Origin of the sequence: Paraglaciecola sp., from assembly GCF_039964565.1 — a bacterium.
Classification (GTDB): Bacteria; Pseudomonadota; Gammaproteobacteria; order Enterobacterales; family Alteromonadaceae; genus Paraglaciecola.
Map to the genome: position 1 here is coordinate 288,358 of NZ_JBDVXF010000045.1, position 102,266 is coordinate 390,623.

Here is a 102,266-nt window from a genome sequence, read left to right on the forward strand (position 1 = left end):
AACTGACATGCACATGGGCGACATCATACTGATCTGCTTGCATTTGGGTTTTAGAAGACGTCAGCTCAATTGACGCAATGGATTGATGGGTTTGTAATGCATATTCAGCAACTGGCTGCCCATTGTTGTAACCTACAACTTTTAACTCACCGGCTTCGAAAGGAATCTGCCAAAACAAAATACGGTTGTTGTCGTCACTAATAGATTGCTTGCCAAGTGACATGCCATTTAGGAAAAGTTCACTCTGCTCTGTGTTTGAATAGACATGCACGATAACCTCTTGCTGAAGTTGATAATTCCAGCTGTTCTTAACGTCATACCATTCCCAAGCTCTTAACCACTGCATTTTTTCAATGGGGTGAGCACGTTCGTTGAACACCCAGCCATGTTGTTCATCAAACTGATACTCAGATTCAGCGGCATCTATCGTCGCTAGATAAACCTTCGGCTCGTCAACCCAAAATCCTTCAAACTGATGTCCGCGAGGGGTTTTATTACCTGCATAGTCAAACAGTGAAATCTCTAATCCTTTGCGTGGCCAAGGACCCGCTTCACCTTTGTACGCAAACCCAGTCCAAATAAAAATACCCGGTACAAATTCACGATCTTTGGCAGCTTTCCATTCTGGCCACGTGCCCCAGTTTTCGGAGCCGTAAATTGGTTTGTCTGGGTACATTGCGTGTGCCGCATCGTATTCCTGAGAGCGGTAGTTAAAGCCCGCTACGTCGAGCACGTCAGTATAACCGCTCACAAAATTAACGGAGGGAGTGACCATTCCGGCGGTAACTGGTCGTGATAAATCAAGTTTTTTAACTACGTTTGACAAGTATTGCGCTGTTCGAACCAGGTGATCGACATTCTCTCCATTGTTCTTGTTAAACTCTTTTCGCACTCTAGCGGGATCGTACACAGGAGGACGCTTACCGTGGTAGTTTTTCTCCGTATCATCCCATTGCTGGGAGGCGTTATAATAGGGATAAGTCCACTCTATCTCATTACCAATACTCCACATTATGATAGAAGGGTGATTGAAATCTCGGCGAATCAAATCGGTTAGGTCTCGTTCGGCCCACTGAGGAAAATGCTCAGTGTAGGATTTTACCGCATTTCCCTGCCCGGCATTATCACTAAGGAATACAACACTCTTATCTTTTGGCCGCAACCAATCATCGAACATTTCAGCAATGACTAAGAACCCCATTTCGTCAGCCAAATCGAGTAAACTTGTAGCATGTGGGTTATGAGCTAGTCGCAGAGCATTCACACCGACAGATTGAAGTTTTTCTAAGCGATAACGCCAGATCTCTTTTGGAACTGCGGCACCTACTGCACCTGCATCATGATGCAAGTTTACACCTTTAAATTCAGTACTTTTTCCATTGAGTAGAAAACCTCGATTTGCATCAAACTCAATACTTCTAATACCAAATCGCGTTTGCGTTGTATCGTAAACCTCACCCATGCCCCTTAATGACACCTTAGCGGTGTACAAAGCAGGCTCCTCAAGAGACCACAGTTGAGGGAGTCGCAGCAAAAATTCACTATTAATTCGTGTTGAATGCCTTTGCTTGAGCTTTACGCTAGACTCTGCCACTTCCTTACCATTTGGATCGACAATATGAACATCTAAATACAAAGGTGCACGATTGATGCTAGAGATTTCAGAGAGCACTAATTCAGTGCTAATAGAAATGTTCGCTTTACTGGCGCTCACCTTGGGAGTCAACACTTTCACTCCCCAACGGGCGACATGATTTTTATTAGTTTTTACTAACCGAACATCACGGTAAATCCCCGACCCTGTGTACCATCTGGCGTCATTGTATGCGCTACGGTTCACTTTTACAGTAAGCACATTATTTCCCACTATGGCGAAGGGTGAAAGATCAACAGCAAAACTGCTATAGCCATTAGGGCGCTCCGCAGCAAAGTGACCATTTATCCAAACTTCAGCATTATTGTATATGCCATCAAACTCGAACCACATCGCTTTTTCTAGCTCACTTTTTGTCAGCTCAAATGACTTTTTATACCAGCCTATTCCACCGGGTTTAAAACCCGTACTTGATGCGCCATTTTGCTGAGTGTAGGGCAAATCTACCGACCAATCGTGAGGTAATCGAATTTCCTTCCATACTACGCCACCGGCATTATCCGGAATGAAGGCGCCTTCAGCTTGTCCGAGATGGAATTTCCAATCAAAGTTAAAATCTATTGTTTGTCTTGCTTGAGTACTGGCACAAACATGGCTGCATAGGCAACCCCATAACATGATAATTAGTGACCATTTTTTCATTATCTTATTCCCCTAATGAGTGGCCGGTGAGATTGTTTATCTGAAGATATTATTTGAAGAGTTATCTAAAAAATCACCTAAAGAGTCACACAAAACCGGTAACATATTGTGTGTTTCATGCTAATCGAGCTACAACTGAGTGAATACAATCCTTGCGACGAGAAATAGTAAAATTATGTCTTTTGGTTTCTTTGTATGGCTATACAGAGAAGCAAATTCAGTTAGCTATTTTTGAGCTCAGCAAGTGCCGTATCATGAGGTGGGTAATGTTTAGCACTGGTTTCAACAAAATGTTTTATTTTTTGCATATTAATTCGCATAGGAGCTGGTAGTGCCTCGGATGGTTGTACGCTACTGGGAAACACACCTTTACCTGCTAACAAACACAACCAAGATTCATGACCAAAGAGTTGTAAACTCACAGACTCTTCTTCAAGTACCCTAGGAACACTCTTACCTTGATGCCAGGTTGTTAGGATGCGTTGCAAACGCCTTGAAGGTATATGGCTGCGTGCCGCTTTCCAGTATGCTGTATCGTTACGGCTATTCGCCAAGTAGTGCAATTCAATATAATCTCGCACGCAGCTAAATCTATCACTCAACTTATTGTTGTATGCAGTTTGATTTGAATATCCGTCTTGCTCTTCGCTGTGGTCGATTGCACTAACAAAATCAACAATTGATTGCGTTGTGAAATGCAGAGCGGTGGCTTCTAAAGGCTCAATAAAGCCTTGGGAAAGCCCAACCGCCAAGACATTTTTATCCCAGCCTTTTTCAAAATGCCCTACGCGCATTTTCAGATGGTTAAACTGAGTTCCCTGTGGTAATCCTAAATGTTGTCTGAATTCATCTTCGGCCTCTTCGGGAGATTGGAAACGACTACTAAACACATAACCATTTCCAAATCGATTGGTTAGTGGAATGCGCCACGCCCAACCAGACGAGAGTGCTGTAGATAGTGTCATTGATGGTGTGGTTTCTTCTCTATCAGTTACTATGGTCACTGCAGAGTCATTTAGCAGACTATCTGCAAAGCTGTTATAAGGGACCTTCAAGGTCTTCCCTAAAAGTAAAGAGCGGAAACCGCTGCAATCGACGAAAAAGTCAGCTTCGAATTCTTCTCCAGCTTCTGTTGCCACGCTAGCAATGCAGCCATCGGCCTTCTGATTTACTTGGCTTATGGTCGCCACCTGATGCGTAACATTCCATTGCAAGGCTTTTTTCTTTAGAAATTGAGCCAATAATGTCGCGTCAAAGTGATAAGCGTAAGCCATATCAAAGGGATAATGTTCAGGCTCAATGGGTGCTTTACGTTGCTTGGCTAACTCACTAGCTAATAAATATTGATCTGGATGAGCATGAACATCAAATCCACGGTGTTTCAGCTGAATATTTTGGAAAAATTCGTGTTGAAAATACTCATCTAACTGAGAATAAAAAGGATGGAAATAACTCTCATAGTTTGGGTCAGACGACCAATTAACGAATCGAATTCCCGTTTTATACGTAGCGTTGCAAGCTGGCATCCACTCTTTCGCCGTGATACCTAATTGCTCAAAAAAGCCTTTTATAGAAGGGGTTGTGCCTTCTCCAACCCCTATAGTTCCTATGGCGTCAGACTCAATAATCTTTATGTCTACATCATATCGCTGCCACATTTTGGCTAGGTAGCAGGCACTCATCCACCCTGCGGTTCCACCGCCAATGATAACTATTTTTTTAAACGGTAGTGACGTTTGCATGATTCTGACCTTCGGCGACTTGGCTCTCATGTGATTGAAAATTTAAGCAGCAACCTCTTATTTTTCTGCACATATCTTGAATATTATCGTAAATACTTTCAGCTTTGGGGTGAGGCTTTACATCATTATTAGGATAGTGCCCCAATCCAGAAAATAATGCGTACCAAGCAGTTAACCCATTAATATCAAAAATGGGATCAACGTCGAGATCCTGACCTTTTAACCATTGACTAAATAAGGTTCTACCTATGGGACTAAGCGAGTGAATGTCCTGCGGTGTTTGCCAGTACGGCGAGTTTCGCCTGCTGTTTAATAGAAGCAAAGTATTATAATACGAATGCTCATATATAAAGCGGCTTTTTATTCTGTGATTATAGTTCTTAACTAGATCTGATACATCATCAGGACTTTGGATGCTGGAAATAAAATGCTCAAGCATAGCGAACGTATGTCCAAGCTCATGATCTTCTGTTCCTTCAGTTGAGCCACAAGCTGGGCCTATCGCCAAACAGTTTTTGATCCAAGATTGAGAAGCTAAACATGTTCGACTCTCGCTCAAATGCCGCTGAAGTACATGTTGGTATCCTAAATTAGAGACATGTCGCTCTAATACGTTCACGGCTTGTGCGTCTTGGGTAAAACTGCTGCTGTAATGATATTGAAAATGCACGGTGTCTCGAAGAAAATATTGTTTTACAAAACCGCTATCTAAAGCAGTAGTCGTAATTTCACTGGCGCAGCACTCGGACGCTACAGTAAAACTTAACTTTCGATCATTTACCCTTACGTCTGGAAGGCTCTCTTGACGAAACTCAGGCATGTTTCTAATCAGTAGTTGCGCACTCGCAGTACAGTCAAAAAAGTAGTCTCCAGTGAGTATCAGGTTTTCGCATTCGATGTGCTGTAAGTTTCCATCTTGGTCAAGCTGAAGCGTATCTAGCTCGCACTGCTGCGTATTGATATCGTTCTCTGATGCTACTTTCCGTAACAAACAAAGTAAACCATTGGAATCAACTTGGTACTGGAAATCAGTTTCAAATGGAAAATCCTGAGCTTTAGGAGACAAATTTTTTGTAGCCAGTGCTTTACTAAAAAAGAAATCATCTAATGCTAGATCCAGCTCATAGTGCTGGCGTTTTAATTTGGTCAGTTCAAACATCAATGGACGATGTAAAATGTCGACTTCTGACGTATTGGGTACGCTAAAACTCTGTTCACTAAAGCCAACATAGCGATTATTCAATTTGAACGTAGCGTTGGTTTGACGCATCCAGTTTGCTTCTGCCAGATCAAAATGCGTCATTAGCGTATTAAGCGCTTTGCCCGCTAACATGACTTCAGAAGGGATATTTTCATCCACTTTACCCACGACAGTAATAGCTGCGACTGCCGGGTCGTATGCTTTACGCAATAGTAATGCAGTGAGCAGACCGTGAATGTTTAGCCCTACAATGATGATATTTTGGGGGATTGGTAACACTGGACTGTTGCATCCTTAATCTAGAATTTTGGGTATCCATGACTAAAGCATCTAACGAGCTCTCTATTAAACGCTCAATTAAACACCGTACTTAACTCAATTATAAATTACATATAAATCAAGGTTCTCATATTCAATAAGCTGCGTACATGAACACCCATGTTTTCGCATTTGGTGTCGATAAAATGTCACTAGTTCATCGCTATTTTAGTACTTGTATCGTGCAGCTTCATATTGAGAAACTGCACCAGCCTACCCTTTAACCTTATCGAGCGTATTTATAATGTGCACGATAACCAAATAGGCATATCATCACGAAACAGATTAATGGCAACACAAATGATGTTTGAACAGATGGAACCCCTTCAATAACGGCAGCGCCATCTATCATAGAACCTTGTATTGGAGGCATCAGTGCGCCCCCCACTATTGCCATAACCAAACCTGCCGAAGCCAGGCTAGCGTCTTCGCCCATTCCTTTGAGCGCAATGCCGTATATGGTTGGGAACATTAACGACATACACGCTGAGGTAGCAATTAAGCAGTACAGCCCTGTATACCCTCCGACGAAGATGGTGCCTAGCGACAACACAACCCCACCCAAAGCAAGTAACATCAACAATTGCCCGGGTCTAATGAATCCCAGCAAGAATGTACATATAAAGCGACTTGCTAAAAAGATCCCCATGGCGATCATATTATAACTTTGTGCTTCGGACGCACTTAGCCCTACTGACGTCATGCCGTAGTGAATAACAAACGTCCAACACATAATTTGCGCGCCAACATAAAATGCCTGGGCAACTACGCCTTCTAAATAACATTTATTGGCAAATAAACGTTGAAACGTGTTCTTCAATTCTGTCGTCGTTAAAGGCGCAGCTTGTCCCATGGTTTTGGGCAATTTACTAAACAAAAACACAAAAAACATAATCGCCACCACAACGGCAATTGCTACATATGGACCGCGGACAGTAACGAGATCTGCCGCCTGCATTGCTTGATGCTCCAGTGGATTATTCTGCGCAAAATCAGACAAGGCATGGGTTAACTCACCATCCACCTCTGAAGGTAGCATTTGAGCAAACTCAGGATGAGCTAATTTTTCTTGCTCTCTGAATGCTTCAACTCGCAACTCACTAAGAATATAACTACTCGCTACGAACATTCCAGTTAACGACCCTATAGGATTGAACGCTTGAGCCAAATTTAAACGCTGGGTAGATGTGTCTGGGTGACCCATTGAAAGTACGTAAGGATTTGCGGTAGTTTCTAATAATGCCAGCCCACAGGTTAGGATCCACAATGCAGCTAAGAAATAAGAAAACTCCATATATATCGACGCTGGAATAAATAGGCTTGCACCGATAGCGTACAACCCTAAACCGAATAGAATTCCTGATTTATATGAAAAACGGCGAATAAAAATAGCGGCAGGAATAGCCATTACCCCGTAACCCAAGTAGAAAGCAAATTGCACCAAACTACTTTGCGCATTCGAAATCATAAATATGTCTTTAAACGCTTTCACTAAGGGATTAGTGACGTCATTTGCAAAGCCCCATAAGGGGAATAACGAGGCAACTAACAAAAATGGGACAATATATTTCGCTTCTAAAATTTGCGGCTTATTCCCTTGTTTTTTCTTTACTGACATCGCTTCAACTGTCTGCTCTAATCCGCCCGCCATGTTACCCCCAGCTTTATAAGTAGTATTCTTTTTTTATATGCAAACCAATACAATATAACATTTAACCAAATTAAAATTTACATTGTAATTACTTTAAACTTAAATCATGACCATGTCGACATATCTATGCGCGAAAACCATGAATAAATCAAAGCCTACAACAATCAGTGATTTTTTTACATATAAATAGTATATTTTATATAAAAACACACATAGAGATTTGAAATGCAAGAAATAGTCAGCACAGAATTGTTAACAAAGCCCCAAGACAAGCAAAGGATTGTGCTTAAAGTTCACGCACAAGACAACGTTTTGATAGCGTTGAGAGACTTATTTGAAGGCGAACAAATAATGTACAGCGACACGACTTTGATACTACAAGAAAACATCAAAGCTGGGCACAAAATTGCTATGCGTCATTTTAAAGAAGGTGAAACGGTAATTAAATATGGCTATGGAATTGGCAGCACGACTCAAGCTGTAAATAAAGGTGCCCATATTCATAGTCATAATTTGACTACCAACCTAGATGGCTCAGAAACTTACCAATACGCTCCTGCTCCATTACCTGTCAATGAAATAACTACAGTGCCCACCTTCAAAGGGTATAAACGTAAATCTGGCCATGTGGGCGTTAGAAATGAAGTGTGGATAATCAACACCGTTGGCTGTGTTAATCAAGCGGCAAACCGAATTGCTGAATTGGCGAAAAAACAATTTTCTTGCCGCGCTGACGACTTTATTGCGAATACCCATCCCTTTGGTTGCTCGCAGTTGGGTGACGATTTAAACAATACTCGAAATATATTAGCCAGCTTAATGCAAAACCCCAATGCAGGTGGTGTGTTGGTGATTGGGTTGGGTTGCGAAAATAACCAACTTGATGGGCTAATACGCGCTACGCCCAATATGGATCCTAGTCGTTTACGCTTTTTTAATTCTCAAGAAGTCGAAGACGAAATACAAGTTGGTTTAACACTAGTTGAAGAACTTCTTGATGTTATGTCTGGCGATCAGCGAGAAACAGTTCCTGTTTCTTCCTTAAGTTTGGGCATGAAATGTGGAGGCTCAGATGGTTTTAGCGGGTTAACTGCCAACGCCATCGTAGGTAGAGTTTCGGACAAATTAACTCGCTTTGGCGGGCGAGTCATTCTCACTGAAACACCTGAAATGTTTGGCGCAGAGCAGGTTCTATTGAACAGAGCAAACAGTAAAACTACTTTCGACAACATTGTAAAGTTAGTTAACGATTTTAAACAATATTTTATTACGCAAAACCAACCAATATATGAAAACCCTTCACCTGGTAATAAAGCAGGAGGCTTGACCACATTAGAAGAAAAATCACTCGGAGCAATTCAAAAAGGCGGAAAAGCCATTATCAATGAAGTGATTGACTATGGTCAGCGAGCCTCTATAGGCCAAGGTATGACGCTTCTACAAAGCCCAGGGAACGATGCAGTTTCTTCAACAGCGTTAGCTGCGGCAGGCGCTAATATTGTGCTGTTCACAACAGGACGGGGCACACCATTAGGATTTCCCGTGCCCACAGTTAAAATTGCCTCGAACTCGAATTTAGCGATACGGAAAAAACATTGGATTGATTTTAATGCAGGTAGAATACTGGATGAAAATATCGACATAGACCAATGTGCAGATGCACTTTTTGAATGTATTTTGGCGATCGCATCAGGTCAAAAAACCAAAAATGAAGAAAACGAGAATCGTGAAATGGCCATATGGAAGAATGGCGTCACGCTGTAACGTATACGCCTACCTAGTAAATTTTATACAAAAATGCGCCGGATTATTTGGATTCCGGCGCATAACTAGGGCTTGTACTGGGTCAACATGCAACTAACTCGCAGCTTTAGAAGACAATAACGTAGCCACCAAACAGCGTCATTGTAAGCGAGGAAAAAGCATTATTTATCTTGATTTTGCTCGTACCCTGAAGGCCAAGTACATGGAACATCAGCAAAAATCTGTTGAATTTCAGTCACCAATGACGGCTCAGCTTTTATGGAAGCCCATTCGACGTTTTTGAGTATATTCTCTGGGTTAGCAGTTCCCACCAAAGTAGAAACAATAGATGGGTGATCGATTGCAAACTGCAAAGCTAATGCAGTGATATCGATCCCTTTAGCTTGACACAGACTCACTGCTTTCAAGCTCGCTTGTCTAAGTTGCTCACTTCCTGGATGCCACTGAGGTGCACCACGTTGGGTCAGGAGTCCCATCCCCGTTGGAGAAGCATTAATGATACCAACCGAAGCCTTGTCTAACTCTGGAATGATACTTAACAATGAGTTGTCATAAAGGGCATAGCGACAATAAGTTAAGATACAATCAATCTCATATTGACTGATTACTTCGCTAAACACCTTCAAAGGGTAGCCTGTAACACCAATGTAGCGTATCTTTCCAGCTTCTTTCAGTGCCAATAAACAGGGAATACTCTCTTCTAATACTTGGCGCATATCAGCAAATTCAATGTCATGTAGAAACAGAATGTCAACTTCATTAACACCCAAACGAGAACAGCTTTCATCGAGACTTGATTTGATTCGCTTTTCAGAAAAATCAAAGTCCTCAAAATCAGGTCCATAACGGCCAGCTTTAGTTGACAAAACATACTGCTCTCTCGGGATACCTTTTAATGCCTTACCTAGCACAGTTTCGGCTACTGTATCTCCGTAATAAGGAGACACATCAATATAGTTTATTCCTAAATCTAACGCCGTATGGACCGTCTTTATCCCTTCTTTTTCACTGATGTTTCTAAAAACACTGCCAAGCGGTGATGCGCCATAGCTGACTTGTGATAGGTTAAGATCTGTCTTTCCTAGCTGCCTATAATTCATGATATCCTCATTACAATCGGTAGAATTTCTGAGCATTTAACCCAAATACTTGCTGCGAAAATTCTGGATACAAACGTGCGACATAACGTTCAACAATGCGTATGACTTCAGAGTACGTGGCAGCAAGTTGGCAAACAGGCCAATCGGATCCAAACATGACTCTTTCTGGACCAAAAGCCGAAAATATAACATCCATATAGGGAGTAAAGTCCGCTTCTTGCCAATGTTGGTGATTTGCTTCAGTGACCATGCCGGAAATCTTACAATATACATTTTGGTTCTCAGCAATGGCCGCCATGTCTGCTTTCCACTCATTAAAGTTTTCACCTTTAGCAATATCAGGCTTAGCTATATGATCGATAACTATCCTGTGCGTTGGCAGTTTATCTATAAGCTGACGAGCCTGGGGCAATTGAGTGGCGAAAATAAGCAAGTCATAGGTGTATTCATATTTATGCAGCACCTTCAAACCATCAATGAAGCGGGATTGCAACATGAAGTGGGGATCTGACTCTCCTTGAAGAACATGTCGAAAACCCTTTAATGCTTGAGCGTTTTGCAAGCCTTGCAACTGCTTTTCCAATGATGGGCTCATCAAATCAACCCAACCCACGACACCTTTTATAAAGGGATACTTCTGCGCGAGACTAAGCAGCCATTGAGTCTCAACGATAGATTGACGCGCTTGAACAACAACAGTGCCATTGATCCCCTGTGTTACAAGCTCTGCTTCCAATGTTGCTGGCAAATAATCGTGTTTTAAAACGCTCTCACTTTCGCCAATCCAATCGAATTCATCTGGGTTGTAGACCCAAAAATGTTGGTGTGCATCAATCCTCATTACTCATCCATTTCTACAACGGCTTTAATCACACCGCTTTCTGGTTTTGTCCACTGACTAAAATCATCGAATAGCTCGCTAAATTTTCCTGTGTGGGTGATGAGTGAGCTACTCACTACGGTTCCTTCTTTTAAACAACTCACTACAAATTCAAAATCTTGCACTGTCGCATTTCGACTACCTAACAAGGTCGTTTCTCGCTTATGAAACTCTGGGTCATCAAAACAAATACTTTTCTTAATAACACTGACGAATACGATTTTTCCACCATGAGCTAAATTAGTGAAGGTAGACTGCATTGCGTTGACGTTGCCAGTGCAATCCATTATTACCGTTGGATACTGGCCATCAGTCAATACCGCTAACTGCGCATTTACGTCACCTGACGCGTCCACTACACCGTCTAAGTTGTATGTCTCTTGGCAGAGCCTAAGCTTGTTTTCTATAACATCTGAAACAAACACTTTAGCTCCTGCAACCTTAGCGAACTGCGCAGTACTTAGTCCGATTGGCCCAGCTCCCTGCACCAACACAGTGTCTTCATTGGTCAATTGCGCACGCCTAACGGCATGCGCTCCAATGGCAAGGCATTCAATTATCGCCATATCGTTAAACGAAAGCCCATCAGCGATAACAACCGCAGAAGCTGGTACAGATAAGTACTCACACATGCCGCCATCTCTGTGCACCCCTAATACTTCAATATTAGTACAACAGTTTGGCTTGCCATTGTTACACGCAACACAATCACCGCAGCTGAGGTAGGGAATTATATATACCGATGCCCCTAAGGGTAAATCAACGCCTTCACCGAGAGAAGCGATAGTGCCTGACAATTCATGCCCTAAAACACGCGGGTATTCAAAAAAAGGCTGATTACCGCCATAGGCGTGTATGTCTGTGCCGCAAATACCGATGGATTTAATTTTAACTAAAACTTCGCCTGCGGAGGGGGAAGGTTTTTCAACTTGTCTTTTTTCTAAGACACCGGGCTCAATACATACGATAGTTTTCATTAAAGGGGATCCTAAACGGTCATTTGTTTTACTTTAGTATGTGAAAATCATAACACTTAGGGCGAAAATTTCTAACTTTATTTTTGTATATGAATGCAATTATTTATATTTAAGATAATATTTATTTAAATATGATTGTAAACCTCAGTGCTTAGCGTGAATTAATCCTCCAATTTATACCCTAACTATTTAGATATATTCGTCAACGCCTTAGTCCCATAGCGTTATAAGGAATAAAAATAGGGGTTACATATAAAAACAAACAAAATTTATCTATAAATGCACCCTTCAATACATAAATCCAAATAATCGGAGTTTGCTAGAAAGTAAAGGTGAATTTGAAAAAAAGCTAATGGATAGCAGGCAGTGAACTCAATTAATGGATAGATATTGGTGGCGCTGCAGCGCGCTATTTCAAGCCGCCACTTAGTAAAGTAATACTAGATGGCGATAACAAAGAAGGAGAATAGAGAGAAAGAGCGAAAGAGCGAAAACATAAAGCTAACGCTCGTCATTTTAACATGTAACTAGGGTACTTAAAGCTTGCGCACGATCCCGTAGGTGACGGCTTTGGAAATTTCTTCTGCCGCAATTTTGAGCTCTTTTAACACATCATCGATACCCATGATTTCAGGAATACGCATGATATATGGGATAGTCAAAGTGGCAACCGCATGATCAGAATCAATGATCGGATAAGACAAATCAGTGACCCCATGTACGAACGCACTTGGAGCTTTCAAATATCCTTGCTTTGCTACTTTTTTACAGTCTGCCATGAACTGTTTAACTTCTTCTGGGCTATGATGCTTCTCAAGTAAGTTAATCATCGATTCTTTCTTTTCTGCCGACTGATTCACAAACAAAATTCGGCCCGACGCTGCAAAAACGATAGGACGTCGGTAACCTACTCTAACCGAGTATGACAGGTTACTTGAGGTTTCAGCCCTAGAAATAACAACAATCTGCTCTTGGGATTCAACCGCAATATGACAAGACATACTGGTCTTTTCTGCAAGAGAACGCATGATAGGTTGAGCGTACTCCAAAATATCCTTAATTGGCTCATGCTCAGTCCCTAACTGCAACAACCTTCGTGTCACCTGATATCCGTCAATATCCTCACTTTTTTCAATGTATCCTCGTTGCTCTAGGACTAAAATCATCCGATAAATTTCAGCATTTGAGCGACCAAGTTTTTCTGCAATTGTAGAGGTACTCAAAGGGGTGGCGTCTTTAGACAGTAGCTCTAGAATATCGAGTCCCTTTTCTAGAGCTGGCGCGGAGTACTTCTTCGATGATGTCACTTCCATATTTAAAACCTTATTAGTTAATACTGTTACTTATAGCTAGACAATATTGCTCGCTATTTTTCAAATACAAAAATTGAAAAAGCATATATCAATTTTAGAGCCTTTTAAGTGGATGTCGATAGCTTTATGCAAAAAAGACCTATCAATTTAACAAAAACGTCATCAATAAAATGTTGAATGTTTACCTTAACAGCTTAGTTATTTTATATTTAATTTTAAACTATCATATACAATAAAATAAGAGCGATGTGTTGAACATAGACACTAAGGTGCTGTTGGTTTTAGTCACACTTGGTGTAAATTGGGGATGCGAGTCAGTTTCTAGGCCAGTTGGCGCCACACACACAGCACTACAATATCCTTTATATTATGTCGAATGATCACGCAGCTCACGCTGTTGGCACCTATCAAGACCGCCTAACTATATGCATGGAAAAAGCTTCAAAATAGCATTGTTTTCTCAACCTCCTTAGCAGTGGCGCGCAGCTAGTTACTTCCGCTATTGGACACACAGAGCTTATCATGATGTGCCGGCCCACTTTGGGGTTAGAAGTAAGGATTTTAAACTGGTTTTCTACTATGGGACCAACCATATGGACTCGCCTTATGCGTTCTACGACAAAGCATAGCTTTAACGGACGTGCGACCAATACCATTGATACACCGATTGCATGGGAGTTATACGACCTTAAGAATGATCCTAGTGAACAGAATAATGTTTATGGGGATATTCGCTACGCCAGCGTTATGGCTAGCTTAAAATCTGAACTAGTTAAACAACGAGAAAAATATGGCGAAATAGACACGAAATACCCACACATACAAAGTATTATTGACCATCATTGGAATGGTTAGCGTCTACCAAAATGACCTAGTAACTTTTTCATAATACTGGATGCACTGTCTTGCCTAAAGAGCCGAACGGAAGTCTACGTTGACCTCATGTTGGCCAGCCAAGTAAAATTGGCTTAGATTAGAATCAAAAAGCCCCTGCGCGAAACGAAGGGGCTTTTTGTAATTTGGCGGAGAGAGAGGGATTCGAACCCTCGTTAGGTTTAACCCTAAACACACTTTCCAGGCGTGCGCCTTCAGCCACTCAGCCACCTCTCCAAATTTTGACTTTAAAAGTTCTATTGTGCTGACTTTCAAAGCGCGGCGTATGGTATGGAAATCATGCCCATGAATCAAGCTAAAACCTTAGTTTTAGTCTAATTTACCTAATCAAATGCCAAATAAACTGAAAGCGACAAGGATTGAACGTCTTAAATACGCCAAAGCCCTCCTAAGAGGGCTCACTTTAGAGCAATCGGTGTAATTACAACTTCATTTGTACACCTAGTGTTATGCGACGCTCTGCATAACGTCTACTGTCTACGTTTTCTGTCCATTGGTGATAATCTTCTTGGTATTCTTCGGTGAGGTTAGTACCTTGCAAAGATACCGATACCATTTCGTTTACGTCATAACTCACTGATGCATCTAAGTAACTAGTTGCTGCTGTCCAGTATGCAAAACGGTAGTTACCTTCGTATTTGACACCATTGAACATTTTACTGCGATAGTTATGGGCAATTCGGGCTTGGATACCGTCTTTTTCATACCAAAGCGCTAGGTTGGTTTGAGTTTTAGAGTTGGCGATCCCTGGCAATGGATTACCATAATAATCTAAATCAGTGCTTTCACTAGGTGAATAGGTGTAGTTAGCAGTGATCCCAAATCCGCTGATAAAACCATCAAGAAAATCCAACCCTTGTTGATAACCAATTTCAAAACCAGGGTCACTCCAATCACCTTCAATATCGAAAGTTTCTGTGGTTTGAATCGGCACTGTACCTGTAAATTCCCCAGTGGTGAGGTTATAGCCCCGTACTTCACCGTCGCTGTCGACTATGTCATCACGTTCGATTAATGAGGTTCTGAACTGGGTATTTCCTTTCACCATAAACAGACCTACGTTGAGCATGCCCGTTTGGCTAAAATACCACTCATAAGACATTTCGATATTGTCGTTACGGTTGGGTTGTAAATTAGGGTTACCTGCTTGACCGCCGCCGGTGGCACAAAAAACATCTTCACCGGCGCTGTTTTTAATCTCACAGTTTTTAACGCGATTCACTGTTAAGCCGCCTGCGAGTGAATCGGTATTATGCGTCGAGACTGTTTCTGTATAGGAAAAGCGTAATATTTGCTCTTCATCTAAATTCAAGGCTAAATTAATAGCGGGTAGAAAATCACTGTATCCGTTGATTGTATTCACTTTATTACCATCAGGCTGCAATACGCCGTTAGATATCAAATACTCTTGACCGTTAAAGGTAGCCACAGAGCCTTGCAACGCTTCACTTTGCACTATATCGAACTCAGTTTTAATGTATCTAAAACCAATATTGCCTGTATAGCTGAAACCGCCGATTTCGCCTTCTAAATTTGATTGCAAATAAAAGGTTTGAGTGACGTCTTCTAAAACATATACGTTGGCCGCATCGGGGGCTAACACATTTGTACCGTACATTTGTTCGTGCCAAGCAATGGGGTCTTTCATTGATTTGGGATCAATAAAGTAGAAGTTTTCTAGTCCGGCAGTGCCTTTAAAGTCACTGATTTGTTTGATCATGCCTAATTCGTTTAACTCGGTATACGAAATAGGTGGTATGTAAGATTCTAACGTAAGCGGCGCTTGAGTGGCGGTATCTTTCCAGCGAGCTAAAAAAGCATCTCCGTAAGCATTAGTACGAGCTACACCACCGTACCAACCGTCTTTTTTCACTTCTCTCGTAGCATGGCGCACTCCAAAATCAATGGATGTCACCATAGGAATAGCGTCAATATCCAATAGGTAAGTACCATCTACGCGAAAGATGTCTAGGTCTGCATTGGTAAATTCACCATATGAATTAGCAGACTTATTACTGTAGCGATTTAAATTACTTCCAAAGGCTTCTGTTACCACTTCGCCAGTGACTGCATCGGTTACTTGTACATCAGCAAAATTCCATGTTTGTAAACCATTTGCATAAGAAATACTCACTGGATTTTGAGTATAGTCACCCGCTGGTGTGCCGTCGGGTAATTCTGCTGGTAATCCCACGTATCCCCATGGGTTGGCATCACTGATGTATTCGTTGCCCGGTCCGTGATAAGTGTCTCCAATCTGTTCACCAGATAAAATAAACGAGTCCACTATACTACGAGCGCTGTCATTGGCGGCTTCTCCGTGGACCCAGCGGACACTGGCAGAAAAATCACCGCCGTTATCATAAGTTAATTCTAAGTTGGTATTCAGCGCTTCTTTGTCAACTGCCCAAGTTTGGTTATGGGCTTTGACTGATCGCGCTTGATAATCTGCAGCTTGCACCGAGTAGTAATTACCCTCCCCCACCACAAACTCACCATCTTGATTGGTAATATTCGGATAAGCCGTAGTTTCGGTAGGTGTAAACCAGCCTGTAACCCCTTGCCAAGCTTGGCTCGCTACTATGCCAGCGAAGTATTGATACTCTTGTAGTTTGGTATAAAACACATCGCCAGTTAACTGCAGTGCATCAGATATTTGATATTGCAGCGACGCATTTAGCCCCGTTCTTTCGCGTTCAATAAAACGATTCGCAGCCTGATGACCTTGAAAGCTGTAAAATACATCGTTGACGTCTCCGTCACCATTCACATCAACATTGTCTTGCACAAAATTAGATGTCTCAGCGGCGTTAAAACTCCAACCACCATATCGACCAGGCTCGCCACCTTGTGAACCTAAAGTGTAATCGGCTAGATAACTGTCTGACCGAGACACGTTAAGAGAAAAACCAAAATCGCTATCATTGTTGTAACCCAAAAAGGCAGACAATGAAGGATCCGTTTCTTTTCCTAGTGATCCTCGAGAGGCCTCTACTTTACCTAAAGCCGTCCAGCCACTTTCCAACAAGAATGGTCGGTTAGTTTTTAGATCAATCGTTCCCGCCAAACCACTTACGACATTGTTGGCCTGCGAGGATTTATACACATCTAGACCAGACACCATAGTAGAAGGAATATCTGCGAAGTCGGGTGTAATAGTGGTGATATTGCCTGCTGGCAACATTTGCTCACCGTTTAATGTGGTAGCAACATTGCCGTTACCACGAATGTTAACTAGCGCCCCTTCACCACCAGAACGGGTAATTTGTACACCTGTTATACGTTGCAAAGAATCGGCAATAGTAGAATCGGGCAACTTACCTATATCTACCGCTGAGATTGAGTCTATTACACTTCCCGCAAAACGTTTATTTTGCATGGATTGTATTAAAGAGCCACGGATGCCGCGTACCACTATAACTTCGTCTTCTGACTCAGCTTCAGCGGTCGCTTCATTTTGTTGTGCCAGTGCTGCGCCAGACAACATGAGACTTGCGGCGATGCTTGCAGACAAGATATTGCGATTAAATGTTCTATTTTGGAAAGACATATTCATTCCTTTTCTTATTTTTGTAGGCGGCATCGGGTTTAGGAAAACTAGATGCATCCGAGTAATCACTTAACGTCGACGCTTTGAACTATTCAAAACGTACGTTATCAATGAAGAATTGCGCATCTTCGCTGCTGTTGTTTGGAGCTTGAAACCTGACACCAAAGCCTTCGAGTTCGCCTACAGTCAGGTCGATACTCAATTCCACCCCACCTTCGGTTACAGGTATGGCTTCAGGCCAGCTTTGTTCGCCTTCTCCTTTCCAGAAAATATGCGCATTCACATCCGCACCGGCATTTAAGGCGTTAACATTGATCTTCATAGTGGTGACATCACCTAGCAATAAACCACCACTTGGATAAACTTGGAACACAATGTCGGCAGTATTGGCGGTGCTGGCTGACAAGGCTTGTTTGCCTTCAGCAGACCAGTCTGATGACAGTTGAATGCCAGTCGTGGGCGCCCAACTCACTTGGAACTCCCAGTTTTTGGAGCCTTCAAAATCGTAAATGACCGCATCGTCCAAACGTACATTGTCCAGATAGAACCTAGCGTCTGTCGCCGCGGCATCGATGTTTTCAATTTGTAAACCTAAGCCTGCAAGCCAAGTATATTCAGATACATCAATTTCGAGCTCTAAACCGCTATCGCTAATGGCGATAGCGCCTGCATCTGCCCAGGCCCAATCGTCACCGTGTTTAACGAATAACTTAATAGTCGTAGCCGCACCAGCACCAACAGCATGAGCGCTGAGTTTTAATGTAGAAATGTCGGTTACATCAATACCACCAGCAGGATAAGCTTGGAACATCACACCTGTGGGGTCAGTTTCTTGTGACAAGTCTTTAATGATGGTCAAAGCGCGGCTACCACTGCTTGCCCAATCGTCAGTCACAGTTAATCCAGGTACGCCACTCCAGTTGATTTGTGACTCCCAGCCTGATGTTTCAGGTTCAAAGTCATAAATCACTGCGTCGTCTAAACGTACGTTATCTAAGTAAAACTCTGCTGCGGTGGCTGCTGCGTCAATGTTTTCGTATTGGAAACCCAATCCTGCAAGCCAATCAAAACCCGACACATCCACTTCAAGCTCAATGCCACCATCTACAATTTCTGCGGCGCCACTGTCGGCCCATGCCCAATCATCACCGTGCTTAACAAATAATTTCACTGTGGTACCTGCGCCCGCGTTAATGGCATTGGCACTGACTCTTAAGGTGGTAACGTCACTCACATCAATACCGCCAGCGGGGTACACTTGAAACATTGCCCCGGTTGGCTCAGTTTCAGCGCTGAGGTCTTTAACTAACGTTAAGGCGCGAGAACCACTGGTTTTCCATTTATCTGAGGTTGAGATCCCAGAGGTAGGTGACCAATTAATTTGTGCTTCAAAATTTTGGGTACTGACTTCGAAACTTTCCCAAAGGCCTGCTTCGACTTTATCTCGGCCACCAGGAATATCAGCCAAATTAATCACACCATCAAAAGCATAATTGCTATCGATAATGGCGTTATCTATGCCATCTGGGCCATATTGGTCAGAAGAATTCCAAGTGATAAAGAATGACCACCAGGCATTTTGCTCATGCATTAGTGACACATTAGGAATAGTGCCAGTTTCTGTTAGGGCAACTAATTTTTTACCGTTAAAGCGGTCTTTTAATGTTGCATATTGCGATCCAAATGGTGCATCTGGATTAGCCCCTGCGTAGCCGTCGTAACCCACAATATCGACGTATTCATCACCCGGATACCAATTGCTGTCTAACTCGCCTGCATGGGTAAATACCCAAATCAGGTTATTTAAACCGTGGGTATTAGTCATACGGTCAAACATAATGATCCACAACTCTTTTAAGGCATCGGCCCCGGCATTACCCCACCAAAACCAAGCGCCTTCAGCTTCATGTAAGGGGCGCCATAACACGGGGATTTCAGCATCATTGAGCTTTTTAAGCTCTGCAGAGACGGTATCTATATCAGCCAGCAAAGCCGCGTATTCTGCACTGCTTTTATCAGCTAATGCAGCGGCTAAATCAAAGGTTGTGGCTTTACTATAAAAACCAGACCACCAAGCTTGTTCACTGCTTCCCGACACGTCACCTAGACCATCACCGTCGGCGTCAGTTAAGTGCATTGGCGCATTCCAATGCCATAGCGCAGATAAGATGACATTCTTTTCTTCATGCTGGGCGATCATGGCCTCTGTTATGCCTGTCACGTCTGTGCCATTGCTCACTCGGCTTGCAGACATATCAATATAATCAAAGGCGACAATAGCGGGTGCATCATCACCCGTTGCAGTCACGACTTTATCAAACTCGGTTAACCCAAATTGATTGTCTTTTACTAGGTATTCGGTTTGCCCAGACAAGGTACTGACACCATAGTGTGTAGTGAGATATTCCATCAGAGTGATTGCTGAGTCTTGGGCATTGGGATTAACTAAATTGGGGGCTACAGCAAGGGGCGCGGGAGGTTGCGCGGCAGGCACAGTCATGAGGTAATCTAAACGATAATAATTCCAGCCTCCGCCCACTTCAATGATATTTTCACCGGCGTTAAGCTTTATTACGCCAACACGGTATTCAGAAAAATTCCCTGTTGCGTCTACTGTGATTTCGTTTTCGATGCCGTTCACGTTAACGATAGCCACTTTACTTCCATATCCGCTCGATGGAATACCAAAAGCGGCGTATAACGTCACAAACTTATCTTCTTCAGCGCTAATGCTAAAACTTACGGACGCACCAGGAGTAATATCTTCGGTATGGGAGCCTGAAGCCCCTGAAAGGTAATTTTCACCTGAAGACACCGCATTAACAGCCGTTAACGTGGCAACACTTTCGTCTTCAATTTCGTAGAAAACCTTAGTAGCAGGATCAAACACGGTGATACTAGTAGAAGCCACAATTGGCTCATCCGCTGCGTTTAAGGCTTCAGTGCCGTCAGCATTTAATGCTTTAACTTCAAACTCAAAGGTTTCAATGCCCAGTACATCAGGCGCAGTAAAGGTAATAGCAGTGGACGTCCAATCAGCCACCCCTTCAATGGCCGTTCCCGACGTTTGGGTCCAGAGCATAGTTTGCCCTGCTACAGTGCCAACTAAACGGGCACTAATGGTGACATCTGAGTTGGGCTCGTATTCAGCACCTTCAGTGGCAATGATACCCAATGGGCGTTCTTCAGGCGTATAAGTCACTGTATCGGTATTTAGCTTTGCCTCATCAACACAGCCCGTGGTTATGCCAGCTACTAAAGCAAATAACATTGCTCCTACTGGTTTTATGCTTGTTTTAAGTCTCATTTTTAGCCTCTAAAAGTAGCTCAAACTATTGTTAGAATTTTCCCAACAACAAAATGAACCGGTTCACTTTGTTTGTATAAAAAAACCGGAATGCTTCATATAAACAAAGTGAACCGGTTTACATTTGTACGAATAAATTAATCTATCTGAACAGGATATTCAACCTTTTTCTTACAAAAAGTTAACAACCCTTAATTACCGCGAGTTAACACTCATTTAAGCTGCACGGTTTGAGTATTCGATGGTGCAGATTCTCCGGAGTCGTTGCTAGCGATCACCCTGTATTCATAAGAACCACTATTTAGGGCACTGGTATCGACAAACAAGTCATCTACTTGAGGGTCGAACTTATTTTTCCCATCGGAAATTTGTTGTGCAATCACCGACCATGTTTCACTCAAGGTGTTTCTGCGCTCAATTCGATAATGCTGCCCAGTGGGCGAACCTAACCAATTAAGCTTTAGCCCCTCGGAAATCGGATGCAGGGTTGGGGGCTCAGGAATGGGCAATGGAGGTGCATGGGGCAAGCCGTTCATATTAGCCTGAGCTTTACGCACAATAGACACCACCTCTCGCTCTTGATTAAAATCTCCATCTCTAAAGCCTGGTAAATGGTAGCTATAATATGCGCCATTGCCTTCACTGTGCCAATAAAACCCTCCCGTTTCTCGGTGGCCTCTAAATCCCCAAATAAATGCTCCCACTGCTTGGGCACCATTTAACTCATAGTGCACCGCAGTTTGCATAATATCCTCTAATAACCCAGCAGGCGCCAAACCAAACTCTCCCACCATATAGGCTTTTTTAGCGGAAATAAAAGCGAGGTTATCCTTAATGGTTTGGGGGTTATTATTGTTATTTACCGTATAGAAATGATTGCTGACAATGTCTACATTAGGATCATCAAGTGAGCTAGGTAACAACTGTAAATAGGTGCCATCCACCACCAACTGTTGTGGCGCTAAGGCTTTAATATGCGCAGCCGTTTGCTTCACAAACTGTGCTGTACTGAACTTTAGTTCGTTACCTGTCTCCCACGCCATTATGGCTTTTTCTTGAAAATAGTGACGTCCAGTCAAAGTGTTTTTTCGGGTGATAACCTGTTGAATAATATTCAAATAAGCGTGATAGGTCTTTGACTGGGTGTCATACAGCGCGTCTTGGTTTTCGTTATAAAACGCAGCAAGTTGCTCTCGGCCACCCCACCATTGCCAATGATCGATAAAAGGTATTATAAGGCGTAACTTGTGTTTCGATGCTAAGGCAATCATTTGGTCATAAACCACCATAGCTTCTTCATTTAAACGCGGAGGTCCATCAACCGTGGCGGGGTTTAAAATATGGGTTTGCCTGTGACAAACCGCATCATCAGGATGGGCCACTGATAGTACGTAAATACGCATTGCCTTATGGCCAGTGCGCACTAGTGCTTTGATCCAATTTTCTTGTTCGGTATAACTGGGCCATTTAAAGTATTGCCCCCAGCTTCGTCTATCCGCTGCACACTTACCTTTCGCATCATCTTCAATTCGATGTAGCTCTGGTGCATGAATACCTGCAAATCTGAAAGGTTGCTCACCGTCGAATAACTGATGCCCCTGTCGAGTAATAAAGTTCTCAATCGGTTGTTGGGTAGTTATCGATGCACTGGTGGTCACACAACTCGTAAAACTTAGACTCGTAAAACATAGTATAGAAATCCAGATTAAAATTCTCATGGCTGTTGCAACTTATCAAACAATTTAATCACTTCCATCATAGCCCTACCGTTATGATATGGGGCTTTCCAAAAACCTGCTTTGTAGCTTTGATGACAATTAGCATCATCAACATTAGCTAACCAAAACCATTCTCCAGCGACAGGATCTTTATGATACCGCTGTATGAACAACCAAATGTTCTCGCAAATATCATTCAGGTGTTTATCGCCCGTAAGATGAAACAGGTTTAACAGGCCTACTAAGGCCTCGGCCTGCACCCACCAGTATCCTTCTTGAGCCTTATGCTGCTTTATTTTGTCATAGTCTTCACAGACTTGACCGTGAACTCCCAAGGATTCTTTAGCGCACACTTGTGCCATATGAATAACCAATGGGCGCCATTCTTTTAGCAGCTCTGGGTCAGCTAATATTTCGACTGCTTCCCATATCAACCAACTTGCTTCTATGTCATGACCATAGGAATAACTGCTGGATTGGTCTCGCCAATCCTCGCTAAAAAACAATCTCAGGTGACCATTTTCAAGATCAATAATATGTTGCTTAAACATCAACAATACATGTCTCAATGACTCTTCTACCTCAGCGCAGGGATTCACTTTGTATAAGGCCGAAAAAGCTTCGAGCACATGTAAATGTGTATTCATAGATTTGGGGGTATTCATGTCTTTTTCGCTTAAACGAAAGTCTTCTATTGGTAGCCAATTATGTTGAAAGGCTTCAATATATCCCCCCATTTTTTGGTCTCTGGTGTATTGTTCAACCAGAGAAAAGTAGCCCATGGCTTTATCCAGCACTTGCTGTTTTCCTGTGGCTTGGTAATAGGCACAAAATGCATAAATGCAAAAACACTGGGCGTAGGTTTGTTTTTTACTATCGACGCATTCACCTAAATGATTGAGTTCCCAAACCGCGCCACCATATTGTTTATCATCAAAATGCGCCATCAAATACTCATAGCTGCGGGTCGCTGTCGCCAGTGCACTTTTACCTTGCTCGGTTTGCAAACCACTGAATACCGCGAGCTCGCTAAAAAACCACAAAATACGGCTGTTGAGAATAATGCCTTTGCTAGCTAAGTGTTGCGGGACCCCAGCGGAGTTGACTTCCCCTACAAAGCCACCATTTTTAAGATCAATGCTGTGAGACTGCCACCAATCAGTGATCAGTTGCAACTCGTCGACCATGGCTTGTCGCGTAAATTTTTGGCAGGGTTTCATGAATAGTTATGCCTGGCTTAACTGCGCATTACGGGCAATCAATTCATTGATAGATTGCACCGACTTAGCCGAACGCAATCCATCTGCAGGCGTATTGAGGCAGTAATCGACTAAAGTCTCAACGGTGCTGGTCGCCACGTGCATACGTGTATCCGACGAAGCGTAATAAATAAACAACTCACCATCGCTATTTGCCACCCAACCATTGCAAAAAGTAACATTCGACACGTCGCCTACCCTTTCACTGCCTTCTGGAGCGATAAGATGCCCGGCCGGTTTATGGGTGATCTGCCAAGGTTTAGATAGATCAGTTAAAAAGGTATACAGCACATAGCGTAATCCCGCCGCTGTATTCCTGACGCCGTGGGCCAAATGTAACCAACCTTGTTCAGTTTTTATTGGCGCAGGGCCTTGGCCGTTTTTGACTTCATTTATGGTGTGATACACCTTGTGGTCAATAATGGTTTCTTCTTTTACTTCAGCGTTGATCATAGATTCTGACAAGCCCCAACCTATACCACCGCCTCCGCCAACTGAAATGAAGCCGTCTTGTGGCCTAGTATACAAACCGTATTTTCCATCAACAAATTCTGGATGAAGCACGACATTTCTTTGCTGTCCAGAATACGTAATCAAGTCAGGCAAACGTTCCCAATTAATTAGGTCTTTAGTACGAGCAATACCACATTGTGCTTCAGCAGCAGAGGTATCGTTGGGATAAGCGAGATCTTGACGTTCGGTACAAAACAAACCGTAAATGTAGCCGTCTTGATGTTGCGTTAAACGCATGTCATAGACATTGGTGTCTGGCCTATCAGTTTCAGGCATAATGATAGGTTTGTCCCAAAAGGTAAAATTGTCGACGCCATTATCACTTTCACATACGGCAAAATATGACTTTCTATCCACTCCCTCGACCCGCACAACCAATACATATTTGCCATTAAACATCATTGCTCCGGAGTTTAATGTGGCATTGGTGGCTATACGTTCTAACAAATTGGGGTTAGTAGACGGATTAAAATCATAGCGCCAGTTCAAGGGAACATGGTCTCGCGTAACTATGGGGTCTTGCCAACGGGTATACACACCATTGCTGATAGTTTCAGGTTGATTAACTTGGGTAAGCAACTCAGATTGAGCTTGGGTTAACCGGTTCAATCTACTTTGAAATTCAGTTGCTGATAAAGACATAATGACATCTCTCGCTTTATAAAATTGGCCGTTAGGCCTTAGGTGTTAATTGCTGTAAGTCAGCAGGATAATCAGATAGTTTGTTCCACCAGTTTTTCTTTAAAAACCAAGAACACAATATGGCAATGGCACAGGCAACTGTCATGCTAGGCCAATCTTCAATCACCATAAAAATAGGTGCCGCCGTTAAGCTGGTATGCCACACCAAGCCAACCAATATATTGGATAGATCTTTCTTAAACTCGTTGTTTCCAGACACCTCTGGGTAGTCTTTTTGAAGCTCTCGCAAAACAGGCTTCCAGCTACCCCAAGGTCGAGTTTTCAAATAGAAGGCTTTGAGCACTTCCATATCATCTGCAGGACCTAGTAGACTCACTGCAACGCAAGCGACTAAGCACAATGCAAACATGATTGGAAACCCATAAAGTGGTGAGACATCAGTAAACATCATAGGAATGGCCGCTAAGATACCCACTGCCATACCTGCAAAATAGCCCATGCCAGTGAATCGCCACCAATACCATTTGAGTAAATTGGACGCTGTATATCCCCCATAAAGAGCTGAAACCAACCACAGCACAATGTCGTTTAACGAAGGAATAAATAGGCCAATTAAGGTGCCTAGCACAATAAAAAATATCGACACCCCATAACTCATATAAACGTAGGTTTTGGGATCCGCGTTTGGGTTGATGTATCGACGGTAAATGTCATTTACTACATAGGCTGGTGCCGCATTGGTAGTGGCGGCAAAGGTAGACATAAAAGTGGCCAGTAAGCCTGCCAATATAAGCCCCAGTAGACCTGAAGGCACATAGTTTGCTAACGCAAATGGTAATATCTGTTCGAAATCTACATCTGGCCCCATAGCTTGTAAGTCAGACGAAAAATACACTAAGGCTAAGATAGTCAAGCCGGTGATCATCATGTATCGAGGAAATAATAAAACCAGATTAACAAAGCCACTCATTTTGGCCGCTTCACTTGGTGTACGTGCCGACAACACTCTTTGCATATCAAAATTGGGAGCGGGACCCGCAAGGCTTTGTAAGATGCCTTTGAATAACACCAACATAAAAAATATCGAAAATAACGACCAACCATCATCGACAATTTTTTGATTGGCGCTGTCCAAAATACCCGTCCAATCCAGCCCCAACTCCCAACCAAAAGCTAAACTGCCCCAGCCATCAGGTGTCACCTTGGCCAACATATCAGGAGAGACTTGTTGCATCGCAATGACTCCAATGGCAACACATGCCACTGTCATAATGATGAATTGTAAGACCTCGGTGAACACCACAGATACCATGCCGCCCTTCACCACGTATGAGGCTGTGAGAAAGGTCATGATCAAGCCGTAATATATTTCGTTGCTTCGTGGGTTAGAAGACAATTCCCAAGGTAAAAATACCGCAGCAAACTTACCAATGCCAATAAAGCCGTAGGCCAAGAAACCTAGCACGCTCAGTAATGCAAAACCCACGACAATAAAATGACTTAATCTCGCGCCTTTTCCTTCGCCGAAACGAAACTTGATCCATTCAGCTCCCGTCATTACACCGGAACGACGCAGCCAAATCGACAGAAAAACCATTAAAAATATTTGATTAAAGCTCGGCCATAACCAAGGAATATAGACACTTTTAAGACCGTAGATAAATAACAGATAAACCATCCACATGGTGCCACTGATATCAAACATTCCTGAGGCATTAGACAAACCCAGTAATTTCCAACTAAGTTTGTTGCCCCCTAAAAAGTAGCCTTCTACATCTTTGTTGGCCGAGCGGGAAATCCAAATACCCAGCGCCACAATGGCCACTAAATACAGGCCGATGATTAACAAATCGAGTGTGGTTAAATTCATTATTGTTACCTTGTTATCCGGCTTTGAATGTTTTCATATCGATTTTTTTGTCGGCGTTAAACTGTTACAAATCAATCATCAACAAAAAATGAACCGGTTCATATTTATTTAGATTAACCATAACTATTATTTATTACCAGTTTAAATTACACTTTATTCAAAGATTTTTTGACAACAAACTAATTTATTTATTATTTTCAACAGGTTAAGGTAATATTTTGGCAACAATACGTGACGTAGCCAAGGAAGCTGGTTTATCAACTGGAACCATTTCTAAGGCTTTGAGTACACCTGAACGGGTTTCGAAAAAGAACTTAGAAAAGATCCAAGCGGCCATAAAAAAACTGAATTACAAGCCCAATATGTTGGCGCAAAAGTTCCGAGCAAAGTCATCAAAAACCATTGTGGTATTGGTGCCTGACATCGCTAACCAATTTTTTGCGAGTGTGATAAGTGGTATTGAGTTAGTCGCACAAAATAAAGGGTTTAGCGTATTGTTAGGTGATACTCGAGACTCAGCTGTTCGCGAAAGAGAGTTTGTGCGTATGGTAGAAACCAAACTGGCAGACGGCATTATTAATCTTCGCCCCTACAAAAAACAAGACGCCATACTGCCAAGAGACGATATTTTAGCGGTAAGCGCGAGTTCTTGTGAAGGCACGCCCTCATACTCAGTTCGCATAGATAACGTCGGTGCCGCCAAAAAAGCGGTGGGCCATTTAATCTCCCTAGGACACAAACGAATAGGGGTTATATCTGGCTTACAAGATAATCCACATAACATCGACCGTTTAAACGGCTACAAAGCCGCCTTATCTGCTGCCAATATAGATTATGACCCAACATTAGTGATTGCAGGCGATTTTAATTATTGGTCAGGACTAACCGCAGCAGAGCAGTTTTCTAGTATGAAACAACGACCCACCGCGATTTTTTCCATGAATGACGAAATGGCTATTGCCGCAATTAGAGGATTCAAAGACAAAGGTATTAACATGCCACAAGACATGTCTATTATTGGATTCGACGATATGGAAGTATCAAGATACTGTATACCAACACTTTCTACCATATCGCAACCCGCCGAAAAGATAGGGCAAAAATCTGCTGAGCTGTTATTACAATTAATTGAAGGTAGCAAGCCTGAAACCGAAGAGTACATCCTGCCTTACGAGTTTGTGATCCGAGAAAGCATTGCCCCACCTAGGGCTTAGTGACCCCTTGACTAAGCCCTTCCACCAACATTTTTGCGTCTTAGAAATGTTATTTAGGCCATGATTAATCAAGTTGATTTTGTTTTACTCTTTACAAAATGAACCGGTTCATTTACTTTAATAAACAATTAATATACCAAACTCATTTTATAGGGTTGATTTGTTTACTCATGACAACAGCACTTGCCGATATCCAATACCAAGACTTAACCCTTGATATACAAGAATATTTAGGGTGGTTACAAAACCACGCACTGCCCTTGTGGACCCAAAAAGGCCTAGATCATCAAGGCGCGGCCTACGAAAGACTGTTAGCAAACGGTGAGGCTGATTTAAATTGTGATCGTCGCGTAAGAGTACAAGCAAGACAAATGTTTGTATTTGCAGCCGCCCAAAAAAATCATTGGATAAACGATGGTATCCTGCTTGTAGCAGGCTTAGATAGTTATGTACATAATTATGCAAAAACTCATAATTCAGCGATCTTTGCACATATACTTGATAAAGATAACCAAGTGATTAACCAGTCTCATGATCTTTATGATGTAGCGTTTTTTTTATTGGCGTACGCTTGGCGATACCATGTATTTAATGATTTAAAGGCGCTGGATTATGCTAATAAATTACTGCAACAAATTGATACTGATTTAAAAGGCCAAGCCGGCGGTTGGCAAGAAGGCTCATACTCACACCAATATCGCAGGCAAAATCCCCATATGCATTTGTTTGAAGCATTTTTAACCCTGTACTCGGTCACAAAAGACGCGAAGTGGTTGGCGAAGGCTGGGGAGATTTTTAGTTTATTTGAAAGTACTTTTTTCGACAACAAGCAACAAGTGTTATTAGAGTTTTTTAATCACGATTGGTCTTATACTGATGACCCAAAAGGCCAAATAATAGAGCCTGGACATATGTTTGAATGGGTATGGTTATTAAGGCAATACAGCTTATTAACCGGCACCCCCGTCGATAACTACTGCCACATTTTGTACCACAAAGGACTAGATTACGGGTTAGACAATTCTTGTAATCTCATCTTCGATCAAGTGGGCCTAAATGGCACGAAGATCAGACAAACCAAACGTTGTTGGCCGATGACCGAATGGTTAAAAGCGGCGTTGACCCAGGCGACCTTTACCAAACAATCAGATACACACCAATATGCGAAAGACGCTCAAACGGCCTTGTCGAGTTTAACTCGTCATTTTCTGATAGCCACTCCTAGTGGTAGTTACATCGATCAATATGGCGAAGGTAACCAAGTTATCTCTGACCTTGCTCCTTCTAGCACTCTTTACCATCTAACGATGGCTGGACTAGAAGCGAAGCGGTTTATTCAAGGAAAACAGCATGTGTTCTAAATTTTTAGTCGCTTTACTCCTAACTTTCAGTGTATTTGCCAGTGCTGATAATAATCGCCCCAACATCATTCTGATTACAGCGGATGATCTAGGATATGATGATTTGTCTTTACATCATCACCCGCATATCAAAACACCTAACCTTGATGCTTTAGCTCAGGCAGCAGTGCAGTTTTCTGATTTCACCGTGACACCGGTTTGTTCAACAACCCGAGCGGCATTGTTAACTGGCAGAGATTTTTATAAAACCGGCGTATCTGGTGTGCATGGTGGCCGTGATTTTATGCATTTATCAGAAACCCTGATATCCGAAGTATTACAAAAATCAGGCTACAAAACCGCAACGTGGGGTAAATGGCACTTAGGTAAAACGGAAGGTTATTTTCCGTGGAATAGAGGGTTTGATGAAGGGTATTACGCAGAGCTTTATCGACATAAAAACTCTTTTGGTTGGTTAAATGGTAAACCGGTACAACATGATAAATGGGTATCAGAAGTGGTCACCGATTACGCCATAGATTTTATACAACAACAAAAGGACCAGCCTTTTTTTGCTTATCTAAGTTACTTAGCCCCCCACGAACCTTGGTTAGCCCCAGAAAAATTTGTCAAACCTTTAGTGAAAAGCGGACTGCGCCCCGCTATAGCTAATTTGTATGCCATGGTAAATGAAATGGACTTTCATATAGGCCGATTAATTGATTATCTGGATTCACAGCAATTGCTCGAAAACACCGTCATCATTTTCATGAGCGACAATGGTCCTTGGTGGGATTCCTCAAATTTCGGCGCGATGACCAAAGCGGAATGGCAGGCTAGAAATCCAAGTAAAATGAAAGGTAATAAAGGGCAAAGTTGGCAAAATGGAATACGCTCTCCTTTGTTTATCCACTGGCCCAAAAAATGGCAAGCCAGTGTCGTCAACCGATTTGTAGACGTAAAAGATATATTTCCAACCCTACTCGAACTATCCCAGTCATCATTGCCACCACAACATAAAGGTTTAGATGGATTTTCGTTAAGTCATTATCTAGAGGGAAAAGTAACAGGTGTTAACCCTAGACAAACCTATATAGCGTCTCATGACGTCATCAGCAATAAACCACACTTTAATCAGTGGACACCAATAGATAATCAAGCCAAACAACACATGCAGTTTCAACAACAGTTGATTGGTTTAAGGACAGAAAAATACAAATTACTGCTTAATCCTGCCATGGATAGACCACATTACCCAAAGCCTAACAAACAATATTTAATGTTTGATATGCAAAAAGATCCCTTAGAAAGCAGCAATGTTTTTGAACAACTCCCTGACGTTAGCGCGCAACTAGTTAAAAACTTACAAGGTAAATTTAATGCTTTATTACATTCACAAAGCGCTTATCGAACCCCAGTTTACCAAGTGGGCAACTATCCGGTATCAGTTGTGAATGGCTTTGGCCCCTCAGCAACGACCGGAAATGTGATTAGTAAAGCCCATCAACTCACTAATTTGAAACAGCAGGGAGACAGCGCCACTTATCAAGTAAAGGTACATAAAGCAGCGAACTATAAAATATTCATAGAACAAAACAACAAGGACTCCGTTGGTTTGCAAATTCGTATGTCAGGCCCAAGCTCGGCATTTGAACATCTACTCAATGAGAGCAAGTTACAGTTGGCTGGTACGTTATTTTTACCCAAGGGACAATCCGAAATCACACTAGAAGGGTTATCCAACAACAGTATTAAACCTTGGACCGCCATTAATGGTTTGAGGCGACTGTATTTTGTAACTGCCGATTCTGATGAGGATCCTGTAAACTGGGATTACCCACGCTAATTTCTGTGTTTATAAATATGAATGAAACGACCGAATCGACAGTGTTTCAGTTTTGTCCAAACTGTAAAAGTGCGCAGATTAATTCTGAAAATGGACATAAACACCTGTGTAACCATTGCCAATTTGAATATTTTCACAATACAGCTTCTGCTGTGGGGGCAATTATTTGCTGTGAAGATGAAATGTTATTTACCGTTAGAGCACAAGACCCACACAGAGGTAGACTGGATTTACCGGGTGGATTTGTTGATCACAACGAATCTCTTGAAGCAGCCCTAACACGGGAGCTAAAAGAGGAACTCGATGTCACTATAGATAACTGGCAGTATTTTTACTCTGGGGCCAATACCTACTTTTACAAAGGCGTGCTTTACCACACTTGTGATGTGGTTTTTGTTTGCCAACTATTCCACAAGCCACTATTAACAGCAGATGTTGCCGAAATAACTGAATTTAAATGGTTAAAATTTGATGAGATTGACTGCGAAAACATTGCCTTTGCATCCTTGCGAAAGGCGGTACAAAAATTATTAAAGCAAACAATTGAGTGAGGGAATTTGACTAAATATCGCTGTTAGGCGTTACCCGTTACCTGCATTTTTAACTCAGCTGAAAAATCAAGCATGCGATTAAGCGGAATTAATGCTCGTTGTCGCAAGGATTCATCAACAAAAATTTCATGACCTTGGGTATCTGTGAGTGACTGGTGAATTGCCTTTAAGCCATTCATGGCCATCCATGGGCAGTGCGCACAACTTTTACAGGTAGCACCATTGCCGGCAGTGGGCGCTTCTAACAAAATTTTATCGGGGGCTGCTTGCTGCATTTTATAAAAAATACCGCGATCTGTCGCCACGATAAAATGACTATTAGGTAACGTTTCTGCTGCATTGATCAACTGTGTAGTTGAACCAACGGCATCTGCCAGAGCCACTACACTGGCGGGTGATTCTGGGTGCACTAAAATAGCTGCATCGGGATAAAGGTGTTTCATATCTAACAAAGCTTTTGCTGAAAACTCGTCATGTACTATACATTCACCCTGCCACATCAACATATCAGCACCAGTTTGTTTAGCAATATATGCCCCTAAATGGCGATCCGGAGCCCAGATGATTTTTTCTCCTTGGGAGTCTAAATGTTCAACTATTTCTAAAGCAATACTTGAAGTGACGACCCAATCTGCGCGAGCCTTTACCGCGGCAGAAGTATTCGCGTACACCACTACAGTGTGATCCGGATGCGCATCACAAAATGCTGAAAACTGGTCTTCAGGACAACCAATATCCAATGAGCAGGTGGCTTCTAAGGTTGGCATTAACACGGTTTTTTCTGGGCTGAGAATTTTGGCGGTTTCGCCCATAAATTTAACACCAGCAACAATCAAGGTTTCCGCTTCACAGTCGCGACCAAAACGCGCCATTTCCAGAGAGTCTGAAATACAGCCACCGGTATCTTCTGCTAAAGCTTGGATTTCAGGATCGGTGTAATAGTGAGCGACCAATACGGCATTTTTTCGCTTAAGCAAGGTTTTAATTTCTTGCACATATTGTTGCTGTTGCACTTTACTCAGGACAGCCGGCTTAGGTGGAAAAGGGTAATCTATGGTTTCGACAGGAAATAACTGAGACATAATCTGAATGTAATACTAACAGGAGCAAAAAACGTTCGGGTATTATACCCATGGTGATAGGGCCTTGTCACACAAATGACATTTTCATTTGTTATAGATTGCCAATTTTATGGGTATTGGTCTGCAAATATTGCTGATACTTAGCGCGCCAGAATTGGCTTTCTGGCAAATTATTAGACTGCTCATACAACTGTGCAAAATTAACATGGGCCGAAGGTTGATTAGGCGTGTTTTGCAATTGATTTTGCCACGCTTTTAAATAATTCGCGGGGATAAAAGCCGTATCATGATACTCCATAAAGGTGAGCTTTTTGGACGCTTTATATGCTTGGGTCGAATGATTATCGCAGGTTCTGGCTGCAGTTAGGTCGGCGGAGCTAGAAAGGCCAATTGAGTCCCAATATTTAGTGTCGACTTTTGAATGTTTTGTCTTCTTAAAGACTATATTCGGCGCATCAACCCCTGCACACACTCGTTTAGCAAGCATTTTACTAAGAGGGTATTCGTCGATAAAACCCGAAAAATGCGCTAACTCGTGAATAAATACGTCGTAAGTGTCTTTGCGATCTAGAAACATAATGCCGTTGTGAACATTGGCTTTGCCTTTTTTCGCAAACATCACTAAATGGGTAAAAGGCACTGTTTTTATTTTTTCGGCTAACGACAGCAACTGACAGCCCAAGCGCCCGCTTTGTTGCCAATTTTCCTTGCAGACTAAATCAATAGGGTCAAACCAAGTTTGCTCATAAATACAAATCGATAAGTCGCTCATACGTGGGTCTTGTGAAAAGCGCTTCCTAAAATATTCAGCCTGCGGCAAGGATTCAAGATCTGCCGTCACAAACAACAGTTTTTGTTTACAGTTTTTAGGTACAGCTGAAAGTGGATGGGAAACCTCAGAATGCTCATTGTGAATAAACGCAGAGGCGTGGTAATGATATAAGTTAGTTAAGGTTTGTAACTGTGGGTCTAGTTTTTCGGCCGCTAGAGATGCAAACACCTGCGCCGACTGTTGATATTTTTTATCACGCCACAATACTAAACCATGAGCTAAGTGTTGCTCGGCCGCCGTTTTGGATACCTGAGTCGACTTGTTAATTGGAGCTGCGAGGCTTTCTGGGGTGGTTTCTACCGCTAGAGTGGTGTGTTCTATCATTAACCAAACAGGCAATAGCGCGCACGCTAACGCCAAAACCCATTTGGATAATACTGTCATTGTTATTGGGTTTGTGTTGCTTGCGATTCTATTTTGTTGGCTTCATCACGTAACAAGTTAAGTTCAAGGCGCGCGTAGCGATGTTCAACGTACTCAAACACATTGGTACTTAAAGCAAGTTTAAAATAGTTTGAAGCAATGCCTCTGTTGCCTTTAGCAGAATGATATTTACCCAAATAAAAATAGGCTTCGCACAATCTATCGGTCAATTGTTGTTGACTAGTGACCCCGGCAATTAAACCACCTAACAATTGGTTTTCAGTGGATTTTCCCAGATATAAATCAACTATTTGCGTTGCCCAGTTATTTTCATCTAAGTTTTTTCGCAGTTGCGCTAGCTCTACCATCGCTTGAGGTTTATCTATCTCACTAGACGCTAAGTAACTCCATAACGCCCGATAGGGATCAGATGCGTTAATGTTATAAAAGGTGCCAAAGTCACGTACCGCCAAGTCGGGACGACCACCATAATACAGAGCAATTCCACGGTTTAAAAACGCAAACTCCATATCAGGATTAATATCTAAGGAAGCATCAAAGGCTTCATAAGCTTGAATAAAGTCCATTTGCTGGGTGTAATGAACGCCCATAGAATTATAAGCTTCCGCCAAGTCAGGCTTTAATTGAATCGCCAAATTAAAATCATATTGCGCCAACCCAGACAAACCGACACTGTCGTATAAAGTGCCACGCTGATGCAACAGTTGAGCTCTTTGCTCGTCTTCTAAATCGGTGTTAGTTAAAATATGGCTGTAGCGTGCTATAGCCAATTGGGAACGTTGATTCATGGGAGCAGGCTCAGCCAACAACAAGTTTCCCATTTGCGGGTTACCTTGCATTGAACCGCTGTTGCTGGCGCAACCAAATAAGAATGCGCTAAGAAAAAGGATGCCGCTGAGATGTTTTTGCATATTAGTAGAGAAGTTTTACCTGAAAATAGATTATGTATATGACTCTAACTTTGACTCTAGGTTGCAACACAACCCTTTAAAATAGTCAAAAAACAAGAAGAAGGTATGAGCATTAGAGTCGCCTATTTCCCTCGAAAAGTAAAGTTACCACGGTGCAAGTAGCACTTATTTGTGAATTAAACTTGAATCTTTAGTCCAAAATAAAGCAAACTACGCGGCCGAATAAAATTTGAAGTCAGATTTTTATGACAGTTAAGCTAACACCCGAACATAAAATGCTATTGGCATTAGCCTCAAAAGCACAGGCAAACGCCCATGCTCCTTATTCAAACTTTCATGTTGGCGCAGCCATTCTAGACGAAAACGCACAACTACATGCAAGTTGTAACGTTGAGAACGCCGCTTACCCTCTAGGCCAATGCGCCGAAGCCGGGGCGATTTCGGCGATGATAGCTACGGGTAGCAAACATATCAAACAAATCCTAATCGCCAGTCCCAATGATGATTTCTGCCCACCTTGCGGTGGTTGTAGGCAAAAAATAGCTGAATTTGCCGATGCTCAAACAGAAGTTCACTTAGCAACTCAACAAGGTGAAATTAAAACCGTTAAATTCACCGAGCTGCTGCCTTTGGCTTTTGGGTTTGATAAAGACGAATGAGTCAAAATTGCTAGACAATTTCCAGCCTAGATTAACCGAATATTGAGCTAGCAGCCTAAGATAGAAAGAAGGCATGTCCCATAACTATGGGACAAATGCTCTTTTCAAATATTACCGACTAATTAGTCGACGCCTAAACGAAAAGAGCAATATTAATCCAACAATTTAGAGTTCAGTTATTTACTCACCAAGTCAGCTTCCATGTCTGCGAGCCATTTCGCATCGGTGACAGTTCCCGTAGCTATTCCTTTACCTGCTTGAGTAGGTCTTGCATCCATTATACAGCTAGTTGTGCACGGGATTATTTGACCACTAACTATTTCAAATACTTTCCACCATTTGCCGCTACCCGATACAGGGGCGTTTAGCTGCATGTTTTCAGTTTCTGTTTGCAAACTGACTTGCGCTTCAGAACTAGTTGAAATAGTGCCGTTACCTGCGAAATGATGGACCGCATATATGTAGTGAGCCGTATTATCAATCTGATCAATCGTAATCGTTTCTGGTCCATAACTAGATGTATCATCCAAATCTAAGCTATCTGCAACCCCAGGCGCAGTTTTGTTTGAATAATAAAGATGGTACAGCTCAGAGCCATTACTATCATATTTACTCAGATGTGAGTCTAAATCACGAGGGTTGAGGTCCCATGTTAGTACTGCAGACAACTCCCCATTTGCATTGGTACGCTCGGGGCTGAGGACTAGGGTACATTGATTGCTAATTAATGGCAGGATCGTACATGTATTGACGGTTTTATCGTAACCAACCTTAGTTATTTCAATGTGATATCTACCAAAACGCTTTTCGGTGAGTAAATGTTGACTGGAGCTCTCTGAGCCATCCTCTAAAAAATCACCGTTATAATTACGCACTACATACTCAAAGCCAGAAAGTGGCTGACCAGAAGTAGCGTCAATCACTAAAATATTTAGGGTGTTTTTATTAAGGGCGTTAGAAATTAAATCAATAATACCGAAGTTCAAAGACGATCTAGCAAAACTACTCGCTGTAGTGATGGTGCGACTGACTGTCGCCCTCAAACCAGAGCCACTTTCAGGCACAACTTCAACACTATAGGGTGAGCTAGCCACAAAGGGCACACTAATATCATAACTTTCCCCCATAACCACTTGTTGGCTACCTACTTTTTCATCTCCGTTATAAACATTAACCACAGCAGTAGTACTTGAGCTTCTAGCTTGAAGTTGAGGCGCTGATTGTGATTGGGCTTGAGAAGCTTCTTGTACTCGGCCTGTGACGCTGATTTGTTGTTCTGGCGCAATAGTGCTTAATACAGGATTTGCTCTGAGGAAACTTTTGACATAGAGCCAACTTGGGTGTTCGCAACTAGCCTCTTCGCTATATTTATATGAACATTCAACTCCCCTTAATCCTACCTCAGATGATAATACAATTTCCCCTGTGTTTGAGCCAGTAACCGCACCTGTTCGGTCAGCAATTATTCTTATTTTTCCATGAGAAGAGTCATATGAACCTGTCATATGGATTGCACCGGCAGAAAAACCTGACTTCCACAATGATTGTTGGTAATTTAAAACCGTGTGCGTACCCGTAAAGACCCCTTCTGTTCCATACTCAAACGGAATCAGATGGTCAAAGGTTAGCGAGCTGCTTCTATTATATTCAATGGTGTCAAAAAAGGACCAGCTTTGCTCAACCATATCGCTTCTAGTCAGTGATTGACTATTGTAAAAATTTAATAAATTTTCTTCTACATTGTGTAAGTTTGTATTTCTTGGGTGAACCTCCTGATTTCTTGGATCAAACCTTTGGCCTTTCAGTGAAATTAGGCCGTCTCCCAAATGTTCACCTCTTGCAAAGCTATACCTAACTTGACATGTGCCGTTATCATTTGAGACACATTTTATGTTGCTAGAATCTTGCACTACCCCCAGCAAAACCTGAGTAGGGATGTCAGGGTAATTGTTCAAATCTTTTGCCAAATCATAGACAAAATACCCTTTAACAGAATCCATTTGACCTGTATGCCTGTTAAGGTTATCCGGCAAGCCATAGTCGGAGGGTATTTTTACTCCATAGTAACTTTTGGAATTATGGGCATGCAATCTATTCCAGTCTTCCCCAGCTTGATAACAAGTAATCGCAGTACATGCATTTACGGCCAAACCTGCTGTATTATCAGTGCCATGAGGAAATAGGATAGCCTCACTACCATAGTCAATAGTGGTTCCATTGTCAGCAGAAAAAACACCTGAATGTGGTGTACCAATTGTGGTAATTGATGCGATGTATTTCGTTGCGAAAGCGATATCTGGATTTAAGTTACTAGCCACAGAAGCCTTACCTTGAACTAAAGCTCTTACTGTCAACCCTCCGTAAGAATGGGCAACGATGTGCACCTTAGTATGGGTTTTGTCTGAAATCATTTTTATTGCTTTAGCGAGATCCAAAGCAACGTCTTCAAACTTTTGATTAGTTTGCCAAGAAAATAAAAATGGATTAAATTTTCTACCATCTATGTCTGCTTTTGATAATACTTTTGGAAAAGAGCCAAAATACTCTAAATTACTACTATCAATTCCGCCTAATGTTCCTTCCCGCACAAATCCATGAACAAATAATACAGCCTCTTTAGAATCTAGATCAGAACTAGTCCATGAAACAGACGACCTTAGCGTTGATCTACAACGCGCTACTTCAGCTCCTCTACCCGTCATTTTGACAATTCTAGGGTCCCCACCGTTATTAATTGGATTTAGGAGATCATGAAAAAAGGATGAGTTCCCTTCCCAAACATAGTTAAAAGAATGTCCATCATTATTTCCATCTACCCAAGACGTTTTGCAGGTAGAAGGTACTCGTGGACCATAGTAATTAGTCAGTGCTTTTTTAGCATAACTAGATTTCATAGCGGGGCGTGCGGCAACAATATCACTTGTTGGTTCTATATGGTTTCGAATAATTATTTCTGATGATGGTAGGTTAAAGTCCAGCTCGATTCGCTCTTCATCAGGCATCTCCGGCACACTATCCAAAATAAACCTAACGGTGTCCTTGCCCGTTGCCGCAGCATAAAAACTCAGTTGATAGTTTTGGCTTAATTTACCTGTAGCTACAGCAATGCTGATGTCTTTGTCTTCATTACTAATTGTGCCTGCGACTGAAGATAAATCACCTGATAGCAGCAACACTCTTTCTAAAACTTCGACTGTAAATGACACGCTTTTATTCGCGCTGGCGAGATTTGAACCTGCAACCAAATTAAAATCATAACGTCCTGGTGTAACATTTGATGCAGGGTTTACCTCAATGACGTCGCTCGATAGGCTTACCCAAGAAGGTGCGTTTTCTAATGTGGTTTGCACATTGTTGGTGGTGGCCAAAAGTTCTACACCTATTTGAGTAGAAGCACCCGGCCAAACACTAGTTTCTTGCTGGCCCAGCACCTTGATCGCCAAAATCCCCCCGTTACTGTTGGCAAAAGCACTCATATTCGCAGCACTTAATTCGCCATCAGCTAAGTCGTTGATAATTTCGTCAATCCAGGCATCTATTCCGATAACAGCGATATCAATTCGAGCTGAGTTTTCGTTTAATAACTCGGTATCAATTTGGTGATAATCATCCTCTTTCAGTAAACCTAAGAAGACCAATTGTGCAATCGCATTATCGCGCTTTTCTATAAGGGTCGCACCGGCTTGTGTTGCTGCTAATTTAGCAATCAGAGTTGACATGATGGTCAAATTGGCATCATCAGGATTATCATCACCCGTGTAAATCGCCTTTAACTCGCCCAAAAAAGGCTGGCCATTCATGATGCCACCTGATGCGGTGATGATATACCCGTCTCCAATTAAACTTGTGTCAATATTAAAGGAAAAATCACCTTCATCACCACTTGTTGTGGTTTCCAATAAGGCATTGTTAATATCAAAGAGTTTTACATCGGCATTTACTACCGGGTCATCTACGACTAGTCCCGTTATTTGGCCATTCTGAGAATTTGATGGAAATGGTGTGCCAGGAGGTGCAGTAATATGAACCACTACAGGTTGCTCAGCACCAGTATGAACTTCCGTATGCGAAGTGGTTGCTTTGTCACCCGATCCGCCACAGCCGAATAAACCAAGTATGACGATAAAACCTAAGACTCTTAACATTCCCTAACCCCCAATTGAATTAACTTGAATCTGATTTTTAATAGAAAACCGTAAACCCCGTACTAATAGGATCAGAATTGGTTTCCGTTGAAATAATTGCTTTTATTAGAACACTGTGTTGAAAAACAAACCTTCCCTGTAGCGCGCATTAAAAAAATTAATTATTTTTTGGAAAAATTGCTGAGGGTTTCTTGGATCGTTTTAAATCAGGGAATAAGCAGAATAGAGCCATTGTTTATTTAGCAGTATTGACACCATGGCAAAACCTAAACGATTTACGACCGATGAGTTTACTCAGAAATTAGATCAGGAGATTGGCAGGCTTATTGAAACCAAACAATCTGGCAGAGAGTTAATTCAAACAGATATTCAAGTTAACGATATAGCCTTAGCATTTGGTGTTAACACTGCAACAATACGACGCTGGTGCAAAGAGCATACTGCCCTTTCTCCTCGCCAATACCTGGCGATATATAGAATGGAACGGGCAAAACAGTTTCTTAGGTTAGGGCTAAAGCCCGCAAAAATATCAACAAAACTTGCATTTACTGAGCATAAAGTTTTTTGTGCTGTTTTTAAACGTTATGAGAAAATTTCCCCTTCGAAATTCAATACATTGTAAGTTCGTTAGAGCATAAGATTTTCTGAATTTTTGCTAAAAGAGTCTACGACAGCTTTTGCTTGTATTGTGTCCCTATGTTCTTTTCCAAGTTTGATATGTAAAAAACCATAGGCCATTACCACCATTGAGTGTGCTTTTTGAGACTGGTTGTTTTCAGCATACAATTGAGTTAATAAGGTTCTAAATTTATTGGTTAAAGGATGTTCATCACCTAAATACTTAACAGTGTATTGGTTGGCTACATTACTATTGCTATACAATAAAACCGAATGTCTTTCTGGCATGGTTTATCTTTAATCTCTCAGCGTTACTCAAAATACTCCCAGTCTAAATGTTAATCAAATGCGCCGTTAAGTATATTAATAAGCCAATCAAACCTTGCAAATGGTTGGCACGATTAATAAAACGCTGCCGCCGTTATAAAAACTTAATCGCTTGGTTAACGATGATTTCGGCACGTTTTGTTTCTGCATGCTCAGCACCGACTAAATTCAGTTGAAAGTCGTAGGCTGGCTTAGCTAGGTCATAGGCCTCCTGATAAAAACCTTGTGCCAACAACAAATCAGCTAAAATTCGTTTGTATCCAAAGGTACTAAAGTTTTGTTCACCATAGCCGGCAACCGCAATATCTATGGCTTTATTAATGTCTAAAACAGCAAGGTCAAGTTGCTTTAAGGAGCGGTAAGTTAAAGCTCGTTGAGCATAAAAACCCGATATTGAGGGATGTCCTGCTGGATAAATTTTTAACGCTATTTGCATTGCCTCCGACAGTAGCTCGAGTGCTTGCTGATTGGCGCCTTTGAATCGTTTTACTCTGGCCAATGCTTTTAAACTATTCACAACACTTCGCGATTCATAACCATATGCAACTAATCGAATTTTATGCCTTTTTTGATAGAGTAATTCTGCTTTGTCGTACGCTTGTTGTTCAACTGCAATATTGCCTAAATTTCCATACAAAGACGCCACGTGAGTTTGGTCCACGCTCTCGGCACTTAGGGCTATAGATAACGCTTGATTAAAGTACCCTTCTCCTTGCTCAAATTCACCGATATGTTTATATAAAACCCCAAGACCGTTGTACAAATTAACAAACTTACTGTGCCCCTCAGGCAAAAAACTCATAAAAACTTGTTCAGCTTCAAGTAGCGCAGCTATTGCCCCTTTGGGCTGTGATAAATCTTTGAGCGCATGTGCCTTATTAAATAATGAGTCGACATATTCATAACCACTATAAGGGGCATGTTGTTTGTGTATCGCTATGGATTTATTGGCAAACTCTAAAGCTAATGGGTAATCACCCGAGGTATGATAGAAATACGATAATAGGTTGTAATTAACCCCAGTAGTGGGATGTCCTTCACCAAATATTTGTTCATCTAAGGCTACTAATTTTTGGTAATACTGTTCTGCTTGGTCGAGTTGGTCTAATTCTTCTAACGCACTGCCATAGCTGAAATACACAGTAGACAACAAGGCATGGTCATCAACCTTGGCGGCTTGATACGTTTCTAATGCTTGCTTAGCAAAATGTTCAGCTTGCTGATAATCCGGCAAATCAAAAAATATCCCGCTTAGTTGAATATAAGCTGACACCTGATACTTAGGATTATTGCTGGCTAACGCAAATTGTTGGTAGCTTCGATTGGTTGCTTGCGCTACGTCAAATTGTCTTAGTTTACGATGGATCGAAGTTTTTAAACTATATAACTCGGCTAATAACTGCTCATTGTTACGCAGCGGTGCTTGCTCTAACGCTTGCCCCACTTTAGTTATTGCCAATGGGTAATCTAACGCTTGTTGAGCTAGTTGAGCCTGCAAATACAATTGTTCAACCGCTATTTGAGGTTCGGGTTGTACCACACTGTTTAGTAACTTTTGGCTTTTTTCAAACGCGCCTACTCCAAGCATGGCTTTGGCTAATGCTATAGAGACTCGGTTTTTACTGGCTGTAGATAAACTACTTTTCTCGGCAATTTTATTACTCGCTTGCGTTAGCAGTGCTTCTACCGTTATGGCTTTATTTTGATGCTCGTAGGGTGACGATTGCTCAAAAACATTCTCTAAAAACTGTACCGATTGGTCGGCTACTTGTTTTTCAATCAATATTTGTCGATATTGCCATAACAACGCACTGCTGCTGACTATTAAGGTAATTAAGAAAGCCGCTAAACTGACACTGGATTTGGGGTTTCTTTTAATCGTTTTTTTTAAACGATATCGATAATTGGATTGGATGCTTACCAGTGCTCGTCCTTGAATTAATCTATCAATTTCTTGCTCTAACGTTGCCACAGAGGAGAATTGCTGGGTTTGGTTATCTGATAAGGTTTTGTCCAATAACGCCTGCTTTTCAATCTTAGCTATAGCCTGGTTTATCAGCAGCTCGTTCAACAGTTTGCCTAAAGCATAGATATCGGTCGCGACTGTTAATGATTTGTTTGCTCGCTGTTCTGGACTAGCATAATCTCGACTTGCCGCGCTTAAACTGCCGCTTTGTTCCGCTTGGTCTAAATGGCGGGCTATACCAAAATCCATGAGTTTTGGATTGCCATGGCTATCAACCAAAATATTTGAGGGTTTGATATCTGCATGGATAATCATGTTTTGATGAGCTATTTGCACCGCTTGGCAAACTTTTTGAAATAGCTTAAGTCTTGCCGTTAAATTTAGTTTTTGTTGCTGACAATATTGGTTAATTGGCACACCATCTACATACTCCATCACCATATAAGGTAAGTCATTGTCTGTGGTATCAATGGTTATGATTGACGCAATATTAGGGTGGTCTAAATTGGCCAGATGCTGGGCTTCTTTTTGTAAAAAGTCTTGCCCAGATAAAGCCACGATAGAAGGCAAAACAAATTTGATTGCTACTCTTTGTTGCAGTTGCTGGTCATTTCTTTCACCTAGGTACACTGTACCCATACCGCCCTGCCCTAACTTAGCCACTAATTTATAAATGCCAATTTGTTTGCCAACTAGTTGCTGAATAATTTGATCGTCTACCAACCCCCCCGCTTGATCAGTGATTAATTGGCTAAATTGAGTTTGTTGCTGATTTTTATAGTGCGCGGCGATTAGGGCGCACACATCTATATAAACAGACTCATCGATATCATGCATTGCAGACAAATTTTGCTGCATATGCTGTTCGTCTAGTTCAAGAAGATGCTGAAATAACGCAAACGGATTTGTTGTAATCAAAATAAAACTCTCAAATACAATTTAAAAGGCTTGGAACTGGGTACGAAGATAGGCTTTTGCTGTTGATAATTCAGTGTAGATAGTCGACTTCTCGATGTTTAACGCGCTAGTCATTTGCTCAATATCATGACCTAAAAAGTAATGCATTAATGCCACTTTGTATGATCGAGGTGAGAGTTTCTCCAATTTAGACAGTGCTCTGTCAAATGTTAAAAATGTCTCTGGGCCGTCGGGTAAGGATAAGAATTCTGTTACTCGATGTTCGCCTTTGGTTCGTTTTTGCGCAGATTTGGCTTTGAGGTCATCGAGTAACATCCACCTGACAAATGAGGCAAGGGAAAGCAAAAATTGCTCTTTGTTATCAAATATTTCTTTTGGTGGTGTAAGACTAGCTAATACTTCATGTAGTAATGATGTAGTGTTGGGTAGTTGATCAATTAATTGCTCGGAGGGGCTCTTTTTTGCCTTATCACCAATCTGTTTTTTGACAATACCTTTAAGATGGTAATAAACAATACTGCGCAATTGGTTTGCACTATCTAAATCATTGTTTATTACCCAGCTATTTAATATTTCAGTAAAAGGTTGCACTTCTTCTTTGCTGAGACTTGCCTGTTGCTGACTCATTTTTATTCTTCTTATTACAGCGATTACTTATTTTTATACTCGCGAAGCCATAAGCTTCGCACCGAAAGTACTGCAAAAATAGTGACCAGTGAATTCTTCGAATAATTCGGTCTATTGCAATCAATATAATTTTATAGCACATAACCCAATGAATCATAAGATTTTTTTAATACACCAGCTCAACCACTGGACTTTAGATAGCAATTTTTCACACACCTTCTTGTAGTCATTTGATTAAAATCAGGCCAAAAAAATGCCGCTAGGTTTAGCTAGCAGCATTTTTTAAATTGTACTGATTATTACATCGACATAGGTTTAAAGGGTAAGTCTCTGTAACGTTTACCCGAGGCGGCAAAAACTGCATTAGCCAATGCGGGCGCAAAGGGTCCTAAACCGGGTTCACCTAAACCTGTGGGTTTGTAGTCATTTTCCATGAAGTGCACGTTTACTTGGGGCATTTCATTGATCCTAAGCACGGGATAGTTGTGAAAGTTGGAGTTCACTACTGCGCCCTCTCTAAAGATCACTTCGGTGCGTAATGATAAAGACATGCCCATTACTACCGCCCCTTCCATTTGCGCGGTAGCGCTGTCTGTATTGAGGACTTGGCCGCAGTCGACTATCGCGTCGACTTCTAACACTTTTATGTCGTCACCGTTAACTTCGACTCGCACTGCCATGGCCACATAAGAGTTAAAACTAAAGTGTACCGCTATCCCTAAACCTTGATTGCTAGGTAATGCTGCGCGATTGCCCCAGTTGCTCTTTTTGGCTGCCATAGCTAATGCGGCTTTAGAACGGGCCACTTGTTCTGCTTGTTCAGGATTTTTGTTGTTGTCGTAAATGCTGTTCAACAAACTAACGGTATCCGTTTTACTCGCATGGGCGAGTTCATCGGCAGCGCTACCAAAGGCAAAGCCATAAAATATGGCATACACTGCTCGATACCAACCAATTCGTGTATGAGCTTTGGCTTCGCCTGTTTCACTGCGATAGTTGGCAATGCCAAAAGGATGGTTATCTACGTCACCTAGATTATTGGCAGGGGCTCTATCAAGTGATGGGTCAAACAATGAGGCAATAGCTGGAAAAGCAGCGCGGTGCAACCAGCCTGTTACATTGCCATCTTTATCTAATGAAGCTTCAATGTGCTGGGCACTGATTGAATGATAATAACCAGTACGCATGTCTTCTTCGCGAGACCATGTCAGTTGCACAGGAGCATTCACAGCTTGGGACAATACAGCGGCTTCGTGAACGTAGTCACACTTAAATTTACGTCCAAACGCGCCACCAGCCATAGTCACATTGACCATGATGTCTCTCGGCTCCCGTTTCAAATATTGCGCTAGGACTTTTTGAATATCACCAGGACTTTGCGTGGCAGCCCATACTTCACAACTGTCTTTTTGTACCCATACAACGGAAGCATTCGGCTCCATAGGAGAATGAGATAAATGCCCGCCCGTATAAGTGGCCTTCACCACATGTTCGGCTTCGGCAAAGGCTTTTTCAATATTGCCACGTTCGGCAGCCAATTGAGCAGGGCTTTCTACGTTTTTCACTAGTTGCGCTTTATACGCCTTAGTGTCATAACTTTGGTGCTCACCTAAATCCCATTCTATTTTTAGTTTTTTAAGGGCTTGTTGCGCCGTCCATGTATTGTCTGCCACTACGGCTACGCCACCAAGTGAGCCAAATGGCACTTCAAATCTGGGGATTTCAACAACATCGATTACGCCCTTAACTTGCATAGCTGCGGTTTTATCGACACTTTTGAGTTTACCGCCCATAACTGGGCAATGGGTAATAGCCGCATATTTTAACCCCGGCATCTTGGTGTCTACGCCATAGGTTAATTGACCCACCACTATGTCACCTTGGTTATGTCTAGCTAAATCTTTACCTATGTACTTGTAATCTTTTTTCTCTTTTAAGGTCACACTGTCTGGAACTGGTTGATCGGCAGCAAGACTAGCCAATTCGCCGTAACCGAGTTTTTGTTGATTGTTGTTATTGATAACAAAATGGTTATCAGCCTTGCATTCTGATGCCGGTACACCCCAAACTTTGGCGGCAGCGGCCACTAACATAACTTTTGCTGCGGCTCCTGCTTCACGCATGGGAATATACATAGTACGAATACTGGCCGAGCCTCCGGTCGCTTGAGGCCCATATTTTTCTTCGTTACCTTCACCTTGTTCAATACTGACTCGAGTCCAATCAGCATCGAGCTCGTCAGCTACCGCTGCTGGCAACGCGGTACTAATACCTTGCCCCATTTCACAACGTCCACAGTAAAGTAGGGTGTCGCCATTGTCGGCTATATGAATAAACGCATTGGGATTAAACGTATTGTCTTCACCCATCTTTATACCGGCAATAGTCTTTTGAGGTAAACTTATACCTAAGACTAAACCACCTGCAGCAATGCCTGAGCTTTTAAGAAATTGTCGACGACTCTGATTAGAAACGGTTTTTTTATTTGAAGAAGGAAGTGGGTTCGCAATACTCATGTTAGGCCTCCTTGTACATTTCATCAGCGGCATCAACTACTGCCTGTTTAATACGCTGGTAAGTGCCGCAGCGACAAATATTACCTTGCATAGCACTATCGATATCTTCACTACTGGGCTTTTTATTCGTTGCTAAAAAGCTAGCAGCATTCATGATCTGCCCTGCCTGACAATATCCACATTGCGGCACTTTGTTAGCAATCCAAGCTTTTTGCAGCGGATGATCACCATTTTCTGATAAACCTTCAATAGTAGTAATTGTTTTACCGGCTGCGGCTGAAACCGGCATCAAACAAGAACGTGTTGCTTGGCCATCGATATGCACAGTGCAGGCACCACATAACCCCATTCCGCAGCCGAATTTAGTGCCGGTTAGCTCAAGTCTGTCTCGCAAAAACCACAGTAAGGGCATTTCGCCGTCTACATCGATAGGATAACTTTTGTCATTAATCTTAATACTCTGACTCATCACTCTCTCCGCTTAACTGGTCTGTAGGCTGAATCGATTAGCTGAATCTGCCTGGTTACTTTGTTTACACCGCTAGCCACATATAAGTTTAGCCTTGGACTGCTGGTGTTGAATATCTAGGTGGTTGTATTGGTTTGCTTTTAATTTTCTTCAACTGCTTCATTAATTCTTGTACGCCTCTGAGCAGTTGTGGATCCTCTCCTTTAGCTAGAGATTTCGCATCTTGGTATACCTCAATATCTGGGGCAATCCCAAAATTTTCCGCTACCCACTTATTGTTTCGAGGGTCAAATACTGCATTATCTGGCGCGGTAAGAGCACCACCATCAACCAAGGCATAATGCACCGATGACTTCACTAACCCACCCCAAGTACGCGCACCAATTAACTTGCCGATTTTTTGTTGACGAAACGCCCAAGGAAAATAATCACCGCCAGAGCCAGCCAGCTCATTGATCAATAACACTTTAGGGCCGCTTATCCCAGCAGGTAACACCAGCGGTTTCCCATTAGGCACTTCATTAGTAAGAGCCCCGCGAAGTTTGCGACTCATCAGATCCACCATGTAGTCATCTAAATAACCACCGCCGTTGAATCGTTCGTCAATCACTACCCCTAACTTGTCTTGTTGAGCAAAGAAATACCGATTAAACGAAACAAAACCTGGTTGGGCAGTGTTAGGAACCCATATGTAGGCCAATTTGCCATCTGATAATTTATCTACCAAACGACGATTATCTTCTACCCATGCTCTTTGTCTTAAGAAATTTTCATTTCCCGTTGGTTTAACTGTTATTTGCCAAGCGTCGCTAAATTTAGATTTATCATTAATATGCAACACAGTTTGTTGACCAACTGTACCGTCTAAAAACTCATAAGGGTTATCTGAGCTAGTTAACTCGTTACCATTAACACCAACTAAATATTGCCCTTCAGCCACTTTTAAACTAGGCTGATCCAAGGGACCTTTTAGTTTCGGATTCCAACTTTCGGCAGTAAATATTCGACTAAGCTGCCAACGCCCGTCTTTAGGGCTTAAATCTGCGCCTAATAAACCAGCACTGGCTTTTTCTGTTTTGGGAAAGTCGCCGCCAAACACAAAACTGTGACCTACGGATAATTCACCGTTTACCATATCCAATAAATAGCTCAGATCAGCCCGATGTTTGATATGTTCCACTAAGGGTTCGTAACGACTAAATACTTCATTCCAATCACGGCCGTGCATATTTTTATCGTAGAAATAATCTCGCTGATAACGCCATGCCTCTACAAACATTTGACGCCACTCTTTTTGGCGATCCAGCTTCATCATTAGCTTAGTATCCAAAGGCTTTTCTGTTTTAGCTTTGGATGTATCGGCGTCCACCACAAACCATTTAGGACCTTGCTTAACTAACATTTTTTTGTGGTTTGCCGAGATACTGGCTGATTGGATTCCTGCGATAAAGGGCTCTGCTTCACGACTTTTTAAGTCAAACTTTAGTAACTCAACGTCTCTGTTTTCACCTTGCTTTTTGGCAAAAAACACCGTTCCTTCTGGAGCCGTTAGAGTAAATGCATAATTTCCAGCAGGCATCGGGAGCGGTAAAATGCGTCTTTCAATATTATCGAAATCTATTTTGATTAACTCTACTGAGTCTTTTGCTGATTCTTTTTCGTCACTCCCACTTTTTGCCGAAGCACTGTCTTCGGTTGACTCTTCATGGTCGTTTTCAGACGTGTCTTTTCTAGATTCTTCAATATCTTCCTCATCACTGCGCGGGGCAAATGGTGAAACTTCATCTGCCAATAAACTCACAACATACGGAGCATATTCTGCCTCAGCAGACATTGAGCTGGTATTGGCCCAACCACTATTCAAACCGTAATCGGTGCTGGCTAAGAAATACAAATATTTACTATTTTGATCCCAAGCTGGTGACAATGAATTGGCAAATTTATTAGTTAAAAAATGCGTTTTTTGACTGTCTATTGAGTAAATTTTAATTTGCTGAAAACTGTTATCAGCGGTTTTAACATAGGCTAAATGGTTGGAGTCGGGTGACCAAGCTAAGTCGTTTCGCCCACGCTCTAAATTGTTGCCACCCACATCAATAGTTTTAATGTTTCTCGTGGCCAACTCTAGCAAACGAATCCGCACATCATCGTCTACAAAAGCGATATATTTGCCATCAGGAGACCATGTTGGCTCCCATGCCATTTTTGATTCACCTATCGCGATCGATTCTAGCTGTGACAGACCATCTTGAGACTGCAACATCAGTTGATAACCTTGCTTACCTTTATCAGAAAACCAAGCAATTTTATCGCCTTTAGGTGACCAAATAGGTGCTCTGTCAGCAGCATCAGATGATTGGGTTAGATTACGTACGCTGCCATGTTCAATAGGCACCGTAAATATTTCACCTCGAGAGGCCATGACCACGCGTTTACCAGAGGGTGAAAGTGAAGCAGCGTTTGCTTTTTCTCCCACATCTTGCCATTTGGTTTCAGCCCACGGGAAATCACCAATTAGATTAATAGATAATTTTTGCAATTGTTTAGAGGCTAAATCAAAGGTAAACAAATCACCGTTTTGTTCTAATACGAGCTGTTTACCGTTAGTGCTTAATTGTTTGACATCAGCGTTCTTAAATTCGGTGATTTGTTTGAGTCTTTTTCGTTTTACAGAGTAAGACCAAACATTCGAAACCCAATCTCTGTCTGATAAGAAATAAACCGTGTCGTTCACCCAAACAGGTTCGATATCTATGGTTGAGTCGCTGTCGATCATCGTTTCTTTCAGCGTGTCTAAATCAATCACCACTAAAGGGGTATTTTGGCCACCTCGATAATTCCGCCATTCACCATCCCAACGAGACATACGATCAATAACCATTTTTTTGCCATCGCCAGAATACGCGCCATTATATGCCCATTGGTTGAGTACTAACCCAGCTGAGCCGCCATTGACGGGGATAGTCCATAAACGATTGATAGGCCTTGGCGCAGTGTCGCGGCCAGACGCAAAAAGTATCTTTTGCCCATCAGGGGTCCATCCACGTACACTGCCTCCAGATGCGTGCCACGACAATCTGGTAGCTTGACCACCTGCGGTGGGCATGACGTAAACAGAGTCAGTTCCGGAGCGATTCGATGAAAACGCAATAGTTTTACCGTCGGGAGAAAAATGGGGATGACTTTCAACCGCTGCAGTACTGGTAAGCCTTTTAGTATTTTTGCCCGATAAATCAGTAATCCAAATATCAGCTGCATGTACAAATACGATATGGCTATCGCTTATACTAGGTTGTCGCAACAGACGGGTTTCTTGGGCAAAAGACTGTGGCAATATAAACCAGCTGGCCACAACTAATAGCCAAGGTAAAAACTTAATCATTCGGAGTTCCTTTTGATGATGAGCACTAAAAAGTCAAAGTTAGTGGCTTAGGTTACATTGTCACTGTACATTTTTACGCCACTTAGCTCAATCGCTGTGCAACGCATCAATGGGATTCAGTTGCGAGGCTTTGATTGCCGGATAAACCCCAAACCCTATACCTACAGCCATACAAATGGTTAAAGACAATACGATTGCTACAACTGACCAACTCACTGCCCAACCGGAATAAAAACCTATGACTTCAGATAGAATCAAACCAAAGGCAATGCCTAACAAACCTCCCAATACCGAAATAGTAAAACTTTCAGCAATAAACTGCATTCTGATGTTTTTTTGAGTCGCCCCAACTGCGCGGAGCAGGCCAATTTCTTTGGTTCGCTCCAAAACGTTAGCTAGCATGATATTCATGATGCCAATCCCCCCAACCAACAAAGAAATGCCTGCTACACAAGCCATCACAATATTGAATATTTGTTGGGTTTGTTTTTGTTGCGCTAACAAAGCGGCAGGAATAACCAATTGATAATCGTCTGCTTCACCATGGCGCAACATAAACAAATGAGACACAGCTTTTGCTGCCACTACAGGGTCCGTACCCTCAGAAACCTTTAACTTCACCAAATCTAATTCACTGGCTAATGCCGGGCTACTAAGCTTTTTGATACTGGTGTTAAGAGGCACAAAAATGCGCGCGCTGTCACCGCCAATTTTTACGCCTTGAAATTCTTCTTTATCGAAAAATGGATTATTCAACACACCTACGACCTGTAACCATAGATGATTCACTTTTAAGAATTGGCCCACCGCTTCGGTACCTTGAAACAATTGTTCAGCTGCATTGGCACCAATAACCGCTACTTGCGCCACATTCTTATCGTCTTGTTCTGTCAACAGTCGCCCAGATTTCACCTGCATATTAGACAACCTGAAATGGCTATCACTGACCCCTACCACTTTTAAATCGGCAGTACCTAAGTCACTGTACACCGATTGAGTTTTAATATGCCTTTCAGCACTGTAATCCTCAACGAAGGGCAAGGTTTGCCTCGCGGATTCTACATCTGCCAAGGTTAACCCTAACGACTCTTGACGTATTTCATTCAATTCATCGTCAGCAAATTGTTTAGCTTCAATGATCAAGTTTCGCAGCCCCATTGAATCAATCATTTTTAATGCTTGACGCTCGGCCCCCTCACCAATATTCAGCATCGCAATGACCGCACCAACACCAAATATCATACCCAACAAGGTTAACAATGTACGAAGTTTATGAGCCGCCATTTCACTGAGCGCATCAAGCACTAAAGGCATAAAACTATTATTCATGACTTACTCCCTGACGCAGCACCTGAGATACTTGAGGCATCATCTGGCACACTTAAAGCGATAATATCTCCGGAGCTCAAACCTTCTGTAATTTCTACAAAGTAAAGATTTTTCTCTGCGGTTTTCACTGGACGCCGAATGAAGTTATTGCCATCTTTTAGATACACATAATTTTCACTTTTTTCATTGAATATAGCCTGTAAAGGAATAACTATTTTAGACTGCGAATCGGTGACACTCACTGACGCAGAGACCTTAGCGCCTGGTTGCAATAAAGCAGATTGTGCATTTATCGAGACAACTAACTCAAAATACTTAGTGGGATTACCGCGTTTTATGGTGCGTGAAAACCCTGAGACAGATAACACTTCGCCTGTGAGTTTTTCTTCTGGGTATGCGTCTAGGGTCAAATTCACCTTCTGCCCAATCTCTAGATTGATTGCATTTTTATCTAACACATTTATCTTAGCTTGCATCTCTTCTAAGTTAGGGATCTTGGCAATAGTGCTACCTGGGAATACAGTTTGCCCTATACTTGGTTTTTCACCTCTCCAGTTTTTTTCATAAACCAACATGCCATCATAAGGAGCCAATACTTCTAACTGTGAAAGTGCGGTTTGATGTTGCTGGAATTTGGCTTGATGACCTCCTTTACGTATATCCAAAACGTCCAATGCACTTTGATTTCTGTCATCTATGCTGCTTTCTTTCCACTCGATAAACTCTTCTTTTGCCCCAAGATAATCTCGGTTTGACAAGGTATCGATAATTTCAATTTTGGAATACAGTCTTAAATCGTCTATGGCAAAGGTATCGACAAAGTTAAATTCTTTACCAACCAGAATTTTGTCAGAGTTCAATTCATTTTGCTGCTGGTTTTCTTGGGCATATTGCTGGCGCATATCCATGTCTAACAGCATCATCTCCAATTCTTCTTCACGGCTATCAAGCAGCAACTGTTCTGCGTCAAAACGCGCGACCACTTGCCCCTTTTTAACCCAACTATTTTCTTCTGCGAGCCAGTCAATGGTCATAGGACTGCGCCCCGGGGAATTGATTCTTTCGGCTTGCGCAGCCTCAAGTTCACCTACAGCTGGAATAACTACCGCAAATTCTTTTTGTGCCACTTGATATAAAGGCACGCTAGATTGCGGCGACTCACCGCAAGCGACTAACAACATGCCACATATACTCAGTAAAAGTCTGTTCTTCATGAATCCACAACCTCTACTTTTGCTTTCATACCAGGACGCATCACATCAGGCCTGTTTTCACCCAATTCAATTTGCGCATCAAATATCACTTTAGGATTATTGGTTGATTTCGGATAAAAAGCCTGGCCTAACTTAGAAATTTTGCCCATATATGACATTTCCGGATACGCCTCAAAAATAACTCTTACCTCTTGACCTTCTTTAAGCTTGGATTTATCCGGCTCCGAGAATTCCGCTTTTAGCGCGATTGCATCGAGAGATGGTAATTGCATTAAACTACGCCCCATATAAACGGTTTCTCCCACCGCTACTTTTTCGCCACTACCATTTTCTTGGTACATCACTAATCCATCTTTAGGGGCTTTTACACTAAGTTTGACAATTTCCTGTTGGATCCGATTTACCCTACTTTGCATAATATTTATTTTGCCTTGAGATACTTTTTCGTTAATCAACATTGCCTTTTTATGATGAGACAACTTTTGCTTGGCTTGGGCTAGCCCTTCTTTTTGATAACGAAAATCAGCTTGCTGCTTCAGGCGTTCGATATTTGAGCTGGATGCATCTACAATCTCGGCTTTACGTTTAGCCTTTTGGAATTCCATTTCAGCTTCGGCTAGTTTTAGCATTAAATCTTGTGTGGTCGCTTCATCTTTCAACTTGTCACTTTCTGCCTTTTTTATTTCTGCGTCGAGTTGACTTTGTCTGCCAATCAAATCATTTTTTACTCGCTGTCCATCAAATACGATTATCACTTCGCCTTTTTTAACCAGCTTATTTTCAGGTGCCATTTGTTGAATTTTGTATTGCCACATCCGTGATATATTGGGTGGGCCAATAGTGGCATTTTTAAGAGAGATAAGTTCTGCGGAAGCGGTCACTTTTGGGGTATCAGTTTTGTGTTCCACCGCTTTTTGCTCTTCTTCACACGCCACCAACAAAACACCACTTATACCCAGAATAAATTTGAAAACATAGGCTGCAACTTTCATATCGCTAACTCCGTAATAGGTTGACCCTGTTGTACCAAGTTTTGATGTTGTAATTTCACTCGTACACTCATACCCGGAAAAATTGCTTGTTGCGGCGCTTCGGCAAAACCTAACTCCACACGATAGTATGCGCTGTCACTCCATTGACTTTTTTGCTCTGCCTGACTCGATACCGAAATGATCTTTCCTTGATAAGATTGATTTGGATAGGCATCTAAGGTCAATTCAAAGGTACTTTTTTGTAAATCGATTCGAGCCGCATCAATCTCATGTAACCAAGCAGAAACCTGATAAGTCGAAGCAGCTTGCACAGTTAACACTTCCCAGCTGGCCTGAATATTCATACCTGCAGCCACTTTTTGCGCCATCCACTGGTGCATAGCATGAGTAACAGGGCCAGACACTTTGGCTCTCACACTTAATTTTTCAAGTTGACTGCGTTGATAGGCGATTTGCTCTTTTAGTTTCAGGATCTCGATATTTTTCTTGTCTAACTCAATCTTTTGCTCTTCTAACTTAAGCTTATAGTTTTCTTGGGCTTTTATTTTCGCGGTGATAGCTTTTTCATATTCAATGACATTTTTGCCTTTCTCGTAAGCACTCACCTCTCCGTCTGGTACAGAGGCTTCGATACGTGTTTTTTCAACCATGATATTAGCTAATTTTAGTGCACCATTTGCCTCTAAGACCGCTTGCCCCTTGTCCATTTCCAGTTTTAATAATTCTAAAACATCGGTTTCAAGTTTTTCCTCATTCACTTCTAGCTGCGATTCGATTCCACCCGAATCAAACACCACTACTAAATCACCTTCGTTTACTATCGTGCCTTCTTCGATCATCCACTGGATCTGCACCTGCCAACGATTAGTTTTAGGTGCCGTAACTAAATGATATTTTGAAGATGAAATGATCCCAGTTAGCAAAGTGACTTGGTCGTCGGCTTGAGCATAGCTGGCAATTGTAAGACTAAATGCAATGAGAAAATTCTTTAATGACATGGGTTTATTAACCTTTCGCCACTGTTGGCGCCTGTTCTTTTGCGGTGTCTCGCAAAACGTTGCCATCACGCATAGTAATGACTCTTTGCGCATAAGACGCGATATCATCTTCATGGGTGACCATCACAATGGTTTGTCCCTGCTGATGCAAATCGGTCAATAATGCCATGATCTCTACTGAGGTTTTACTGTCTAAGTTACCAGTAGGTTCGTCTGCCAAAACCACTGTAGGGCGATTAATCAATGCCCTAGCGATTGCTACACGTTGCCTTTGACCACCTGACATTTCGAATGGCCTGTGAGTTTTACGATGCCCCAAGCCAACTTTATCCAATAGTTCATGGGCGCGTTCGTTGGCTTCTTCCTCAGAAACGTCACTAAAGCGTAGTGGTAACTTCACATTACCTATGGCATCCAATTTAGGTAATAAATGAAAAGTTTGAAATATAAAACCAATATGTTGGTTGCGGATAGCCGACAACGTGTCGTCATCCATTGTCGCGACATCTTTGTTATCCAAAAAGTACTGTCCACTATTGGGCGTATCCAAACAACCCAAAATATTCATTAAGGTAGATTTCCCAGAGCCAGAACTGCCCATGAAGGCAACAAATTCGTTTTTTTGTATAGCTAAAGAAATATCGGTAAGCGCATGGACAATTTCAGATCCATTGGCAAAAGATTTGGCAATATGACGGAGTTCGAGCATGATAATCTAACTAAAATGGCGTTAGGCTTACCTTATACAGATGCCACGGAACAAGCAATACAGCTAACGCCAAACCGACAAATTGCAGCTTGGCTTAACTGTTTCAAGATATTTCTGTAAAGGTTACTGACACCCAGAAGTCGATGGTTCGACAGCGGCTTTTTTAGCTTCTTGTCTGGCTTCATAGCCAGCCAATTGTTCAGGAGTCGCGGGAAGTTGATACTTTTCCTTCCATTCGCTAAATGGCATACCGTAAACCATTTCTCTGGCTTGGTCATAATCCATTTCAGCCCCTTCTTCCTTAGCTGCGGCCATATACCACTTAGCTAAACAATTTCGACAAAAGTCTGCCAACACCATCAAATCGATATTTTGCACATCTTTGTTGGCATCTAAATGTTTAAGCAAATGTCTAAAAGTAGCCGCTTCAGCGGCAGTTTTTTGTTGTTGATTCATAAGTGGCCTTTTATTTACGAGGGTCGGTAGCTGTGACTTCAATTCGTTGGGCATTGTCATCATGAAATGCCAACAACTCAGTCAAACCTTGCATGTTATGTAAATTTCTAAATTCGATCCAATCAATTAAACAATACAGGCATATGGCGGGATAATTCCAGCTAGCAAATTGTTGTTTCGCTACCATTTCATTTAACTGCACCAGCACTCCATTGACTCGCTGCTTTTGTAACTTAAAGAACAACTTATCTTCATCTGCTTGAATGTCTGAATTCGACAGAATAAACATTTGCACCAAAGAATCATTGGCCGAGTCTATGAGTGTCAGTTGATTTTCTTGCTGCCAATTTAAAACTGGATCATCAAACTTGTCGGTTAAATAGCGATAAATCACTCTCGAGTCATAAATAACCTGTTCTTCTCCGTTAATTTCATCTTCTAACATTGGAATTTTCATAGTCGGATTTTTGGCTGCAAGAATCTGCCTGTCATCCTCAGAAAAAATCAGTAAATTGATAAATTTATGGTCCGTATTGGCTAACCAAATACGCAGACGGCGTACATAAGGAGAAGTAGTAGAACCATACAATTTCAGCATAATAACCCCTTAAATAATTGAACAATGAGACAAATAATATTTGCCTTAAACATTAGGGTGAACTGCAGTTTAAGGCAACCTAAATTGTTCATTAAGCTAAAGTTTTATTGTAGCAAAACGTAATATATACAATCAGATAATAAGTGTACGAATGACTTGGCTAGCCCGCAGCTTAGTGCTTAGGCCACGTTTATATCACAATCATCTTAAGTGAGTTATCGCAATGAGATGTACGAGGGCTTTGACCTGAAGTTAATACTTGTACTTGATCGTAATCAACACCTGCTAAGGTGTCCTTAATGTTATCTGAGAATTTATCCGCGTATTTCCTAATCACAGCACCCTGAGCACCTAAGGCATCAAAATCTTGTTGGTGTTTTTGCATAAAATCATCGAATTCTTTAACGACTACATTTTGTTGTTCCATCAATTTTTTATCGATATACAGCGATTCATCGGTTTCTTGAATGGCTAATTTTGTGAGCTTTTCAATTGAATCAGTATATTCCAGCATTTCTTGTTCAATGCCTTGAATAGGTAATTCTAATTCATCCATTTTTTGTTCTTGTTGCTTCAAGCTAAGATAAGCAGCTATCCCTTGCTCTGTCATTGCTTGGTGGCTGACAATTTCACAATTTTTGAATGCAACGACTGAATAGTCATCCCTTGAATTATTATCTGACTTTGCCACAACCACCTGACAAACGACCAATGATACGAGTGAAGAAATCAGATTTTTAGTGGCATTTTTCATAAATAAACCTTTTATACCAATTCATCTTAACAATTTGTCACTCAGAGAACACCAGCGACTTTCAATCGAGGCGTAGTCCTGCAGGAATGGCCACTCCCTTTCAAAGGGCTAGAACGAAGAGTGAAAGTCGCTGGTGTTCTCCCTTTGGGCGAGGTTTAAAAGCACCTACTCTGCGTTGCTCGAACTTACAGTAGAATAACTATTGCTTCATTCGAGCGCCTTGATTAGGTGATTTTAAATCTCGCTGAGCGATCAATTGTTAGGATGGATTGGTATTAGTTGTGTAATCAACATTTAAGTCGAGTACACAGCTAAAAAAGTTTGTGAGATTAATCATTATTGTGTGAATAAATTAGATTTTTGCTTTGTTTTCAAACGACGCATCTTCATACCAATCATCCATGGTGTCGTACATGTCACCTTTGAGAATATAATAAGGAGATTTATGGTAAATCTTAATATCATGGAAAGGGTCGGTGGCAATTTTAGTAAACCATACTAAACCTGACTGAACTCCCATCAATTTAAATAGATGCACAGTTCTAAACACAATTGCGCCTAAACCAACCACTAACCAAATGATCGCCATGTTGTTAATAAACCCTTCAAAATTTGTAGCTGCAGTAAAAATCCCAAAGAACTCTGGCTCAAAAAATAGCACTATGGGTACCAACGCCCATATAGATAACAACACGACTTTACGTTGTAAGTTATACCCAACCTTAACGCTCTCCTTATATTCATGGGTAGTTTTGTTCACCTCGTCGTAAGTTTTTGGTTCAAAAAAGAAATGCCCTGTTTGGCGCAATACCATTGCCAATAACCAGCCCACTAACGCCGCTGCCGCGGGAAAATAAAATACTAAAATGTAACTAACGATAAAACAGCTGGCGCTAAGTAAATGCAAAAATTGGTTAATTCTATTATGGTGATAATAGCGATGATCGTCCCAACGTTGTTTTTGTAATTCTTCTAGAAAAGTCATATTTATACCTATTAGTTAGTCAATGTAAAATCGACGACTCATTTGTCGTCTAAGTGTTATGGAAAACTGGTTAAATGCCCGCTAAGCAATGGTTGCCCCATCTGAATAGGCGTTCCTTGTTTAATGCCTTCACAAAACTCGTAGTTACTAGTGGCAAATAAAATAATGGTAGAGCCGTGCTGGAAATAGCCCATTTCTTCACCTTTATTAAACTGTGCATCACAAGGAATTTCGTTCGGACCTTGGTATTTCAAATTTAGGGTTTGCGACAAAAAGTTAAACTTCATACTTGCCACCAAAATAGCGGCAACTGGCACTAAAGTGATACTGCTGCTAGGGTGAGTATTTTTAAGCTCGATGACCGCGCGCTCGTTTTTACAAAACAGTTTTTGTACTTTTTTAAGAGCCACTGGATTGACGTTCCACGTGTCACCGGAAATATAAGTCACATTGCTCACGCTGCAGGCTACAGGTGCGTGAAACCTATGATACATACTGGATTTCAAACGCAGCGTGACGTATTTACCATCACGGTATTTATGATTTAAATGGATATTCGGTATTAACTCACTGATATCATAAGGAAAGCCCTTGGCTTGAAATACTTTGGTGCCTTGTATTTCACCGCATTCACCCACTATGGCGTCACATGGACTCACCACTTGCTGCGGATCCATTACAATAGGTCTTAAGCCATCTTTAAGCTCACGAGTAAAACACTCTCCTAAGCTAGTAAAATTTTGCTTCTTAGCGTCTTGCAGCCTTAAGTCCTCGGCGAATAAAGACCATAACCAGATTGAAAATTTAGTTAACAACGGACTTTGAATTTGGCTGTACCAGCCCATAAAAAAAGTAAGCCACCGTCTAGGAATACGGTTAGTTAGCAAAAAGTTGAGCTGTTCTCGTTTAGTTAAAGTGTGTACTCCGCTTACCACGTTTAGGCCACCGTTCTTTGATTGTTGTATAAAACAGGTAACTCTAACCCCATGTCATGTAAAAACTGTTGCATGATAGGTTCTGCTTGATATTCACTGGCTCTTTGTAAGGCTTTTTGCTGCATACTTTCTTGAATACTTGTATTTGAAAAATACTCAACAATCTTGTCACTCATGGCAGCAATATCTTCGACCAAATAACCATTTTTATTATTTTGGATAATGTCTTTAGGGCCTTTACAATTGTATGCAACCGTTGGCATACCGTGTACAAAAGCCTCTAGAATGACGTTACCAAAGGTATCGAAGCGAGACGGAAAGACAAACAAATCTAGTCCTAGATATAAAGCTGCAAGTTGTTTTTTATCTTGCCAGCCAAGGTAAATGGCATCTGGCAAAGCTTCCTTGAGTTGTTGTTCCGCAGGCCCTGAGCCGGCCACCACAATTTCTAAATTGGGAATACGCTTTTTGGCATGTTTCACAATTTCAGGCAGCTCTAAAATTCCCTTTTCTTTACTTATTCTACAAGCAATAAACACGACTGGAGTATCATCAGTCGCGCCGGGAATAATGCTAGCCTTACTTACTTTTTGTATCCCTAAATCTCGTGGCTGAGTGTGGTGCGCAGTAACAAATACTTGGTTTTCAGGAAGTTGCATCTCAAAACCTGTTAACCAGTCTTTGTGCTCAGAGTTAAGCACAAACACACCATCGTATCTGTTATATAGCGCACGCATTAAACGCCTGACTCTGTCACGTTCATGTTGATTCAAATCGGTGGTGTGTTTAATAAAATCCACCCAGTCAGTGTGCATAAAGAAATAACTTGGGACGTTGAACATTTGCTGAATAAACAAAGAGACCGCCGCCATGGGTCCTTCTGTAGAACAAATGATTCTATCGTAGCCACCGTCATAAAATATGTTGGCGATTTCCATCAAGTCTGGAATACGAATTTTTTGTTCCCCATAGCGATGCACTTCAAATTCGGTAATCGGGCGTACTACGTGTAAATGAGGCGCTGACTCTACTTCTTCATGACAGATCAAAAAATCAACGGGTAAATCTGCACGCTGTATTTCTTTTAGTTTGCCGCTTAATGAGGTTGAAACGCCGTTTTTGTCAAACAGAGTATCTGTCAAATATAGCGCTCTATTTGAGTGCTGATTTTTGCCCAAATGTTGCGCAAATTGATTTAGCAATTGTCGATTCTGATATAGCACTCGGGTCGAAGCTAAAGTTGACCCCGCCAAAATCAAACTGATTAAAATCGGGAATGATAAGTTATCAAGCAACTTCTCAACACGCACGTTACTCATGTTGTCTTGGCGTTTGCCTTCCCCTAAAAACAGCGCGGTAAGTTGACTCGGCACTTCAAATTTACGGGTAATTTCTTCTGTAGAGAAACTATCTAAGCGAAGACCATTACTATTTTTAATGGCCGTTTCCACGCGTTGGGCAATCAGCTTATTCAAATGCGTGAATAATTCTCTGATGGCAGTATTCACCGTTTCAGTAAAGACCTCGGGGCCTTCTTTTTTGCTGTCAGCAATTTTTTCTAGTTGGTTGATGCAAAATTTGTAATCTTTGGATACCTGCCATTTCAGCAACTTGCTTGGTTTTTTACCTTGCAGGGATTCATGTACAAAGGAAAAAAACTTCATTGTTTTTTTGTGTTTTTGCATTTCTAACAACAAGTTACTGACAACAAAACAACCTATTTTGTCCCAAGTTGAACCGCGGTGTAGCATGATCCTAAACAAACCGGGATCTTTGATTTTAGTCGCCACTTGCGAGAAATAGTCAAGCAAAGCGATATTGAGTTTTTGATTTTCACCGACTTGCCCAAAAGGAGCGATATCACCGTTTTTTATGGCTTCTAGTGCGAGTTCAGAGGCAGGGGTTGTTTTCAGGCGTTCAGCCAAATTTTCGACATATAAATACGAACCACACTGCCCTGCAAAAATACCCGTGTGATCGTCAGAACCGCCAGTTAGTACCTTAGCTTTGTATGGATCAACTCCAAATTCTGCGGGGTCAAGATGGTGCTTTTTAGCATAACTCAGGACCTTTTCTGGACTTAAGCTTTGCACCCAATTTAACGTCAGTACACTCTGCCATAGGTCTCTTTGTCCATTTAAAACTTCGAAGCGGGCAAAAATCACTGCCAATTTTTCAAACACGCTTAGGTCAATTTTTTCATTTCGAGTATAGAAGTATAAAGGGTGCGGCATAATTACCGGCAAATCTTCTGCGGCAGCGTAGCGCAAAAAGTCGTACACATTTTGTCGTTTGCGATTCAGAATCTCTTCTTGCTCTTGACTAAAGCCGTAAGTTAAAACATGGATAAACAAATCGTATTCTGGGAAAAAGCAGGTAAATTCTGCAGCCGCGAGAACATCTATACCTTTGGATTTAAGATCCCAGCAAGAACGGGCGTTATTATGGTTAGTAATGGTTAACACTTGACTGCCGTTTGCCTGAAGCAACTTAACCAACTTTTTGGTTTTCAACCACGTTTCTGGCAGCCTTAAAATACGCCCCCATAACTCGTCGGGTACGTCACTGTTTTGATCATGGCAATGAAAATCAATCTTAAGACAGTTTTCAGGTGCAAATCTTTTGCTCTGTTGTTGTAAAAAGACATCAAATTCAACGTTTAAAGACGGCCTAAAGCTTTGCTGTACTCGTGTATCTTTTGTTATCAACATATCTAACCTACCTGACTTGAGTTGTTATCTGACTGCGCTACGAATTTGCTATTGGGTGCCTTTGGATTATTCAGACTTTTAAGCTTGTGCAGCGGCGCAGGTAATAGAGGGCGTAATATCGGAAACATTACGCTTAACATGTCTCCTAAGAACTGTCGTTTGATGGCTTTGTTAGTTAGCGCATCACAGGTCCACCACCAGCCATCTTCGGACATCTGTTTTGCTGCCGTGACAAAACAATCAATCACTGCGTCAAATTCATCGTCGCTGTAACTTAGGCTCATGATAAATCGCCCGGTGCCGGTCCAGCTCAACTCTAAACCTGCGTCTCGCAGGTAAAACTGCAACATCCAATTATAACGACTAGGTAGGGTATAAATTACCGACAAAATAGAATGCATATTGGTAATTTTTAGTGGCAGTTTTTCAGCTAATAAGCGCTGGTTAAAACGTGCCACACGCTGATTCCAGCTTGCTTCGGATGTTTGGTACAAAGACTGGATATCTGGCGTTTGGATTTTTTTGAGAAACTGGTGCATCGCTCCCATCACACTTGGATGAGAATTAAACGTGCCCCGAGCAAATGAAACATCTACCGGTTTAGCGTCTTTAAAACGTTTCATTAGAGAGTGAGTGCCCGCTAACACCCCAACAGGATAACCGCCGCCCAGTGTTTTACCATAGGTCACCATATCTGCCTGAACACCAAAAAATCCCTGAGCGCCGCGATAACTTAGCCTAAAACCCGTGAATACTTCGTCGAAAATAAGCACGATGTTTTTGTGGGTGCAGATATCTCTGATTTTCGTCAACCACTTGCTATAGGCCACTTTATCGAAGTGGGTATTGCGGTCGCTGGCAATCAGTGACACGTCTGACGCCGAATCGGCATTGGGATGAAACGCTTGTAACGGATTAATCAAGATGCAGGCAATATCTTTGCGAGTTTTAAGTACATGTAAGGTATGCTCACTTAAATCTTCTAAGGTATATACATCGTGGGTTTTACGATTATTACCTATACCAGGCTGCACTCCATCCCACCAGCCATGGTATGCGCCGCACAAACGAACAAGATGGGTTTTGCCGGTATGATATCGCGCTAATCTAACGGCTTGCATCACAGCTTCGGTGCCGGACATATGGAAAGACACTTCGTCTAAACCCGAAATTTTTTTGATTTGTGCCACATTTTCAGCGATGACTGGATGATATGCCCCTAAGACAGGCCCTAAGGATTGGGTTTGCTGTGCACCTTGCTGCATACATTCTTTGTAAAAATCGTAGCCAAACACATTAACCCCGTACGAACCCGACAAGTCATAGCGCCAATTACCATCTAGGTCTTTTATTTGGTTGCCCTTAGATTCATCAGCAATAGATCCGAGTTTAAAGGTTTGGCTTAACTGATTTCGATACGGGAAAGGAATACGATAGTGACTAGTAAAACGTACATCTGAAATGCTACGCTCAATTGACTCGCAATAGGCCAAGGTATCTGCGGAACGTTTTGTTAGATTGTCTTGCAATCTTTGCATAGCAGAACGCCTGAGCATGGCAATGTTTTGCGGTGCTCCGTCAGTGCTAAAATACTCAGAATCGCTATAGGTAAAAAAAGGTATTTTGGAAGCAATACGCCTAGACCATTTGCTATGGCCTCGCAGAGAAGAATGTTTAGCTCGGGAGAGTTGCAAGCGAGTCATTAACCGAGAAACGACATAACACCCGACTAATATTAGAACAAAATAAATAATGTAACTGATATGCATAGTTTTGCTTAAGCCAACTGGTTTGGCTTAAGCTAACATTGCAGTTTGAATAATTTATTTCACTTTTGAGACCGTTTGATGACAAGTGTTTATGCCGTCATTTAAGCATCACCTAATGGATCAGGAGAGTACTTAATTTCCCGTCCAACAATTTTTAAGGCCTTGCGCTCTTCTCTTCGCGCTTTCAAGGCTAACATACAAGGTGTCAGAATTAAGGTGAGCACAGTCGCAAATGCTAATCCTCCCGCCACTGCTGTAGCTAATTGCGACCACCATTCTGTTGAAGGACCACCAATATCAACGTTACGACCAATAAAGTCGATATTGACTTTGGCCACCATAGGTAACAATCCTAAAATGGTAGTAACGGTTGTCATTAACACCGGCCGCAAACGTTGAGCTCCTGTACGCAATATCGCCTCAGAATAAGGAAGGCCCTCTTTGCGTAAAATATTATAGGTATCGATGAGTACGATGTTGTTGTTTACCACAATGCCCGCCAACGCAATGACACCAATACCAGACATAACAATTCCAAAGGGTTGTTGAAACACTAGTAGACCCAAAAACACCCCTACAGTTGAAAACAATACTGCGCTTAGAATCAAAAAGGCCTGATAGAAACTATTAAACTGTGTCACCAAAATTATCGCCATCACAAACAACGCCACTAAGAAGGCATTTTGCAAAAAAGCGGTTGACTCATCTTGTTGTTCATTTTGGCCTTTGACCTGTAAATTCACTCTGGGGTCGAGATCTAATTCAGGTAGTAATGCCTGCAATTTGGGCAATTCAATACTTAACAATTCGCCTGGAACCATATTCGCTTCGACTGTAATCACTCGCTGACTATCGATATGCCGAATAAGGTCGGTTTTAGGTTGTGGAGTACGCTCGACAAAATTGGAGATAGGCACCATGCCACTCGCGGTTTTCATACGTAACTCATCTAGTTTACCAACGTATCGGGAGTCCATTGGGTAACGCACTCGAATATCTAACTCATCATCAACATCGTTTGGTCGATACTCGCCAATTTTCAAACCATTAGTAATAAACTGAACAGTACTGCCAACTAGCGTTGCGTCTGCGCCAAAACGCGCCGCATCACTGCGATTAACTTTAAGTTGCCATTCAATACCAGGTTTTGACGACGTATCGCTAATTGAAGTAAATTTATCGTTACTACTTAGTGCAGCTCGTATTTTTAATGCCGCTTCATCCAGTAATTCAGGAAAACGAGAGGACAATAAAATTTGTAAGTCTTTACCCTGCTGGGGACCATTTTGATCCGGTGTAATTTCGATATCCATACCGGCTAAATCATCAAGCCTAGCGTGAGTCTGTTTAAGGACCTCGTCTGAGTGTTCACGCAAGTGCCAATCCAATAGATTCATGCGTAAGTAACCGATTTGATCGCTACCACCGGTTCGCACATAAAGCGTTTCAATTGCATCCATATCTAACAATCGAGATTCGACTGTTTTGATGACTTTATCTTTTTCGTAAATCGATAAATCACCAGCACTTCGCACGGTAATATTAATCCCTTTAGAATCAACGTTAGGAAAAAACTGTGTCCCTAAACCAGACATCCCGTAAGCGGTAAAAGACAAAATGGCAACCACAATTGCACCCATCAATATTTTCCAAGGATGCGTAATAGCCGTCGCTAAAACACGGATATACTTACCAGAAAAGCCTTGTACTTTCTTTATGTCACCAGTTTCAGACTCAAGCATTTGTTGCTTAGCAAATTGGGTGACATACCGTGGTTTGCCAAATACACCGCCCAATACGGGAACAAATATTAATGCCATTAACAGTGATGCTGACAATACAGCGATCAGGGTAAAAGGCAGGTATTTCATGAATTCACCCATCATGCCAGGCCAAAACATTAAAGGGGCAAATGCCGCTAAGGTAGTCGCAGTAGAGGCGATTATCGGCCATGCCATTCTTTGCGCCGCTTTACTGTAGGCTGCCTTTTTATCCATGCCTTCACTCATACAGCGGTCGGCGTATTCGGTCACCACAATGGCACCATCCACTAACATGCCCACTGCCATGATAAGTGAAAACAAAACCACCATATTTAAGGTGTATCCGAATAACGAAATAATCAGGATACCGGTCAAAAATGAGCCCGGAATAGACACCCCCACCAATATGGCTGTGCGCAACCCCAAAATTGCCACAATAACAACAGCCACCAAAATAATGGCGCTAGACACATTGTTTTGTAGATCTGTCAGCATCATGTTTACGTCAATGCTTTGGTCGCCTGTATAACTCACCTCAATACTAGCTGGCCATATAGAAGACTTTTGAGCCGCAGAGACTAGTGATTTCACATCAGCCACAGTTTCAAGCATATTTTCACCGGGGCGTTTTTTTACCTCCAACGACACTGATGTATGGCCGTTTAATCGTGCAAAACTACTGGGATCTTTATAGGCGCGTCTCACTTGTGCTACGTCTTGAAAAGTAATCACACTGTCACCCTGCACTTTTACAGGTTGTTCCATTACATCTTTGACTGATTCAAATACAGAGGGAACCTTGACCGCAAAACTACCTTTGCCATTGTCCATCGTACCTGCGGGTACCAGTTTATTATTTCGCGATAACAAGTTTAAAATATCGCTTTGATCCAGCCCGTAAGACTCCATTAGTAATGGATCGACCACTATTTCTACGATATCTTCGCGATCTCCACCAATATCCACTTCGAGGACTTGGCTCAATCCTTCCAATTGATTTTTTAGTTCTCGGGCAACGGTCACTAATGCGCGTTCGGAAACAGGCCCTGACAACACCACAGTAATCGCCGCTTGTTGCCCAGCCATGGTCACTTCATGAATAGTCGGTTCTTCAGACTCAGAGGGCAGTTTTGCTCGGGCAACGGTTACTTTATCTCTAACATCTGCTAGCGCTTCGCCAGAATCAAAGCCAGCTATAAATTCGAGGTTGATACTGGCGAACCCTTCTCCAGCAGTCGCTCGCATTTCCTTTAGTCCATCAATAGAGCGTAATTCACGTTCCATGGGTTTAACCAACATCCGCTCTGAATCTTCTGGAGAGATGCCATCATGAATAATTGAAATATAGATAAATGGAATAGGCACATCTGGATTCGATTCTTTAGGGATATTCGAATAAGTCACTACCCCTGAAACCAGCAGTAATACAAATATCATTAATACCGTGCGGCTATGGTTCAACGCACCATAAATTAGATTATTCATTGGTTAGCCTTTGAAGAAAGACTGTTAGCACCGTTGGCGCTTTCGTTAACACGGCTAACTTCTACTTTATCCCCATCTCGCACAAAACCGTGCCCAAGGGTTATAATGTCCGCTTGTTGGCCTAAGCCAGATAACCACACACCTTGGCTATCACTTTTTACAATATCGATAGGCACAAACTTGACGTGTTCATCGACTACTATTTTGACTCCCAGATTACCCTGTTCGTCTAACGCCATTACCGCTGGAGTAATTCGCATAGCCCAAGTTGTTTCCAGTGGTAAAGCTAGTTCAGTACTCATCCCAGCCATTTGAGAATATTCAGGGTTAGGTACTTCCACTTCAATTTTGAAGGTATTAGTACCCAGTTCAGAAACACTGGATATATAACGAATTTTACCTTGCAACACGTCCCCTGACACCATACGTCCAGAAGCTTGCTGTTGCGCTTTTAGCCCATTAACATTAGCTTCAGTAACGTTAGCAGTAATGACCAAAGGATCTAAATCTACAAGCAACGCTACTTTGTCGCCTTCCTTAAGAAAATCACCCACTTCGATAAATCGTTCATTAACAATGCCATCAAATGGTGCCGTAATCTGGGTTCTAGATACCGCTAATTCGTAAGCCGTAACATCGGCTTTAGCCATTTCCAAATTGGCTGAAGCTTGAGCCAAAGCAGTTTGTGATTGATACCCTTGTTTACCTAAAGACTCTGCACCTTTTAATTCGACTTCGCGCTGCTTAAGCGTCGCTTTAGCTGACTGTAAACGACTTTCGTAATCATTTTTTTCAAGACTGATTATCTTTTGGCCTTTGTTAACACGTTCACCTTGTTGCACATGCACTGCTGTTACTAAACCTTTTACTTCAGCACGTAAGGTGGCCACACGATCGGGTTCGGTTCTACCATACAAACTGATTTCACGGGTCACTGTGTCGGCGGTGACCTGCTCAACCGTTACCTTGACTAACGACGCTTCGGTTTTTTTGGCTGTTGCTGAGTCATCTTGGTTTTGTGCTTCAAGCATACCCGACGCAACCCATAAACAAAGGGCAACGAAAATAATCAGTGCGATCCAAGCTGGTTGCTGTCTAAGTTTATTAATGGTGAACGCCATGGTTTTTCCGTGATAATTTGAATGCTATTAATTTACCTTTTTTTGATGGGAATATCACAAGGAATAAAAAAAATTGTGCAGCGAAAATGTTACTAAATGCTTAGAATGTAACAGTCTATTTGCAGCGTAGAATACACATAACTTGACTAGTTCGAGCCCCCCTCTACTTTTCTAGCTGATAAATCACCTCAACCAAAGAGTCCATTCTATCTGCAAGCACAGTCTGAGCATCGTAAAGTCCTTGGTTGTAATAATGGCTACCCATTTCTTTTGAAATGAAATCGAGTAAGAAGTCGGCGTCAAATTGGCCTAACTCAACTTCTAGCTCTTTACTCATATACTTTTGTAACTTTTGAATAAGCTGTTCTTTTTGTTGTGGTAGAAATTCAATTTTTGACAAAGTCAGTTTCTCACGCAGATTAAAAACCAAAGTATGACTGACTGCTCAGTTGTTTCAACAACTAATCGGCTTATACCCTGCTTGTTCGGTTCTAGAATTCGGTTAGTATTGATGGATATCTCCTAAGGTTGTGGTTAAGAAATACATATGAATACAAAAATGGATCCGATAAGTTTAATTTATCAAGCGACCTTAGAACCAGAGCTTTGGTTAGAGCTATTAGAGCAAATGGAACATTTGTTTAATGATGCCATTTATCCTGAACAAGAATTCAATTTGTTATCCGAACATTGCCAACGGGCTAGAAAAATAACGCGAGAATTACATGGTCTACAAGAGCAAAGCGGCACTTGGAAACATTTAGTTGACCATTTACCTATGGCAGTATTTTTTGTTAACCCTGAATTAAAAGTTATTGCTCAAAATAGAAGAGCAGCCAATTTACTGCAAAAAGAACAGTTTTTATGTATTAATCAAAAGCAACAATTTGAATTGAAATCGGCTTCATTGTCTAAGCAGTTGCTTGATATCATGTCTCGAACAATAAACTTCCCTACCCAAGGCATGCAGATAGATATTGACTCTAAAGTACTGTTAATGGCGGTACCAATTAAGAAAATTGAGGTAGACAGATCGCTAAAAGGTGCAACAACGGCTTTACTTGTTTTTACTGCGGATGAAAAAATAACTCCTGATTTATCGGTGATTAGATCTCTTCATCAATTAACTTATGCTGAAGCTCGGTTAACCCACGGTTTATGTTTAACATCTTCTCTAGGCGATGCAGCAAAGTTGAGTGGAGTTAGCCTTAATACGGCACGCTCTTATTTGAAGTCAATTTATAGTAAAACATCGTCAAACTCTCAATTGACTTTGGTTAGGAAAATAACTGCAACCTCTTTTGCCACCTTAGGTTTTGCGTGTTCTGCTCAAATTAATCAATCGTACGAACAATTATTGACACTGTCGGACAACAGGTTATTAACTTGGTTAGAGTATGGGGATCCTCAAGGTTTACCAATTATCATTTTTGAAAGTATTGGTGGCGCATTTCCCAATCACGAAGATTCTACTGGGTATTACCTTGAGAAAAAACTACGTATTATTGTAATAATTCGACCTGGTTATGGTTCGTCTACAAGCAAAGTAGAGGTCAGTTATAAAAGTTTTAGCCATGATGTTGTTGAATTATTAGATCATTTACGCTTAAAAAAGGTAAGCGTTATTGGTTATTCACTTGGAGGGGCTTACGGATCGGTATTTGCTGCGCGCTTTCCTGAAAGAGTTAGCCATTTAGGGTTATTTTCAACTTCAATTCCTTGGGACTACATATCTCAACCTTTAGCACCCCATTTAAAAATGATGCTGCGAGTCTTTAATATAGCCCCCGATATATTCAAGTATGTTATGTCCTTAATAATGCATTCCACTTTAAGAGATCCTCGAAAATATTATTCTAAAATTGCTAAACAACTTAATCAGACAGATTCACAAATTTTAACCGGAACATTATGGCAGGAAAGAATAGGAGAACAGCTTCGGCATAGGTTAATGGGGGGAGTTAATGTCTATGTGCAAGAATACGTGATGATGACACAAGATTGGGGAATAGAGCTTAGCGATATTCAATGCCCTACATTAATTTGGCATGGAGATGAAGATAATTTAATTAATATTCATGACGTTAGAGAACTAGCTGACGACATTGGGAACGCTGATTTAGTGACGTTTAAAAAACAAGGACATTATTTAATTTGTGATAAATGGCATGACTTTCTTAACGCCTATTCTAAACACAAACAGGAAAAATTAGAGTTTGTATAAAAGAAATACCCCTATTTAAGGGTATTTAAAGTTTCCCCCTATCTATACCCTTTTTCAATTACTTAATGCTCAAGCCTTTTGAATATTCAAGAGGTATTTTGAGAATGTTAGTCGTTAAAAATAGGGATAATAAAATGAACAGTCAACTTAGGCCTTTACTAATATCAACGCTACTTAGCAGTAGTTTACTATTAGGCTGTGGAAGCGATTCCACTCCCCCAGCAGCAACACCCACTAATCAAAGTCCCGCGGTTACTGTAAGCGGCGAAAGTACAATTCAAGAAGGGCAAGTAATAACCTTGACCGCCAACGCGTCGGATGCCGATGGCAGTATTACCAGTGTAAAATGGTCAACCGCATCAACCGATATTACACTTTCTGGAGATGATACTACTTCGGTCAGCTTTACGGCTCCTGATGTTGACAACGACGATATCAGCGTAACACTTGATGTACTCGTGACCGACAATGATGGCGCGACAGCAACCCAAAGCATCACTATAACTATCACACGTAAAGTGTCCAGTGTGACCATTACCGGATTAGTTATAGATAATATCGCCAGCAATGCTGATGTAGAAATTACCATTGGCACAGATGCGTTTTCAACCACCACTGATGAAAACGGGGTGTATGCAGTAACGATTACGGTTGATGAATCCTTAGAAGATAATCTCTTACAAATACGTGCGCTGGGTGACAGCAGCATTAATCCAGAAGTTGAATTAGTCTCACAACTTGGTTCACTTACAAGCTTAATTGAACAAGCAGGCAGCGATGGCGATTTAACTGAAGACGAAAATTTTGGGGTAAACATTACCAAAGTCACGACTGCAGAATATGCTTTACTTTCCCGTGATGGGGTCAATCCAACAAACGATGCAGAACTAAACACGGCTTTAAACCTGATTCAAAGCCAAGAAAAAAACACCTTAGCGGCTTTAATAAAAATTATTACTGATAATGATGATTTTAGTTTACCAAGCGGCGTTACTAGCACATTAAATTTAGTCAGCGACAGCGCAAACGCTGCCGCTTTTGAACAAGATGTTATTACCCAAGACCCTAACCTTATTAACAAAACAATTGCAGCTATAGTGAATGACAATAGCCTAACAAGTGAATCGGATATAGTAGGTTCATGGAAAGCAGGTACCGACATCATTACTTTTATGCGCTCTGGTCATTATGCACATATTAGTACCGAGATTGATTCTGAGAATGAAGATGAATGTGGTCAAATTGGTTATGAAGTTGGTACTTATGTTTGGGACAGTGCAACAGGCTCCATGAGTGTAACAACCAAAGAGGACTCAGGCGGTTGCGGCGGTTTACATGACGATCAACCTCTTAATACCGCATTTGTTGTAGAGAGCCTTTTTACTGTGACTGGCAGTGGGGATATGCTAACTGTCCAAGAGGGTGATGAAATATTTAATTTGCCACGCCTTGTTAGCGACAGTAACCCTTTGGTTGGTGGTTTTTATTTGAAAAAAACCAACTTTAGTGATGACTTATCAATGTTGTTTACAGTAGATGACAATACAATTGTTCTTTTGAGCAGCGGGAATGGGCTACCGGAAGGAATTAGTTATTTTTATGTTATGCGCGATTATAGTTATGACGCTGAGTCTTCATTACGCGTCATACATTCACAAAAAGTATATATTGACGGCGATGTAGTCCAAGAAACAACAGAAGAGGTAGGCCGAGCGCTGATCACTGTGCAGGGGGATGTTGTGGCATCACACACCGGTGGTAGTACTGCTTTTATAAAAAATAGTCAAACCACTACTACTCAAGATTACTTAAACGCTGAAGATGTGATAGGTGATTTTGACGGTGTTAACGGCGAAGATAATTTTAACATCACCATTAACGCAGACGGCACTGCGCTCGCTAATGGCGAAGTGGTTTTGCAATGGGAAGTAACATTTGGTCAATTGCTTCTTATTTCAGAGAGTTTTACCCAAATTTGGTCACCCACTACGCTTGCTAATGATACTTGGCAATTCAATATTAATGAGTATACCGCAGAAGGAGACTTTGACCGTAGCAATGTTGGCTCTCTCACAAAAAGCAATTAATGCATATGCCCAAAGCTATTGGGGTTACAGATAGGGGGCAAACGAACTCAACCCCAATCACTTGATTGGGGTGAGTGAGAGCAGCCAACAACGCTGCAGCTTCAAGGGAGACGGGTTTTTACCCAAAGCAATTGGAGTTGCAGTTAGGCGGCAATCGAACTCAGCCCCATGAGCTTAGACGTACTAAGTGATTGGGGTGAGTGAGTGCAGCCAACAACGCTGCAGCTTCAAGGGAGACGGGTACATTTAACCTAGCATATCTTTCACAGATGCACCGCTAGAATAATGCTGCTGGCTGACTCTAAGGCTTGTTTTCATATAGAGTTCATCAATCTCGTTGACCGGCATAAATTTTTCGCTAAATCCCGGCATAACAGGGTCAATATGTAGTCTCGCACTGTTGATGAAATGTGCAATCAACTCTCTAACGTTGTCAGTACCCATCGCCACACGCATTGTGGTTAGGTAAATGCCACTCTTTGCTTGGGCTTCTGGATCTAATTCACTGTGAGAAGTCAGTGCTGGACATAAAACAATAGTATTGTGCTGACCAATGCTCACCTGGTGACTAAAAGCAGGTTCAAGTGCATCAAAAAAACGTACAAAAGCATCACGGCTTATATCGGTACCTTGCATATCTACGGTAAAGAGAGCGCATGGCCAACCGTGGCGCATTTGGCTTTCCCGCAGTTCAGCGTTAGGGTGCCCCTCGATGGCATGGCAATTAACGTTAAAACTTTTATGAGATGCCAAAAATTGGCTAAAGACACAGGTATTAATTACCTTTTGCATAATACGCATTTCTAATGTTTTCATTCCCGTTAATACATCAAAGGCTTTTTCTGAGTCTAAAAACGCTCCCTTAATATAATAAACATCCCAAAACATAGTTTTCGACCAAGAGTAACCTTTCACACAATCACCTTTACCTTGGAACATGCGATAAGCTTCGCCGATAACCACTCCTGCGGTAGTGGCGCCACTACCACAAATGTCTTTGGTATAACTATGTACTACGTAATCTGGTCGTTCGTCTTTGTCTTGTCGTTGTAAAGGTTGATGTAAAATCGGCGTGGCTAGAGTGGCATCTAACATCACTACATGACCTGACGCGTGGGCTATTTTACAGATCCCTGCAACATCAAGCACATAACCGTGAGGATTACAGGGGGATTCCATGTATACATGTAAGTTGCTGCCCGCTTCGAGGCGCTTGGCATGTTTAAGCTTGGTTTGTTGCATAAAACTAGAAAATTCTTGCGAGGTATAACCATCAAACCACTCGAGTCGAACATTCAATCGATTGTCACGTGCAAAAAAGTCGTGAAGCAGTTGATACACTCCACCATAAACATTTCGAGATACAATTAACACATCATCATGACTCAATACATTGGATAACAACGCGTCAATTGCTGCCATGCCTGAGTTAAAATTCCATGCTAAATAATCTGCTGAGTAGGGTCCTGCTTCTAAGTCGACAATAGCATTGGCCAGCGAAATATTAGTTGGATTAAGTAAGCGAGAATAAATTTGATGGGTTGACTCTTTACCTTGAAAGGCATCGTCTACCCATTCGGTGCAGGCATAAACGTAAGTCGCTGTTCGAACCACCACAGGTGTTGCCGAAAAAAGTGCGGTCACATTATCAAACAAAGGGTAATGACTTTTGCTAACTTGCGAACCAGATTGTTTACTTAAACTTTGATAGGTAGCACGAAACGGATTTTGTAGGGTGTCGAGAATTTTCGCGATCTGAAACGACAGAAACTTTTTGGCATTAAAATAAGCCACTTTATTTTCTTTACTCAACCCTTCTAGGGTGTCACTGGTAACCTGCCAAAGTTGTTGCATATTGGCTTGAGTAAAATATAAATGCTGCGCTGTATTAAACAACGCTTGGCCATATTCACTGTTTTTATCTATCCCGAAGTGAGCAAGCTGTTCGTTTGTTAACTCTTCAATTGTATTGGCTTGTGTGGTGTTTCTTTTAGGCGATAATATTTTCGCTTGATCGGTTATATTCGCAGTTACATTGTCAGAAGCAGTATCTGTAGTGCTCATGTTGCAGTCTCTTTCTATTATTATTGATGTAAATAACAATAAACCGAATTTAATTCTAAATAAATCAAATTATTACAAATATAATTTTGATAATATGAGTTTTAGTAATTTTTTCTTTACATGGAAGCTAATTAACTATGCATAAGGTTGCCATTTTAAGCCGTGATTCAGAGCGCTATCGCGCTTTAATAGAAAAATCACCGCTGCCCGATATAGATTTAGTATGGGTAAATAACAAAATTTCTGAGTCTATTGATTACGCTAAGGTAGATATTTTATTTGGCGATCCGGATCTAACGTCACAAATTGTGGATCAATGTACCAAGTTAAAATGGCTTCAATCTACTTGGGCCGGTAATGCGCCATTATTTGCTGTGGATAAGAATGATTATCAACTATGTGGTGTAAAAGGAGTATTTCAGCAAAAAATGCAAGAATACGTGTTTGCCTACTTGTTATATTTTTCCCGTAATTTGAAAGGATTCGTTCAATCTCAAAAAAACTCGACTTGGGCACCACCCAGTTATCAATCACTGGCAGGAAAAACTCTGGGAATAATGGGTGTAGGCGATATAGGTAGCGGTGTAGCCCAAATGGCAAAGAATTTTTCCATGATTACTCGAGGCTTTACGCGCAGCAGCCGTGACTGCCAGCACATTGACAGATATTACAGTTTCAAAGACCAACAGGATTTTGCTACAGATCTGGATTACTTAGTATGCTTACTACCACAAAGCACGGATACTGTAGGACTGATAGATCAGACATTTCTATCTTATTTACCACCCCACTGCGTATTAATTAACGCAGGCCGTGGGGCTTCTGTAGTCGATAGCGCATTAATTGCAGCTCTACAAAATAAAGCGCTTCACGCCGCGGTATTGGATGTATTTACACAAGAACCACTTCCTGAATCTCACCCATACTGGCAGTTAGATAACGTCTATATCACTCAGCACACTGCGGCAGAATCAATACCTGAAGAAATTTTCGCCATATTCAGTGATAATTATGTTAATTATATAGAAGGTCACGCCCTACAACATGTATTGGATTTTGATAAGGGCTATTAAAATTAAGTACTTCAATTGACTTGTCATTACTTAGTAAAGAGTAACGGAAATCAGTAGAACGGGGCGCAGAGTACTAATGATAAAACATAGAATAAGATCGACTGAAGAATATATCGTATTGTCTATTAGTGGTGCTTCAGCTTTGTGTATTGCACCATTCGTTTTAATTAGGATTTTTCACGGTGAATGGGCAATGGCATTGTTGGATTCGTTTGCTGTTTTGTCTACTGCTTTTCTTTTTATCTATGTTTACCTCACTGGCAAAATTCTTTTCGCTCGAAGATTTTTGGCCTTGTTATGTGTTGTTATTGTGGTGGCGACTATTGCCCTAAAAGGACCACAACAATTAGTCTGGTTATACCCAGCGATCATAGGAATATTCTTCCTACTCAATCCACAGCAGTCTTTTATTATTGCCGCTGCTATGGTGACGGTTCTAGGCATTTTCTTATGGGAAAAACTCAACTATATTTTTGTAGTGCAATATATATTTTCAACTCTGATTACACTGTTGTTTAGTTATTCCTTTGCCGACCGAATGTTGCGTCAGAAAACCCAACTCAAAGAATTGTCAATTAAGGACCCGTTAACTGGGGCTGGCAATAGAAGAGCACTTGAAGAGGAATTGTTACGCATCACTGAACAAGACTGCGAACTCAAAAATCATAGTCCTTGCCTAATAATTATTGACTTAGATGAGTTTAAGAAAATTAATGACCAATTTGGGCATAGTGTAGGTGATAGTATTCTACGTGAATTTGCCGACTTAGTGAGTCAGAAACTCACTAAAAATGAACAGCTCTATCGCTTTGGTGGTGAAGAATTTGTAGTAATTTCACATGATAGTAATCAAGAGGAAGCCTCTATATTAGCTGAATCACTACGAGAATCTATCGACCAACATCGTTTTGATAAAAACCTACACGTCACCATTTCATTAGGCATTGCACAGTACTCGCCCCATGAAACAGGCTTTGAATGGATAGGTAGGGCTGATAAAGCGATGTACCGTGCGAAAGACGCGGGTCGCAATTTATGCTGTATTGCTGCGTGATGAGTGGATAGTGGATAGTGGATAGTGGATAGTATCTAAAATTATTCGGATAGACACGACAACGCTATTCTAATAACGAGCTAGAAAAGCCTTTGAATTCTATCGGTAGTTCTGGATTAGTCAAAGTGAACATTTTTCTGTCTCTCAAATTTAATCGCTGTACCAACCCTCCGTGATGTTGCTTAAATAGCGCCTCAAATTCGCCACTGGCAATCAACTTGTTTAGACCAGTTTCTACCCGTTGAGCCAAACGGGCTTGGTTTGCAGCGACATAAAACACTAACGGGAACGGATAATAAAGCATGAGTGATGGTTCAATACTTAACCCGCCTAAAGGTGCAGCTTTATTCTTAAAAACTTCCTCAATTTCGTTTACTCCTAGGGCAACATAATCGAACTCTGCATTTTTTAATCGCAAAAACAACTCATCAAAATTGCCCTTCTCGACAACGCTGTATTGGTTATACCTAAAGAGTTCAGCATCAGCCCAGGTTTCAGGTATGCCTAAAGGCTTAACTTGTAGCTGTTTGGAATGAGTAATCTGCGAAAAGCTCGACGATAGCTCGTCTCTAACTATCAGCAGCCGGAAACCTAACAATCCTTTAGTAATAGCTTGAGTGATCACCAACTTTTGGATGTTTTTAAACTTTCGGTTTCCGGCCACAGTCACTAAAATATCGGCACCATTGGCAAATATATTGGCTTCGTCTGCGGCACTAGGATAATCAGTGTTATCGACTCGTAGGTCGACAGATGCATATGCTTGATTAGTGGCTTGTAAACATGCTTGCAATAACGCCAATTCATAACTCTGCCTTGCAACAGACTTATTACCGTTCCAAAAAAACACCTTGTGCATCCGCTTAGTCCCAACAACCACCCAACTGGCCGAATTATGCCTTGTTTATGTTCGTAATGCTGCGCATCTAGAATACAATTTATCCGCGACCTTACTTAGTATTCTTTTCTTAACTTAGGGACTCACTATGAAATCACATTTTTCTTTGGCTTCAGGGGTAATTTTTGCACTAGTATTTTTGACCCTTAGCAGCCTTTTGTTTGCTTGTAATAACGCTAAACACTCCCCTTCTGTAGTCAAAGTTATCAAACAGGATAATCAATATTCTCTAACCGTAAATGGCCAGCCCTTTGAAGTGAGGGGGGTAGGCTTAGGTTATAAGAGCGACGAAAGTGTCAAAGCGTTGAAAAATGCGGGAGGTAACAGCTTTCGCACTTGGGGTACAGAGAACATTGAACGAGAGCTAGCGATGGCAGAAAAGCTTGGACTGATGGTTGCTGTAGGTTTTAGAACAGGTAAAGAATTATTAGGTTTTGATTACAACGATGAACAAGCCGTAGCCGAACAATATAAACGTGTCACCCTAGCCGTCGAAAAATACAAAAATCATCCAAACGTATTGATGTGGGTGATTAATAATGAACCTAATTTACTGTTTGATGAAGACGGAGTCTTAAAACAGGTCAACACTAAGGTGTATACCGCTATGGGTGAAATCATTGATTATATTCATGAAAATGATCCTAACCACCCTGTGTCTTTTAGCCTTGCTGGCGCCAGACCAAGTGATGTCGCACAAGTAATAAAATTTGCACCTAATATCGATATTATATCTGTGCAGACTTATGGTGATTTAGTCACATTACCCGCGAGCATCGCCGAAAGTAACTTAGACAAACCATACATGGTGACCGAGTTTGGCCCAATGGGACATTGGGAGTTACCCACCACACAATGGGGGCGCGAAATTGAAGAGCCAAGTGCCATCAAAGCGGCGGGAATGGCCAAACGTATGCAAGATGTCATTCTTGATGACAAAACCGGTAAAATCATTGGTTCATTCGCATTTTTCTGGGGACAAAAACAAGAACGCACCCCTACCTGGTATGGCATGTTTAATGAGTCGGGCGAGCAAACGGCTCGCATAGACGAACTGACTCGAATGTGGACAGGGCAGTACCCAGCTAACCGCGCGCCCTTGTCTAAAGCTATCACGATCAATAATAAGCAAGCCGTTGATAATGTGCGTTTGAAACCAAATCAACCAGCCAAAGTAAAGGTGGAAGTTAGCGATCCTGACGGCGATCTATTAACCCACAAGTGGGTATTGATGAAAGAAGTAGAAGTCCGCAGTCAAGGGGGTCATCATGAAGAAAAACCAGCTGCCTTACCTTTACAAATCATCTCAACTGATGCGCAAGATAAATTCGTAACCATGACCTTCACTACCCCCAATGAAGCAGGTGAGTATCGCTTATTTAATTACGCCCTCGACGGAAAAAACAAAGTAGGTAATGCAAATATTCCATTTATAGTTGAGAATTAGCGACAACTAAAGACTAAAACAAGGTATTGCTTTAGTCTTTTTATTTTCATGCTAACCCTATTTGGAGCATTCATGTCAGACCCCCAAGACAATATTACGCATTTTACGCCTGAACAACGCCTCAGTTACTTAGTAAAGGAATGTGTTTCAAACAAACAAGTATGGATACTCACAGACCAAGACGGCTGCGTGATGCTCAATACAGAAGATGAAGACTGCACCCCAGTGTGGCCAAGTGAAGCCTTTGCCCAAGCTTGGGCTACGGGTGAGTGGTCTGAATGTGAACCTAAGGCGATTGATTTAAAAACCTGGCATAGTCGCTGGACCCACGGCTTAGAAGACGACGACGTCGCCATTGCCGTGTTCCCTAGCGAAAATGAAGAAGGGTTAGTGATTTCTGCACAAGAGTTTGATTTTGAGTTAAAGACCAAAGCGAAGAAATAACGACGAGCTGAAAGACGAAAGCTATTCACCACAGAGGAAAAGGAAAGCTTCGCTTACACAGATAAAAGAAATATTTAATTTTCTATACCTCTGTGCCCTCTTTTTCCTCTGTGGTTAAAATTCTTTTACTCTTATCTTTGTAGTTGGTCGCTACGAGCTACGCAAAGGTTGTTTTAGGTGAATTGCCTTATTAAACAAAAACGGCATCATTTTTTAAAAATGATGCCGTTTTTTTTATTTTTTTCTTTAAGCTAGCAGCTCGATGCTCTTAGCTGCACTACTATTAAGGGCGCAGCTCAATGAGTTGCTTTACAAATGATTAATAAAATAATTGGCTCGCATGGTACTTAAATGCAATGATGTGCCTTTACCTTCAACAATGCCATGACGTCTATTAGGGTAAGACATCAAATCAAATTGTTTATTGTGTTTGACTAACTCATTGATTAATCGCTCACTGCCTTGGTAATGCACGTTGTCGTCACCTGTGCCATGAACAAGCAGTAATTTTCCTTCTAGTTTAGCGGCGTGCGTAATAGCCGAAACCTGAGCATAATTATCTATATTGTCAGCTAATATACCTGAATAACGTTCTTGATAAATAGAGTCATATAATCTTTTATCAGGTACTGGAGCCTGTGACACACCCACTTTAAACACATCTGGGTGCCTAAACAGTAAGTTGAGGGTTAAAGATCCACCACCAGAATGCCCCCAAACTCCGACACGATCACAGTCTATATAACTCCAACGGGCGCACATGGCGCTGATAGCATCTGCTTGATCTTGCGTTTCTAAGCTACCGTCGCCAGCGTAAATAGAGCGTCTCCAATCATGACCTCTAGGTGCCGCGGTACCTCGATTATCAATGGAAGAAATAACAAACCCGCGTTGTGCCATCATGATGCCCCACATACCGCGATTACCTTGCCAAGCATCGCGCACAGTTTGCCCAGCTGGCTCACCATATACATAATGGATTAATGGATACTTCTTACTTTTATCTAATCCAGTAGGGCGCAACATGTACCCATCTAAACGTAAGCCGTCTTGGGCTTTTACGCTATAAAATTCAACGTCACCTATGTTTAATTCAGCGAGTTTTGCAACAAGCGCTGCGTTATCCTCAAGTACATGATGCGCTTTGTGATCAGGCAGTGAAATTAAGCTATAAACCGGTGGCGACAAAAACGAAGAATGAGTATGGATAGCCCAGCTTGAATCCGCAGAAATTTTATAAGAATTACTACCGCTAAATTGATTTGGCGTAACCTGCTCCATTTTACCGCTGCCGTCTAAACGAGTGCGCTGCAAGTAGCGTTGCGATACATTGTCGGGAGAGGCGATAAAATATAACCAACCGTTTTTCTCATCAACTGAAACCAGTTCAGTAACATCAAACTCGCCAGGGGTCAGATCTTGATATTTTTTACCATCACGAGATACAAGATAAATATGTTTCCAGCCGTCTCTTTCACTCTGCCAAATAAAGTCATCTGAGTTTTTAAGCCATTTAGGCTCAATCATTAACTCAATAAAGGTGTCTTCTTTTTCAGTTAAAAAGGGTTCAGCCTTGCCGCTGTCAGCATCTGCGTAAAACAAGGTATTGGTATCCTGTTTACGATTAAATTGCTGAATCAATAACTGCTCACTATTATTAGCCCAGTCCATACGTGGTACGTACATGTCTTTGGCAATACCTGGTAGTTCTACCCACTGTGTTTTAGGCGTATCTAGGCTAACAACACCAATTCGCGCAGCTGCATTTTCTTCACCTACTTTGGGATAAGGAATAGCAGTCACTTCAGGGTAAAGCGTGTCGGTGTTATTGATGATCAAAAAATCTTTAGCTGCATGAGTATCCATTTGCCAATAGGCGATACGCTGACTATCTGGACTCCAGCGGAAGCCATCGCGAATGGAGAACTCTTCTTCATAAGCCCAATCGAATAACCCATTGATGACAGTATCTGACGCATCGTTGGTTAATGCCGTTATTTCTCGGGTTTTAAGGTCTTGGGCATAGATATTGTTTTTCCATACATAAGCAAACTTCAAACCGTCAGGTGAAAATTTACCAAACATCATTTCAGCAGGCGCTGATTGTTCGCCACCTAACTGCCATAATTCGTTTGTTTTAAGATCACGAACCCAATAATCGCCACGGTCTTTTCTGCGCCAAACATATTTGGCATTGGTATAAATTAATACTTTCGATTTATCTTTAGACCACCGGTAATCGTCTACGGCTAACGCTTTGTCTGAACCTGTTGGAATAAGTTGTTTTAGGGGCAGTAATACAGTGCGCTCTAACGTAGCAGGATCGTATTTAACGATTTCTTCATACACTTTGATATCGTCACCGTATTGATCTTTTTCGAGCTTAGCATCTTCATAGCCAGGTGCGGTTTCTAAGGCACTAAAATTAGCGCCTTCATCTAACCAGCGCACAGTTCCTGGTCTCTTAGCGTTGTATTCCCAATTACCGTATATGGCTTCATTAGTTAATTTTACGCCGTTCTTAATAGGCTTAGCGGTATTCATTTTATTATCAACTGTACAAGCAGACAGAATAACCAAGCACAAGGTAAGTAGTGCAACATTGTTGCTCCTTGTCATAATTTTCATAATTAATTCCCAAATGGTTTTATATATTTTTTATTTTAAATCAACAACTTAAAATTAAAGGAGTTGATTTTTAACAGCAGTATACAGATTAACAAAGTGAAAATAAAAACTAATCAGAATCTACAAACAAACGTCACTCAAGCGTCACTATCACGCTTTTTCCATTATTTCTGTTCAAACGTCTCGAACTGATTAGGTAGAAAGTCCACCAAGCGACCCGAAAGCGCAACATAAGTTTTTAAGGTCTGCGGAAAAGACAAAAATATCTTAGGCAAAATATTAAGTAACTGATCGTTACCCCTACTTTCAGCTTGTTTCACCGCTAACGGAATATCAGCAAAGGTAGTAAACATATATAAACAATGCCGTAAGTCTTTTTGAAGTTGCTGCATTTGTGCTTCTTCACTCACTTTCATTTTATTCCAAGCCGCTTGCCAAACAGGCTCGAGTTGAGTGTGCCCAAACAATACCCCTTGGCACCACTGTGCGACTGCACTCTTCTCTGGCCCTTTCTGAGTAAATGTCATCCCTTGGGGTAACTGAATTTTTTCGGCGCTCATTTGTTTCAATTGCTGCTGTAACACCTTCATTAAAACATCGGTGAGATTATCAGCTTGTTCGACACTAGTAAGTTGATTGCTGGTTTTAATCGCCCATGGCAACCACAGCTCTGGCATGGGAATTTCAGGCGCAGCGGCCACAGCAAAAATTAAACCTTGAATAAATGGGTAAGGATGCACTACATCTCGAAGAGCTGTTGAGTCACAAAGGTCGCGCAAAACACCATACTCAGGTGGTTCAAAAGTCGACATAGATCCCAATAATTTGATTAACAATGGGTAAACTTAAGCATATGCCTAGTGTAAGTACAATACCGAAGCGGCTAACAACCCCAACAACGGATAAAAACCCTATTGCAATAAATACTTATTGTTATATTATAACATCGCTTTTAACACCCTCTTAGAGAACCCATGATGCATTACCCGCTTTCAAAAATATGCTTTGTTGTTTTAGCTTGCCTGTCTAGCCAGGATGTTTTTTCCGCTGATAAACCCACTCAAAAAGATGAAAACGAGGTGGAGACGTTACTGATTACATCTACGCCTCTGTTGCGTTCAGTATTAGAGTCGAGCACACCTGTATCTATTTTAAGTGGCGAACGATTAGAAAAAAATCAATCTGCAACTTTAGGTGAAACCCTAAAATCTGTGCCCGGTGTAAACAGTACTTATTTTGGACCAGTATCGAGTAGTCCTATCATCAGAGGGTTAGATGGTCCAAGGGTGAAAGTAGTACAAAATGGTATGGATAGCTCGGATGCATCACGAGTCGGCCCAGACCATATCACCACCAATGAGACCTCTACAGCGACACAAATTGAAGTACTTCGAGGCCCCGCGACCTTATTGTATGGTAGCGGAGCAATAGGTGGCGTGGTGAATGTCGTAGACAATCGTTTACCTGATACCCGGCAAGATGGTTTATCGGGAAAAGCGAGTGCGTTGTACGATTCTGTGTCCAACGAACGCACTGTATCCACAGACCTAAATGGTGGGCAGGACAACCTTGCATGGCATTTTGATGCCTACACTCGTAAAACTGACGACTATGATATACCTGAATTTGAACTCGAAGACGGTGACCTTGTTGATAGCTTAGAAAATTCTTTTATCGACTCTCAAGGATTTTCAATCGGAGCTGGATGGATAGGAGACGATGTTTCAGCGTCATTCTCGTTTGGGCAACTGGATACTGATTATGGTATTCCTGGACATGAGCACGAACATGAAGACGAACATGAAGACGATGAAGAAGAGCATGAAGGCGAAGATCACGATGAAGAAAGCCATGAAGAAGAAGTGGTATTCGCAAAAATGAAACAAGACAGATTTCAATCTGTCGTCAACTGGAAAAACCTATCAGGCTGGTTGAGTGAAGTCCATTGGCACAACGCCTATACAGACTACCAGCACAGCGAAATAGAAGATGGTGAAGTGGGTACGACATTTACTAATGATTCATTCGAATCTCGATTGTGGGGTAAACACGCTAAAATAAACGGTTGGCAAGGTGTGATTGGATTACATTACAACGACTCCGACTTTTCTGCTGAAGGTGAAGAAGCATTTACACCTTCAACCAATACAAGTAGTAGCGCTATCTTTGTGCTAGAAGAAAAAGAATCTGGCGACTTTTTATGGCAATTAGGTGCAAGGGTTGAGCGGGTATCCCACAAACCTGACAATGACTTTTTTACCACTAGCGAAGTAGATGCAAACTTCAGCAAGTTGACCTATACCGCTAGTAGCGTATCAGCTGGGTTTGTTTATCAATTAGGTAACGATCAATCATTGGCGCTAAATTATGCGCGTTCGGAACGTGCTCCGTCATCATCAGAAATTTTTTCAAATGGTATACACATTAGTACTTCAACATACGAAGTAGGAGCAGGATTTGAGTTGCTTGTAGACGACACTGATCCCGATGATGTGGAGTTTTCGGTTGTACAGTCGAGCCTTGATGTGGAAAAGGAAGTATCCAACAACATAGATATTACCTATAGAATTCAAACAGATACCTTGCACGCAAATGTCAGTATTTTTTATAACCAAGTAGATGACTATTTATTTCAACAAAATACCGGTCTAGAGTTTCACGACCATGAAGAAGGGCTTGAGGAAGAAGAACACGACGACGATCATGAAGAAGAGGAACATGAAGATGAAGGTTCACCTGTTTACATATTTAGCCAACAAGACGCCGAACTCTATGGTTTTGAAGCTGATATAGACTGGCACTTAAATAACAATTTAAGGGTCAACGCCTTTACGGATTACACTCGCGCTAAATTGAGCCACAGTGACGATGAAAATACAAACTTACCGCGGATCCCGGCAATGAGATTTGGCGCTGAGTTGCATTGGGAGAAAGGAAATTGGCATGCAGAGTTAGGTGCCATTCGATATTCTAAACAAGATAAAATAGCGGATTTTGAAACCCAGTCAGACGGCTATACGATAGTTTCGGCGGCGTTCAATTATTATCTTAGTTTGAGCAATGCAGATATAACCTTATTCGCGAAAGCCAATAACCTCACCAACGAACTCGCCAAAGTGCATAGCTCTTTTCTCAAAGACACAGCCCCTTTGCCAGCTCGTTCGTTTGTCATTGGTACAAAAGTTAGGTTTTAACAACCCGCTTTAATACGAGCCACCGCTTGCTCTAATTGCGAGCGGGGGCAGCCAAAATTTATCCTTATAAAGTTCTTATCCCCAAAATCTACTCCAGGAGAAGGGCCCACACCCAACTCCTCAAAATGTTTTTGAGGATTTTCAACACCCAATCCACTGGCATCTATCCAAGCTAAAAAAGTAGCTTGAGGTGCGAGTAATTTTAGGCCATTGATTTTTGCGATTTCAGCCACTAGATAGTCTCGATTTCCACGTAAATAACCTAACAATTCTTGATGCCAATCATCACACTCGGTAAACGCGGCTTGAGTAGCAGTCAGTCCTAAAACCGTCACCCAAGGCACTAATCCCTTAGCTGCGCTATTAAATTTTTGTCTTGTTGCTGGATCTTCAATGATCGCAAAAGAAGTACCTAAACCAGCAACATTAAAGGTTTTGCTTGCCGCCATCAATGTAATCGCTTGGCCTTTAAAGTCCGGTAACTTTCCAGCTGGAATGTGCTTAGCATTTTCATCTAAAATAATGTCGCAGTGAATTTCATCAGAGCACAACATCACATTATTATTTAAACAAATATCGGCGATACGTTGTAGTTCTTGTTCTGTTAGGACCGAACCGACTGGATTCATTGGGTTGCAAATAATAAACAATTTACACTTAGGATCAGCGGCTTGTTTTTCTAACTCATCTAGGTCAATTGCCCAGCGCCCATCAACTTCTACTGTTCTAATATCTACCTTGACTAAATTATTTAACTTAGGTGCGGCAATAAGCGGTGGGTAATTAGGAGTTTGTATCAGGACCTTATCACCAGGTTGGCATAATGCCTTACAGGCAACGTTAAATGCGGGCACCACACCGGGAGTCCAAACGATGCTATCAGCTGATATATGCCAATTATACTGCCGCGCTAACCAATCCACTACAGCTTGGTTAGCGCCCACATGATCTGCTGGCAAGGTATACCCCATTAACCCGTGTTCAGTGCGTGCTTTAAGCGCATCCAAAATAGGTTCAGCGCATCTAAATTCGGTATCAGCAATCCACATTGGCAAGATGTCACGGTCTTTGTATTTAGCCCATTTAAGGGCGTAACTAGGAGTTCTATCGATAATTTTGTCAAACTGCATGGGTATCATCACTTCAATTGAAAAGGTTTAAAAAATAACGAGAGCGACTTTACACCCCTTCTGTATCACGGATAAGTTGCTCAACTTTGTTGATTAGTTCGTTAGTATGAAAAGGTTTAACTACAAAGTCGTTCACGCCTAAGCGCATGGCATCAACCACCAGCTGTTTAGTTGCATTGGCTGTTATCATTAAAAATGGGCAACTAGGTCGAGATTTGCGCAGTGCAGCTAGTATATCTAAACCACTCACATCAGGCATTAACCAGTCACACATCACTAGGGAAATATCATCCATTTTATCACTTTGTACATATTCTAACGCGTGTTTGCTATCAGAAAAAACCACGATTTCACCTGATGTGACTTCTTCAAGAATAATTTGTACTAATTCAAGAGTGATAGTGTCGTCGTCAATTACCGCAATGTTGCAGTTGTACATCAATTATTCCTTTGATTCATTTAATACCACCCGCGTCGAATTGAGAATATAGTACCCAATACAATACTAATGTAAATTATTTCCCATAGGGTTTGTTGATATTTCATATGTGACTTAATCAATATGTTTATTTTGCGAGTCAGGCGTTTTGGGATTTCTCTTGTAACAAAAAAAAGCCCAGTAAAAACTGGGCTTAATAAATTAGAGTTTAGTCTAATTTGTCAGTGGCGATATGATATCGAGGATCTTCATTTAGATTCATTTCTACATATCCTTGAGCCTTAGTCATTAACTCACGGCATTCGGGGCTAATGTGCCTGATATGTAATTTTTTACCTTGAATTTTATACTTGTCAGCCAAGCCATCTATAGCGTCAATTCCTGACGAATCCCAAACTCGCGATTCGTTGAAATCAATCACCACATCTTGAGGGTCGTTTTGTGGATCAAACAAGTCTTTAAAATGTAAAACTGACCCAAAAAATAACGGACCATCAAGTTCATACACTTTCCATCCGTCTTCGTCGGTATGAGTACGAGCACTGATGTGGGTAGCATGTTTCCATGCAAAAACCAAAGCCGAAACTATCACACCTACGACTACAGCCACGGCGAGGTCGGATATAACAGTAACAGCCGTTACTAAAAACAGCACGAAGGCATCTTCTTTGTTAATACCACGAATAATTCTGAATGATGCCCATTCAAATGTTCCAATCACCACAATAAACATCACACCAACTAAAGCGGCTAAGGGGATCATTTCTATCAAAGGTGCAGCGAACAAAATAAAGCCAAGTAAAACTAAAGCTGCTGTGATCCCCGATAGTCGGCCTCGCCCACCAGAGTTAATATTGATCATGCTTTGACCTATCATGGCACAACCGCCCATGCCACCGAAAAATCCGTTTACGGTATTGGCGAAACCTTGACCTAAGCATTCTCTGTTGCCATGTCCACGGGTATCCGTCATTTCATCTATCAGCGATAAGGTTAATAATGATTCAATCAATCCCACTAACGCCAAGATAACCGACGTAGGCAAAATGATATACAAGGTTTCTAAATTAAAAGGCACCATTGGAATTGAAAAACTAGGTAACTCACCGGCTAAAGTGGCCGTTTCTTTTTGGTCTGCAGGCAACATGTCACGGACAAAATCGATAACGGTTCTCGCTTCTAAATCTAGGCCATGAACTAGCGCTGTCACACCTACAATTGCCACTAACGACGCAGGAACAGCGGTAGTTAACTTGGGTAAGAAGAAGATTATTGCCATTGTTAAGGCAACGAGTCCTAACATCCAATACAGTGCGGCTCCCTGCATCCAAACTTGATTTCCTAAACTATCTAACACTTTGAATTGCCCTAATTGCGCTAGAAAAATCACTATTGCAAGGCCGTTTACAAAGCCCAACATAACTGGATAGGGCACTAACCTAATAAACTTACCCAGCTTAAATATACCGAACATCAGTTGCAATAACCCCGCTAGGATGACTGCCGCAAATAAGTATTGGATGCCATGCTGTGCAACGAGTGCCACCATTACCACGGCCATTGCACCAGTTGCACCAGAAATCATTCCTGGCCTGCCACCTACTGCTGAAGTAATCAAGCCCATCATAAATGCAGCATATAAACCCACCATAGGTTCAACCCCTGCTACGAAGGCAAAAGCTACCGCTTCTGGAACAAGTGCTAAAGCTACAGTGATCCCGGACAACACGTCGTTTTTAACGTTGCTGTCTTTATTGGTGATCAAATCAAACATTTGAATTCCTCATAAATGATCGATGTTTAAAAATTAGGCGCGGAGTCTAGCAGACTTACTTTAGTCTTTCTTTTAACAGATTGTTAATTTGAGAACTAAAACCACAATATATGAGATCACCTTAGGAACCCCGTACACCACTGCTGGATAGTAACTTCAACAACCGTACCTTTTTACGAGAGGCTTATTCATACTGGCTCAATCATTTATTTACACCACACAAGGAAATACGTTACACTACAATATATAGCAAAACATATCTCATTGGATTCTCTGTGGGTATAGTAAAAATTTCAGATACACTTCATGAAGACGTACGTAAAAACAGCACGGTAATGGAGCGTTCCATCAACTCACAAGCTGAGTTCTGGATAAAAATTGGCAGACTCGCTGAGCAAAATCCCACTATGACTTACGAAGAAATTCTCAAGCGTGAAATGCAAACTCAAAACGTAACCTCAGTTAGGTTAGTCAATGAGTAACGTATTGATTAAAACTGAAGACGAAATTGCACTCATGCGTGAAGCAGGTAGATTACTGGCGAGCGTGTTTAAGGTACTAGACGATTTTGTTAAAGCTGGGGTTTCCACCATGGAAATCAATGATTTTGTAGAGGATTACATAGTCAACGAGTTGAAGTCGCGCCCCGCCAGTAAAGGACAGTATGACTATCAATATGTTTTAAACTCGTCGATAAATGAAGTGGTATGTCACGGTGTACCGTCTGTGCGCAAAAAGCTTCGTGAGCGGGACATTGTTAACTTAGATATCACCCTAGAAAAAGACGGGTACATTGCCGATAGCAGCAAAATGTACATGTTAGGTGATGTTTTACCCATTGCTAAGAAACTGGTTGATGTGACCTATAACGCAATGTGGAAAGGTATCGAAACTGTAAAACCAGGCGCTACTATTGGCGATATTGGTCACGCCATCCAATCCTATGCTGAAAAACATGACTTCAGTGTAGTGCGCGATTATTGTGGTCATGGTATTGGACAAGAAATGCACGAAGATCCGCAAATACTACATTTTGGCAAACCCAACACTGGCATGACCTTACAGCAAGGAATGATATTTACGATTGAACCGATGATCAATCAAGGCTCGTATAAAACCAAACAAAAAAAAGATGGCTGGACTGTTATCACCAAAGACAGAAAGTTATCCGCTCAATGGGAACACACTATTCTAGTCACATCATCAGGTTTTGAAGTGCTGACCTTGCGAGATGAAGAAAAACAAGAGTAAGCATTCACTTAGCTGTTTAACATGACTTCTATCTCATTTATTCATGAAGCGAAACAGCAGTAACTTCGATATACTCTTAAAATACTACATAAGACAAGTACTTAGCCGATAGGTTGGTTAAGGCTCATTAAAAGGCCCCTTCATTTATGCTACCCCATTTAATGTCACTAAATAAGCAGATACTAGCGAGTTTACTGTTCTTTTTTACCTTTAATGCAGCCGCTGAGTCAACGGCTACCGAAGCGGCCCCTAGACAACAAGAGCATTCATGGATGTCGATAGTTCAGTGGCAAGAAAAACAGCAAGGTATTAAAGATAAAGCGAAAAATGCAGGTAATATCGACGTACTATTTGTTGGAGATTCTATTACCGAGGGATGGCAATGGGGCGATAGTCCTGCTGTATTTCAAAAATATTTCGGTAACTTCAAGACACTTAACATGGCAATCGGAGGTGACCAAACCAGCGAAATACTATGGCGACTTAATGATTTACAAGGCACGACACTGAACCCTAAAGTAGTGACGTTAATGATAGGCGTTAATAACTTTTTTCACAGTAAACACACCGCAGATGAAGTTTTTAGTGGTGTTCAAGCTGTGGTACAAAAAATAATTACTAATTACCCAGATGCTCAGATTCTGCTAAACGCGATACTACCTTTCAATGCCTCTCACAAAAGTGAAAATCGCCAACTGGTAACGAGTACGAATAAAAAAATAGCGACCTTAGCCGAATTGAAGAATGTTCATTATGTGGATTTTGGTAAAGCTTTTTTGGATGTTAATGGTGACATCAGTGCTGAGATCATGTTTGATTTTTTACACCCAACTCCCGCAGGTTACAAGATCTTAGCTCAGCAGCTATTGCCAGAATTAAATAAGTGGTTAGCGGTTCAATAACCACCAAGAGGTAACTTCTTGTTTCACATATCTCGTCTCATTCAAATATAACGGCACTATGTTATCGCCCTTGAATTCGAGTAAAAACGTTGAATTGTTATTCAACACAATCAAATAAATCTCGGTTATGTTTTAACTTAATGTTGTCTTCAAAGCTTGTAGACCCACTCACTTGAGCAGCATGAAGCACTGCCTCATTGGGCGCTTGGGGCTGTTTATACCAACCTGTAATGATAACCAGCCACCAATTACACGGCTCCTTTCCGGGTTAATATTAACGAGCGAGTCTTTGTAATAGGCAGCTTAGCGCGCAACATCACTCTCAACTATCAGAATTTATTTTAATAATGTCATTGACAATCAGACCTTCTATAAACTACATTTGTGGCACATAACTACTACAAATGTAGTTTACAGGAGATTGACCTATGAAATTAAGTGATTTTGAATTGGATGTGATGCAGCTTTTTTGGGATGAAGGTCCATGTTCTGCAGCAACCATTCATAAATGGATAACAAAAGATAAAAATGTGGCGTATACAACGGTTAAAACCATTATTGATCGTCTTGAAGAAAAAGGCGCAATCCAGCGAACTTCTGTCGAAGGGCGCTCCATTATTTTTGCAGCCGCAGTTAAAAAAGAAGCGATATCCACCAAATTATTGCCAGAGTTTGTAAGGCGATTCTTCCATGGTAACAGTAGCCAATTAGTGGCCCATTTAATTAAAGATGACAAATTAAGTGAAGAAGATATTAGCTACTTAGAAACCTTCCTCGCGAACAGAAAAACTAATAAAGGGGAATAATCATGGTGGATTACTTTTTCACTAATATCTCAATTAGTTTGATTGCCCTATGTTTGCTAGTGTTATTAAAAGATTCGCCGGCTAGATTGCAGTTCTATATTGCTATTGCGGTATTGTTCAGCTGGTTTATGCCTTGGAATCTAGTATCAACCATCCCAATCATGTCAGAATCATTCAGTCCGCTAACCGACGAAGTGTTTAATTCTTTCATTTGGCTTGAAAATAACCGTTCTATTGCTGTTAGCAGTCCAGTAGATTCAATCACTCCAAGCACTTTTAATTTGATAGACAAAATTGAATCTGCCTTTTATGAATTATCAACTTACCAAACACTTTTTATACTCTTGTCTACTGGTGGCTTACTCTACTTTGTGAAGGATATGCTCAACTATTGCGCCAAACTAAAATACTGGCGTCGCAACTCAAAAGAAAACAATAGTTTGTGGGAAGAGCATGATTTCAAACATCAAAGTATATCTATTCGTATGCTAGACGGTGTGTCTCCTGGTATGGCTACTGGCCCAATTAAGCCAACTATCTGGCTCGATAAAAGCTTTCTCGGCACTAGTACCACCCAAACTATTTTGACTCATGAACTAAACCATATTTTGCAACATGACCCGGTTTGGATGTGGATTATCACTTTTTCACAACGTGTTTTATGGTGGAACCCATGTGTACACCTATTCGCTAATATCGCCCGCGAACAACTAGAACTCAGTTGTGATGAAAAATGTCGCCAGCAGTTACAAGATCAATATTCAACTGACTTAGCTAGAATTTTGCTCAATGGCACTGCTACAACATCAAGATACATTGCGGCTATTACGATAAAAAACCGCACAAACTTTAATATCACACGTTTAGAAAAGTTAAATAAGGAAAATAAAATGAAAACTAAGCATCTACTGACTCTCTTGGTAGGGATTAGCATGGCCAGCTTTGTTGGCGTCGCTATCAGTAATCAAACACAACCTCTAGTTCAAAATGAATTGAGCTCAAAAAACAAACCTAACATCCAAACAAAAATCGGCCTTTATCGAAAAAATGAAGTTCATAACGAATTAGTTGATGAGTTGCTGCAAGTGACTAAGCTGGCTAAGAGTAACGATCCCCAGATAATTAGCAACATTCTAAACAGTTTGGATGAGTGGAATGTCACTAGACAACATGCAGCAGACAAACAATCAGAGCGTTCAATAAAACTGATGAGTTTTACAATGAGTTGTTACCTGTTAGACAAACTAGGACGTTATGACGAAATTCCTGCAACCTACGACAAACTGTTTCCAGAACAACCTATCGAAGACGCTTTATTTTTGAAGCATCACGTTGCCACAGCTTATATCAAAATGGGCTTGCCACAAAAAGCATTAGACTTGATGGCTGATGTGATTCAACGCCAACCAAAACCTAAAACAGGTTCGTTAATGCTGCTAGCTCATGCTAACTTGGCAGCTGCAAACTATGATGAGGTCATTACCCTATCCGACCAAATCGCCTCGATTTCCACAGCAAAATTTCCGCAAATCAGCGCACTCAATTACAAAAGAGCTGCCTATAAGGCTATGGGCAATACTCCAAAAACAGATGAGATCGAACGCACCTTAAAAGCGTCCTATTCAGCCACCGCCAGTGCCCCCAAACTAACGGGCTTCGCTTCTCCAGTACTCGCACACTTATCTGATGTCAAGGAGGACAGAATATAGATAGGTAAATCACGGTTGATGCTATTCATAAGGGGGTCCTTCAAGCAAATTAATAGGACGCGAATGATGGTTTTCTAAATTGTCTCATTTTTGTAGGTCAATCCCATGAACAAGCGATTGATGTATTCACTTCAAGTTAGTCAATTACACCTCCTTGATGATAGGCACCCAAGCTCGACTTCCTTGTCGAGCTGTTCAATTGGGCGAAGCCGTGCTTCTAAAGAATCCAGTTAAACCCTGCAAAAATTAGAAAATTTTGGGATGAAGAGCATTGTATCGAGCGCCTCTTTTTGGTTACTTTTTCTCAACTGTACACCAAAAATTTAATGGATAAATTTAGAACGCACTTCAGGCGTCCCGCAGGGTGAAATACAGGGAAGTACTTCATAACAAAAATGACTGGCTCGAAAGGATTCGAATCAACAACTGGCAACGACCCCCTTACGAGAACGCCTGTCAATGAAGCGCATGCATTTAAAAAACTGAGGTTCAAGTATTAAGTTGCACTTGCTGCGCAAAAATCATACAGCATGTGCTATAACGTATAGGTAGAAAAAATTCTCTTGGAAGTGTCAGGGAAGTGGAGCGCGCAACCTCAAGATGTTTTTCATCTGACAAAAGAAAAATGTACTTGTATTGATAAACATCACATAGCGCATCAAAGACAATTAATTTTTACAAGGACAACCCTATGCTATTTCCCCGCATCGCACAATTTAAATGGTCAGTCGGCTCAATTTTATTAGTCGCCCTTGTGATTGTTTACTTTTATATAAAAATTTCCGGATCAATTGACAGTATTAAATATGCACTAACACCACCAAAACTACCGCAATACGAACCCTTGGATGTTAACTATTTAAATGCAACTGGGTGGCCTAACGAGTCATCGGAATGGTTTCATCATGCATCGCAAGGTACTGCTACTATCCCAGTGCCATTTAATTGGTTAGTGGCGTTAGAAGCACCTAAAAGTAACCCATGGTTATTGTTTTTTGGCAAAGAAGATTTATTCGTGGCCGAATATATGCCGCGTTTGGGATTTATCCCCCAACAACCATCTTTCGAAAACCCGCAAGGTTTGCCTATTGGTATAGCCAAAACTCAAAGCATTTACTTTGAAGGTATTGACCGTAAAGCGACTGCTGCTGGGTTTACATGTTCCGCATGCCATACTGGTCAGTTGGTCTATGAAGACAGACGCTACATTGTTGATGGTGCTCCAGCGACCACTGATTTAGGAATGTTTACTCGTTCGTTAGGCGCGGCATTAGGGCAAACCCTGCTATCGAGCAAGGTCAGTATTTTAGATGGACGATTTGACCGATTTGCCCGCAGAGTGCTTGGTAGCAATGATAATATTTTGACTCGTAATGCCTTGAAGGAAAATTTAGATAAAACTTTGACATTGTTGGGTAAAAACAGTGACACCATAAACGTCACTGAGGGATTCTCACGATTGGACGCACTGAATCGCATTGGTAATCAAGTATTTGATGAAGATATGATGCGGCGCAGTAACTACTCAGTAATCACTGCGCCGGTAAATTACCCTCACATATGGACGACTTCATGGTTTGATTGGGTACAATATGACGGTTCAATAATGCAACCCTTAATCAGAAATGCTGGAGAAGCGTTGGGAGTTGCATCCTATGTTGACACTAGCGGCCCTGATGCACAGCGGTTTGCTTCGTCTATCGATTACTCGAACATAGTTAAGATGGAACAATGGATAGGGGGAACTCACCCATTACAACGTAAACAATTTAATGGTTTGTTGGCACCTAAATGGCCTGATGAATTTCCAGCGATTAATACCCAATTGGCCAATGAAGGAAGAGATTTATATCGACGACTCTGTCAAGGTTGTCATTTGCCTACGATAGATAATGATGCGTTTTGGACAACTGACCATTGGCAAAAAATATCTTACCTTGAATCAAATGGTACATTTGCCAAAACGGATGCTGCTTACATCAATTTGAATGTCATTGAACTTGGTATCATCGGAACCGATTCGGCTCAATCTATGGTACTCCAGAATCGTACCGTTGATACAACGGGGCTAAACCTAAATGGTGAAGTGTGTACCTGGGTTGACCAACCGGATTCTGGAGAAAGTTGGTTAACCTATGTACCTCTAGAAGACAGCGCAACATCCAATTTTGGACTAGCATTAGGTGTATTTGTGCAGCGCGCTAATCAGCAGTGGTTCAAGCAAAACTATGTATCGCCTGACTTTCAAAGCGCTATGGAAGGTCAACGCCCTAATTGTCTGCAAGTAGGAAAAGGCTATAAAGCGCGGCCACTAAACGGGGTGTGGGCCACCGCGCCATTTTTACACAACGGTTCTGTTGCAAATCTGTATGACTTACTATCTACCGAACGACCACTGTTTATTGAGCTTGGTAATCAAGGCTTCGATGCAAAAAAGGTAGGGATCGTTCAAAGTGCGCGTGTTGGTAAGTTTACTGAACGCTACGAGGATGAGTCCTACAAGTTGACGCCAGATTATTCGGACGGATATTTTATGCTCGATACCCGCCAATCTGGTAATACAAATATTGGACATTGGTTCGATGACAAAGCTTCTGGCAAAAGAGGGGTAATAGGCCCTAAACTTGCTGAAAACGAAAAGTTTGCTTTGATGGAGTATTTAAAGACGTTATAAAAAAGGCTGACACTGGATTCTTTAGAAGCACCGCTTCGCCCAGTTGAACAGCTCGACAGGCGACCTGCAGGATGCAGGATGCAGGATGCAGGAAGGTAGAATAACGCGGGAGCAGTTATCGAGAAGTAGAGTTTGGGTGCCGATCATCATGGATGCGTAATTGACTCACTCAAAGCGTTCATCCAAATTAAAAAGGCCGGAAAACCGGCCTTTTAGATAACAGTGCTAACTAAGCAATAATATCAAGCAACTCAACATCAAAGATTAACGTGCTATGAGGAGCAATTGCACCACCGGCACCTTGCTCGCCATAAGCTAACTCAGCGGGTACGTGCAATTTCAATTTAGTACCTACTTTCATAAACTGTAAAGCTTCAGTCCAACCTTTGATTACACCATTAACTGGGAATTCAGCAGGTTGACCACGATCGTAAGAGCTGTCAAATACACTACCGTCTAAAAGCGTACCGTGGTAATGAGTACGCACAGTTGACGTTAAAGTAGGCGTGTCTCCGTCACCTTGAGTAATGACTTCATATTGAAGACCACTGTCGGTTACCGTCACTTCGTCACGTTTAGCATTTTCAGCTAAATAGGCTTCGCCTTCGGCGATCACTTCAGCAAATTCAGCTGATTTAGCCGCTTGCATAATCTCGTGAATCTCGTTGAAGGCAACACGTAAGGTATCGTTATCTACCTGAGCAGGTTGATTATTAAATGCATCGGCTAGACCTTCTTGCACGGCTGCAATGTCTAAACCTTCAAAAGGATTAGAGCGTAGTTGCTCACCCATTTGTAAACCAATACCGTAACTAGCTTGTGTTTGTATGCTGGAAAATTTATCTGACACTTTGGCTCCTAACTGGCCTTTGTCTCTTGTCTTCAAGAGATCTTGACACTATTGCTGTAAAAGCGCGCCAGTATATAGATAAACGACACAAAAAGCATATTTTGGAATGATTAATTGCGCTATTTACTTAGACAAATAGTTTACATATAAGTATCGTACTGAAAGATTTTAATCAGTTTTGGAGACGTAGATGTCACAAGTTTTGGATTCCCAGTTAACAGGAACAGTGCGCAATTTAGGTGCAGTGTTAGGCGACACAATACGTGACCAGTTGGGCGAGCAATGGTTAGAGCGAATTGAAGCAGTCAGAAAGGATGGGCGTAAAGCTCACCAAGGTGATGAAGATTCAACTAAGCGTGTTAAGCAACTTTTCTCCGAACTAAAAAATGATGAGTTACTGACGGTAGGGCGAGCTTTTTCACAATTTCTAAATTTGGCCAATATTGCTGAACAAGAATTTAATAGTAATAACGATCAAACTGATCCACTTAATACTCTATTTAGTCATTTAGATAATGCAGATATTCAAGCCGATACTTTTGAAAAAGCGCTACAGCATTTAAATATTGAATTGGTGCTAACTGCCCATCCAACAGAAGTGACTCGTAGAACACTGATCCATAAGCACAGCGAATTGGCAAAATGCCTAAGTAAAGTGCACGCGTCGAATTTGCAGGGTTCTGAGCGGGATAAAATTGAAACACGAATTGCTGAACTGATTAGCCAAGCATGGCATACCGAAGAAATCCGTACCATTCGCCCTACCCCAGTAGACGAAGCGCGTTGGGGGTTTTCGGTCATTGAAAACTCGTTATGGGAAGCGGTACCAGAGTTTATTCGCGAGTTAGATAAACGCTTTGTGGACAAGTTTGGTGTCCCTATCCCCTTAGATGTATCACCGGTTAAATTTGGTTCATGGATGGGTGGCGATAGAGACGGCAATCCATTTGTTACGTCAAAAGTAACAGAGCAAGTGTTGTTGTTAGCGCGTAAACGCGCGGCCAAATTATTCGCGCAAGATCTTGATATATTGCAAACCGAATTATCTATGAGCGATTGTGACGATGCACTTAGAGCACAAGTTGGCGACGTATTAGAGCCATACCGAGCGCTTATTCGCCCCCTTTTAAATAAGTTAGTTAAGACCCAAGAAGGCATAGTCGAAAAGCTGAAAAACCAGCCAGTAGATATGAGCGACTGGATCAATGACAAAGATCAGTTACTTGCTCCGCTCATGACATGTTATCACTCGCTACAAGCTTGTGGTATGTCCGTTATTGCTCAAGGCCATCTGCAAGATACGATTCGCAGAGTGCATTGTTTTGGAGTGCATTTGCTTAAGTTAGACGTACGCCAAGACTCAGAAAGACATGCCGATGTGTTTTCAGAACTGACCCGATATTTAGGAATAGGTGATTACGGCCAATGGAGCGAAGATGATAAACAAGCGTTTTTACTAAAAGAATTAGGTTCAAAACGCCCGTTATTCCCTACCAATTGGCAAGCCAGTGACGATGTAAAAGAAGTACTAGATACCTGTAAAGTCATCGCTGAAAATGGTAAAGACGGGTTTGGTATATACATTATATCGATGGCGAGTTTACCGTCAGATGTATTAAGTGTGATTTTATTACTCAAGGAACTAGGTGTGACGTGGCCGATGCCAGTAGCGCCTTTGTTTGAAACATTAGACGATTTAAACGCCGCGGCAAGCGTGACTAAAAAGCTGTTTTCTATCGATTGGTATCGTGGCTATATTCAAGGTCACCAATACGTGATGATTGGCTACTCTGACTCTGCAAAAGATGCGGGTGCCATGGCAGCGGGCTGGGCTCAATATGAGTCTCAAGAAGCGTTGGTGGCACTAGCTGAAGACAATGACGTCGAACTCACGTTATTCCATGGCCGTGGAGGTACGATTGGCCGCGGTGGACTGCCAGCTCATGCAGCAATATTATCGCAACCACCGGGATCACTCTCAGGTGGATTTAGGGTGACTGAACAAGGTGAAACAATTCGCTATAAATTTGGCATGCCTATACTCGCCCAGCGCAGCTTAGCGTTGTACGCCAGTGCAATATTAGAAGCCCTGATTTTACCTCCTCCGGCACCGAAACAAGAGTGGCGTGAAGCGATTAAAAAAATGGCCGCTGATGGCAGAGACAACTATCGCCAAATTGTAAGACACGATGAAAATTTTGTTCCTTACTTCCGTGTGGCCACCCCTGAGCAAGAGTTAGGAAAATTACCTTTAGGTAGTCGACCCGCTAAACGTAAACCTACAGGGGGCATTGAGAGTTTACGAGCTATCCCTTGGATTTTTGCGTGGGCGCAAACTCGTATGGTACTGCCTTCTTGGTTAGGTGTGATGAAAGCAGTGCAAACCTCTCTAGATGAGGGCAAAGAGGACATCATTCAGGATATGTTGTCTCACTGGCCGTTTTTCTACTCACGTTTGTCAATGTTAGACATGGTATTTAGCAAAGCGGATCCAAAAATTAGCCAAGAATATGATGAAAGTCTTGTACCTCAAGAACTGCAACATTTTGGTGATGCTTTGAGAACAGAGCTACAGCAAAGCATCGACTTATTGTTGAAGTTACTTCGCCAAAAGACAGTGATGGAAAGTGATCCCAAAGGTACGACGTCAATGAATATACGTGCCAGTTACTTGCAACCTCTACACTATTTGCAAATAGAGCTTCTAAAAAGGATTAGGCAACTAGATGAGAACGAACATGACGCAACTTTAGAGCGCGCTATGATGGTAACCATAGCAGGTATAGCTGTTGGTATGCGTAATACTGGCTAGGTGTACGTAATCTGGACTTTAGATATACGCGGCGATTGGTGAAGTTTATTGTCACCAATCGCCACTGTTTCAGTAACGCTAAAGAGGTTGTCTGGAGCTTAGGTCAAGGAAAACCTTTATTAGTTTCCAAATAGGTAACGATAAAAATCCCATAGGGTGGGTTAAACCACTCTACCTCGTTTCAATCTTCGCTCTGTAAGGTTTTCCAACTATCACTTATCCTGCTTAATTCGCCATTTTCGGTTAAGATAGTGATTGCTTGGTTAATTTTATTCAACGTACTGATATCAGATGACTTTTTGCTCAACATAATAAAAATATCAGCGCTGTAAATCGGTAAAGAATGGGCTTCGAACTCACCTTGCATGCGATATTTTTTTATAAAAGATTGCATAGTGTTTGGGTCGACTAAAAAACCATCTAAATGGCCTTGCATCAAAAACCTGACGTTTTCTTCTAAATCTACCACTTCATGAATGTTGTTTTTAAACTCTTCTGTTTTGATTAATGCCGCATAACTTTCGCCGTAGTAATAACCACTTTCTACTCCTACCATGTATTTACTGCCTGCTAACTCAGACAAGGTTTCAAGATGGATATTTTTAGCGTTACCTTTTCTAACAAAAAGGCTTACCGTTTCTTTGCGGTAGGGTTTTGAAAAATACGCATAGTCTTCCCGTTCGTTTGACCAAGACGCCCCCATTGCAACGTCCATCTTTCCTGACTTAAGGAAATTAAGATGTGTATTCCAAGGGACTTCTGCAACAGAAAAGCTTAACTTTGCTTCGGCCATTATGGCGTTAAAGGAATCAATATCTAATCCTACAAGTTGATGTTTTTCATTATGATATTGATAGGGATACCACAACTCCCATCCCACAGATAAGTCCGCGGCTTTGACCTTAAACACACATAATATCGAGATGTATAAAAATAAGTAGAGTGGTTTCATCATGTGGCTTGAATAATTACACTAGGTTGAGTTTACCAATTAATTAAGGGCAATAGCCACATTTTATAGTCATACTACTTTAGCACCTATGGACGCCCTTGCTGTTGTTCTATAGAACCCCAGCCCATATAACAGGGGAAACAATGCAAATAACACATATCCAGAAAAGCCAATAAAATCAGCAGGTAGGGTTACTGAAAGCAATAATGAAATCGCCCCTATCGCAGTCCCAATAGACCAAATATAGATTTCAGTTTGAGTATCAAAACATTCCATTTCATCTAACCCTAGCTCTTCCGCTTTTCTTTGTGCATAAAGGTATAGGGCTACAAAATTAATCGACAAAAGCACAAAACCAATTGCATAAAAAGCAAACATGAAGCGTAACTCCCACACAAAATTGATTGTCAATTCCATAGGAAAATAACCATTACTCACACTGCTAAACAATGCTTGCATCATCAATCTTAGAGGATAGATATAAGTCAACACTAGTATAATTAAACCTGAACTCAAAAATATTGTCATTCCATCTTCTAACCCATATCCGCCGACACCAAACAGCGTGAGAATGCCAGATCCACATAATTAATGCACAACTAGCACAAAAAGCGGGAATTTGTTTAGTTGCATCCACAAAGTCTTGCATTGTCTCTGGTACGGCTCCAACCGAGATCACTAGCATAGTGACCGCAAATGCAAAAGCTGCAGCTACAAATGTCTCGATACGAGTCATGTTATCGCCGCGCATTTTAAACGGGCTAGCATTAGGTTTATTCAACACAATTTTTCCCTTTTTGGTCCGAACTCTTATTAAAACACTTTTTACGCCCATAAAAAAAGGCCACCTAAGTGACCTTCTTTGGATAAGTAAGCTTGTTACTTATAGGATTTTAGCTACTACGCCAGCGTTTGCTTATACGGCCACGTGATTCCGGGCGTCCTGCCCTATACCCCTTCGGGGCCATCGTCAAAAAGCGACGATGTTCTATTTTGTTCCTGACAAAATAGTCACGGAGGTATCCGCTTGGGGCCGTACAATAGGAACTGGCGCCATAAAAAAAGGCCACCGAGGTGACCTTTCTTGAATCAGTTAATAGTTAGACTATTAAAGGATTTTAGCTACTACGCCAGCACCTACAGTACGGCCACCTTCACGGATTGCGAAGCGTAAACCTTCGTCCATCGCGATTGGGTGAATTAGCTCAACTTTGAATTTCAAGTTGTCACCAGGCATTACCATTTCTACGCCT

The 102,266-nt window shown here is 41.6% G+C and carries 73 protein-coding genes, 1 tRNA gene and 1 pseudogene (1 of these 75 running past the window's edge); 23 read left to right on the top strand and 52 right to left on the bottom strand.

Going from position 1 to position 102,266, the window contains the following annotated elements; all coding sequences use genetic code 11:
* From ABJK37_RS22980 to fucP, 4 genes are all read right to left on the bottom strand, one after another.
* Window positions 1–2,296: the 5' portion of a sugar-binding domain-containing protein gene (locus ABJK37_RS22980; protein WP_348358681.1), read on the bottom strand. The gene continues 257 nt to the left of window position 1, outside the view; the window shows 2,296 of its 2,553 coding nt (coding positions 1–2,296); it begins with the start codon at window positions 2,294–2,296; its stop codon lies beyond the left edge, outside the window.
* Between the two features lie 221 nt (window positions 2,297–2,517).
* Window positions 2,518–4,038, bottom strand: a complete 1,521-nt coding sequence (locus tag ABJK37_RS22985; RefSeq protein WP_348358683.1) for a tryptophan halogenase family protein — start codon at window positions 4,036–4,038, stop codon at window positions 2,518–2,520.
* Complete coding sequence (locus ABJK37_RS22990) at window positions 4,016–5,518, bottom strand: tryptophan 7-halogenase (RefSeq protein ID WP_348358685.1); 1,503 nt, start codon at window positions 5,516–5,518, stop codon at window positions 4,016–4,018. The genes ABJK37_RS22985 and ABJK37_RS22990 overlap by 23 nt, the downstream gene beginning before the upstream one ends.
* 265 nt (window positions 5,519–5,783) lie before the next feature.
* Window positions 5,784–7,208 (bottom strand): L-fucose:H+ symporter permease, encoded by a 1,425-nt coding sequence (gene fucP / locus ABJK37_RS22995; protein ID WP_348358687.1) that lies wholly within the window; start codon window positions 7,206–7,208, stop codon window positions 5,784–5,786.
* A gap of 225 nt (window positions 7,209–7,433) precedes the next feature.
* Here fucP and ABJK37_RS23000 point away from each other — a divergent pair, with 225 nt between their 5' ends.
* Window positions 7,434–8,972, top strand: coding sequence for an altronate dehydratase family protein (locus ABJK37_RS23000; RefSeq protein WP_348358689.1), 1,539 nt, complete (start codon window positions 7,434–7,436; stop codon window positions 8,970–8,972).
* Between the two features lie 161 nt (window positions 8,973–9,133).
* Here ABJK37_RS23000 and ABJK37_RS23005 read toward each other — a convergent pair whose 3' ends face one another.
* The 4 genes from ABJK37_RS23005 to ABJK37_RS23020 all read right to left on the bottom strand — a co-directional run bounded on the left by ABJK37_RS23005 (window position 9,134) and on the right by ABJK37_RS23020 (window position 13,242).
* Window positions 9,134–10,072: an aldo/keto reductase gene (locus ABJK37_RS23005; RefSeq protein WP_348358691.1), complete on the bottom strand. Its 939-nt coding sequence runs from the start codon at window positions 10,070–10,072 to the stop codon at window positions 9,134–9,136.
* Between the two features lie 10 nt (window positions 10,073–10,082).
* Window positions 10,083–10,913 (bottom strand): amidohydrolase family protein, encoded by an 831-nt coding sequence (locus tag ABJK37_RS23010; protein ID WP_348358693.1) that lies wholly within the window; start codon window positions 10,911–10,913, stop codon window positions 10,083–10,085.
* Window positions 10,913–11,929: a zinc-binding alcohol dehydrogenase family protein gene (locus ABJK37_RS23015; RefSeq protein ID WP_348358695.1), complete on the bottom strand. Its 1,017-nt coding sequence runs from the start codon at window positions 11,927–11,929 to the stop codon at window positions 10,913–10,915. Before ABJK37_RS23015 ends, ABJK37_RS23010 begins: the two co-directional genes overlap by 1 nt.
* A gap of 536 nt (window positions 11,930–12,465) precedes the next feature.
* Window positions 12,466–13,242, bottom strand: coding sequence for an IclR family transcriptional regulator (locus ABJK37_RS23020; RefSeq protein WP_348358697.1), 777 nt, complete (start codon window positions 13,240–13,242; stop codon window positions 12,466–12,468).
* A 527-nt stretch (window positions 13,243–13,769) separates the two neighbouring features.
* Here ABJK37_RS23020 and ABJK37_RS23025 point away from each other — a divergent pair.
* Both ABJK37_RS23025 and ABJK37_RS23030 read left to right on the top strand, forming a co-directional pair.
* Complete coding sequence (locus tag ABJK37_RS23025; protein WP_348358699.1) at window positions 13,770–13,871, top strand: hypothetical protein; 102 nt, start codon at window positions 13,770–13,772, stop codon at window positions 13,869–13,871.
* A complete protein-coding gene (locus ABJK37_RS23030) occupies window positions 13,849–14,097 on the top strand; it encodes a sulfatase/phosphatase domain-containing protein (RefSeq protein ID WP_348358701.1) in 249 nt (82 codons plus the stop codon). Before ABJK37_RS23025 ends, ABJK37_RS23030 begins: the two co-directional genes overlap by 23 nt.
* 165 nt (window positions 14,098–14,262) lie before the next feature.
* On the opposite strand, the gene ABJK37_RS23035 is transcribed toward ABJK37_RS23030, so the two are convergent.
* The 7 genes from ABJK37_RS23035 to ABJK37_RS23065 all read right to left on the bottom strand — a co-directional run bounded on the left by ABJK37_RS23035 (window position 14,263) and on the right by ABJK37_RS23065 (window position 26,995).
* Window positions 14,263–14,352, bottom strand: a tRNA-Ser gene (locus ABJK37_RS23035).
* Between the two features lie 205 nt (window positions 14,353–14,557).
* Window positions 14,558–17,686 carry a TonB-dependent receptor gene (locus ABJK37_RS23040; protein ID WP_348358703.1) on the bottom strand — a complete coding sequence of 1,043 codons (3,129 nt, stop codon included), beginning with the start codon at window positions 17,684–17,686 and terminating at the stop codon, window positions 14,558–14,560.
* Between the two features lie 88 nt (window positions 17,687–17,774).
* Window positions 17,775–20,993: a glycosyl hydrolase gene (locus ABJK37_RS23045; RefSeq protein ID WP_348358705.1), complete on the bottom strand. Its 3,219-nt coding sequence runs from the start codon at window positions 20,991–20,993 to the stop codon at window positions 17,775–17,777.
* A gap of 212 nt (window positions 20,994–21,205) precedes the next feature.
* Window positions 21,206–22,651 carry a beta-mannanase man5E gene (locus ABJK37_RS23050; protein ID WP_348358707.1) on the bottom strand — a complete coding sequence of 482 codons (1,446 nt, stop codon included), beginning with the start codon at window positions 22,649–22,651 and terminating at the stop codon, window positions 21,206–21,208.
* 56 nt (window positions 22,652–22,707) lie between these two features.
* Entirely contained in the window at window positions 22,708–23,931 is a 1,224-nt protein-coding gene (locus tag ABJK37_RS23055; RefSeq protein ID WP_348358709.1) for an AGE family epimerase/isomerase, read from the bottom strand.
* Between the two features lie 6 nt (window positions 23,932–23,937).
* On the bottom strand, window positions 23,938–25,125 hold the full coding sequence (locus tag ABJK37_RS23060; protein ID WP_348358711.1) for a glycosidase: 1,188 nt from the start codon (window positions 25,123–25,125) through the stop codon (window positions 23,938–23,940).
* 31 nt (window positions 25,126–25,156) lie between these two features.
* Window positions 25,157–26,995, bottom strand: a complete 1,839-nt coding sequence (locus tag ABJK37_RS23065) for a sodium:solute symporter family protein (RefSeq protein ID WP_348358713.1) — start codon at window positions 26,993–26,995, stop codon at window positions 25,157–25,159.
* A 218-nt stretch (window positions 26,996–27,213) separates the two neighbouring features.
* Between ABJK37_RS23065 and ABJK37_RS23070 the strand changes: the two genes are divergently transcribed.
* The 4 genes from ABJK37_RS23070 (at window position 27,214) to ABJK37_RS23085 (ending at window position 31,946) form a co-directional block, all read left to right on the top strand.
* Window positions 27,214–28,209 carry a LacI family DNA-binding transcriptional regulator gene (locus ABJK37_RS23070; protein WP_348358715.1) on the top strand — a complete coding sequence of 332 codons (996 nt, stop codon included), beginning with the start codon at window positions 27,214–27,216 and terminating at the stop codon, window positions 28,207–28,209.
* Between the two features lie 170 nt (window positions 28,210–28,379).
* Window positions 28,380–29,570, top strand: a complete 1,191-nt coding sequence (locus ABJK37_RS23075) for an AGE family epimerase/isomerase (RefSeq protein WP_348358717.1) — start codon at window positions 28,380–28,382, stop codon at window positions 29,568–29,570.
* Entirely contained in the window at window positions 29,560–31,395 is a 1,836-nt protein-coding gene (locus ABJK37_RS23080) for a sulfatase-like hydrolase/transferase (protein ID WP_348358719.1), read from the top strand. Before ABJK37_RS23075 ends, ABJK37_RS23080 begins: the two co-directional genes overlap by 11 nt.
* Window positions 31,396–31,412: 17 nt before the next feature.
* Complete coding sequence (locus ABJK37_RS23085) at window positions 31,413–31,946, top strand: NUDIX domain-containing protein (RefSeq protein WP_348358721.1); 534 nt, start codon at window positions 31,413–31,415, stop codon at window positions 31,944–31,946.
* Window positions 31,947–31,969: 23 nt separating this feature from the next.
* Here the strand turns inward: ABJK37_RS23085 and nadA are convergent, their stop codons facing one another.
* The 3 genes from nadA to nlpI form a co-directional block, all read right to left on the bottom strand.
* Window positions 31,970–33,028 carry a quinolinate synthase NadA gene (nadA, locus tag ABJK37_RS23090; protein WP_348358723.1) on the bottom strand — a complete coding sequence of 353 codons (1,059 nt, stop codon included), beginning with the start codon at window positions 33,026–33,028 and terminating at the stop codon, window positions 31,970–31,972.
* Window positions 33,029–33,119: 91 nt separating this feature from the next.
* A complete protein-coding gene (locus tag ABJK37_RS23095) occupies window positions 33,120–34,244 on the bottom strand; it encodes a hypothetical protein (RefSeq protein WP_348358725.1) in 1,125 nt (374 codons plus the stop codon).
* Between the two features lie 2 nt (window positions 34,245–34,246).
* Window positions 34,247–35,155 (bottom strand): lipoprotein NlpI, encoded by a 909-nt coding sequence (gene nlpI, locus ABJK37_RS23100; protein WP_348358727.1) that lies wholly within the window; start codon window positions 35,153–35,155, stop codon window positions 34,247–34,249.
* A 245-nt stretch (window positions 35,156–35,400) separates the two neighbouring features.
* Here nlpI and cdd point away from each other — a divergent pair, with 245 nt between their 5' ends.
* Window positions 35,401–35,814 carry a cytidine deaminase gene (gene cdd, locus ABJK37_RS23105; RefSeq protein ID WP_348358729.1) on the top strand — a complete coding sequence of 138 codons (414 nt, stop codon included), beginning with the start codon at window positions 35,401–35,403 and terminating at the stop codon, window positions 35,812–35,814.
* A 176-nt stretch (window positions 35,815–35,990) separates the two neighbouring features.
* On the opposite strand, the gene ABJK37_RS23110 is transcribed toward cdd, so the two are convergent.
* Complete coding sequence (locus ABJK37_RS23110; RefSeq protein WP_348358731.1) at window positions 35,991–39,959, bottom strand: hypothetical protein; 3,969 nt, start codon at window positions 39,957–39,959, stop codon at window positions 35,991–35,993.
* A 256-nt stretch (window positions 39,960–40,215) separates the two neighbouring features.
* On the opposite strand from ABJK37_RS23110, the gene ABJK37_RS23115 reads away from it, so the two are divergent.
* The gene (locus ABJK37_RS23115; RefSeq protein ID WP_348358733.1) at window positions 40,216–40,581 is read left to right on the top strand and encodes a helix-turn-helix transcriptional regulator; all 366 of its coding nucleotides are present in this window, start codon (window positions 40,216–40,218) and stop codon (window positions 40,579–40,581) included.
* 5 nt (window positions 40,582–40,586) lie between these two features.
* Here the strand turns inward: ABJK37_RS23115 and ABJK37_RS23120 are convergent, their stop codons facing one another.
* The 21 genes from ABJK37_RS23120 to ABJK37_RS23220 all read right to left on the bottom strand — a co-directional run bounded on the left by ABJK37_RS23120 (window position 40,587) and on the right by ABJK37_RS23220 (window position 69,001).
* Window positions 40,587–40,865, bottom strand: a complete 279-nt coding sequence (locus tag ABJK37_RS23120) for a hypothetical protein (RefSeq protein WP_348358735.1) — start codon at window positions 40,863–40,865, stop codon at window positions 40,587–40,589.
* A 133-nt stretch (window positions 40,866–40,998) separates the two neighbouring features.
* A complete protein-coding gene (locus ABJK37_RS23125) occupies window positions 40,999–43,788 on the bottom strand; it encodes a serine/threonine-protein kinase (RefSeq protein WP_348358737.1) in 2,790 nt (929 codons plus the stop codon).
* 21 nt (window positions 43,789–43,809) lie between these two features.
* A complete protein-coding gene (locus tag ABJK37_RS23130) occupies window positions 43,810–44,415 on the bottom strand; it encodes an ECF-type sigma factor (RefSeq protein WP_348358739.1) in 606 nt (201 codons plus the stop codon).
* A gap of 299 nt (window positions 44,416–44,714) precedes the next feature.
* The gene (locus ABJK37_RS23135; RefSeq protein WP_348358741.1) at window positions 44,715–46,931 is read right to left on the bottom strand and encodes a molybdopterin cofactor-binding domain-containing protein; all 2,217 of its coding nucleotides are present in this window, start codon (window positions 46,929–46,931) and stop codon (window positions 44,715–44,717) included.
* Window position 46,932: 1 nt separating this feature from the next.
* Window positions 46,933–47,400, bottom strand: a complete 468-nt coding sequence (locus ABJK37_RS23140; RefSeq protein ID WP_348358743.1) for a (2Fe-2S)-binding protein — start codon at window positions 47,398–47,400, stop codon at window positions 46,933–46,935.
* 88 nt (window positions 47,401–47,488) lie between these two features.
* Entirely contained in the window at window positions 47,489–50,782 is a 3,294-nt protein-coding gene (locus ABJK37_RS23145) for a PDZ domain-containing protein (RefSeq protein WP_348358745.1), read from the bottom strand.
* Window positions 50,783–50,869: 87 nt separating this feature from the next.
* The gene (locus tag ABJK37_RS23150; RefSeq protein WP_348358747.1) at window positions 50,870–52,111 is read right to left on the bottom strand and encodes an ABC transporter permease; all 1,242 of its coding nucleotides are present in this window, start codon (window positions 52,109–52,111) and stop codon (window positions 50,870–50,872) included.
* Entirely contained in the window at window positions 52,108–53,325 is a 1,218-nt protein-coding gene (locus ABJK37_RS23155; protein WP_348358749.1) for an efflux RND transporter periplasmic adaptor subunit, read from the bottom strand. Before ABJK37_RS23155 ends, ABJK37_RS23150 begins: the two co-directional genes overlap by 4 nt.
* Window positions 53,322–54,317, bottom strand: coding sequence for an efflux RND transporter periplasmic adaptor subunit (locus ABJK37_RS23160; RefSeq protein WP_348358751.1), 996 nt, complete (start codon window positions 54,315–54,317; stop codon window positions 53,322–53,324). Before ABJK37_RS23160 ends, ABJK37_RS23155 begins: the two co-directional genes overlap by 4 nt.
* On the bottom strand, window positions 54,314–55,315 hold the full coding sequence (locus ABJK37_RS23165) for an HlyD family efflux transporter periplasmic adaptor subunit (protein ID WP_348358753.1): 1,002 nt from the start codon (window positions 55,313–55,315) through the stop codon (window positions 54,314–54,316). Before ABJK37_RS23165 ends, ABJK37_RS23160 begins: the two co-directional genes overlap by 4 nt.
* Window positions 55,316–55,322: 7 nt before the next feature.
* On the bottom strand, window positions 55,323–56,024 hold the full coding sequence (locus ABJK37_RS23170) for an ABC transporter ATP-binding protein (RefSeq protein ID WP_348358755.1): 702 nt from the start codon (window positions 56,022–56,024) through the stop codon (window positions 55,323–55,325).
* Between the two features lie 123 nt (window positions 56,025–56,147).
* Window positions 56,148–56,480, bottom strand: a complete 333-nt coding sequence (locus ABJK37_RS23175) for a DUF1244 domain-containing protein (protein WP_348358757.1) — start codon at window positions 56,478–56,480, stop codon at window positions 56,148–56,150.
* Window positions 56,481–56,490: 10 nt separating this feature from the next.
* A complete protein-coding gene (locus ABJK37_RS23180; RefSeq protein ID WP_348358759.1) occupies window positions 56,491–57,078 on the bottom strand; it encodes a glutathione S-transferase family protein in 588 nt (195 codons plus the stop codon).
* A 190-nt stretch (window positions 57,079–57,268) separates the two neighbouring features.
* Window positions 57,269–57,832, bottom strand: coding sequence for a hypothetical protein (locus ABJK37_RS23185; RefSeq protein WP_348358761.1), 564 nt, complete (start codon window positions 57,830–57,832; stop codon window positions 57,269–57,271).
* Window positions 57,833–58,184: 352 nt separating this feature from the next.
* Window positions 58,185–58,817, bottom strand: a complete 633-nt coding sequence (locus ABJK37_RS23190; protein WP_348358763.1) for a hypothetical protein — start codon at window positions 58,815–58,817, stop codon at window positions 58,185–58,187.
* 56 nt (window positions 58,818–58,873) lie between these two features.
* Window positions 58,874–59,752 carry an archaetidylserine decarboxylase gene (gene asd, locus ABJK37_RS23195; protein WP_348358765.1) on the bottom strand — a complete coding sequence of 293 codons (879 nt, stop codon included), beginning with the start codon at window positions 59,750–59,752 and terminating at the stop codon, window positions 58,874–58,876.
* A 2-nt stretch (window positions 59,753–59,754) separates the two neighbouring features.
* The gene (locus ABJK37_RS23200; protein ID WP_348358767.1) at window positions 59,755–62,463 is read right to left on the bottom strand and encodes a glycosyltransferase; all 2,709 of its coding nucleotides are present in this window, start codon (window positions 62,461–62,463) and stop codon (window positions 59,755–59,757) included.
* A 2-nt stretch (window positions 62,464–62,465) separates the two neighbouring features.
* Entirely contained in the window at window positions 62,466–64,232 is a 1,767-nt protein-coding gene (locus ABJK37_RS23205; RefSeq protein ID WP_348358769.1) for an aminotransferase class III-fold pyridoxal phosphate-dependent enzyme, read from the bottom strand.
* 101 nt (window positions 64,233–64,333) lie between these two features.
* Window positions 64,334–67,480 (bottom strand): efflux RND transporter permease subunit, encoded by a 3,147-nt coding sequence (locus ABJK37_RS23210; protein WP_348358771.1) that lies wholly within the window; start codon window positions 67,478–67,480, stop codon window positions 64,334–64,336.
* Window positions 67,477–68,601, bottom strand: coding sequence for an efflux RND transporter periplasmic adaptor subunit (locus ABJK37_RS23215; RefSeq protein WP_348358773.1), 1,125 nt, complete (start codon window positions 68,599–68,601; stop codon window positions 67,477–67,479). The genes ABJK37_RS23210 and ABJK37_RS23215 overlap by 4 nt, the downstream gene beginning before the upstream one ends.
* 163 nt (window positions 68,602–68,764) lie before the next feature.
* Window positions 68,765–69,001 carry a DUF2164 domain-containing protein gene (locus ABJK37_RS23220; protein WP_348358775.1) on the bottom strand — a complete coding sequence of 79 codons (237 nt, stop codon included), beginning with the start codon at window positions 68,999–69,001 and terminating at the stop codon, window positions 68,765–68,767.
* Between the two features lie 147 nt (window positions 69,002–69,148).
* On the opposite strand from ABJK37_RS23220, the gene ABJK37_RS23225 reads away from it, so the two are divergent.
* Both ABJK37_RS23225 and ABJK37_RS23230 read left to right on the top strand, forming a co-directional pair.
* Window positions 69,149–70,825, top strand: coding sequence for an alpha/beta hydrolase (locus tag ABJK37_RS23225; protein ID WP_348358777.1), 1,677 nt, complete (start codon window positions 69,149–69,151; stop codon window positions 70,823–70,825).
* Between the two features lie 134 nt (window positions 70,826–70,959).
* Window positions 70,960–72,912, top strand: a complete 1,953-nt coding sequence (locus ABJK37_RS23230; protein ID WP_348358779.1) for a hypothetical protein — start codon at window positions 70,960–70,962, stop codon at window positions 72,910–72,912.
* A gap of 246 nt (window positions 72,913–73,158) precedes the next feature.
* Here the strand turns inward: ABJK37_RS23230 and ABJK37_RS23235 are convergent, their stop codons facing one another.
* Window positions 73,159–74,976 carry a PLP-dependent transferase gene (locus tag ABJK37_RS23235; protein ID WP_348358781.1) on the bottom strand — a complete coding sequence of 606 codons (1,818 nt, stop codon included), beginning with the start codon at window positions 74,974–74,976 and terminating at the stop codon, window positions 73,159–73,161.
* Between the two features lie 137 nt (window positions 74,977–75,113).
* On the opposite strand from ABJK37_RS23235, the gene ABJK37_RS23240 reads away from it, so the two are divergent.
* Together ABJK37_RS23240 and ABJK37_RS23245 are read left to right on the top strand one after the other, a co-directional pair.
* Window positions 75,114–76,049: a D-2-hydroxyacid dehydrogenase gene (locus ABJK37_RS23240; protein ID WP_348358783.1), complete on the top strand. Its 936-nt coding sequence runs from the start codon at window positions 75,114–75,116 to the stop codon at window positions 76,047–76,049.
* A gap of 76 nt (window positions 76,050–76,125) precedes the next feature.
* On the top strand, window positions 76,126–77,103 hold the full coding sequence (locus ABJK37_RS23245; RefSeq protein ID WP_348358785.1) for a diguanylate cyclase: 978 nt from the start codon (window positions 76,126–76,128) through the stop codon (window positions 77,101–77,103).
* Window positions 77,104–77,167: 64 nt separating this feature from the next.
* On the opposite strand, the gene ABJK37_RS23250 is transcribed toward ABJK37_RS23245, so the two are convergent.
* Window positions 77,168–77,962, bottom strand: a complete 795-nt coding sequence (locus tag ABJK37_RS23250) for a hypothetical protein (protein ID WP_348358787.1) — start codon at window positions 77,960–77,962, stop codon at window positions 77,168–77,170.
* Window positions 77,963–78,089: 127 nt separating this feature from the next.
* Between ABJK37_RS23250 and ABJK37_RS23255 the strand changes: the two genes are divergently transcribed.
* Both ABJK37_RS23255 and ABJK37_RS23260 read left to right on the top strand, forming a co-directional pair.
* Entirely contained in the window at window positions 78,090–79,448 is a 1,359-nt protein-coding gene (locus tag ABJK37_RS23255; protein WP_348358789.1) for a glycoside hydrolase family 2 TIM barrel-domain containing protein, read from the top strand.
* A gap of 72 nt (window positions 79,449–79,520) precedes the next feature.
* Window positions 79,521–79,892: a DUF2750 domain-containing protein gene (locus ABJK37_RS23260; RefSeq protein ID WP_348358791.1), complete on the top strand. Its 372-nt coding sequence runs from the start codon at window positions 79,521–79,523 to the stop codon at window positions 79,890–79,892.
* A gap of 309 nt (window positions 79,893–80,201) precedes the next feature.
* Here ABJK37_RS23260 and ABJK37_RS23265 read toward each other — a convergent pair whose 3' ends face one another.
* Window positions 80,202–82,520: a DPP IV N-terminal domain-containing protein gene (locus ABJK37_RS23265; RefSeq protein WP_348358793.1), complete on the bottom strand. Its 2,319-nt coding sequence runs from the start codon at window positions 82,518–82,520 to the stop codon at window positions 80,202–80,204.
* 164 nt (window positions 82,521–82,684) lie between these two features.
* Complete coding sequence (locus tag ABJK37_RS23270; RefSeq protein ID WP_348358795.1) at window positions 82,685–83,332, bottom strand: UPF0149 family protein; 648 nt, start codon at window positions 83,330–83,332, stop codon at window positions 82,685–82,687.
* A gap of 165 nt (window positions 83,333–83,497) precedes the next feature.
* Here ABJK37_RS23270 and ABJK37_RS23275 point away from each other — a divergent pair, with 165 nt between their 5' ends.
* Window positions 83,498–85,714 (top strand): TonB-dependent receptor, encoded by a 2,217-nt coding sequence (locus tag ABJK37_RS23275; RefSeq protein ID WP_348358831.1) that lies wholly within the window; start codon window positions 83,498–83,500, stop codon window positions 85,712–85,714.
* Here the strand turns inward: ABJK37_RS23275 and ABJK37_RS23280 are convergent.
* From ABJK37_RS23280 to ABJK37_RS23290, 3 genes are all read right to left on the bottom strand, one after another.
* Window positions 85,711–86,844 carry a PatB family C-S lyase gene (locus ABJK37_RS23280; protein WP_348358797.1) on the bottom strand — a complete coding sequence of 378 codons (1,134 nt, stop codon included), beginning with the start codon at window positions 86,842–86,844 and terminating at the stop codon, window positions 85,711–85,713. The genes ABJK37_RS23275 and ABJK37_RS23280 overlap by 4 nt on opposite strands.
* A 49-nt stretch (window positions 86,845–86,893) precedes the next feature.
* Window positions 86,894–87,283, bottom strand: coding sequence for a response regulator (locus ABJK37_RS23285; protein WP_348358799.1), 390 nt, complete (start codon window positions 87,281–87,283; stop codon window positions 86,894–86,896).
* Between the two features lie 208 nt (window positions 87,284–87,491).
* A complete protein-coding gene (locus ABJK37_RS23290) occupies window positions 87,492–89,057 on the bottom strand; it encodes a SulP family inorganic anion transporter (RefSeq protein ID WP_348358800.1) in 1,566 nt (521 codons plus the stop codon).
* A 275-nt stretch (window positions 89,058–89,332) separates the two neighbouring features.
* Here ABJK37_RS23290 and ABJK37_RS23295 point away from each other — a divergent pair, with 275 nt between their 5' ends.
* From ABJK37_RS23295 to ABJK37_RS23320, 6 genes are all read left to right on the top strand, one after another.
* On the top strand, window positions 89,333–89,539 hold the full coding sequence (locus tag ABJK37_RS23295) for a ParD-like family protein (protein WP_348358802.1): 207 nt from the start codon (window positions 89,333–89,335) through the stop codon (window positions 89,537–89,539).
* The gene (gene map / locus ABJK37_RS23300; protein WP_348358804.1) at window positions 89,532–90,308 is read left to right on the top strand and encodes a type I methionyl aminopeptidase; all 777 of its coding nucleotides are present in this window, start codon (window positions 89,532–89,534) and stop codon (window positions 90,306–90,308) included. The genes ABJK37_RS23295 and map overlap by 8 nt, the downstream gene beginning before the upstream one ends.
* A gap of 146 nt (window positions 90,309–90,454) precedes the next feature.
* Window positions 90,455–91,210 carry a GDSL-type esterase/lipase family protein gene (locus tag ABJK37_RS23305; RefSeq protein ID WP_348358806.1) on the top strand — a complete coding sequence of 252 codons (756 nt, stop codon included), beginning with the start codon at window positions 90,455–90,457 and terminating at the stop codon, window positions 91,208–91,210.
* 428 nt (window positions 91,211–91,638) lie between these two features.
* On the top strand, window positions 91,639–92,016 hold the full coding sequence (locus ABJK37_RS23310; protein ID WP_348358808.1) for a BlaI/MecI/CopY family transcriptional regulator: 378 nt from the start codon (window positions 91,639–91,641) through the stop codon (window positions 92,014–92,016).
* Window positions 92,017–92,018: 2 nt separating this feature from the next.
* A complete protein-coding gene (locus tag ABJK37_RS23315; RefSeq protein WP_348358810.1) occupies window positions 92,019–93,725 on the top strand; it encodes a M56 family metallopeptidase in 1,707 nt (568 codons plus the stop codon).
* A gap of 691 nt (window positions 93,726–94,416) precedes the next feature.
* A complete protein-coding gene (locus ABJK37_RS23320) occupies window positions 94,417–96,399 on the top strand; it encodes a di-heme-cytochrome C peroxidase (protein WP_348358812.1) in 1,983 nt (660 codons plus the stop codon).
* 229 nt (window positions 96,400–96,628) lie between these two features.
* Here the strand turns inward: ABJK37_RS23320 and ABJK37_RS23325 are convergent, their stop codons facing one another.
* The gene (locus tag ABJK37_RS23325; RefSeq protein ID WP_348358814.1) at window positions 96,629–97,249 is read right to left on the bottom strand and encodes an FKBP-type peptidyl-prolyl cis-trans isomerase; all 621 of its coding nucleotides are present in this window, start codon (window positions 97,247–97,249) and stop codon (window positions 96,629–96,631) included.
* A gap of 190 nt (window positions 97,250–97,439) precedes the next feature.
* Between ABJK37_RS23325 and ppc the strand changes: the two genes are divergently transcribed.
* Window positions 97,440–100,061 carry a phosphoenolpyruvate carboxylase gene (ppc, locus tag ABJK37_RS23330; RefSeq protein WP_348358816.1) on the top strand — a complete coding sequence of 874 codons (2,622 nt, stop codon included), beginning with the start codon at window positions 97,440–97,442 and terminating at the stop codon, window positions 100,059–100,061.
* Between the two features lie 181 nt (window positions 100,062–100,242).
* Here the strand turns inward: ppc and ABJK37_RS23335 are convergent, their stop codons facing one another.
* The 4 genes and pseudogenes from ABJK37_RS23335 to tuf all read right to left on the bottom strand — a co-directional run.
* Window positions 100,243–100,971, bottom strand: a complete 729-nt coding sequence (locus tag ABJK37_RS23335) for a transporter substrate-binding domain-containing protein (RefSeq protein WP_348358817.1) — start codon at window positions 100,969–100,971, stop codon at window positions 100,243–100,245.
* Window positions 100,972–101,082: 111 nt separating this feature from the next.
* Entirely contained in the window at window positions 101,083–101,472 is a 390-nt protein-coding gene (locus ABJK37_RS23340; RefSeq protein ID WP_348358819.1) for a hypothetical protein, read from the bottom strand.
* Window positions 101,456–101,797: a TMEM175 family protein gene (locus ABJK37_RS23345; RefSeq protein ID WP_348358821.1), complete on the bottom strand. Its 342-nt coding sequence runs from the start codon at window positions 101,795–101,797 to the stop codon at window positions 101,456–101,458. Before ABJK37_RS23345 ends, ABJK37_RS23340 begins: the two co-directional genes overlap by 17 nt.
* Before the next feature lie 324 nt (window positions 101,798–102,121).
* Window positions 102,122–102,266 (bottom strand): annotated as a pseudogene (gene tuf, locus ABJK37_RS23350) (elongation factor Tu); the annotation flags it as partial.

Coding starts and splice junctions, on each gene's coding strand:
- ABJK37_RS22985 (WP_348358683.1), bottom strand. CDS start 4,038: ATGCAAACGTCACTACCGTTTAAAAAAATAGTTATCATTGGCGGTGGA.
- fucP (WP_348358687.1), bottom strand. CDS start 7,208: ATGGCGGGCGGATTAGAGCAGACAGTTGAAGCGATGTCAGTAAAGAAA.
- ABJK37_RS23000 (WP_348358689.1), top strand. CDS start 7,434: ATGCAAGAAATAGTCAGCACAGAATTGTTAACAAAGCCCCAAGACAAG.
- ABJK37_RS23005 (WP_348358691.1), bottom strand. CDS start 10,072: ATGAATTATAGGCAGCTAGGAAAGACAGATCTTAACCTATCACAAGTC.
- ABJK37_RS23010 (WP_348358693.1), bottom strand. CDS start 10,913: ATGAGGATTGATGCACACCAACATTTTTGGGTCTACAACCCAGATGAA.
- ABJK37_RS23015 (WP_348358695.1), bottom strand. CDS start 11,929: ATGAAAACTATCGTATGTATTGAGCCCGGTGTCTTAGAAAAAAGACAA.
- ABJK37_RS23020 (WP_348358697.1), bottom strand. CDS start 13,242: ATGGAAGTGACATCATCGAAGAAGTACTCCGCGCCAGCTCTAGAAAAG.
- ABJK37_RS23030 (WP_348358701.1), top strand. CDS start 13,849: ATGCGTTCTACGACAAAGCATAGCTTTAACGGACGTGCGACCAATACC.
- ABJK37_RS23040 (WP_348358703.1), bottom strand. CDS start 17,686: ATGTCTTTCCAAAATAGAACATTTAATCGCAATATCTTGTCTGCAAGC.
- ABJK37_RS23045 (WP_348358705.1), bottom strand. CDS start 20,993: ATGAGACTTAAAACAAGCATAAAACCAGTAGGAGCAATGTTATTTGCT.
- ABJK37_RS23055 (WP_348358709.1), bottom strand. CDS start 23,931: ATGAAACCCTGCCAAAAATTTACGCGACAAGCCATGGTCGACGAGTTG.
- ABJK37_RS23060 (WP_348358711.1), bottom strand. CDS start 25,125: ATGTCTTTATCAGCAACTGAATTTCAAAGTAGATTGAACCGGTTAACC.
- ABJK37_RS23065 (WP_348358713.1), bottom strand. CDS start 26,995: ATGAATTTAACCACACTCGATTTGTTAATCATCGGCCTGTATTTAGTG.
- ABJK37_RS23075 (WP_348358717.1), top strand. CDS start 28,380: ATGACAACAGCACTTGCCGATATCCAATACCAAGACTTAACCCTTGAT.
- ABJK37_RS23080 (WP_348358719.1), top strand. CDS start 29,560: ATGTGTTCTAAATTTTTAGTCGCTTTACTCCTAACTTTCAGTGTATTT.
- ABJK37_RS23085 (WP_348358721.1), top strand. CDS start 31,413: ATGAATGAAACGACCGAATCGACAGTGTTTCAGTTTTGTCCAAACTGT.
- nadA (WP_348358723.1), bottom strand. CDS start 33,028: ATGTCTCAGTTATTTCCTGTCGAAACCATAGATTACCCTTTTCCACCT.
- ABJK37_RS23095 (WP_348358725.1), bottom strand. CDS start 34,244: ATGACAGTATTATCCAAATGGGTTTTGGCGTTAGCGTGCGCGCTATTG.
- nlpI (WP_348358727.1), bottom strand. CDS start 35,155: ATGCAAAAACATCTCAGCGGCATCCTTTTTCTTAGCGCATTCTTATTT.
- cdd (WP_348358729.1), top strand. CDS start 35,401: ATGACAGTTAAGCTAACACCCGAACATAAAATGCTATTGGCATTAGCC.
- ABJK37_RS23110 (WP_348358731.1), bottom strand. CDS start 39,959: ATGTTAAGAGTCTTAGGTTTTATCGTCATACTTGGTTTATTCGGCTGT.
- ABJK37_RS23115 (WP_348358733.1), top strand. CDS start 40,216: ATGGCAAAACCTAAACGATTTACGACCGATGAGTTTACTCAGAAATTA.
- ABJK37_RS23120 (WP_348358735.1), bottom strand. CDS start 40,865: ATGCCAGAAAGACATTCGGTTTTATTGTATAGCAATAGTAATGTAGCC.
- ABJK37_RS23130 (WP_348358739.1), bottom strand. CDS start 44,415: ATGAGTCAGCAACAGGCAAGTCTCAGCAAAGAAGAAGTGCAACCTTTT.
- ABJK37_RS23135 (WP_348358741.1), bottom strand. CDS start 46,931: ATGAGTATTGCGAACCCACTTCCTTCTTCAAATAAAAAAACCGTTTCT.
- ABJK37_RS23140 (WP_348358743.1), bottom strand. CDS start 47,400: ATGAGTCAGAGTATTAAGATTAATGACAAAAGTTATCCTATCGATGTA.
- ABJK37_RS23145 (WP_348358745.1), bottom strand. CDS start 50,782: ATGATTAAGTTTTTACCTTGGCTATTAGTTGTGGCCAGCTGGTTTATA.
- ABJK37_RS23150 (WP_348358747.1), bottom strand. CDS start 52,111: ATGAATAATAGTTTTATGCCTTTAGTGCTTGATGCGCTCAGTGAAATG.
- ABJK37_RS23155 (WP_348358749.1), bottom strand. CDS start 53,325: ATGAAGAACAGACTTTTACTGAGTATATGTGGCATGTTGTTAGTCGCT.
- ABJK37_RS23160 (WP_348358751.1), bottom strand. CDS start 54,317: ATGAAAGTTGCAGCCTATGTTTTCAAATTTATTCTGGGTATAAGTGGT.
- ABJK37_RS23165 (WP_348358753.1), bottom strand. CDS start 55,315: ATGTCATTAAAGAATTTTCTCATTGCATTTAGTCTTACAATTGCCAGC.
- ABJK37_RS23170 (WP_348358755.1), bottom strand. CDS start 56,024: ATGCTCGAACTCCGTCATATTGCCAAATCTTTTGCCAATGGATCTGAA.
- ABJK37_RS23175 (WP_348358757.1), bottom strand. CDS start 56,480: ATGAATCAACAACAAAAAACTGCCGCTGAAGCGGCTACTTTTAGACAT.
- ABJK37_RS23180 (WP_348358759.1), bottom strand. CDS start 57,078: ATGCTGAAATTGTATGGTTCTACTACTTCTCCTTATGTACGCCGTCTG.
- ABJK37_RS23185 (WP_348358761.1), bottom strand. CDS start 57,832: ATGAAAAATGCCACTAAAAATCTGATTTCTTCACTCGTATCATTGGTC.
- ABJK37_RS23190 (WP_348358763.1), bottom strand. CDS start 58,817: ATGACTTTTCTAGAAGAATTACAAAAACAACGTTGGGACGATCATCGC.
- ABJK37_RS23200 (WP_348358767.1), bottom strand. CDS start 62,463: ATGTTGATAACAAAAGATACACGAGTACAGCAAAGCTTTAGGCCGTCT.
- ABJK37_RS23205 (WP_348358769.1), bottom strand. CDS start 64,232: ATGCATATCAGTTACATTATTTATTTTGTTCTAATATTAGTCGGGTGT.
- ABJK37_RS23210 (WP_348358771.1), bottom strand. CDS start 67,480: ATGAATAATCTAATTTATGGTGCGTTGAACCATAGCCGCACGGTATTA.
- ABJK37_RS23215 (WP_348358773.1), bottom strand. CDS start 68,601: ATGGCGTTCACCATTAATAAACTTAGACAGCAACCAGCTTGGATCGCA.
- ABJK37_RS23225 (WP_348358777.1), top strand. CDS start 69,149: ATGAATACAAAAATGGATCCGATAAGTTTAATTTATCAAGCGACCTTA.
- ABJK37_RS23230 (WP_348358779.1), top strand. CDS start 70,960: ATGAACAGTCAACTTAGGCCTTTACTAATATCAACGCTACTTAGCAGT.
- ABJK37_RS23235 (WP_348358781.1), bottom strand. CDS start 74,976: ATGAGCACTACAGATACTGCTTCTGACAATGTAACTGCGAATATAACC.
- ABJK37_RS23240 (WP_348358783.1), top strand. CDS start 75,114: ATGCATAAGGTTGCCATTTTAAGCCGTGATTCAGAGCGCTATCGCGCT.
- ABJK37_RS23245 (WP_348358785.1), top strand. CDS start 76,126: ATGATAAAACATAGAATAAGATCGACTGAAGAATATATCGTATTGTCT.
- ABJK37_RS23250 (WP_348358787.1), bottom strand. CDS start 77,962: ATGCACAAGGTGTTTTTTTGGAACGGTAATAAGTCTGTTGCAAGGCAG.
- ABJK37_RS23255 (WP_348358789.1), top strand. CDS start 78,090: ATGAAATCACATTTTTCTTTGGCTTCAGGGGTAATTTTTGCACTAGTA.
- ABJK37_RS23260 (WP_348358791.1), top strand. CDS start 79,521: ATGTCAGACCCCCAAGACAATATTACGCATTTTACGCCTGAACAACGC.
- ABJK37_RS23265 (WP_348358793.1), bottom strand. CDS start 82,520: ATGAAAATTATGACAAGGAGCAACAATGTTGCACTACTTACCTTGTGC.
- ABJK37_RS23270 (WP_348358795.1), bottom strand. CDS start 83,332: ATGTCGACTTTTGAACCACCTGAGTATGGTGTTTTGCGCGACCTTTGT.
- ABJK37_RS23275 (WP_348358831.1), top strand. CDS start 83,498: ATGCATTACCCGCTTTCAAAAATATGCTTTGTTGTTTTAGCTTGCCTG.
- ABJK37_RS23280 (WP_348358797.1), bottom strand. CDS start 86,844: ATGCAGTTTGACAAAATTATCGATAGAACTCCTAGTTACGCCCTTAAA.
- ABJK37_RS23285 (WP_348358799.1), bottom strand. CDS start 87,283: ATGTACAACTGCAACATTGCGGTAATTGACGACGACACTATCACTCTT.
- ABJK37_RS23290 (WP_348358800.1), bottom strand. CDS start 89,057: ATGTTTGATTTGATCACCAATAAAGACAGCAACGTTAAAAACGACGTG.
- map (WP_348358804.1), top strand. CDS start 89,532: ATGAGTAACGTATTGATTAAAACTGAAGACGAAATTGCACTCATGCGT.
- ABJK37_RS23305 (WP_348358806.1), top strand. CDS start 90,455: ATGCTACCCCATTTAATGTCACTAAATAAGCAGATACTAGCGAGTTTA.
- ABJK37_RS23310 (WP_348358808.1), top strand. CDS start 91,639: ATGAAATTAAGTGATTTTGAATTGGATGTGATGCAGCTTTTTTGGGAT.
- ABJK37_RS23315 (WP_348358810.1), top strand. CDS start 92,019: ATGGTGGATTACTTTTTCACTAATATCTCAATTAGTTTGATTGCCCTA.
- ABJK37_RS23320 (WP_348358812.1), top strand. CDS start 94,417: ATGCTATTTCCCCGCATCGCACAATTTAAATGGTCAGTCGGCTCAATT.
- ppc (WP_348358816.1), top strand. CDS start 97,440: ATGTCACAAGTTTTGGATTCCCAGTTAACAGGAACAGTGCGCAATTTA.
- ABJK37_RS23340 (WP_348358819.1), bottom strand. CDS start 101,472: ATGCAAGCATTGTTTAGCAGTGTGAGTAATGGTTATTTTCCTATGGAA.